The 111,491-nt window shown below is 65.8% G+C and carries 110 protein-coding genes and 1 pseudogene (2 of these 111 cut by a window edge); 45 read left to right on the forward strand and 66 right to left on the reverse strand.

Annotation, left to right across the window (positions count from 1 at the left end; genetic code table 11):
• The 7 genes from metH to ACV959_RS00590 form a co-directional block, all read right to left on the reverse strand.
• Positions 1–1,670, reverse strand: the 5' end (the start) of a protein-coding gene (gene metH / locus ACV959_RS00560; protein ID WP_475737993.1) for a methionine synthase. The gene continues 2,050 nt to the left of window position 1, outside the view; 1,670 of the gene's 3,720 nt are visible here — the first part of the coding sequence; it begins with the start codon at positions 1,668–1,670; its stop codon lies beyond the left edge, outside the window.
• A complete protein-coding gene (metF, locus tag ACV959_RS00565; RefSeq protein ID WP_475737994.1) occupies positions 1,667–2,566 on the reverse strand; it encodes a methylenetetrahydrofolate reductase [NAD(P)H] in 900 nt (299 codons plus the stop codon). Before metF ends, metH begins: the two co-directional genes overlap by 4 nt.
• Positions 2,566–3,576: an ArsR/SmtB family transcription factor gene (locus tag ACV959_RS00570; RefSeq protein WP_475739721.1), complete on the reverse strand. Its 1,011-nt coding sequence runs from the start codon at positions 3,574–3,576 to the stop codon at positions 2,566–2,568. The genes metF and ACV959_RS00570 overlap by 1 nt, the downstream gene beginning before the upstream one ends.
• A gap of 645 nt (positions 3,577–4,221) precedes the next feature.
• Complete coding sequence (locus ACV959_RS00575; protein ID WP_475737995.1) at positions 4,222–6,183, reverse strand: acyl CoA:acetate/3-ketoacid CoA transferase; 1,962 nt, start codon at positions 6,181–6,183, stop codon at positions 4,222–4,224.
• 145 nt (positions 6,184–6,328) lie between these two features.
• Positions 6,329–6,703, reverse strand: a complete 375-nt coding sequence (locus tag ACV959_RS00580) for a 6-pyruvoyl trahydropterin synthase family protein (protein WP_475737996.1) — start codon at positions 6,701–6,703, stop codon at positions 6,329–6,331.
• Between the two features lie 34 nt (positions 6,704–6,737).
• On the reverse strand, positions 6,738–7,370 hold the full coding sequence (gene queE / locus ACV959_RS00585; protein ID WP_475737997.1) for a 7-carboxy-7-deazaguanine synthase: 633 nt from the start codon (positions 7,368–7,370) through the stop codon (positions 6,738–6,740).
• 87 nt (positions 7,371–7,457) lie between these two features.
• Entirely contained in the window at positions 7,458–7,826 is a 369-nt protein-coding gene (locus ACV959_RS00590) for a c-type cytochrome (protein WP_475737998.1), read from the reverse strand.
• Between the two features lie 427 nt (positions 7,827–8,253).
• Between ACV959_RS00590 and ACV959_RS00595 the strand changes: the two genes are divergently transcribed.
• Positions 8,254–9,141 (forward strand): tetratricopeptide repeat protein, encoded by an 888-nt coding sequence (locus ACV959_RS00595; RefSeq protein ID WP_475737999.1) that lies wholly within the window; start codon positions 8,254–8,256, stop codon positions 9,139–9,141.
• Positions 9,142–9,145: 4 nt separating this feature from the next.
• On the opposite strand, the gene ACV959_RS00600 is transcribed toward ACV959_RS00595, so the two are convergent.
• Positions 9,146–10,030 (reverse strand): MBL fold metallo-hydrolase, encoded by an 885-nt coding sequence (locus ACV959_RS00600; RefSeq protein ID WP_475738000.1) that lies wholly within the window; start codon positions 10,028–10,030, stop codon positions 9,146–9,148.
• A gap of 90 nt (positions 10,031–10,120) precedes the next feature.
• Here ACV959_RS00600 and ACV959_RS00605 point away from each other — a divergent pair, with 90 nt between their 5' ends.
• Positions 10,121–10,909 carry a sulfite exporter TauE/SafE family protein gene (locus ACV959_RS00605; RefSeq protein WP_475738001.1) on the forward strand — a complete coding sequence of 263 codons (789 nt, stop codon included), beginning with the start codon at positions 10,121–10,123 and terminating at the stop codon, positions 10,907–10,909.
• On the opposite strand, the gene xth is transcribed toward ACV959_RS00605, so the two are convergent.
• The 12 genes and pseudogenes from xth to ACV959_RS00665 form a co-directional block, all read right to left on the reverse strand.
• A complete protein-coding gene (xth, locus tag ACV959_RS00610) occupies positions 10,910–11,692 on the reverse strand; it encodes an exodeoxyribonuclease III (RefSeq protein WP_475738002.1) in 783 nt (260 codons plus the stop codon).
• A gap of 45 nt (positions 11,693–11,737) precedes the next feature.
• Entirely contained in the window at positions 11,738–12,250 is a 513-nt protein-coding gene (locus tag ACV959_RS00615) for a hypothetical protein (RefSeq protein ID WP_475738003.1), read from the reverse strand.
• A gap of 68 nt (positions 12,251–12,318) precedes the next feature.
• Complete coding sequence (locus tag ACV959_RS00620) at positions 12,319–13,896, reverse strand: urease accessory protein UreH domain-containing protein (protein ID WP_475738004.1); 1,578 nt, start codon at positions 13,894–13,896, stop codon at positions 12,319–12,321.
• 37 nt (positions 13,897–13,933) lie between these two features.
• A complete protein-coding gene (locus ACV959_RS00625; RefSeq protein ID WP_475738005.1) occupies positions 13,934–14,119 on the reverse strand; it encodes a YgaP family membrane protein in 186 nt (61 codons plus the stop codon).
• 169 nt (positions 14,120–14,288) lie between these two features.
• A pseudogene (gene cydX / locus ACV959_RS00630) lies at positions 14,289–14,384 on the reverse strand (cytochrome bd-I oxidase subunit CydX); the annotation flags it as partial.
• Between the two features lie 18 nt (positions 14,385–14,402).
• Positions 14,403–15,539 carry a cytochrome d ubiquinol oxidase subunit II gene (gene cydB / locus ACV959_RS00635; protein ID WP_475738006.1) on the reverse strand — a complete coding sequence of 379 codons (1,137 nt, stop codon included), beginning with the start codon at positions 15,537–15,539 and terminating at the stop codon, positions 14,403–14,405.
• A gap of 15 nt (positions 15,540–15,554) precedes the next feature.
• Positions 15,555–17,132 (reverse strand): cytochrome ubiquinol oxidase subunit I, encoded by a 1,578-nt coding sequence (locus ACV959_RS00640; protein WP_475738007.1) that lies wholly within the window; start codon positions 17,130–17,132, stop codon positions 15,555–15,557.
• Positions 17,133–17,184: 52 nt separating this feature from the next.
• On the reverse strand, positions 17,185–17,358 hold the full coding sequence (gene cydP / locus ACV959_RS00645; protein ID WP_475738008.1) for a cytochrome oxidase putative small subunit CydP: 174 nt from the start codon (positions 17,356–17,358) through the stop codon (positions 17,185–17,187).
• 68 nt (positions 17,359–17,426) lie between these two features.
• Positions 17,427–18,707 carry an NAD(P)/FAD-dependent oxidoreductase gene (locus tag ACV959_RS00650; RefSeq protein WP_475738009.1) on the reverse strand — a complete coding sequence of 427 codons (1,281 nt, stop codon included), beginning with the start codon at positions 18,705–18,707 and terminating at the stop codon, positions 17,427–17,429.
• Between the two features lie 83 nt (positions 18,708–18,790).
• A complete protein-coding gene (locus tag ACV959_RS00655; protein ID WP_475738010.1) occupies positions 18,791–19,459 on the reverse strand; it encodes a Crp/Fnr family transcriptional regulator in 669 nt (222 codons plus the stop codon).
• Between the two features lie 111 nt (positions 19,460–19,570).
• A complete protein-coding gene (locus tag ACV959_RS00660; RefSeq protein WP_475738011.1) occupies positions 19,571–19,771 on the reverse strand; it encodes a YgaP family membrane protein in 201 nt (66 codons plus the stop codon).
• Positions 19,772–19,785: 14 nt separating this feature from the next.
• A complete protein-coding gene (locus ACV959_RS00665) occupies positions 19,786–20,139 on the reverse strand; it encodes an ArsR/SmtB family transcription factor (protein ID WP_475738012.1) in 354 nt (117 codons plus the stop codon).
• Positions 20,140–20,299: 160 nt separating this feature from the next.
• Here ACV959_RS00665 and ACV959_RS00670 point away from each other — a divergent pair, with 160 nt between their 5' ends.
• The 5 genes from ACV959_RS00670 to ACV959_RS00690 all read left to right on the forward strand — a co-directional run bounded on the left by ACV959_RS00670 (position 20,300) and on the right by ACV959_RS00690 (position 25,656).
• On the forward strand, positions 20,300–20,551 hold the full coding sequence (locus ACV959_RS00670; protein ID WP_475738013.1) for a high-potential iron-sulfur protein: 252 nt from the start codon (positions 20,300–20,302) through the stop codon (positions 20,549–20,551).
• 139 nt (positions 20,552–20,690) lie between these two features.
• Positions 20,691–21,665 (forward strand): efflux RND transporter periplasmic adaptor subunit, encoded by a 975-nt coding sequence (locus tag ACV959_RS00675; RefSeq protein ID WP_475738014.1) that lies wholly within the window; start codon positions 20,691–20,693, stop codon positions 21,663–21,665.
• A complete protein-coding gene (locus ACV959_RS00680; protein WP_475738015.1) occupies positions 21,662–24,931 on the forward strand; it encodes an efflux RND transporter permease subunit in 3,270 nt (1,089 codons plus the stop codon). Before ACV959_RS00675 ends, ACV959_RS00680 begins: the two co-directional genes overlap by 4 nt.
• Complete coding sequence (locus tag ACV959_RS00685) at positions 24,928–25,296, forward strand: carboxymuconolactone decarboxylase family protein (protein ID WP_475738016.1); 369 nt, start codon at positions 24,928–24,930, stop codon at positions 25,294–25,296. The genes ACV959_RS00680 and ACV959_RS00685 overlap by 4 nt, the downstream gene beginning before the upstream one ends.
• A gap of 18 nt (positions 25,297–25,314) precedes the next feature.
• Positions 25,315–25,656 (forward strand): rhodanese-like domain-containing protein, encoded by a 342-nt coding sequence (locus ACV959_RS00690; RefSeq protein WP_475738017.1) that lies wholly within the window; start codon positions 25,315–25,317, stop codon positions 25,654–25,656.
• Between the two features lie 80 nt (positions 25,657–25,736).
• On the opposite strand, the gene rsmD is transcribed toward ACV959_RS00690, so the two are convergent.
• Positions 25,737–26,294: a 16S rRNA (guanine(966)-N(2))-methyltransferase RsmD gene (gene rsmD / locus ACV959_RS00695; protein ID WP_475738018.1), complete on the reverse strand. Its 558-nt coding sequence runs from the start codon at positions 26,292–26,294 to the stop codon at positions 25,737–25,739.
• 3 nt (positions 26,295–26,297) lie between these two features.
• Positions 26,298–28,106, reverse strand: a complete 1,809-nt coding sequence (locus ACV959_RS00700) for a pseudouridine synthase (RefSeq protein WP_475738019.1) — start codon at positions 28,104–28,106, stop codon at positions 26,298–26,300.
• A 136-nt stretch (positions 28,107–28,242) separates the two neighbouring features.
• Here ACV959_RS00700 and ACV959_RS00705 point away from each other — a divergent pair, with 136 nt between their 5' ends.
• Together ACV959_RS00705 and ACV959_RS00710 are read left to right on the forward strand one after the other, a co-directional pair.
• On the forward strand, positions 28,243–28,692 hold the full coding sequence (locus tag ACV959_RS00705) for a hypothetical protein (protein WP_475739722.1): 450 nt from the start codon (positions 28,243–28,245) through the stop codon (positions 28,690–28,692).
• Positions 28,693–28,697: 5 nt separating this feature from the next.
• Positions 28,698–29,144, forward strand: coding sequence for a nucleoside deaminase (locus ACV959_RS00710; protein WP_475738020.1), 447 nt, complete (start codon positions 28,698–28,700; stop codon positions 29,142–29,144).
• Positions 29,145–29,148: 4 nt separating this feature from the next.
• Here the strand turns inward: ACV959_RS00710 and ACV959_RS00715 are convergent, their stop codons facing one another.
• A complete protein-coding gene (locus ACV959_RS00715) occupies positions 29,149–30,033 on the reverse strand; it encodes an alpha/beta fold hydrolase (protein WP_475738021.1) in 885 nt (294 codons plus the stop codon).
• A 227-nt stretch (positions 30,034–30,260) separates the two neighbouring features.
• Between ACV959_RS00715 and ACV959_RS00720 the strand changes: the two genes are divergently transcribed.
• Complete coding sequence (locus ACV959_RS00720) at positions 30,261–30,848, forward strand: beta-class carbonic anhydrase (protein ID WP_475738022.1); 588 nt, start codon at positions 30,261–30,263, stop codon at positions 30,846–30,848.
• Between the two features lie 22 nt (positions 30,849–30,870).
• On the opposite strand, the gene mutS is transcribed toward ACV959_RS00720, so the two are convergent.
• A complete protein-coding gene (gene mutS / locus ACV959_RS00725; protein ID WP_475738023.1) occupies positions 30,871–33,543 on the reverse strand; it encodes a DNA mismatch repair protein MutS in 2,673 nt (890 codons plus the stop codon).
• Between the two features lie 180 nt (positions 33,544–33,723).
• On the opposite strand from mutS, the gene ACV959_RS00730 reads away from it, so the two are divergent.
• Complete coding sequence (locus ACV959_RS00730) at positions 33,724–35,997, forward strand: NADP-dependent malic enzyme (protein ID WP_475738024.1); 2,274 nt, start codon at positions 33,724–33,726, stop codon at positions 35,995–35,997.
• 60 nt (positions 35,998–36,057) lie between these two features.
• On the opposite strand, the gene ACV959_RS00735 is transcribed toward ACV959_RS00730, so the two are convergent.
• Positions 36,058–36,300 carry a hypothetical protein gene (locus ACV959_RS00735; protein WP_475738025.1) on the reverse strand — a complete coding sequence of 81 codons (243 nt, stop codon included), beginning with the start codon at positions 36,298–36,300 and terminating at the stop codon, positions 36,058–36,060.
• 317 nt (positions 36,301–36,617) lie between these two features.
• Positions 36,618–37,904 carry a 5-aminolevulinate synthase gene (gene hemA, locus ACV959_RS00740; protein WP_475738026.1) on the reverse strand — a complete coding sequence of 429 codons (1,287 nt, stop codon included), beginning with the start codon at positions 37,902–37,904 and terminating at the stop codon, positions 36,618–36,620.
• Between the two features lie 207 nt (positions 37,905–38,111).
• Here hemA and ACV959_RS00745 point away from each other — a divergent pair, with 207 nt between their 5' ends.
• Positions 38,112–38,564, forward strand: coding sequence for a pentapeptide repeat-containing protein (locus ACV959_RS00745; protein WP_475738027.1), 453 nt, complete (start codon positions 38,112–38,114; stop codon positions 38,562–38,564).
• 4 nt (positions 38,565–38,568) lie between these two features.
• On the opposite strand, the gene ACV959_RS00750 is transcribed toward ACV959_RS00745, so the two are convergent.
• The 16 genes from ACV959_RS00750 to ACV959_RS00825 form a co-directional block, all read right to left on the reverse strand.
• Entirely contained in the window at positions 38,569–39,963 is a 1,395-nt protein-coding gene (locus ACV959_RS00750) for a M20/M25/M40 family metallo-hydrolase (protein ID WP_475738028.1), read from the reverse strand.
• A gap of 222 nt (positions 39,964–40,185) precedes the next feature.
• Entirely contained in the window at positions 40,186–41,067 is an 882-nt protein-coding gene (locus ACV959_RS00755) for a 3-hydroxybutyryl-CoA dehydrogenase (RefSeq protein ID WP_475738029.1), read from the reverse strand.
• A 173-nt stretch (positions 41,068–41,240) separates the two neighbouring features.
• Complete coding sequence (locus ACV959_RS00760) at positions 41,241–42,185, reverse strand: electron transfer flavoprotein subunit alpha/FixB family protein (RefSeq protein WP_475738030.1); 945 nt, start codon at positions 42,183–42,185, stop codon at positions 41,241–41,243.
• Between the two features lies 1 nt (position 42,186).
• Positions 42,187–42,933, reverse strand: a complete 747-nt coding sequence (locus ACV959_RS00765; protein WP_475738031.1) for an electron transfer flavoprotein subunit beta/FixA family protein — start codon at positions 42,931–42,933, stop codon at positions 42,187–42,189.
• A gap of 372 nt (positions 42,934–43,305) precedes the next feature.
• Positions 43,306–44,118, reverse strand: coding sequence for a rhomboid family intramembrane serine protease (locus ACV959_RS00770; protein WP_475738032.1), 813 nt, complete (start codon positions 44,116–44,118; stop codon positions 43,306–43,308).
• A gap of 65 nt (positions 44,119–44,183) precedes the next feature.
• Positions 44,184–45,611 carry a lipopolysaccharide biosynthesis protein gene (locus ACV959_RS00775; RefSeq protein ID WP_475738033.1) on the reverse strand — a complete coding sequence of 476 codons (1,428 nt, stop codon included), beginning with the start codon at positions 45,609–45,611 and terminating at the stop codon, positions 44,184–44,186.
• Between the two features lie 202 nt (positions 45,612–45,813).
• The gene (ileS, locus tag ACV959_RS00780; RefSeq protein WP_475738034.1) at positions 45,814–48,789 is read right to left on the reverse strand and encodes an isoleucine--tRNA ligase; all 2,976 of its coding nucleotides are present in this window, start codon (positions 48,787–48,789) and stop codon (positions 45,814–45,816) included.
• Between the two features lie 505 nt (positions 48,790–49,294).
• Positions 49,295–50,239 (reverse strand): phosphatidate cytidylyltransferase, encoded by a 945-nt coding sequence (locus tag ACV959_RS00785; RefSeq protein WP_475738035.1) that lies wholly within the window; start codon positions 50,237–50,239, stop codon positions 49,295–49,297.
• Positions 50,240–50,833 (reverse strand): lysophospholipid acyltransferase family protein, encoded by a 594-nt coding sequence (locus tag ACV959_RS00790; protein ID WP_475738036.1) that lies wholly within the window; start codon positions 50,831–50,833, stop codon positions 50,240–50,242.
• On the reverse strand, positions 50,830–51,477 hold the full coding sequence (locus ACV959_RS00795) for a CDP-alcohol phosphatidyltransferase family protein (protein WP_475738037.1): 648 nt from the start codon (positions 51,475–51,477) through the stop codon (positions 50,830–50,832). Before ACV959_RS00795 ends, ACV959_RS00790 begins: the two co-directional genes overlap by 4 nt.
• Before the next feature lie 65 nt (positions 51,478–51,542).
• The gene (locus ACV959_RS00800) at positions 51,543–51,833 is read right to left on the reverse strand and encodes a hypothetical protein (protein ID WP_475738038.1); all 291 of its coding nucleotides are present in this window, start codon (positions 51,831–51,833) and stop codon (positions 51,543–51,545) included.
• A gap of 61 nt (positions 51,834–51,894) precedes the next feature.
• Entirely contained in the window at positions 51,895–52,845 is a 951-nt protein-coding gene (locus tag ACV959_RS00805; protein ID WP_475738039.1) for a bifunctional riboflavin kinase/FAD synthetase, read from the reverse strand.
• 87 nt (positions 52,846–52,932) lie between these two features.
• Positions 52,933–53,331: a c-type cytochrome gene (locus ACV959_RS00810; RefSeq protein WP_475738040.1), complete on the reverse strand. Its 399-nt coding sequence runs from the start codon at positions 53,329–53,331 to the stop codon at positions 52,933–52,935.
• Between the two features lie 108 nt (positions 53,332–53,439).
• Positions 53,440–53,916, reverse strand: coding sequence for a MaoC family dehydratase (locus ACV959_RS00815; RefSeq protein WP_475738041.1), 477 nt, complete (start codon positions 53,914–53,916; stop codon positions 53,440–53,442).
• A 51-nt stretch (positions 53,917–53,967) separates the two neighbouring features.
• On the reverse strand, positions 53,968–54,876 hold the full coding sequence (locus tag ACV959_RS00820) for a TIGR01459 family HAD-type hydrolase (protein ID WP_475738042.1): 909 nt from the start codon (positions 54,874–54,876) through the stop codon (positions 53,968–53,970).
• Positions 54,873–55,589: a carbonic anhydrase gene (locus tag ACV959_RS00825; RefSeq protein ID WP_475738043.1), complete on the reverse strand. Its 717-nt coding sequence runs from the start codon at positions 55,587–55,589 to the stop codon at positions 54,873–54,875. Before ACV959_RS00825 ends, ACV959_RS00820 begins: the two co-directional genes overlap by 4 nt.
• 136 nt (positions 55,590–55,725) lie before the next feature.
• Here ACV959_RS00825 and ACV959_RS00830 point away from each other — a divergent pair, with 136 nt between their 5' ends.
• From ACV959_RS00830 to ACV959_RS00840, 3 genes are all read left to right on the forward strand, one after another.
• Positions 55,726–56,595 (forward strand): HpcH/HpaI aldolase/citrate lyase family protein, encoded by an 870-nt coding sequence (locus tag ACV959_RS00830; protein ID WP_475738044.1) that lies wholly within the window; start codon positions 55,726–55,728, stop codon positions 56,593–56,595.
• Positions 56,596–56,685: 90 nt separating this feature from the next.
• A complete protein-coding gene (locus ACV959_RS00835) occupies positions 56,686–58,035 on the forward strand; it encodes a COG4223 family protein (RefSeq protein WP_475738045.1) in 1,350 nt (449 codons plus the stop codon).
• Between the two features lie 15 nt (positions 58,036–58,050).
• Positions 58,051–59,445 carry a heme biosynthesis HemY N-terminal domain-containing protein gene (locus ACV959_RS00840; protein WP_475738046.1) on the forward strand — a complete coding sequence of 465 codons (1,395 nt, stop codon included), beginning with the start codon at positions 58,051–58,053 and terminating at the stop codon, positions 59,443–59,445.
• Here ACV959_RS00840 and ACV959_RS00845 read toward each other — a convergent pair.
• Genes ACV959_RS00845 through ACV959_RS00855 form a run of 3 tightly spaced genes read right to left on the reverse strand, consistent with a single transcriptional unit; the run spans position 59,436 to position 61,784 of the window.
• The gene (locus ACV959_RS00845) at positions 59,436–60,005 is read right to left on the reverse strand and encodes a Smr/MutS family protein (protein WP_475738047.1); all 570 of its coding nucleotides are present in this window, start codon (positions 60,003–60,005) and stop codon (positions 59,436–59,438) included. The genes ACV959_RS00840 and ACV959_RS00845 overlap by 10 nt on opposite strands.
• Positions 60,002–61,066 (reverse strand): murein transglycosylase A, encoded by a 1,065-nt coding sequence (mltA, locus tag ACV959_RS00850; protein WP_475738048.1) that lies wholly within the window; start codon positions 61,064–61,066, stop codon positions 60,002–60,004. The genes ACV959_RS00845 and mltA overlap by 4 nt, the downstream gene beginning before the upstream one ends.
• A 31-nt stretch (positions 61,067–61,097) precedes the next feature.
• Complete coding sequence (locus ACV959_RS00855; protein WP_475738049.1) at positions 61,098–61,784, reverse strand: Tim44/TimA family putative adaptor protein; 687 nt, start codon at positions 61,782–61,784, stop codon at positions 61,098–61,100.
• Positions 61,785–61,910: 126 nt separating this feature from the next.
• Between ACV959_RS00855 and ACV959_RS00860 the strand changes: the two genes are divergently transcribed.
• Positions 61,911–62,414: an FxsA family protein gene (locus ACV959_RS00860; protein WP_475738050.1), complete on the forward strand. Its 504-nt coding sequence runs from the start codon at positions 61,911–61,913 to the stop codon at positions 62,412–62,414.
• A gap of 52 nt (positions 62,415–62,466) precedes the next feature.
• Positions 62,467–62,949, forward strand: a complete 483-nt coding sequence (gene secB / locus ACV959_RS00865) for a protein-export chaperone SecB (protein ID WP_475738051.1) — start codon at positions 62,467–62,469, stop codon at positions 62,947–62,949.
• A 3-nt stretch (positions 62,950–62,952) separates the two neighbouring features.
• On the opposite strand, the gene dnaQ is transcribed toward secB, so the two are convergent.
• From dnaQ to ACV959_RS00880, 3 genes are read right to left on the reverse strand one after another with little or no spacing between them, the layout of a single operon-like run.
• Positions 62,953–63,672 (reverse strand): DNA polymerase III subunit epsilon, encoded by a 720-nt coding sequence (gene dnaQ / locus ACV959_RS00870; protein WP_475738052.1) that lies wholly within the window; start codon positions 63,670–63,672, stop codon positions 62,953–62,955.
• A complete protein-coding gene (gene coaE, locus ACV959_RS00875; RefSeq protein ID WP_475739723.1) occupies positions 63,672–64,259 on the reverse strand; it encodes a dephospho-CoA kinase in 588 nt (195 codons plus the stop codon). Before coaE ends, dnaQ begins: the two co-directional genes overlap by 1 nt.
• Before the next feature lie 8 nt (positions 64,260–64,267).
• On the reverse strand, positions 64,268–64,894 hold the full coding sequence (locus ACV959_RS00880; RefSeq protein WP_475738053.1) for a Maf family protein: 627 nt from the start codon (positions 64,892–64,894) through the stop codon (positions 64,268–64,270).
• 440 nt (positions 64,895–65,334) lie between these two features.
• Here ACV959_RS00880 and hemE point away from each other — a divergent pair, with 440 nt between their 5' ends.
• The 9 genes from hemE to ACV959_RS00925 all read left to right on the forward strand — a co-directional run bounded on the left by hemE (position 65,335) and on the right by ACV959_RS00925 (position 74,896).
• The gene (gene hemE / locus ACV959_RS00885; RefSeq protein WP_475738054.1) at positions 65,335–66,363 is read left to right on the forward strand and encodes a uroporphyrinogen decarboxylase; all 1,029 of its coding nucleotides are present in this window, start codon (positions 65,335–65,337) and stop codon (positions 66,361–66,363) included.
• A gap of 23 nt (positions 66,364–66,386) precedes the next feature.
• Entirely contained in the window at positions 66,387–66,809 is a 423-nt protein-coding gene (hemJ, locus tag ACV959_RS00890) for a protoporphyrinogen oxidase HemJ (RefSeq protein ID WP_475738055.1), read from the forward strand.
• A gap of 156 nt (positions 66,810–66,965) precedes the next feature.
• Positions 66,966–68,231 carry a transcription termination factor Rho gene (rho, locus tag ACV959_RS00895; protein WP_475738056.1) on the forward strand — a complete coding sequence of 422 codons (1,266 nt, stop codon included), beginning with the start codon at positions 66,966–66,968 and terminating at the stop codon, positions 68,229–68,231.
• A 71-nt stretch (positions 68,232–68,302) separates the two neighbouring features.
• On the forward strand, positions 68,303–69,283 hold the full coding sequence (locus tag ACV959_RS00900; RefSeq protein ID WP_475738057.1) for a Rieske 2Fe-2S domain-containing protein: 981 nt from the start codon (positions 68,303–68,305) through the stop codon (positions 69,281–69,283).
• 3 nt (positions 69,284–69,286) lie between these two features.
• Complete coding sequence (gene mnmE / locus ACV959_RS00905; RefSeq protein WP_475738058.1) at positions 69,287–70,582, forward strand: tRNA uridine-5-carboxymethylaminomethyl(34) synthesis GTPase MnmE; 1,296 nt, start codon at positions 69,287–69,289, stop codon at positions 70,580–70,582.
• Positions 70,583–70,638: 56 nt separating this feature from the next.
• Positions 70,639–72,483 carry a tRNA uridine-5-carboxymethylaminomethyl(34) synthesis enzyme MnmG gene (mnmG, locus tag ACV959_RS00910; RefSeq protein WP_475738059.1) on the forward strand — a complete coding sequence of 615 codons (1,845 nt, stop codon included), beginning with the start codon at positions 70,639–70,641 and terminating at the stop codon, positions 72,481–72,483.
• The gene (locus ACV959_RS00915; protein ID WP_475738060.1) at positions 72,480–73,133 is read left to right on the forward strand and encodes a 16S rRNA (guanine(527)-N(7))-methyltransferase RsmG; all 654 of its coding nucleotides are present in this window, start codon (positions 72,480–72,482) and stop codon (positions 73,131–73,133) included. Before mnmG ends, ACV959_RS00915 begins: the two co-directional genes overlap by 4 nt.
• A 19-nt stretch (positions 73,134–73,152) precedes the next feature.
• Positions 73,153–73,935 (forward strand): ParA family protein, encoded by a 783-nt coding sequence (locus ACV959_RS00920; RefSeq protein WP_475738061.1) that lies wholly within the window; start codon positions 73,153–73,155, stop codon positions 73,933–73,935.
• Between the two features lie 85 nt (positions 73,936–74,020).
• Complete coding sequence (locus tag ACV959_RS00925; protein WP_475738062.1) at positions 74,021–74,896, forward strand: ParB/RepB/Spo0J family partition protein; 876 nt, start codon at positions 74,021–74,023, stop codon at positions 74,894–74,896.
• A 71-nt stretch (positions 74,897–74,967) separates the two neighbouring features.
• On the opposite strand, the gene ACV959_RS00930 is transcribed toward ACV959_RS00925, so the two are convergent.
• Entirely contained in the window at positions 74,968–75,879 is a 912-nt protein-coding gene (locus ACV959_RS00930; RefSeq protein WP_475738063.1) for an OmpW/AlkL family protein, read from the reverse strand.
• A 293-nt stretch (positions 75,880–76,172) separates the two neighbouring features.
• On the opposite strand from ACV959_RS00930, the gene purL reads away from it, so the two are divergent.
• From purL to rsmA, 6 genes are all read left to right on the forward strand, one after another.
• Positions 76,173–78,413, forward strand: a complete 2,241-nt coding sequence (gene purL, locus ACV959_RS00935; RefSeq protein ID WP_475738064.1) for a phosphoribosylformylglycinamidine synthase subunit PurL — start codon at positions 76,173–76,175, stop codon at positions 78,411–78,413.
• Positions 78,414–78,432: 19 nt separating this feature from the next.
• Positions 78,433–78,663 carry a BolA/IbaG family iron-sulfur metabolism protein gene (locus ACV959_RS00940; RefSeq protein WP_475738065.1) on the forward strand — a complete coding sequence of 77 codons (231 nt, stop codon included), beginning with the start codon at positions 78,433–78,435 and terminating at the stop codon, positions 78,661–78,663.
• Between the two features lie 49 nt (positions 78,664–78,712).
• Positions 78,713–79,054: a Grx4 family monothiol glutaredoxin gene (gene grxD / locus ACV959_RS00945; protein ID WP_475738066.1), complete on the forward strand. Its 342-nt coding sequence runs from the start codon at positions 78,713–78,715 to the stop codon at positions 79,052–79,054.
• A 100-nt stretch (positions 79,055–79,154) separates the two neighbouring features.
• Positions 79,155–79,544, forward strand: coding sequence for a hypothetical protein (locus tag ACV959_RS00950; RefSeq protein ID WP_475738067.1), 390 nt, complete (start codon positions 79,155–79,157; stop codon positions 79,542–79,544).
• A gap of 331 nt (positions 79,545–79,875) precedes the next feature.
• A complete protein-coding gene (gene pdxA / locus ACV959_RS00955; protein WP_475738068.1) occupies positions 79,876–80,871 on the forward strand; it encodes a 4-hydroxythreonine-4-phosphate dehydrogenase PdxA in 996 nt (331 codons plus the stop codon).
• Positions 80,868–81,716 carry a 16S rRNA (adenine(1518)-N(6)/adenine(1519)-N(6))-dimethyltransferase RsmA gene (gene rsmA, locus ACV959_RS00960; protein WP_475738069.1) on the forward strand — a complete coding sequence of 283 codons (849 nt, stop codon included), beginning with the start codon at positions 80,868–80,870 and terminating at the stop codon, positions 81,714–81,716. The genes pdxA and rsmA overlap by 4 nt, the downstream gene beginning before the upstream one ends.
• Positions 81,717–81,771: 55 nt before the next feature.
• On the opposite strand, the gene gmk is transcribed toward rsmA, so the two are convergent.
• The 6 genes from gmk to fabG form a co-directional block, all read right to left on the reverse strand.
• Positions 81,772–82,413, reverse strand: coding sequence for a guanylate kinase (gmk, locus tag ACV959_RS00965; protein WP_475739724.1), 642 nt, complete (start codon positions 82,411–82,413; stop codon positions 81,772–81,774).
• Positions 82,414–82,486: 73 nt separating this feature from the next.
• Positions 82,487–83,374 (reverse strand): YicC/YloC family endoribonuclease, encoded by an 888-nt coding sequence (locus tag ACV959_RS00970; protein ID WP_475738070.1) that lies wholly within the window; start codon positions 83,372–83,374, stop codon positions 82,487–82,489.
• Between the two features lie 31 nt (positions 83,375–83,405).
• Positions 83,406–85,739, reverse strand: coding sequence for an endolytic transglycosylase MltG (mltG, locus tag ACV959_RS00975; RefSeq protein ID WP_475738071.1), 2,334 nt, complete (start codon positions 85,737–85,739; stop codon positions 83,406–83,408).
• 177 nt (positions 85,740–85,916) lie between these two features.
• Positions 85,917–87,179 (reverse strand): beta-ketoacyl-ACP synthase II, encoded by a 1,263-nt coding sequence (gene fabF / locus ACV959_RS00980; protein WP_475738072.1) that lies wholly within the window; start codon positions 87,177–87,179, stop codon positions 85,917–85,919.
• A 120-nt stretch (positions 87,180–87,299) separates the two neighbouring features.
• Positions 87,300–87,539, reverse strand: coding sequence for an acyl carrier protein (locus ACV959_RS00985; RefSeq protein ID WP_016918578.1), 240 nt, complete (start codon positions 87,537–87,539; stop codon positions 87,300–87,302).
• A gap of 289 nt (positions 87,540–87,828) precedes the next feature.
• Entirely contained in the window at positions 87,829–88,566 is a 738-nt protein-coding gene (fabG, locus tag ACV959_RS00990) for a 3-oxoacyl-[acyl-carrier-protein] reductase (RefSeq protein WP_475738073.1), read from the reverse strand.
• Between the two features lie 428 nt (positions 88,567–88,994).
• Here fabG and ACV959_RS00995 point away from each other — a divergent pair, with 428 nt between their 5' ends.
• Complete coding sequence (locus tag ACV959_RS00995; protein WP_475738074.1) at positions 88,995–89,741, forward strand: outer membrane protein; 747 nt, start codon at positions 88,995–88,997, stop codon at positions 89,739–89,741.
• Positions 89,742–89,808: 67 nt separating this feature from the next.
• On the opposite strand, the gene fabD is transcribed toward ACV959_RS00995, so the two are convergent.
• Positions 89,809–90,753 carry an ACP S-malonyltransferase gene (fabD, locus tag ACV959_RS01000; RefSeq protein ID WP_475738075.1) on the reverse strand — a complete coding sequence of 315 codons (945 nt, stop codon included), beginning with the start codon at positions 90,751–90,753 and terminating at the stop codon, positions 89,809–89,811.
• Between the two features lie 100 nt (positions 90,754–90,853).
• On the opposite strand from fabD, the gene ACV959_RS01005 reads away from it, so the two are divergent.
• Positions 90,854–91,420 (forward strand): nucleoside deaminase, encoded by a 567-nt coding sequence (locus tag ACV959_RS01005; protein WP_475738076.1) that lies wholly within the window; start codon positions 90,854–90,856, stop codon positions 91,418–91,420.
• 69 nt (positions 91,421–91,489) lie between these two features.
• Here the strand turns inward: ACV959_RS01005 and ACV959_RS01010 are convergent, their stop codons facing one another.
• Complete coding sequence (locus ACV959_RS01010) at positions 91,490–92,065, reverse strand: SOUL family heme-binding protein (RefSeq protein ID WP_475738077.1); 576 nt, start codon at positions 92,063–92,065, stop codon at positions 91,490–91,492.
• A 125-nt stretch (positions 92,066–92,190) separates the two neighbouring features.
• Between ACV959_RS01010 and ACV959_RS01015 the strand changes: the two genes are divergently transcribed.
• On the forward strand, positions 92,191–92,745 hold the full coding sequence (locus ACV959_RS01015) for a DUF3800 domain-containing protein (RefSeq protein ID WP_475738078.1): 555 nt from the start codon (positions 92,191–92,193) through the stop codon (positions 92,743–92,745).
• A gap of 451 nt (positions 92,746–93,196) precedes the next feature.
• Here ACV959_RS01015 and acs read toward each other — a convergent pair whose 3' ends face one another.
• A complete protein-coding gene (acs, locus tag ACV959_RS01020) occupies positions 93,197–95,128 on the reverse strand; it encodes an acetate--CoA ligase (RefSeq protein WP_475738079.1) in 1,932 nt (643 codons plus the stop codon).
• Between the two features lie 91 nt (positions 95,129–95,219).
• A complete protein-coding gene (locus ACV959_RS01025; RefSeq protein ID WP_475738080.1) occupies positions 95,220–95,900 on the reverse strand; it encodes a Crp/Fnr family transcriptional regulator in 681 nt (226 codons plus the stop codon).
• Positions 95,901–96,064: 164 nt separating this feature from the next.
• On the opposite strand from ACV959_RS01025, the gene leuD reads away from it, so the two are divergent.
• From leuD to ptsN, 5 genes are all read left to right on the forward strand, one after another.
• Positions 96,065–96,670, forward strand: a complete 606-nt coding sequence (leuD, locus tag ACV959_RS01030) for a 3-isopropylmalate dehydratase small subunit (protein ID WP_475738081.1) — start codon at positions 96,065–96,067, stop codon at positions 96,668–96,670.
• Positions 96,671–96,783: 113 nt separating this feature from the next.
• Entirely contained in the window at positions 96,784–97,794 is a 1,011-nt protein-coding gene (lptB, locus tag ACV959_RS01035; protein WP_475738082.1) for an LPS export ABC transporter ATP-binding protein, read from the forward strand.
• A 176-nt stretch (positions 97,795–97,970) separates the two neighbouring features.
• Entirely contained in the window at positions 97,971–99,548 is a 1,578-nt protein-coding gene (rpoN, locus tag ACV959_RS01040; RefSeq protein WP_475738083.1) for an RNA polymerase factor sigma-54, read from the forward strand.
• Positions 99,549–99,812: 264 nt separating this feature from the next.
• A complete protein-coding gene (gene hpf, locus ACV959_RS01045; RefSeq protein ID WP_475738084.1) occupies positions 99,813–100,385 on the forward strand; it encodes a ribosome hibernation-promoting factor, HPF/YfiA family in 573 nt (190 codons plus the stop codon).
• A gap of 154 nt (positions 100,386–100,539) precedes the next feature.
• Positions 100,540–101,004, forward strand: coding sequence for a PTS IIA-like nitrogen regulatory protein PtsN (gene ptsN / locus ACV959_RS01050; RefSeq protein ID WP_475738085.1), 465 nt, complete (start codon positions 100,540–100,542; stop codon positions 101,002–101,004).
• A 15-nt stretch (positions 101,005–101,019) separates the two neighbouring features.
• Here ptsN and ACV959_RS01055 read toward each other — a convergent pair whose 3' ends face one another.
• Both ACV959_RS01055 and ACV959_RS01060 read right to left on the reverse strand, forming a co-directional pair.
• The gene (locus ACV959_RS01055) at positions 101,020–101,295 is read right to left on the reverse strand and encodes a con-10 family general stress protein (protein WP_475738086.1); all 276 of its coding nucleotides are present in this window, start codon (positions 101,293–101,295) and stop codon (positions 101,020–101,022) included.
• 152 nt (positions 101,296–101,447) lie between these two features.
• Positions 101,448–102,248, reverse strand: a complete 801-nt coding sequence (locus tag ACV959_RS01060) for a response regulator (RefSeq protein WP_475738087.1) — start codon at positions 102,246–102,248, stop codon at positions 101,448–101,450.
• Positions 102,249–102,438: 190 nt separating this feature from the next.
• Here ACV959_RS01060 and ACV959_RS01065 point away from each other — a divergent pair, with 190 nt between their 5' ends.
• From ACV959_RS01065 to ACV959_RS01085, 5 genes are all read left to right on the forward strand, one after another.
• Positions 102,439–102,828 (forward strand): NepR family anti-sigma factor, encoded by a 390-nt coding sequence (locus ACV959_RS01065; RefSeq protein ID WP_475738088.1) that lies wholly within the window; start codon positions 102,439–102,441, stop codon positions 102,826–102,828.
• On the forward strand, positions 102,825–103,397 hold the full coding sequence (locus ACV959_RS01070; RefSeq protein ID WP_475738089.1) for a sigma-70 family RNA polymerase sigma factor: 573 nt from the start codon (positions 102,825–102,827) through the stop codon (positions 103,395–103,397). The genes ACV959_RS01065 and ACV959_RS01070 overlap by 4 nt, the downstream gene beginning before the upstream one ends.
• Positions 103,398–103,460: 63 nt before the next feature.
• Positions 103,461–104,858 carry a class II fumarate hydratase gene (fumC, locus tag ACV959_RS01075; RefSeq protein ID WP_475738090.1) on the forward strand — a complete coding sequence of 466 codons (1,398 nt, stop codon included), beginning with the start codon at positions 103,461–103,463 and terminating at the stop codon, positions 104,856–104,858.
• 240 nt (positions 104,859–105,098) lie between these two features.
• Entirely contained in the window at positions 105,099–106,367 is a 1,269-nt protein-coding gene (locus ACV959_RS01080) for an alpha/beta hydrolase (RefSeq protein WP_475738091.1), read from the forward strand.
• A 44-nt stretch (positions 106,368–106,411) separates the two neighbouring features.
• On the forward strand, positions 106,412–106,918 hold the full coding sequence (locus ACV959_RS01085) for a TspO/MBR family protein (protein ID WP_475738092.1): 507 nt from the start codon (positions 106,412–106,414) through the stop codon (positions 106,916–106,918).
• 18 nt (positions 106,919–106,936) lie between these two features.
• Here ACV959_RS01085 and ACV959_RS01090 read toward each other — a convergent pair whose 3' ends face one another.
• The 5 genes from ACV959_RS01090 to ACV959_RS01110 form a co-directional block, all read right to left on the reverse strand.
• The gene (locus tag ACV959_RS01090) at positions 106,937–108,067 is read right to left on the reverse strand and encodes an alpha/beta hydrolase domain-containing protein (RefSeq protein WP_475738093.1); all 1,131 of its coding nucleotides are present in this window, start codon (positions 108,065–108,067) and stop codon (positions 106,937–106,939) included.
• A 2-nt stretch (positions 108,068–108,069) separates the two neighbouring features.
• The gene (locus tag ACV959_RS01095) at positions 108,070–108,618 is read right to left on the reverse strand and encodes an RBBP9/YdeN family alpha/beta hydrolase (protein WP_475738094.1); all 549 of its coding nucleotides are present in this window, start codon (positions 108,616–108,618) and stop codon (positions 108,070–108,072) included.
• Positions 108,618–110,303 (reverse strand): lysine--tRNA ligase, encoded by a 1,686-nt coding sequence (locus ACV959_RS01100; protein WP_475738095.1) that lies wholly within the window; start codon positions 110,301–110,303, stop codon positions 108,618–108,620. Before ACV959_RS01100 ends, ACV959_RS01095 begins: the two co-directional genes overlap by 1 nt.
• A 180-nt stretch (positions 110,304–110,483) precedes the next feature.
• The gene (locus ACV959_RS01105; RefSeq protein ID WP_475738096.1) at positions 110,484–110,798 is read right to left on the reverse strand and encodes a hypothetical protein; all 315 of its coding nucleotides are present in this window, start codon (positions 110,796–110,798) and stop codon (positions 110,484–110,486) included.
• A gap of 273 nt (positions 110,799–111,071) precedes the next feature.
• Positions 111,072–111,491: the 3' portion of an NAD(P)-dependent oxidoreductase gene (locus tag ACV959_RS01110; RefSeq protein ID WP_475738097.1), read on the reverse strand. Its footprint extends 465 nt past the window's final position; 420 of the gene's 885 nt are visible here — the last part of the coding sequence; the start codon falls outside the window, past its right edge; its stop codon occupies positions 111,072–111,074.

Here is a 111,491-nt window from a genome sequence, read left to right on the forward strand (position 1 = left end):
CGCTTGATGATCCGCGCGGCCTCGATGAAATCGACGCCGTAATTTTCATGCTCCTCGATGCCCGTCGCCACGGCGAAGATGTTCGGGTCGAAGATGATGTCCTGCGGCGGGAAGCCGACGACTTCCGTGAGAATCCTATAGGCTCGCTTGCAGATCTCAACTTTTCGATCAAGCGTGTCGGCCTGGCCGGTTTCGTCGAAGGCCATGACGACGACCGCGGCGCCATAGCGGCGCACTTTCTTTGCGTCCTCGATGAATTTCTCCTCGCCTTCCTTCAGCGAGATGGAGTTCACGACGCCCTTGCCCTGCAGGCATTTCAGGCCCGCCTCGATCACCTCGAATTTCGACGAGTCGACCATCACCGGCACGCGGGCGATGTCGGGTTCGGCGGCGAGAAGATTGAGGAAGTCTATCATCGCCTGCTGCGAGTCGAGCAGGCCCTCGTCCATATTGACGTCGATGACCTGCGCGCCATTGGCGACCTGATCGCGCGCGACGTCGAGCGCCGCCGCATAATCGCCATTTGTGATGAGCTTGCGGAACTTGGCCGAGCCCGTGACATTGGTGCGCTCGCCGACATTGACGAAGGGAATGTCCTTCGTCAGCGCAAAGGGCTCGAGGCCCGAGAGACGCAGCATCGGCTCGATCTTCGGCACGATGCGCGGCTTCATGCCTTTCACCTTCTGGGCGATGGCGCCGATGTGATCGGGGGTCGTGCCGCAGCAGCCGCCGAGGATGTTGACGAGGCCGGCCGACGCGAATTCGCCGACGAGCTCCGCCATATATTCCGGGCTCTCGTCATAGAGGCCGAATTCGTTGGGCAGGCCGGCGTTCGGGAAGGCGCAGACGCGCGTATCGGCGACGCGGCCAATCTCGGCGATGTGCTGGCGCATCTCGCGGGCGCCGAGCGCGCAATTGAAGCCGATCGAAAACGGCTTGGCGTGGGCGAGCGAATTCCAGAAGGCGACCGAGGTCTGCCCCGAGAGCGTGCGGCCCGAAAGATCGGTGATGGTGCCCGAAATCATGATCGGGAACCGCGTGCCCACTTCCTCGAACGCGTCTTCCAACGCATAGATCGCCGCCTTGGCGTTCAGCGTGTCGAAGATCGTCTCGACCAGCATGATGTCGGCGCCGCCCGCGATGAGGCCGAGCGCCTGCTCCTTGTAGGCGGCGCGCAGCTCGTCGAAAGTGACGGCGCGATAGCCGGGATTCGACACGTCCGGCGAGATAGAGGCCGTGCGGTTGGTCGGACCCATCGAGCCGGCGACGAAACGGCGCACGCCCGTCGCGGCGGCGACTTCGTCTGCCGCTTCCCGCGCGAGCTTCGCGCCTTCGCGGTTGAGTTCGAAGACGATGGATTCGAGGCCGTAATCCGCCTGCGCGATCGTCGTCGCGCTGAAGGTGTTGGTCTCGATGATGTCCGCGCCGGCTTCGAGATACTGCTTGTGGATCGCCTTGATCGCTTGCGGCTGCGTGAGGATCAGCAGGTCGTTATTGCCCTTGAGATCCTTCGCGTGATCCTTGAAGCGCGCCCCGCGAAAATCATTCTCCTGGAAGTTGTGGCGCTGGACCATCGTGCCCATGGCGCCGTCGAGAATCAGGATTCGGCTCGTCGCCGTTTCTTCGAGCGCCTTGAGGATTTTCGGACCGTAATTCTTGTCGAAGGTCATGCGTCTACTTTCTCGCGAACGGGACGAACGCCGAGGAGATGGCAAATGGCGAAGACCATATCGGCGCGGTTGTTGGTGTAGAAATGAAACTGATCGACGCCGGCGCGGGCGAGGCCCATCACCTGCTCGACAGCTGTCGTCGCGGCGACGAGGGCGCGCGTTTCCGGATCGTCGTCGAGGCCGTCGAAACGCTCGGAGACCCAGCGCGGCACGCTGGCGCCAGCCTTGGCCGCGAAATTGGCGACCTGCCTGAAATTGCGGATCGGCATGATCCCCGGCACGATCGGAATCGCAATTCCCCGCGCGCGCGCTTTGTCGAGGAAGCGGAAATAGATGTCATTGTCGAAGAAGAACTGCGTGATGGCGCGCGTCGCGCCCGCGTCGATCTTCGCCTCCAGCGCGTCGAGATCCTGCTCGATCGACCGGCTTTCGGGATGGCCCTCGGGATATGTCGAAACGGAAATCTCGAAATCGCCGATCTTCTTGATGCCGCGCACGAGATGGGTCGACGAGGGATAGCCGAGCGGGTTCGGCATAAAGGGCGCGCCGACGCCGCCCGGGGGGTCGCCGCGCAGAGCGACGATGTGGCGAACGCCCGCCGCCCAGTAATTGCGCAGGATTTCATTCGTTTCGTCCTGAGAGGCGGAGACGCAGGTCAAATGCGCGGCCGGCTTCATCGACGTCTCCCGCGCGATGCGCGCGACGATTGCGTGGGTGCGCTCGCGGGTGGAGCCGCCGGCGCCATAGGTGACGGAAACGAAATGGGGCTTCAGCGCCTCGAGACGTTTGACCGTCTCCCAGAGCTGCGTCTCCATTTCCGGCGTCTTGGGCGGAAAGAATTCGTAGGAGATGTTGAACCGCTGGCCGGAAGCGGTCGGATGAAGCGCGTTGAACATCAGGCGGTCTCGTAAGATGAAGCGGGGATCGGGTCGGCGACGACGCGCGGATCGCGTGCGAGCCACAGCGAAACGGTGAGCTTGGCGCCTTCGCGGGAGTCGGGCGCAAGCTCGCGGCGCAGGACGGTTTCGAGGCCCGCCTGGGCGAGCAGGCCGACGATCTCCTGTTCGGAAAAACCGAGCCGCCGATGGGCATGCTTGTCGCGCAGCGCTTCCTCGTTGTGAGGCGCGAAATCGACAACGAGCAGCCGGCCGCCCGGCGCGAGCACGCGCGCCGCCTCGCGAAGGGCGCGCGCGGGATCGTCGAGATAATGCAGCACCTGATGCATGACCGCGAGATCGACGGAATTGCGCTCGACCGGCAGCGCGTAGATGTCGCCTTGCCGGAGCTGGACGTTGCGCAGGCCCGTCTCCTCAAGCCGCCCGCGCGCGACGGCCAGCATGGCCGGCGAGAGGTCTACTCCGATCGCGCGCTCCGCGAGGGGAGCGAAAAGTTCGAGCATCCGCCCGGCGCCGGCGCCGAGATCGAGCAAAGTGCGAACGGGCGCCGGGCCGACGGCCTCGCGCATGGCTTCTTCGACGAGGGCCTCCGGCACATGTAGGGAGCGTATGTCGTCCCATTCCGCGGCATGGGCGGCGAAATAGCGGGCCGCGGCGTCGGCGCGCGCGTGGCGGACTTCGGCGAGCCGCGCCTGATCGCTGGCGAGAACGGGGTCTTTCGGGTCGAGCCAGGCCGAAATTTCTCTCGCGATTGCGCCGGCGGCGCCGGCCGGAGAAAGGCGGAAAAACGCCCAAGCGCCCTCGCGGCGGCGCTCCACCAGGCCAGCCTCCACAAGAAGCTTGAGGTGACGGGAAACCCGCGGCTGAGACTGGCCGAGGATCGTCACGACCTCGCTCACCGTGAGCTCCGATTGGGAAAGGAGGGCCAGGAGGCGCAGGCGCGTCTCCTCCCCCGCGGCGTTGAGCGCCGCGAGCGCCGGCTCGAGTTTGAGGGAGTTGGAGACGGGCATCCGATCCTCAAATAAGATATAAAGATATATATATGCGTTGATCGACCCTAAGGCAAGCTCGAAATCGCCGCCCGTTTTGAAGGCGGAAACTGCTTCAACTTGCCGCTTGACGAGAGTCGGAAGCGGGCGCATCCTTTTCCTACATCGCAACCGCTTCGACATCGGGTCGGAGCGGACCGTTCGGGCGGGACCTCGACGCGGCCGCGATCAAGGAGACATCGACGAACTCCCCTGTCGTCGGTGGAACCGGCAAAATTGTTGCGAGAGGAGCATGACGCCACCGGGTCAGATCGTTTGACCGGCGTTTCGTTCCGGTCAAGGCGGGAAATCGGGTTCAGCGCTGCCCGATAAGCTCCCGAACACCCACAAGAAGACCTCCTGTCAGCGGGCGGCTCGCCGCGAAGGCCAAGCAGCGGTCGCCCTGATCCCAAGCTGGACCATCCCAGAGCGCTTCCCATAGAGGAAGCAGTGTGGGCCCCGTGCGCATCAGGCGACGGGGCCTTTCGCTTTTTTCGCGCCCGCCTCCGTCCAGGCGAACCGCTTTCCATATGCGGCCCGGCGGACGCCGGCCGATCCCGCGTCTGCCCAAAAAGCAGAACGGCCGCCCGAAGGCGGCCGTCCGGTTCGAAGGAAAAGGCGTTCCGCTTACGCCGGGGCCTTCTCTTCCTCGCCGGCGACGACTTGCAAGAAGGTCTCGGCCGCCTCGCGGCGCTCGAAAACGTGCGGCTGCAGGCCGCGCTTGGCCATAGCCTCCTTCATCTTCATGCGGGCGAAGGCCGACGTCGCGTAGCGGGTCGTCGTCAGATAATAGTGCTGGCTCAAATATTCGATCATCTCGGCGTAATCGTCGTAGAGCGCCTCGTTGATGTGCGCGCCGTCGTGATTGACCACAGAGTTCACGCGCTTGCCGACCTTTTCGCAGGCCGTGACGAGCGCCTTGCGCATCTCGTCGACATCCTTCTTGGTGCGCGCGTGCCAGCCCTCGAGGTTCAGGAACAGGATGTTGCGGGCCGGATCATAGCTGATGCGCTGATCGAGATTCAGATTCAGCAGATCGTTCATCAGCCCCATGGGCTCGTCGATGAAGATGCGCTTGTCCATCAGGACCGGCTCGTTGATGATCGGCTTGAAGTCCATGAAGGGCAAGATGTGCTTGTCGATGTCGACGCCTGGCGCGACCTCGATCAGCTCCAGCCCCTTTTCCTTGAGCTGGAATACGCAGCGCTCGGTCACGTAATAGACCGGCTGCTTGCGCTTCTGGGCGAATTTGCCGGAGAAGGTGATCTGCTCGACGGAGTTCAGGAACTTCTTGTTCCGGCCTTCCTGAACGATGTTGACCTTGCCGTCCGCGATCTCGACGCGCAGGCCGCCATTGGTGAAGGTGCCGGCGAAGACGACAAGGCGGGCGTTCTGGCTGATGTTGATGAACCCGCCGCAGCCATTGAGGCGGCCGCCGAACTTCGAGGTGTTGACATTGCCCTGCAGGTCGCATTCGGCCATGCCCAGACAGGTCATGTCGAGGCCGCCGCCGTCATAGAAGTCGAACTGCTGATTCTGCTGAATGATGCAGTCGGCGTTGGTCGCCGCGCCGAAGCTCGAGCCCGAGGCGAGCACGCCGCCAATGGCCCCGGCCTCCGTCGTCAGCGTGATGTAGGGCGTCAGCTTCTCTTCATTGGCGACGGCGGCGATGCCTTCCGGCGCGCCGACGCCGAGGTTCACGACGCCGTTCGGCGGCAGTTCAAAGGCCGCGCGCCGGGCGATGACCTTGCGCTCGTCAAGCGGCATTTTGGCGAGCTTTTCCACCGGCACGCGAATTTCGCCGGCGAGCGCCGGGTTGTAGATCACGCCGTAGTTCATACGGTGCATTTCCGGCGGATCGGCGACGACGACGGCCGAAACGAGAATGCCCGGCACATGCACGTCCTTGGGCTTGATCGAGCCCTGTTCGACGATGCGCTCGACCTGCGCGATGACGAGGCCGCCGTTGTTGTGGGCGGCCATGGCCTGGGCGAGATTGTCGAGGACTAGCGCCTCCTTCTCCATCGAGATATTGCCGGAAGGATCGGCCGAGGTGCCGCGAATGAAGGCGACGTCGATCTTGGTGGCGATGTAGAACAGCCACTCCTCGCCTTGAATATTGTGGTATTTGACGATGTCCTCGGTCGTAACCTCGTTCACCTTGCCGCCGCCGAAGCGCGGATCGACATAGGTGTAGAGGCCGACCTTGGAGAAGAGGCCGGGCTGGCCCGAGGCGCAGGCGCGGTAGAGCTGCGAAATAACGCCCTGCGGCAGGTTGTAGCCGAGAATCTTGTTCTCCTGCGCGGCCTGGGCGACTTTCGGCATGCGGCCGAAATTGGCGGCGATGACGCGCTTCAGCAGGCCCTCGTGATGGAAGCGGCCCGTGCCGAGGCCCTTCGAATCGCCGGCGCCGGCGGTCATGATGAGGGTGAGGTCGCGCGGATGCTGCGTCTCGACGAAGCGCTTCTCGAGCGCGGCGTGCAACGCCTCGGGAATGCAGCTCTGGACGAAGCCGGTCGTGGTGACAACGTCGTTGTCGCGAATGAGCGCGATCGCCTCGTCGGCGCTGATCACTTTATTGTTCGCCATGTCCTAAGGGTTCCCCTGCAAGTCCGCTCTCTAGGCGCGGGCGCCCATGGCGCAGCCGTCTCGGCGGTCTTCGTGCCCGAATAACAGGCGCAAGCGTAGAGACCGCGCCCCGGAATCGCAATAGCGGCGATGCGCCGCATGTTTTTCAGTCGCCGCGATAGACGCATCCCTCGAAACAGCTGTCGCGGAAAATCCCGACTTCCGCAAGGGCGGGCAGCGACCCGGAAAGGTCGCGCCAGATATAGACGCAGAGATTTTCGAGCGTCGGCTTGCCAAGCCCCTCGAGGTCGTTGAGGAAGGAATGGTCGAGCCTCTCGCGCAGCTCCGCGAGGCGCCGGCCGAGCTTGCCGAGGTCGATCACCCATTGCTCCTCGGGTTGGCGCTCGCCGCGCAAGGTCACGCGCACGCGGAAGGAGTGCCCGTGCAGGTTGCGGTATTTGCCGCCGTCCTTCGCCTCCGGGTCGTAGAGGGCGTGCGCCGCCTCGAAATAGAATTCGCGGTAAACCTCGAAACTCGCCACGTCTTCGTCCTTTCCCGCCGCGGCAGGGACGGAGTTATTTCACCCCGATCATTTTGTGAGTCTGCGGCGACAGCCGCCAGCGCGGATGCGTCAGACAATAGTCGACCGCAGCTTTCGTATTGCGCAGAATTTCAGGCCCGTCCATGGGCTGCAGCAGGAAATGGCGGAAGTCGAGCCCTTCGTACTGCGCCGGATCGACGCCCTCCTGCGGATAGACGAGCTTCAATTCGTCGCCCCGCGTCTGGGCGAGCGTCGCGCCGGCCTTGGGGGAGACGCAGATCCAGTCGAGGCCGGGCGGCGCGGGAAGCGTCCCGTTCGTCTCGACGGCGATCTCGAAGCCCTGAGCATGGAGCGCCGCGACGAGCGGCGGGTCGATTTGCAGCAGCGGCTCCCCGCCGGTAAGCACCGTAAAGCGCTCCTCCCGCTCTTCGCCCCAAAGCGCCGCAAGATGGGCGGCGAGCGCTTCGGCCGTCGCGAACTTCCCGCCCCCCTCGCCGTCCGTCCCGACAAAATCCGTGTCGCAAAAGCGGCATTGGGCGCTCGCGCGGTCCTGTTCCCTCCCGCTCCAGAGATTGCAGCCCGCGAAACGGCAGAAGACCGCGGCGCGGCCCATATGCCGCCCCTCGCCCTGCAATGTCTTGAAAGCTTCCTTGATCGTATAGGCCATGGAGGTCGGCGCCCGCCGCGCCCTGATGGGCGGCGCACGAGCGCTCTAGCGCCTTGTCGCCGTCCGGTCCAGCGCGGACGGCGGGCCTCACCCCTTCTTGGGCGGTTCGTCGTCCTTTTCCTTCGGCTCCTGCGGCTGCGGGCGCGGGTCGAGGCTGCGGATATAGGTCACGATGTCGTCGATCTCCCTGCGGGAGAGATGCATGTCCGGCATGGGCGGATGGGGGTCGACGAGGAAATTGCCGATCTGCTTCTTGTCGGGGCGGCGCTGGGCGATGTCGAAAAAGGACGGCGCGTCGGCCATGGCCGAGGTCTGGTCCTTCGCGACCACATGGCAGCTCGCGCACCAGCGTTTGGCGATGACGCCGCCCTTCTGGACGTCGCCCGCCAGCGCGGGCGCCGCGGACAAGGCGCAGGCGAAGCCGATGAGGGTCGTCGCGCGAAAAACTGAAGCCATGCGTCTTTCCTTGTTGACGCCCGCCAGCGCAGCCGATTCGCGCCGCGAGCGGATCATGATGAAAGCACAACTCGCGCGCCGTGAGAATCGCCTTGGCGGTTCGCGCCAGACGCCAGCCTGACCAGACGATCGCTCGCCTTGATGCATTTCCGCAACAGCGAATGTGCTCAACTTGCAACAGTGAAAAAGTTTAGATTGTGTCCAATCGACCGGATCGGGGAAGCCCCTTTTCAGCCATAAAACCTGAGCTAAGGTCCGATCGTCACTTGCTCACCCAGACGCGGGAAGACACCGCCGGCGGCGCCTCGCCACGGCGGCGCACGATCCCATTTCTCTCGATAGGCGCGCGGGTAGTCGGTTGGCGTCGGTTGTCGCTTGGGCGAGGGCGCCGTTTTTGGCGTCTCGGGTTGAGAAAGTCGGGTCGGATATGGTCGGGTTTGCGCAAAAGGACGTGTTCTCCGCCGTTTCGCAAAAGCTCAGGCGCGTCGCGCTGCCAGCCGGTCTGTTCGCCGCCAGCCTGACGATGCTGATGACGGCCCTCGTCGACCCCGCGCCGGCCCTCGACGCGCCCGCCGCCCGCCCGCCGGAGACGACGCCCCTGCCGATGTTCAAGAATCCGCGCGCCGCCCTGCGCGCCGGAATCGAGAGCTATCACGCCGGCGACGCCGGCGCGTCCGTCACGGCCCTGCGCTATGCGGCGGAAGGCGGCGAGCCGCTCGCCCAATGGAAGCTTGGCCGCATGTACGCGGAGGGCGACGGCGTCGCCCGCGACGACGCCAAAGCCTACGACTATTTTTCGAAGCTCGTCGAGCATTTCGCGGACGAGGAGCCGGACCCGCGCGAGCGCTCGGTGGCGGCGCACGCCTTCGTCGCCGTCGGCCTCTATCTCCGCGACGGGCTTTCCGCCGCGAAGATCGAACCCGACCTCGACCGGGCCTTCGAGCTCTTCCGCTATGCGGCCACCTATTTCCGCAACGCCGACGCGCAATATCACCTTGCGCGCATGTATCTCGACGGCGCCGGCGTGAAGAAGGATCTCCGCCAGGGCGTCAACTGGCTGGAGCTCGCCGCGCGCAAGGGCCATCCTCAGGCGCAGGCGGTGCTCGGGCGGCTGATGTTTAGCGGCGAGGCGGGCGGGACGGCGCAGAAGCCGCGCGGCCTCATGTATCTGACGCTGGCGCGCGACGCCGTGGCCGGCTCCGCGAGCGAGCAATGGATCGTCGACCTCCACGCCAAGGCGCTCGCGGCGGCGAGCGAAGCGGACCGCAGGGCGGCCGTCGCCATGCTCGAGGATTACCTGCGCGAGCGCGACTGACTGCTCAGCCGGATGACGCCGCCGCGCCCCGGAACTTTACGGGAATGAGCAGGCGGCGCGTCCCGTCCGGACCCGCCGGCGGAAAGCGGCCCGCGCGTATATTGACCTGTATCGACGGCAACAGCAGACGCGGCGCGGCGAGCTCCCTGTCGCGCGCCTCGCGCGAAGCGACGAATTCCTCCTCCGTCACCCCGTCGCGGATCTGCACGTTTTTGGCGCGCTCCTCCGCGACGGTCGTCTCCCAGAGATAGACGTCGCGCCCCGGCGCCTTATAGTCGTGGCACATGAAAAGCCGGGTCTGCGGCGGCAGGTCGAGCAGCCGGCGAATCGACCGGTAGAGCGTCCGCGCGTCGCCGCCGGGGAAATCGGTCCGGGCGGTTCCGTAGTCCGGCATGAAGAGCGTGTCGCCGACGAAAACCTCGTCGCCGATTTTGTACGAAACGCAGGCTGGCGTGTGGCCGGGCGTGAAGAGAACCTCGACCTCGAGCCCGCCGATGGCGAAACGTTCGCCATCCTTGAAGAGCCGGTCGAAATCCCGGCCGTCGGGCGCGATGTCCTGCGCCAGAAAGACGGGACGGAAGATGTCCTGCACCTTCCCGATATGCTCGCCGATGCCGATGCGGGCGCCGGTCGCCGCCTTCACGACCTGCGCGGCGGAAAGATGATCGGCGTGGGCGTGGGTTTCGAGAACCCACTCGACCGTCAGGCCGGCGTCGCGCGCCTCGGCCAGAATGGCGTCGATCGAGCGCGAATCGGCGACGCCGCCGCCGGGCTCGTAGTCCAGCACGGGATCGATGATCGCAGCTCTTTTCGTCCCCGGATCGGAGACGAGATAGGTGATGGTGAAGGTCGGCTCGTCGAAGAACGCCCGGATCGTCGGCTGCGACATGTTCCCTCCTCGGCTTTGCGCTTGCGGACAAGATATATGCGAGCTATCTAAATAAGCAATATCTAATGTTATAACCCGGAGACGCGGCGCATGTTCGCTCCCGCCCTGATGAAACTCGCCGCCGGAACCCTGTCCGGCGTATTCGTGGGCTTCTCTCTCGGCCTCGTGGGGGGCGGGGGATCGGTGCTCGCCGTGCCGCTCCTCGTCTATTTTGTGGGCGTGCCGGACCCCCATGTCGCGATCGGCACCAGCGCGGTCGCGGTCGCGGCCAACGCCCTCGTCAACCTCGCCAATCACGCCCGCGCCGGAACGATCAAATGGCGTTGCGCCTCGGTCTTCGCGCTCTTCGGCGTCGCGGGCGCCTATGGCGGGTCGACGCTCGGCAAGATGATGAACGGCGAAAAGCTGCTCGCGCTGTTCGGGGCGCTGATGCTCGTCGTCGGCGCGCTGATGTTCAGGAGCCGCAGCGGCGAAGGCTATCCGCAAGTGCGGCTCAACCGCGAAAACTTCCCCCGCCTCGCCGCGACGGGTTTCGCCACCGGAGCGCTGTCCGGCTTCTTCGGCATTGGCGGCGGCTTTTTGATCGTCCCGGGACTGATGCTCGCGGCCGATCTGCCGATCCTCAACGCCATCGGCTCCTCGCTCGTTTCGGTCACCGCCTTCGGCGTGACGACCGCCGCGAATTATGCTTTTTCCGGCCTCGTCGATTGGGCGCTGGCCGCCGCCATTCTGGGCGGCGGGGCCGTGGGCGGGCTGATCGGCGCGGCGACGGGACGGCGGCTCTCGGCCCAGCGCGGCGCGCTCGCCATGGTCTTTGCGGCGATCGTCGTCGCGGTGGCGTTCTACGTCATCTGGCGAGCGATCGGGGCGCTGGGCTGATCAGGCGAGGTCGACATAGGCGGCCACATGATCCGAGGGCTTCTCGCCCCCGCGCATATCCCTCTCGATCTCTACGTTGCGCAGCCGGTCGGCCGCCTGCGGCGAGAGCAGCAGATGGTCGATCCGAATGCCGTTGTTCTTCTGCCAGGCGCCCGCCTGATAATCCCAGAAGGTGTAAAGCCCGGCCTCGTCCGTCGCGGCGCGCAGCGCGTCCGTGAAGCCCAGATTGAGGAGTCGTCGCCAGGCGGCTCGGCTTTGCGGGAGAAAAAGCGCGTCGCCGGCCCAGGCGGCGGGGTCGCGCGCGTCGCGCGGCTCGGGAATGACGTTGTAGTCGCCGGCGAGCACCGTGGCCTCCTCGAGCCGCAGCAGGGCGGCGGCGTGGCGGGTCAGCGACTCCATGAAGCGCAGCTTGTAGGAATATTTCGCCGTGTTCGGCGGGTTGCCGTTCGGCGCATAGATGGAGGCCACCCGCACGGCGGCGCCCGCGGGGTCGGAAATCACGGCCTCGATGTAGCGGGACTGTCCCTCGTGATCGAAATCGGGCAGGCCGACGGTCGATTCCCCGATCGGATGCTTCGAGAGGATCGCGACTCCGTTGAAGGTCTTTTGCCCGTGCAGGACGATATTGTAGCCCGCGTCCTCCACTTCCACGCGCGGAAAGGCCTGCTCCTCGCATTTGAGCTCCTGCAGGCAGAGAATGTCGGGCGCGGTCTCTTTCAAAAAGTACAGCAGCGGCGCGAGCCGCTGCCGAACCGAATTCACATTCCAGGTGGCGATGCGCAAAAGGGAGGCTCCCGACTCGCGGAAGCGTCCATGCTCCCGCGCCGATCAATCCAGCCGATAGGCGGCGTGACAGGCGTTGCAGGCTTGCACGACCTGGCCGAGTTCGGCAAGCGCCGGGCGCAGATCGGCCCCCTGTTTCACCTTCGCCGCCTCTTCCGCGAATTTCGACGCCTGCGCATGCATGGTCATGCCGAGCGCGCGCATTTCCTCTGGCATATGACTCGCCATCATCTTCGCCATGTCGCCGGGTTCGCCCGATTTCGCCTTGGGCTCGCCGGCGGCGGAGCTGGTCGAGGCCATGCCGAGGCGGGTTTCCGCGATCTTGGCCGCCCCCTCGCCGTCGCTTTTGGCGAGCGCCGCAAGTATTTCCGCGACCGCCTCCTGAAACGAGCGCATATTGGCGAGCATCCTCAACTTCATCGGATCGGGAACGTCGACCTCGATCCGCGTATCCGTCGCCATCTTCGACATATGCATGTGCTCGCGCCCGTCCTCCGCGACCGCGGCCGCGCCCATGAGCATGAGTCCGCCAATGGCGGCGTAAACCATTTTCCGCATCCCGACCTCCGTTCTTCGACCCTGCCGATGCTAGCGCGCCGCGCCGCGCTTTGCGCGACGGCGATTCGTCACGGCTTCTCCCCTCCCGGCAGCTTCAGAACTTGCCCGGGCTTGAGCCTGCCCACGCGCAGGCCGGGATTCGCCGCCGCGACGTCGCGCCAGCGCCGCGCGTCGCCATATCGTTTTTTCGCAATGCCGGCCAAGGTGTCGCCGCGCTGAACCGTATAGTCCGCCGGGACGGGAGTCGGCGGCGGGAGCGCCGCGGCAGGCGGGGCCGCCTCTTCCTTCGGGGCGGCGGGCGGCGGAGCGGCGCCCGGCTCCATCACGTCGAATTCCCCGCGAATCATGCCCATCCAGCAGCTCCAGGGAATGACCCCAGTCTTCTCCGGCGTGAATTCTATGGTCTGGCGGCCGGGCTTCAGATCGAATTCGAGGCCGAGCGAGGGAACGACGATGCTTTTGTTGCAATTGGTGATTTCCCTGGCGTCGATCACCCATTTGACCGGAACGCCGCGAATCAGGGTGAAGCGCGACGGCTTGTAGCCCAGCGCGTTGGCCTCCATTTCGATCGTCTGCTCGGCGGGCCCCGGAAGATTGGCTGCGACCGGCGCCTCGCCGCGTTGCAGCCGCGCCACGACCGAGCCGAGGTCGTAGCCCCATCCAGTGAGAATCAGGCCGCGGTTGATCATCACGGCGCCAAGGGCGACGACGATCGCGCCCGACGCCGTCAACAATCGATGCGTCAGCGCGCTCGACAGCATGGAGGCGATCACGCCAAAGGCGAGCATCACGGGAAGCGTCCCGAGACCGAAGGCGAAGAGCATTTTCGCGCCCTCGGCCGGGCTGCCCGTGCCAGCCGCCATCACATACATCGCCTGAAGCGGGCCGCAGGCGATCATCAGCCCGTTGAGAAGTCCGATGACGAAAGGCTGATGGCGCCCGCTCGCCTGCGCTTGGACCCAGCGCTCGAGCGGCGCCGGCAGACCGAGCCGGAAACGCCGCAGCGGCGCGAAGAGGCCCAGCATGTTGAGCCCGAAAACAATGAGAAAAAGCCCCGCCGCCATGCCGGCGACGCCGCGCAGAAGGGGCGTGAAGGCGATCACGGCGCCGACGGCGCCGAACAGCGCGCCGATCGCCGCGTAGGAGAGCGTCTTTCCCGCGCCATAGGCGAGATGGGAAGGGAGCGACGAGCGGCCCGCGCTCGCATCCGCCGCCGTATAGCTCACGACGAAGGCGCCGCACATGCCGATGCAGTGAAAGCCCGTGACGAGGCCGAGCATGAAGATGAGCCACAGGCTCATGTGCTGCGCGATGTCGGGCGCTCCCCCGGCGCTGATCCACTGCGTGTCGACGAAGATCAGCGCGCCGAGCGCCGCGACCGCCGCCGCGACCAGGCCAAGACGTTGCAGGAGCGGCCGCGTTCGCGGCGCGCCTGTTTCGACGCGGTAGCCGTTTTCCTCGACGCTCGCGCGCAGGGCGTCGAAGCCTGCTTCGGCCGGGTCATACACGACGGTGACGGTTTCCGTCGGATAATCGGCCTTGGCGCTGCGCACGCCCGGGAGCTTCCGCAGACCCGATTCAATGACGCGTTCACACCCATGGCAATGCATGCCATGGGCGCGGAAGACGATCGTGGTGTCGGTCATGACCTCCGCCCGCCGCGGCGAGGACTGATCGGCAGCGTTACTTGCCGAGCGTGTTGATCCCGAGCAGCTTGTACGCGGGGCAGAAATTGATGAAGGCCGTCGCGAGCGGCACGATTCCTATGAAGCCCCAAGGCGTCTGCGGCCCCACGAAAGCGAGGCTCAAGAGGATGAGTCCGGCCGCTATACGGATCATCTTGTCCGTTTTTCCAATATTCGCTTCCATTTTGAGCTCCCCTGAATGGACGCCGCGCTACCTTAAAGGAACGCGGACCTGCATCAGCGACTAAGTCTCACGGCTCCCGCGGCGCATCGTCGCGCGCGGGCTCCGGCGCGCCGAACAGCGCGCTCAGCGCGCTCTTCTCGCGGATGGCGTGCTTGACCCGCTCGGCGTCCTTTTCGTCTTCGACGTCGAGCTCCAGCCACATGGCGTTGAGAATCGCGAAGGCGCAGGCGAGACCAAGGCCCAGAATCCAGGAAAAATACCACATCTTGGAGGCTCCCGCTTTTCAGTAATACTGGTCTTCGGCCTTTTCGATCGCCGTCTCCGTCACGGGCCCGCGCAATATGTAATAAACCCATGAGGTGTAGGCGAGAATGATCGGCAGAAAGAAAACGACGGCTGCGAGCATGAGCCCGAGCGTCGTCTGGCTCGACGAGGCGTCCCAGACCGTCAGGCTCTGGTCAGGATGCGTCGAGGAGGGCAGAAGGAAGGGGAACAGGCTGAACCCGGCCGTCGCGACCACGCCCGCGACGGAGAGGCTCGAGGCGAGAATCGCGAGACGCGACCCGGTCGCAAGCAGGATCGCGGCGCCGAAGGCTCCGAGCAGCGCCGCGAGCGGGGCGAGCGCGGCGAGGGGTTGGCGGGCGTAATTCAGGAGCCAGTCGCCGGCGCCGAGCATCACCGTCTTCCCAAAGGGATTCGAAGGGCCGTTGAAGTCGATCTCCGATTCGATCCGATAGCCCTCGATCCCGGCCGCGATCCAGAGGCCCGCGGCCAGAATGAGCATCACGAGCAACAAGGCCGCCACTGCGCCGATCCGCCGCGCGCGCTGCGAGACGTCGCCCTCGCACTTGCCCGCGAGCCAGGCCGCGCCCTGCATAACGAGCATCGTGACGCTGACGGCGCCGCAGAGCAGCGCGAAGGGACGCAGCATGCCGATCAGCCCGCCCTCATATTCGAAACGCAGCGACTGGTCGAAATGGAACGGAACGCCGAGCAGCAGATTGCCGAAGGCGACGCCGAAAAGCAGCGAGGGCGCCACGCCCGAGAAGAAAAACAGCCAGTCCCAGACCGCGCGCCACAGCCGCCCGTCCTTTTTGCTGCGGAAAGCGATCGCCACGGGCCTGACGATGAGGCCGAGCAGCACCAGCAGCATGGCGAGATAGAAGCCCGAGAAAGACGCCGCATAGAGCGGCGGCCAGGCCGCGAAGACCGCCCCGCCGCCCAGAATGAACCACACCTGATTGCCTTCCCACACCGGCCCGATCGTATTGAGCAGCACGCGGCGCTCGACGTCTTTCCGCGCGACGAAGGGATGAAGCATGGCGACGCCGAGATCGAAGCCGTCGAAGACGGCGAAGCCGGCGAGGAGCAGGCCGAGGATCGCCCACCAGATTACGCGCAGGGTCATGTAATCGAACATCGGTTCGCCGTCCTTTTAGCGGGAAGCGTCATAGGCGGGCTGCGCCTGCGGCAGCGGGCCGGCCAGAGGCGCGCCTTCGACGGGCGCTTTCGGACCCTTGCGGATGTATTTGACGAGCAACGTGACGTCGACCACGGCCAGCGCCGTGTAGAAGAGCACGAAGGCCGCGAGGCTCGCCGCGACATTGGACGCGGGCACGTTGGAGACGCCGAGGAAGGTCGGCATCACGCCGTCGATGATCCAGGGCTGACGGCCGTATTCCGCGACGATCCAGCCGAGTTCCGCCGCGATCCAGGGGAGCGGCAGGCTGAACAGCGTCAGCCGAAGGAACCATGGCGCGCCGCAGCGGCGCCTGCTCGACAGATAGAAGGCGACGCCGAACAGCGCGATGAAATAGAAGCCGAGCGCCACCATGATGCGGAAAGACCAGAACAGCACGGGCACGTCCGGAATGGTGGAGCGCGCCGCCTGACTGATTTCCTCGTCCGTCGCGTTCTCGATGTCCTGGCGGATGCGCTTCAGGAGCAGGGCGTAGCCGACGTCGCGCATCGAGCCCTCAAGTTCCGGCGGCACGGCCGCCCCGGCGCGGCCGCCCTGTTCCGTCATCCATTTGTAGCCGGCCAGGCCGTTGCGGATACGCCCTTCGTTGCGTTCGACGAGCGGCTTGATCCCCTCCACCGGCTTGTCGAGGGAGCGGGTCGCGATGAGGCCCAAAAGGTAAGGGATCTGAACCTCGTATCTCGTCGTCTGCCTCTCGAGATCGGGAAAGCCGAAGAGGGTGAAGGACGCCGGCGCGGGCTCCGTCTCCCACATGGCCTCGATGGCCGCGATTTTCATCTTCTGGTTTTCGCCGGCCGTATAACCGCTCTCGTCGCCGAGCACGACCACCGAGAGCGCGGAGGCGAGACCGAAGCTCGCCGCGACGGTGAGCGAGCGGCGCGCGATGTCGACGTGTTTCTTGCGCAGAATGTAAAAGGCGCCGATCGACATGACGAACATCGCGCCCGTCACATAGCCGGCGCTCACCGTGTGCACGAATTTCGATTGCGCGACCGGATTGAACAGAACCTCCTTGAAGGAGGTCAGCTCCATGCGCATGGTCTGCGGATTAAAGGCCGCGCCCACCGGATTGGTCATCCAGGCGTTGGCGACGAGGATCCACAGCGCCGAAAAGTTCGAGCCGAGCGCGACGCACCAGGTCACGATCAGATGCTGCACCTTGGTGAGGCGATCCCATCCGAAGAAGAAGAGGCCGACGAAAGTCGCCTCCAGGAAAAACGCCATGAGCCCTTCGATCGCGAGCGGCGCGCCGAAGACGTCGCCGACATAATGCGAGTAATAGGCCCAGTTGGTGCCAAACTGAAACTCCATGGTGACGCCGGTCGCAACGCCCATCACGAAGTTGATTCCAAAGAGCGTGCCCCAGAACTTCACCGCGTCGCGCCACACCTCGCGGCCCGTCATCACATAGACGCTCTCCATGATCGCGAGCAGCAAGGCGAGGCCGAGCGTGAGCGGCACGAAGAGGAAGTGGTAAAGGGCGGTCAGCGCGAATTGCAGGCGGGACAGCGTAACGACGTCGACATCGAACATTTCAGCTTTCCTGCGTTGGGGGCGGCGTCCTGACGTGTGACGGATTTCCTCGCTAACGGCTTCCGCCCGTCGGCGACGCGCTTTCCGCGAGGGCGGCCGCCATATCCGCCGGCGTCACATGGATGCGATGCGACGGGCTGAAGAACAGAACGTAAAGCAAGAAAATTGCCGCCGCCTTGAAGACGAGCGCCAAAGTCAGTTCGCGCCTCAGCGTGCCGCGCGCCATTCCCGTCGCCCTCTTTCCGTATGTCGCCCGGCGCGGCTGCTGACCGCCCCGGGGCGAAGGTTGCGTCCTCAGAGGATGCGGCGCAGGCGCTCGATCCCGAGCAGCTTCATGATATAGCGCTCGTAGACGGGCTCGCTCTGCCCCTTGCGCACCTTGCGAAGGAAATATTTCTCGTAGGCGACTTTCGCCCAGTGCACCCAGCGGCCTTCGCTCGACCAGTTGACGTTTCTCGGCGGGATTTGCGGCTTTGCGACGAAGGCGACGCCCCGGTCGCCGAAGTCGGCCAGGCAAACTGCGTTCCACGTGCCCTCTTCCTTGGGCTCCTTCCCGTCGATGATCGCGGCGATGTTGTGCGCCGTCGCCGTCACCATGGATTCGATCATATAGCCCGTTTTCGGCATGCCGGTCGCGACCGGGGTTGGCTCCGCCGGCGGAATCGCGACGCAGACGCCGACGCCGAAGACGTTTTTGAAGGTCGGGTTGCGCTGATTCTTGTCGATGAGCACGAAGCCGCGCGGATTGACGAGCCCCTCGATCCCCATCAGCGCGTCAATGCCTGTGAAGGCCGGCATCATCATAGCGTATTTGAAGGGAATCTCGTGCTCTTTCTTCACCGAGCCGTCGTCGTTGAGCTCCTGGCACTTCAGCAGGCCCGGCTCCACTGCGGTCGTCTTCGCGTTGGTGACCCATTTGATGTCCCGGTCGCGGAAGGCGGATTCCAGCATTCCCTTGGTGTCGCCCACGCCGCCGAGGCCGAGATGGCCGATGTAGGGCTCGGAGGTCACGAAGGTCATCGGCACCTTGTCGCGGATGCCGCGGCGGCGCAGATCGGTCGAGACGATCATGGCGAATTCATAGGCCGGGCCGAAGCAGGACACTCCCGGCGCGCAGCCGATGATGATCGGGCCGGGATCCTTGCAGAACTCCTCCCAGGCTTTCGACGCGATCTCGGCGTGCTGAAGCGTGCAGATCGACTGCGTATAGCCGCCGTGCGGCCCGAGGCCCGGAATTTCCTGAAAGGCGAGCTTCGGTCCCGTGGCGATGACGAGATAGTCGTAGGCGAGGCTCTCGCCATTATTCAGTTCGATGCGATTTTCATGCGGATGGACGCGCTTGGCGCCCACGTCGGTGAAGCCGATTTTCTTTCTCTTGAACACGGGCGCGAGCGGCACCTTGAGTTCGTCGGGCTTGCGCCATTTCACGGCGAGCCAGGGATTGGACGGCGTGAACTGGAAGTTGGGAATGTCGGAGACGACGGTGACCTGATGCTGCTTCCTGAGCGCGTCGCGCACCTCGATCGCCGCGGCGACGCCGCCGATGCCGGCGCCCAGAACTACAACGTGTGCCATGTGGTTATCCTCCCGGAGACGCGCCGCCTGCGGCGACGCTTGTTATATTCGAACTATCTAAATTAGAAGATTGCAACAGCGACTTAGTCACGTTCGGCGTCGCAAAGCCCTCGCAGCGCTGCGGCGTCGATGATTTCCGCGCCGCCCCGCGACAATCGGACCCAGCCGGACCGCTCGAACGTCTTCAGGGTGCGGCCGACGACTTCCCGCGCCGTGCCGAGATCGGCGGCGAGCGCCTGCTGGGTGACGGAGATGCGGTTGTCGTCCCCGCGCAAGGCGAGCAGCCGCTCCGCGAGGCGAACGTTGATGCGCGTGCAAACGATTTCCTCGATGCGCGACATCAGCGTCGCGATGCGGCGGCTGTAGCCGTCGAAGACGAGGGCGCGAAACGCGGCGGAAGCGTTCATCAGGCCCGCGAATCGCTCGGCCGGGACGATATAGGCGACGACGTCCGTCTCCGCGACGCCCTCCGCCGAATAGGCGTCGTCGGAGAGAAGGGAGGCGGTCGTGAGGATGCAGGTCTCGTTGGTGGCGACACGGTAGAGCACGATCTCCCGGCCTGACTCGGTGACGCGCTGAATGCGCACCGATCCCGAGACGATGAGCGGAAACTGCACGCACTGGTCGCCGGGCCGGAACAGCACCGCGCCGCGCGGGATGTGCTTGCGAACTGCGGCGTCGCGCAGCATCGCCTTCGTGGGCTCGTCGAGCGTACGAAGAAGGGGAACGTCCTCGATCCAATCCGTCGGCATGTCTAGACTCTCGCTTCGACCCGCGACGCCCGCACCGCGTCATACGCTGCGCCCGCAACCCGAGCGTCGCAAGCGCCGCCGCCGCATCGGCGCGCGGCCATGCGCGCGGCGTCAGAAGGCCGCGCCGGGCCGCACGCCCAGACGCTTCAGGATCATGGCGAGCGGGCAGAAGCCGGTGAAGGCGGCCTGCAGCAGGTTCAGCCCTACGAAAGCCGCGAGCAGCATCCACCAGGGGGAAACGAGATGCGCCAGCGTCACGCTGATCAGCACCATGGTTCCGGCGAAAGCCATGACGACGCGATCGATGCTCATGACAGGATTTCCTTTCAGCCTTTCGCGCGCGGGCCTTTCCCGGCGCCGCGCGGGGGGAGGTCGCATTGCTGCGCGCAGAACAATTCGTAGAGCAGGCCGATGACGCGCGAAACACTGTCATTGGCCAGAGAGTAGTAGATCGTCTGGGACTCGCGGCGGGTCTTCACGAGCTTGTCCTCGCGCAGCCGCGCAAGATGTTGGGACAGGGACGACTGGCTGAGGCCGATCGCCTCCTGCAGCCGGGTCACCGACAGCTCGCCCTTGTGCAATTCGCACAGGACCATCAGGCGGTGACGATTGGCGAGGGCTTTGAGAAAGCTCTCGGCCTCCACCGCTTTCGGCGCGAGTTCGACGAGATTTACATTCATAGATGCTAAATTATATTTATCGAATATAAATGTCAAGAGCGCGCATGGCGGCGCGCGAGAGCGATATGTCGCATTTCGAGCGAAGCCGGCGCCATTATATTATAAAAATCGAATTTAACCAGAACCGGCTGGAAACCGGTGATTTCGATAGGAGGAAGTCATGGATGGATGCGATCGCGAGACGCCGTGCGGCCGTCGCCGCGCATTGCAGTTGCTGGGCGCCGCGGGCGTCGGCGCGCTCTTCGGCGCGGCGCCCGCGCAAGCCATGACGAGCAAGGCGGCCGCGGCCTATCGCGGCGCGCCGAACGGGCGTCAGCGCTGCGCCAACTGTTCCTGGTTCTCCCCGCCGTCGGGATGCGGCGTGGTGCGCGGGCCGGTCAGCGCCAACGGCTGGTGCAATCTCTGGGGTTGATTCCGGGCGCATTTTCCCGTCCGCTGCATTCTTCGTCGAGGGGATGCGGCGGACCTCGGCGACCGGCGCCGATTCATTCGGTCTTGCTAATTTATATCTTTTGAATATAACAGCCGAACGCCGCCATCTGGGGGACTTCATGGGCCGCTGCCGCCGTCTCTTCCTTCTCTTCTTCTTCGCCGCCGCGCCGTTCGCGCCCGCCGAGGCCGGCGAGACCGCCGTTCGCGTCGCGCCGATCGACGACATGAAAGCGGTCGTCGCCTCGGTCGAGCCCGCCCACATGCTCGTCGCGCGGGCCCGCATCGGCGGCACGGTGACCACGCTCAAAATCAGGGAAGGCGACACGGTGGCCGCCGGAGCCGAGCTCGCCGTCGTCGCCGATCAGAAACTCTTCCTGCAGATGCAGTCGCTAGACCAGCGCATTCGCGCGCAACAGGCGCAGCGCGACAAGGCGAAAACCGATTTCGAACGCGCGCAGGAGCTTTTGCGCCGCGGCGTCTCGACGAAGGTGATGTTCGATCAGGCGAAGACCGCGCTCGACGTCGCCGAGCGCAATCTCTCCGCCCTCCAGTCCGATCGCAGCGTGATCGAACAGCAGGCGGCGGAAGGCTCCGTGAAGGCGCCGGGACCAGGCCGCATACTGACCATTCCCGTCTCCATCGGCCGCGTCGTGATGCCCGGCGAAACCATCGCGACGCTCGCCGAGGACAATTACATCCTGCGGCTTCAGCTTCCCGAGCGCCACGCGCGCTTCATGCGCGCGGGCGACCGCGTAGAGATCGGCGAGCGCGGCGTCAATACCGGCGCCGGCGCGCGCAGGGAGGGACGCGTGCGCATCGTCTATCCCGAAATCCAGGGCGGCCGCGTCATCGCCGACGTCGACGTGAAGGGGCTTGGCGATTATTTCGTCGGCGAGCGCGCCCGCGTCTATGTGACGACGGGAAAACGCGACGCGATCCTCGCGCCCAAATCCGCCGTCTATCGCCGCGCGGGCGTCGATTTCGTGCGCCTCGCGGACGGCGCCGAAGTCGTTGTCCAGACCGGCGACGCTCATGGCGACGCGATCGAGATCCTTTCCGGCCTGCATGACGGCGACGTGGTGCGCACGCCATGATCGAGGAAAAGGAATTTCACCCCGGAATCTCCGGAACGCTCACGCGGATTTTCATAAATTCGCCGCTGACGCCGCTGCTGCTGCTCGCCTCCATCCTCGTCGGCCTCATCGCCTTGCAAGCGCTGCCGCGCGAGGAGGAGCCGCAAATCTCCGTGCCCATGGTCGACATCATGGTGCAGGCGAACGGCTACAAGGCGGAAGACGCGATCGAACTGATCACGCGCCCGCTCGAGGACATCATCAAGGGCGTCAACGGCGTCGAGCATGTCTATTCGCAGACGCGCGACGATCAGGTGATGGTGACGGCGCGCTTCTTCGTCGGCACGCCGCAGGACAACGCCGTGCTGCGCGTGCACGACAAGATCCGCGCCAACATCACGGGACTGCCCAAGGGAATCCCCGAGCCCGTCATCATCGGGCGCGGCATCGACGACGTCGCGATCGTGGTGCTGACGCTCTCCGCCAGGCCCGAGCGCGCGAAGGACTGGACCGACAATGGCCTCTATCAGGTCGCGGAAGAGCTGCAGCATGAGCTGACGAAGGTCGAGAACGTCGGCCTGAGCTACATCGTCGGCGGCAGTCCGAACCAGATCCGCGTCGAGCCCGATCCCGAACGCCTGTCGCAATATGGCGTGACGCTCAACCAGCTCATCGACAAGCTGACCAACGCCAACCGCTCCTTCCAGGTCGGCGCCTTCCGCGAAGGCAATAAATCCATCCCCGTCGTCGCCGGGCAGACGCTTCAGGGCGTGCCGGACATCGGCTTGCTGCTGCTCACGACGCGCGACGGGCGCCCCGTCTATGTGAAGGATGTGGCGAACGTGATCGTCGGCGCGGCCGAGCCCGACAAGCGCAGCTGGACGATGACGAAGGAAAAGGACGGAGAGCTGCTCAAGCGCCCGGCCGTCAGCATCGCCATCGCCAAGCGCAAGGGCGCCAACGCCGTGGTCGTCGCCGAGGACGTTCTGAAACGACTCGAAACGGTCAAGGGCCGCATCGTGCCGGAAGACCTCGAAATCGACGTCACCCGCAACTATGGCGAGACCGCCACGGAAAAGGCCAACGAGCTTCTCTTCCACCTAGCGCTCGCCACCGTCTCCATCGTCGCGCTCATCGTCGTGATGGTGGGCTGGCGCGAGGGCGTCGTCGTTTTCGTCATCATCCCGACGACGATTCTCCTCACCCTCTTCGCCTCCTGGCTGATGGGCTACACGATCAACCGCGTCAGCCTTTTCGCGCTCATCTTCTCCATCGGCATTCTCGTCGACGACGCCATCGTCGTCGTCGAGAATATCGTGCGCCATTGGCAGATGCGCGGCGACCGCGGCCTCATCGACACCGCAGTCGAGGCGGTGGCCGAGGTCGGCAATCCGACCATCGTCGCCACGCTCACGATCATCGCGGCGCTTTTGCCGATGATGTTCGTCTCGGGTCTGATGGGCCCCTATATGAGCCCCATTCCGGCGAACGCCTCGCTCGCCATGGTCTTCTCCTTCTTCGTCGCCATGACGATCACGCCCTGGCTCCTGCTGAAGATCGCCGGCGGTCGTTTCGAACAGAAGGGCGGCGCGGGCCATGACCATTCGCACGAGCGCGGCGCCATGGGCGATTTCTACGCCCGCGTCGCGACGCCTCTGTTGCAGGGACGCGACCGGTCGAAGAAGTTCCTCGCCGCCGTCGGCGTCGCGACGCTGCTCTCCATGGGGCTCTTTTACACGAAGAGCGTGCGCGTGAAGCTGCTGCCCTTCGACAACAAGTCGGAAATCGCCGTCGTCGTCGACCTGCCGCGCGGCGCCTCGCTCGAAGAGACCGACCGCGTGCTCACGTCGGCCGCCGAGCGACTGAAGGACATTCCCGAACTCACCTCCATCCAGTCCTATGCGGGAACGGCCGCGCCCTTCAACTTCAACGGCCTCGTGCGCCATTATTACGTGCGCTCGGCGCCGGAGATGGGCGATCTCGCCATCAATCTGCTGCCCAAGGACGAGCGCAAGCGCGCCTCCCACGCCATCGCGCTCGAAATCCGCGAGAAGCTCAAGGGCTTGCCCATGCCCGAGCATACGGCGGTCAAGGTCGTGGAGGTGCCGCCGGGCCCCCCCGTGCTGTCGACGCTGCTCGCCGAGGTCTATGGTCCCGACGCGCAGACGCGCCGCGACCTTGCGACCAAGCTGCGCAAAGCCTTCGACAATGTCGATTTCGTCGTCGACACCGACGATTCGTTCGGCCAGCGCGCCGAGCGGCTGCGCTTCGAAATCGATCAGGAAGCGCTGGAATTTCACGGCGTCGAGGAGCGCGCGGTCTATGACACGATCGGCGCGCTGGTCGGCGGCGTGAAGATCGGCTTCTCGCAACGGGGCGGCGGCGCCAAGCCCATCGACATCGCCGTCGCGCTGCCGCTTTCCGAAATGACGCCCAGCGAGCGCATCCTGTCGACGCCGCTGCCCGCCGGCGGCACGGTGCGCCAGGGCGCGAATGTCGAGCTCGGCGACGTGGTGAAGGCGACGCGCGAACTCGGGTCCTACCCGATCTTCCGTCACAATGGCCGCTTCGCCGAAATGGTGAGCGCCGAGGTGGCCGGCCGTTTCGAGGCGCCGATCTACGGCATGTTCGCGGTCGAGGACGAGATCAAGAAGATCGACTGGGGCAAGGACGGCGCGCCGACGATCAAATATCACGGCCAGCCGCTCGACGACTCGCAGCCGACCTTCCTGTGGGACGGCGAGTGGGAAGTGACCTACGTCACCTTCCGCGACATGGGCGCCGCCTTCATGGTCGCGCTGCTCGGCATCTATCTTCTCGTCGTCGCGCAGTTCGGCTCCTTCAAGCTGCCGCTCGTCATTCTGGCGCCCGTGCCGCTGACGCTCGTCGGCATCGTCATCGGGCATCTCCTCTTCAACGCCGCCTTCACGGCGACGTCGATGATCGGCTTCATCGCGCTTGCGGGCATTGTCGTGCGCAACTCCATCCTGCTCGTCGATTTCATCCGGCATCTGCGCGAGAAGGGCATGCCCCTGCGCGCGGCGCTGGTGGAAGCCGGCGCGGTGCGCTTCAAGCCGATCTTCCTCACCGCCGCGGCGGCGATCATCGGCGCGGCCTTCATCCTGACCGATCCGATCTTCCAGGGCCTCGCCATTTCGCTCGTCTTCGGCCTCGCGTCGTCGACGGCGCTGACGCTGCTGGTGATCCCCGCCATCTACGTCGTCCTGCGCGACGACGAACGGCCCCCGGCGCCTCCGGCGCCAGACGCAACGAGGAAAACCGCATGACCAACGACTGGCCGGAACTGGCCAAGGCGCTTTCCGCCGACATCCGAAATCTGCGCGTCGGCGCGCCCGACGTGATGAAGGCCTTCTCCTCCATGGCGACGTCGGCCGGCGCGCCGGGCGCCCTCGACGCCAAAACGAAGGAGTTGATCGCGCTCGCCGTGAGCGTTTCCGTCCGCTGCGACGACTGCATCGCCTTCCACGCCAAGGCCGCGGCGCAACGCGGCGCGACGCGGGAGGAGATCCTCGAGACGCTCGGCATGGCGATCTACATGGGCGCCGGACCCTCCGTGATGTACGCGAGCCACGCGCTCGCGGCCTTCACGCAGTTCGACGCCGAAAAAACCGGCCAGGCGCAAGCCGGCTGACAACGAAAGGAAATGAATATGCTGTCAGGTCTGATGTCCAAGCTCACCGGCGGCGGCGACCTGCCGACCATCGAGCACGACGACTTCGCGCGCGTCGTTAAGGAAGGCTCCTGCGCCATCGTCGACGTGCGCGAGCCGCATGAATACGCCGCGGGCCACGTGCCCGGCGCGAAGAATCTGCCGCTTTCGCAGTTCGACCCGTCGAAGCTCCCGAAAGGCGAATGCGTCATCATCTGTCAGGCCGGCGGCCGCTCCGCGAAGGCGCTCGGCCAGGCGATTCAGGCGGGCCGCAAGGACGTGCGCCATTACGCGCCCGGCACAGGCGGCTGGCGCGCGCGCGGCGGCTCCATTCAGGCGTAACCGCCAGGGCCAGACATTCGCGCTCCTCCCCGAGGGGAGGGGCCGAACCCTTGGGCCGCCTTGCGCGGGAGACCGCCGGGTCAGCCGCCGTAACGCGCGAAAAGGAATTGCGTATCGCCGTAGCGGCGCGCGTCTTCCTGTTCCAGAGCGGCCGGCAAATCGATCGCCGCGTCCGCCGTTTCCTCGATTACGACGACCGCGCCCTGCGCGAGCCAGCCGCCGTCGGTCAGGGCGCGCAACGTGGGCGCGGCGAGGCCCCTGCCGTAGGGCGGATCGAGAAAAGCCAGAGAAAATATGTCCCCGGAGGGCGCGGCGCCGAGCTTCGTCGCGTCGCGGCGGAAAATCCGCGTGACGCCGCCGAGGCCCAGCGCCTCGATATTGGCGCGCAGCAGCGCGCGCGCCTCGGCGCCCTCGTCGACGAAGAGCGCCCGCGCGGCGCCGCGCGACAGCGCCTCGAGACCCAACGCCCCCGTGCCCGCGTAAAGGTCGATGACGGCGGCGCCCGGAACCGGATCGCCGAAACGATGCGCAAGAATGTCGAAGACCGATTCGCGCAGACGGTCGGAGGTGGGCCGGATCGCCTGTCCGCGCGGACTCGCGATGGCGCGCCCGCGCAGCGCGCCGCCGACGATGCGCATGGCCTATTCGCCGCGCGGCCGGCGCGGCCTCTTCGACGGGCCCTTGCCGGGACCGCCGCGGCCTCCCGGCGGACTTTTTGGCGGTCCCTTGCGCGGCGCGGCGCTGCGCGGACCTCGAGCGGAGCCTTTCCGCGGCGGTTTGCCCTCGCTCGCTCGCGCGCGGAACTCTTCTTCGCCGTCGCGGCGCGGCGGGCGGCGCTCGAAACGCGGCTTCGCCCCGTCGCGCGGCGGCGGCGTGCGGGCGTGATCGCGCGCGGCCCTGACGTCGCCATGCGCGCGCCGCTCCTGCGACTCCGACCGCGGCGGACGCGCCGCGCGATCTCCCTCGGCGCGGGCGGGTCGCCGCCCTTCGGCGCCGCGGCGCGCGGAGCGCTCCATGTCCGCTTCCTCGCGCCGCGGTCTGCGCCCTTTGCGCATGGCCTCGAAGCGCTTCGCGTTGCGCGAGGGGGCCTCTTCTTCGACGATCGGTTTGCGTCGCGCGAGCGTGACGCGCTCGACGACCACGGCGCGGCCCTTGCGGTCGGCCGTGGCGCCGCGTTCGATTTTGGCGCGCGGCCCCTTCTCGTTCTTCTCTTCGCGCTGCTTGCGCAGCACGGAGACGTGTTTGCGCGGGCGTTTCTCGCCCTGCTCGCGCCATTCCTGCGTCTCCGCCGGGGTCGGCTCCCGCAGCGGCGAGGCGAAATCGACGCCCGCGAGCTCCGCGAGGCTTTTGCCCAATTGCTCGCGCAGGATTTTGAGCTTCACTTCCTCGACGGCGCCTTCCGCGAGTTCGCCGAGCTGGAAGGGTCCGTAGGAAACGCGGATGAGCCGCGTCACCTCGAGGCCCAGATGCTCCATCACGCGCTTGACTTCGCGGTTCTTGCCTTCGGACAGGCTCATCGCGATCCAGGCGTTGGCGCCCTGCACGCGCTCGAGCCGCGCGTCGATCGGCGCATAGGTCACGTCGTCGACGGCGACGCCCTTTTTCAGTTCGTCGAGCCGCGCCTGGTCGGTCTCGCCATGAACGCGGACGCGATAGCGCCGCGTCCAGCCGGTCGCCGGCAATTCCAGCGTGCGCGCAAGGCCGCCGTCATTGGTCAGCAGCAGCAGCCCTTCCGTATTGATGTCGAGCCGGCCGACGCTCACGAGACGCGGCAGATCGGGATGGCGCTCCTCGAGATAAGCGAAGACGGTCGGACGCCCTTCCGGATCGCTCGCCGTCGTCACGAGCCCCGCGGGCTTGTGAAACAGGAAGAGCCGCGTGCGTTCGCGCGCCTGCATGGGCGCGCCGTCGATGGCGATCTTGTCTTCTTCCGTTACGTTGACGGCCGGGCTCGTCAGCGTGACGCCGTTGACGGCGACGCGGCCCGCCGCGATCCAGTCCTCGGCGTCGCGGCGCGAGCAGACCCCGGCGCGCGCCATGGCCTTGGCGATGCGCTCGCCCGCGAAGGCGCTCGTCTTCTCGACCGGCGCGGGAAGAGGTTTCGATTTGGCGCGCGTCTTCGGCGCGGCCTTTCCGCCGCGCGCCGCCTCGGCCTTGCGCTTGTCTGCGGCGAAGGGTTTGCGGCTTTCGTCGCGCGCGGAGTTCGGGCTGCGCCGCCGCAGGAACCGATCGCCATCCGGGAGATTGTCTTTCTTCTTGACCATGGTTTCTAATAACAGGAGCGGTCGATTTTTGAACCCTGGCTGTTTCGGGCCGCGACTTATGCGAGAATGGGGGTTTGTCAGACATGGAAGACAACATTCAAAGCGTCGAAAAAGACTCAAATAATTTCCTTTATCGATATATGGATCTGACTTCTTTGATTCAGATTCTTCATGAAAAAAAATCATATTTCAAGATCCTTCCAGATGGGAAGATAAAAATGAATATTCATACATTCAGGACTATCTTAACTCAAATATAAATTGCTCCAAAGTTTTCATACTGTGCTTTACAACTTGTAGAGAAACATATCATCACTGGAAAATATATGCAAACGGCAAAAGCGGGGCAAGAATGACGTTTAGAAAGGATAAGCTATTGGAAAATTTGGAAAATCCTTTAAATACGAATAATTCGTCCGGCAACGCTTTCGAGCTGGCTTACCGGCCTGTCCGTTATCTCTCGAATACAGAAGTTATTGCTGAACCGCCAAAGCCCGATGAGTTAATTTTCACGAAGCGCCGCGCATTTGAAGACGAGAAAGAATTTCGTATTGCTTACATAAGCTATGATTCAGAAGACAAGGCCGAAAAAACAAAAAAAATTCCAATTTCTTTGGATTGCATAGAGCGGATCACGCTAAGTCCTTATCTTGATATCGATCTAGAAAACCCTGTTAAAGAAACTTTAAAAAATATTATTGGAAATAATCCTATTGAGATATACAGGTCAACCTTGTTAGACAACAAATCATTTAAAGACGCGACGCTGTAGAGCGGATGAGCCGAGCCGACCCCTTCGCCGCCGCCTTCGCCGCCGCCCGCGCTGCGGCCGAGGCGCAGGAAGTGCCGGTCGGCGCGGCAATCGTGCGCGCGGGCGAGATCGTCGCGACGGCCGGAAACCGCACGCTGCGCGACCGCGATCCCACGGCCCACGCCGAAATGCTCGCGATTCGCGCCGCCTGCGAAAAAATCGGCGACGAGCGGCTCGCCGGCTGCGACCTGTATGTGACGCTCGAGCCCTGCGCCATGTGCGCGGGGGCGATTTCCTTCGCGCGCATCCGGCGGCTCTATTTCGCCGCCGGCGACCCGAAGGGCGGCGCGGTGGAGCATGGGCCGCGATTCTTCTCGCAGCCCACCTGTCACCATGCGCCGGACGTCTATGGCGGCATTCGCGAGAGCGAGTCCGCCGCCATGCTGCAGGACTTCTTTCAGGCGCGGCGGTGAAATCTCACAGGAACCGCTCAAGGGCGGCGAGCGTCGCCTCGGGCGCCTCCTCCATGGCGTAGAGGCCGCTGTCGACGCTTTCGACCGCGATCTCCTCGCCCCATTCCCGCCAGGCGTCGAGAAGCGCGCCGCCAAGGCCCGGGAACGTCGCTTCCCCATAAAGGACGAGCGTCGGAACCTTCAGCTTTTTCCCCGCGGCCCTGTCGGCGGCGAGCGCTTCCCTGTCGATGGTCGCGCCCGCGCGATAGTCCTCGCAGAACGCGTGGATGCGGGCGGGATCGTTGAAGGCGGCGTGATAGTGGGCGAGCGCTTGCGGCCCGAAAGCGTCGAGCGCCTTGTCCTTCGACGAATCCTTCAGCGCGTCGGTCAGAAAGTCGGCGGGATCGAGCGCGACCAGTTCCTCGGGCTGGGGCGCGTCCATGCTCAGAAAACGCGCGCGGCCGACGCGCCACAGATCGCTTGCGCCGAAATTGTCGTCGACCGGGGCAATATTGACGAGCGCGAGCTTGGTCAGCCGGCCGGGGTGGTCGAGCGCGAGCCGCAGGCCTGCCCGCGCGCCGCGATCATGGCCGACGAGCGCGAACTGCACATGGCCCAGCGCCTCCATCACCCTCACGACGTCGTCGGCCATTTCGCGCTTCGCATATGATTCGCCCTTCTCGCTCGCGGGAACAGCCGACCAGCCGTAACCGCGCAGATCCATGGCGACGACGGTGAAGCGCTCCGCGAGCCTTGGCGCGACTTTGCGCCAGGCGACATGCGTTTGACCGAAGCCGTGCAGCAGGACAACCGGCGGACCCGCGCCATGCGACCGCGCGAAAATTTTTCCGGCTTTCGTATCGATCCAGTGCGATGCGAAACCAGGGAAGAGATCAGCGAGTTCGGACATTCCCTCGACCATGTTGTGCGGGCGGCCTGCCGCCCAAGAAAGCGGATGTTATATAGTAACATCCCGTGACCGGGTCACGGTTTTTCTTCTCTCGCGCCGTCAAGCGACTTTGTCACGAAATTCATGACCTTACTTTTCTTGAAAAGCGCATCGAAGCGTTACAAAGTCCGTCTAGATCAAGGAAGCGAATCTTTTCAAATCATTCAACGCTTCCAGGGGAGGAAAGCATGAGCAAGATCGTCGATGAAGTCATGGCGGCCAACGCCGCTTATGTTTCGAGCTTCGGCTCCAAGGGCGACCTCGCGCTGCCGCCGGCCCGCGGCTTCGCGATTCTGACCTGCATGGACGCCCGTCTCGATCCGGCGAAATACGCCGGCCTGTCCGAGGGCGACGCGCATGTCATCCGCAACGCCGGCGGCCGCGCATCCGACGACGCGATCCGCTCGCTCGTCATTTCGCACAAGCTGCTCGGCACGAAAGAGTGGTTCGTGATCCATCACACCAATTGCGGCATGGAGCTCTTTTGCGACGAGGTGATGGGCGACCTGCTCGAAGACAGCCTCTCGACCGCCTCGCTCGACATGTCGACGCTGAAATGGTCGAATCCGCAGCACGGCGGCGGCTGCGCGGCCGGTCATTTCATCAAGTGGCACACGATCAAGAATCAGGAAGAGAGCGTCGCGCAAGACGTCGCGCGCATCCGCTCGCATCCGCTCGTGCCCAAAAACATCCCGATCTATGGCTACATCTACGACGTCAAGACGGGCAAGCTGATTGAAGTGCCGAAGGCGACGGAAATCGGACGCGCGGCCTGATCGAACCGCCCCGCGCGCGGCGTCAGGCCATGCCCTTCAACTCGTAAAGGGCCGCGAGCGCCTCGCGCGGGCTCATCTGATCCGGATCGATGCGCGCGAGCGCCTCGCGCAGGGCGTCCTTCGACCCCGCCGCGTCGACTGCATGTCTGAACAAAGGCAGATCGTCGATCAGCGCCTTGACGGGCGCGCGACGGTCGGCCGCCTCCAGCTCCGCGAGAATGGCGTGTGCGCGCGAGACGACGCTCGGGGGCAGGCCTGCGATCTGTGCGACATGCACGCCGTAGGAACGATCCGCGGCGCCCTGCGTCACTTCGTGCAAAAACACGACCTCTCCCGCGTGATCCGTCACTTTCATCGTGAGATTGACGAGACGGGTCATCCGTTTCGACAGCTGCGTGAGTTCGTGGAAATGGGTCGCGAAAATCGCGCGCGACCGGTTCGCGTCGTGCAGATGCTCGATTGTCGCCCAGGCGATCGACAGCCCGTCGAAGGTCGCCGTGCCGCGGCCGATTTCGTCGAGAATGACGAGCGAACGCGGCGTCGCGCAATTGAGGATCGCCGCAGTTTCCACCATCTCGACCATGAAGGTGGAGCGCCCGCGCGCGAGATCGTCCGACGCGCCGACGCGCGAGAAGAGCCGATCGACGACGCCGATGCGCGCCTGCGCCGCGGGAACGTAAGACCCCGTCTGCGCGAGGAGCGCGATGAGCGCGTTTTGGCGCAGAAAGGTCGATTTGCCCGCCATGTTCGGGCCTGTCACGATCGCGATGCGGCCCGCCTCGCCGCCCGAGAGATCGCAGTCGTTCGCCGCAAAGGCCTTGCCCTGCGCCTCGAGCGACGCCTCGACGACGGGATGGCGCCCGCCCGTGATCGCGAAATCGAGAGAGTCGTCGACATGCGGGCGCGTCCAGCCGCGCTTTTCGGCGACCTCGGCGAGCGCCGCGACAACGTCGAGCCGCGCGAAGGCGCGCGCGAGTTCCCGCAGATCGTCTCCGCGGGCGAGAACCGCGCCGCAGAGCGCATCGAATATCGCAAGTTCGCGCGCCAGCGCGCGGTCGGCGGCGGAGGCGATCCGGCTTTGCAGCTCGACGAGTTCGCGCGTCGAAAAACGCATGGCGTCGGCCATGGTCTGCCGATGGGTGAAGGTTTCGTCGAAAGGCGGGCGCAGCAGCCTCTCGCCCTGCGCGGCCGGGACTTCGAGAAAAAATCCCAGAAAATTATTGTGTTTGATCCTGAGTTTCGTTCCCGTCGCTTCGGCGTAGCGCGATTGCAGCGAGGCGATGACGACGCGGCTTTCGTCGCGCAGCGCGCGGGCGTCGTCGAGTTCGGCGTCGCGGCCCTTGCGGATGAAGTCGCCGTTTCGCTTGTCGAGCGGAACGGAATCGTCGAGGCTGCTTGCGATCTCCTGCGCAAGAGCGTCGTCGGCCTTTGCGAGCGTCTCGACGTCGCGTCCGATTTCCGTCGGGGCGTCGCGCCCCGCGAATAACGCCGCGATGTCGCGCGCGGCGAAAAGCGCGGCGCCGACGCTCGCGAGGTCGCGCGGCCCGCCGCGTTGCAGGGCGAGACGGGAAAGGGCGCGCGCAAGATCCGGCGCGCGCGCGAGCCTTGCGCGCAAGGCCGCGCGGGCGTCGGGCTTCTCGAGAAAGAACGACGCCGCGTCGAGCCGCGCGCCGATCAGGCGGGGATCGGTGGAGGGCGCGGCGAGGCGTTCGGCGAGAAGCCGCGCGCCGGCCGAGGTGACGGTGAGATCGACGACCGACAGGAGCGACCCCTCGCGCGCGCCGGACAGCGTGCGGGTCAGCTCCAGATTGGCGCGCGTCGCGGCGTCGATGTCGAGCGTCGCGCTCTCGCGCAGGCTCGCGGGGCGCCCGAGCGCGGGACGGACGCCTTTCTGCGTGCGCTCGACATAAAGGATCGCCGCCGCCGCCGCCGCGCATTCGGCCTCGCTCAGCGCGCCGAAACCATCGAGCGTCGCGACCCCGTAGAAATCCATCAACCGCCGCGCGGCGTCGCCCGCGTCCCGCCCGAGCGGCGCGGTCGGCGCGCCGAGCCCCGCGAAAACGGCGGCGAGCGCCGCATCGCGGCACAAAGTCTCCGGCGCCACGACCTCGCGCGGCTCGAGACGCGCGAGGGTCGCAGACAGCTCGCTTTCGGCGCAGTCGGCGACCGCGAAGGCGCCCGTCGAAATATCGACGCTCGCGACGCCGTAGCGCCAGGCGCCCTCGGCGCCCCGCACGCGCGCGACCGCCGCGAAGGCGTTGGCGCGGGCGGGGTCGAGCAGCGCGTCCTCGGTGATCGTGCCGGGCGTGACGAGCCGCACCACGTCGCGACGCACCACCGATTTCGCGCCGCGCTTCTTCGCCTCGGCGGGATCCTCGATCTGCTCGCACACCGCCACGCGATGGCCGAGCGCGATGAGTTTCTGCAGATAGTCGTTGGCGCGCTCGACGGGCACGCCGCACATGGGAATGTCCTCGCCCAGGTGCTTGCCGCGTTTCGTGAGCATGATGCCGAGCGCGCGCGCGGCGACCTCTGCGTCGTCGAAAAACAATTCGTAGAAATCGCCCATTCGGTAGAAAAGCAGGCAATCCGCATTCGCCGCCTTGATCTCGATATATTGGGCGATCATCGGCGTGGGACGGGCCTGCGTCCTGGCGTCGGCGTCAGGCTGGCGAGGAGAGGTCGCGTTGGTCATCGTCTTATTTTACCCGCCGCCGGAACCCGCCGCCACGAGAGCGGAGCCCATGGGCTCGGCCAGCGCGCGCATTCACAGCTTTTTGTCGAACTGCGCTGCGCGGCCGCGCGCGCTTGTGCATCGAAGCTCCGCCCGGTTATGCTGCGCCGCAATAGCGCCGCATCGGCAGAAAGGTTTCAGATGAAAGAGAGCATCGACGGTCGACCCCTGTTCACCGACAAGGAGGCGCTGCTCTTTCACTCGCGCGGTCGGCCCGGCAAGCTCGCCGTCGTCGCGACCAAGCCCATGGCGACGCAGCGCGACCTCTCGCTCGCCTACTCGCCAGGGGTCGCCGCGCCGGTGCTGGCCATCGCCAAGGATCCCTCCCTCGCCTACGACTACACGACCCGCGGCAATATGGTCGCCGTCGTCACCAACGGCACGGCGATCCTGGGGCTGGGCGATCTCGGTCCGCTCGCCGCCAAGCCGGTGATGGAGGGCAAGGCGGCGCTCTTCAAGCGCTTCGCAGACATCGATTCGATCGACCTCGAGATCGACGCCCGGGACGTCGACGATTTCGTCGCCGCCGTGCGCTATCTCGGTCCCTCCTTCGGCGGCATAAATCTCGAAGACATCAAGGCGCCCGAGTGCTTCGTGATCGAGGAGCGGCTGCGAGACCTGATGAACATTCCCGTCTTCCACGACGACCAGCACGGCACGGCGATCATTTCCGCCGCCGGCCTGCTCAACGCGCTGCTGCTCACGGGCCGCGACATCAAGACGGCGAAGCTCGTCTGCAACGGCGCCGGCGCCGCCGGCATCGCCTGTCTCGACCTCGCCAAGGCGATGGGCTTCGATCCGCGCAACGTGACGCTCTGCGACACCAAGGGCGTCGTCTATCGCGGCCGCGAGGAGGGCATGAACCAATGGAAGAGCGCCCACGCCGTCGACACCCCAGCGCGCACGCTCGCCGAGGCGCTTGAGGGCGCCGATATCTTCTACGGCCTGTCGGCCAAGGGCGCGCTCACGCCGGACATGCTGAAGAACATGGCGCCGGACCCGATCATTTTCGCCATGGCCAATCCCGATCCCGAGATCACGCCCGAGGAAGCGCGCGCCGCCCGGCCCGACGCCATCGTGGCGACGGGACGTTCGGACTATCCGAACCAGATCAACAACGTCCTAGGTTTCCCCTATATTTTCCGCGGCGCGCTCGACGTGCGGGCGAAGACGATCAACATGGAGATGAAGATCGCCGCCGCCAAAGCCCTCGCCGACCTCGCCCGCGAGGACGTGCCCGACGAGGTGGCCAACGCCTATCGGGGCGCCCGGCCGCGCTTCGGGCGCGACTATCTCATCCCGGCGCCCTTCGATCCGCGCCTGATCTCCGTCATTCCGCCGGCGGTGGCGCGCGCGGCGATGGACTCCGGCGTGGCGCGACGGCCGATCGTCGACATGAACGCCTATCGCCATGAGCTGTCGGCGCGACGGGACCCCATCGCCGGGGTGATGCAGACGGTCTTCGAGCGCGTGCGCCGCGAGCCCAAGCGCGTCGTCTTCGCAGAGGGCGAGGAGCAGCAGGTGATCCGCGCCGCGCTCGCCTTCGTCAATCAGGGACTGGGAACGGCGGTGCTGGTTGGACGCGAGGACCGCGTCAAGGCGGCGGCGGCCAGCGCGGGCGTCGAACTCGTCGATGGCATCGAAATCCACAACGCCAAGCTCTCGCACCGCAACGCCGTCTATGCGCAATTCCTCTTCGAGCGGCTGCAACGCAAAGGCTTTCTGCTGCGCGACTGCCAGCGGCTGATCAATCAGGATCGCAACCATTTCGCCGCCGCCATGGTCGCGCGCGGCGACGCGGACGCCATGGTGACGGGCGTGACCCGCAATTTCTCCAATGCGCTCGAGGAAGTGCGCCGCGTCGTCGACCACAAGCCGGGCCATCGCGTCATCGGCGTCTCGCTCATTCTCGCCAAGGGCCGCGTCGTCGTCGTCGCCGATACGGCGATCACCGAACTGCCCGACGCGCAGGAACTCGCGGACATCGCGATCGAGGCGGCGGGCGTCGCGCGGCGCATCGGTCTCGTGCCGCGCGTCGCCATGCTGGCCTTCTCGACCTTCGGCTATCCGCCGGGCGAACGCACCGCCCGCGTGCACGAAGCCGTGCGGGTGCTCGACCAGCGCCGCGTCGATTTTGAATATGAAGGCGAGATGGGCGCCGACATTGCGCTCAACAAGGAGTTGATGAGCGCCTATCCCTTCAGCCGGCTGAAGGACACGGCCAATGTCCTCGTCATGCCCGCGTTCCACTCCGCCGCCATCTCGACCAAGATGCTGCAGGAACTGGGCGACGCCACCGTGCTCGGGCCGCTGATCGTCGGTCTCGACAAACCCATCCAGATCGTTCAGCTCGGCGCGACGGACACTGAAATCGTCAATATGGCGGCGCTCGCCGCCTTCGGCGTCGGCGGCTGACGCGCCGCGCGCGCGGACGGGCCGGAGACTGCCGCCGGCCCGCCTGTCGCGGCGGCGATCTCAGAGATTGACCGCCGACAGCATGCTCGACATGCGCGAGGCCAGAAAGAAGCCGACGACGATATGGATCAGCAGGGTCGTCGAGCCGAATCCGAAGGCGAAAAGGCCCAGATTTTCGAGCGCGATCCGCATGTAGCGTCGGCTCGGAAGCGTCGGGCGCCGCCACATGCGGGCTTTTCGCGTCTCCGGCTTGGGCAGGACGGCTGCAACGCTGCTGTCGAAGGAGAAGTTAACGCGGCTCATGGCGCTGAACCCCATTGTGCGGACGTGGTTGCCAGTTCATGTCTAAAATAGAGTGCCGCCGGGCGCTTAACGCGGCCCGAAACGGATGCCCGACATTTTACGAAATGCAATAATTGTTAGGTTGGCTCGACGTCTCCGCAGCCGACGGGCTCGAAAGAAAGCCGTTGTGACCGAAGGAGCTTCGACCGCCAGCGGGAGCCCAGCCGCGATCGATTAACGATCCGAGGCGTTTTTCCGGCGTTTCACGAATTCGCCCCCCGGGCGCAAAAAAGGCCGGGACGCGCCCGGCCTTTCGATATCCGCGCAGCTTGCGGCGCCTATTGAGCGGCGAGCTTGATCTCGGGATAGGCGCAGCGCTGCTCGCTCTTCTCGTCGACATGGAGATGCGACGGCGGCTCGACGAAGGGGATGCCCAGAGTGCGCCACACGTCGACCAACGCCTCGACGAGATGGGCGATATGCGCCTGGGTGTGCCGAGGCGTGGGGGTGATGCGCAGGCGCTCGGACCCTTTGGCGACGGTCGGATAGTTGATCGGCTGAATATAGATGCCGTGGCGCGTGAGCAGCAGGTCGCTGGCCGCCTTGCAGAGTTCGGCGTCGCGCACCATCACCGGCACGATATGCGAGCTGTTCTCCAGAACCGGCAGACCGGCCGCCGCGAGGGCGTGCTTGGTGATGTGCGACGCGCGTTGATGAGCGGCGCGCAGGTCGGGCCGGCGCTTCAGGAGACGCACCGAGGCGCAGGCGGCCGCCGCGACGGCGGGCGGCAGCGCGGTTGAGAAAATGAAGGCGCCCGCATAGGACCGGATGGCGTCGATCACGACGGCGTCGCCCGCGACATAGCCGCCGATGACGCCGAAACCCTTAGCCAGCGTTCCCTCGATGACGTCGATGCGGTCCATCACGCCTTCGCGCTCGCAAATTCCGCCGCCGCGCGCGCCATACATGCCGACCGCATGAACTTCGTCGACATAGGTCATGGCGCCGTAACGTTCGGCGAGCGCGGCGATCTCGGCGACGGGCGCGACATTGCCGTTCATCGAATAGAGGCTCTCGAAGACCACGAGCTTCGGCCGGTCGCCGGCTTCGATCAGCAACTGCTCGAGATGGGCGAGGTCGTTGTGGCGGAAGATTTTGCGCTCGGCGCGCGAGCGCTTGACGCCCTCAATCATCGAATTGTGATTGGAGGCGTCGGAAAGGATGACGCAATTGGGCAGGAGATCGGCGATCGTCGAAATCGCGGCGAGATTGGAAATCCAGCCGGAGGTGAAGACCAGCGCGGCCTCCTTGCCGTGGAGGTCGGCGAGTTCGCGCTCGAGCTCGACGATCGCGTGGCTGGTGCCGGAAATATTGCGCGTGCCGCCCGCGCCCGCGCCGGCCCGCGACGCGGTGTCGACCATGGCGTCGATCACCTCGGGGTGCTGGCCCATGCCCAAATAGTCGTTGGAGCACCAGACGGTGACATCCTGGACCGACCCGTCCGCGCGATGCCATCGGGCGAGAGGAAAGGTTTCGACGTCGCGCTCGAGATGGACGAAAACGCGGTAGCGGCGCTCGTCCTTCAGACGGGTGACGGCGGCCTCGAAATATCTCCGGTACACCATGTACGGAACCCTTCGCTCTATGACGCCCACCGAACCGGCGACTGACCCCGTCCTGCCCGCCGCCTAGTTTGGACGTTTTCTTACATAGCCGATCCAAAGGCGGAAGGCGAGCGACGGATTGCCGCGTATTAGCAGAGTGTTCCGGCGCACGGCGATAGCCGCCGGAAGGCGCAACGATGGCGCCAAGAAACGCGGAGGGAGGGCGTCATGCGGATCGAGGGCAAGGAATACGACGAAACCACGGGCCCGCCAGCGGTGTGGAACGACGTCATCTTCAGCTGTTGCGAGCTGCGGGGGCTCGAGATCGAGGGCCATGGAATCGACGGGGCGTTGATCTATTGCGCGCTGGAGCGGGTCGACTGGTATTGGGGCCTTTTCAACGCCGCGCTCGTCGCCCGAACGACGTTCCGGGACTGCGTCTTCCGCGGCTGCTCCTTCCGCGGCGTCGATTTCGTCGACGGCCGATTCGAGAATTGCCGTTTCGTGACGGACAACCTCGGCGGCGCCTGCGACTTCGACGACTGCCGGCTGGTGGAATGCGTGTTCGAGGGCTGCGACGTCGCCCCCGAGACGCGCCCGGGCCGCGAGTCCGTGTTCACGCGGACGCGCTTTTACGGTTGCGCGCAGAGGCGCAGCCGCGGATTGGAAAGGGCGTTCTGACGCCTCAAGCCGCCAGCGCGTCGAGCACCCGCGCCCAGCTGCGCGCGCCCTTGTGGAAGCTCGTGTAGCTGTATTTCTCGTTGGGCGAATGGATGCGGTCGTCGTCGAGCGCGAAGCCGATCATCAGCGCGTCCATGCCGAGGTCGCGCTTGAAGGCGCCGACGATCGGGATGGAGCCGCCGCAGCCGGCGAGCGCCGCCTCCTTCCCCCATTCCTCCGCGAGCGCGCGGCGGGCGCGCGACAGCGCCTCCGAGCCGAAGGGAAGCTGTAGGGCGTTGGACGCGCCGTGATTGATGAATTCGACCTTCGCGTCGGCCGGGAGCCGCTCGCGCACGAAGGCGCGGAAGCTCTCGAGAATGGCCTTGGCGTCCTGCTTGCCGACGAGGCGGAAGGAAAATTTGGCGGACGCCTGCGCGGGCAGCACGGTTTTCGAGCCCTTGCCCGTATAGCCGCCGACGATGCCGTTGACGTCGCAGGTGGGGCGCGCCCAAATCTGCTCCATGACGCCGCGCCCCGGCTCGCCGCCGACCCGCGTCAGGCCAATGTCGGCGAGCCACTGGCGCTCGTCGAATTCGAGATTGCGCCACTGCTCGGCGACGTCCTCGGGGATCTCCGGCACGCCGGCGTAGAAGCCGGGGAGCGTTACCTTGCCGTCGGCGTCGTGCAGGTCCGCGATGATTTTCGAGAGCACATGGATGGGATTGTCGACCGGCCCGCCGAACATGCCCGAATGCAGGTCGTGCGACGCAATGCGGATGACGACCTCCTCCTGGGCGAGGCCGCGCAACATCACAGTGATCGCCGGCGTCGTCGGATTCCACATGCTGGTGTCGCAGACGAGCGCGATGTCGGGCTGCGAGAGCTCGTCCTTGTGGGCTGCGAGGAAGCCCGGCAGCGAGGGCGAACCCGTCTCCTCCTCGCCCTCGAAAAGAAAGGTGACGTTGCAGGGAAGCCCGCCATTTTCCTCGAAGGCGCGGCAGGCCTCGACAAAGGTCATGAGCTGGCCCTTGTCGTCCGAGGCGCCGCGCGCGACGATCTCTTTCGTCCCTTGGCCGTCCTTGCTGTCGGCGAGACGCGGCGCGAAGGGATCGGCCTCCCACAGCTCCAGCGGGTCCGGCGGCTGCACGTCGTAATGGCCGTAGAACAGCACATGCGGCGCGTCCTTGCGCTTCGCCTTGGCGTGGCCGACGACGATCGGATGGCCGGGCGTCTGGCGCACCTCCGCCTTATAGCCGAGCCCCGTGAGCTGGTCCTTCAGCCAGTTGGCGGCGCGCTGACAATGTTGCGTGAAGGCCGGGTCTGTCGAGACGGAGGGGATGCTCAAAAGGTCGAACAGGCGCTGCGTCGACGCGGGCAGATTCGCGTCGATCGTATTCAAAACGGCGTCGATCGTGGCCATGGAATCAGGTCCTTCGCAGTTGATGCGAAGCTAGTGCGAAGTGGCTGCGGTGGGAAGGCGGAAAGGAGGACTGTCTAGAGACAGCGACGCGCCTGCATTGCCCCCACCCTGACCCTCCGCCGCTTTGCGGGAGAGGGGACGCTTACGATCAGCTACGTCGATGAAGTCCGCGTTCTGCTCCCTCTCCCGCGAAGCGGGAGAGGGGTGGGGAGGGGGTCGCCCTCACCGCGTCGGCGTCGGCGTCCCGCTGCGATAGTCATAAAACCCGCGCTGGGTCTTCTTGCCGAGCCAGCCGGCCTCGACATATTTCACGAGCAGCGGGCAGGGGCGATATTTCGTGTCCGCGAGGCCCTCGTGCAGCACCTGCATCACCGAGAGGCAGGTATCCAACCCGATGAAATCCGCGAGTTGCAGCGGCCCCATGGGATGGTTGGCGCCAAGCCGCATGGCGGTGTCGATCGCCTCGACCGAGCCCACGCCCTCGTAGAGCGTGTAGATCGCCTCGTTGATCATCGGCAGCAGGATGCGGTTGACGATGAAGGCCGGGAAATCCTCGGCCACCGTCACTGTCTTGCCGAGCCTGGCGCAAAAGGCCTTGGCCGCCTCGAAGGTCGCGTCGTCCGTCGCAATGCCGCGGATCAGCTCCACGAGCTGCATGCGCGGCACCGGATTCATGAAATGAATGCCGATGAAGCGTTCGGGCCGGCCGGTGATCGAGGCCAGCCGCGTGATGGAGATCGACGAGGTGTTTGAGGCGATGATGCCGTCGGGCTTCACCACCAGCGCGACGTCGGTGAGAATCCGCCGCTTGACCTCTTCGTTTTCGGTCGCGGCCTCGATGACGATGTCGCTGTCGCGGAAGTCCTGGATCGCATGCGCGGCGTAGATATGCGGCAGGGCGGCTTCCACCGCGCTGGCGTCGAGGAAGCCGCGTTCGACGGACTTGCGCATCTGCACGCCGATGTCCTTGATTCCGGCCTCGATCCGCTCCGAGGTCACGTCATTTAGGGCGACATCGTAACCGGCCAGCGCGCAGACATGCGCAATGCCCTTGCCCATCTGGCCCGCGCCGATGACGCCGACTTTGCGAATTTCGAAGCTCATATTTCGAACACCATAGCGAGAGGGTCAGCCCGCCCGGGCTGGGGCTGCGATGCAAAACCACCCACGTTGCACTGCAATATAACGCGCGTTTGGTTCGAAAGAAAACAGGTCAGTCCGGAAAAAGTCGCGCCACAGGTCGTCCGCCGCCGCAACGGGCGGCGGACGACCGGCGTTCACTTGCCGAGCTTGGCGAGCTCCGCGTCGAGCTCCGGCACCGCCTGGAAGAGATCCGCGACGAGGCCGTAGTCGGCGACCTGGAAGATCGGCGCCTCTTCGTCTTTGTTGATCGCGACGATGATCTTCGAGTCCTTCATGCCTGCAAGATGCTGGATCGCGCCGGAAATGCCGACGGCGATGTAAAGCTCGGGCGCGACCGCCTTGCCGGTCTGGCCGACCTGAAGGTCGTTGGGGGCGTAGCCGGCGTCGACCGCAGCGCGCGAGGCGCCGATCGCGGCGTTGAGACGGTTCGCCACCGGATCGAGCACTTTCTGGAAGTTCTCGGCGGAGCCCAGCGCGCGGCCGCCCGAGATGATGATGCGGGCCGAGGTCAGTTCGGGCCGCTCGGACTTGGCGAGTTCCTCGCTCTTGAAGGAGGAGACGCCCGGATTTCCGGCGGCGCCGATGGACTCGACCGGGGCCGAACCGCCCTCGGGCGCAGCCGCAAAGGCCGTGGTGCGGACGGTGATGACCTTCTTGGCGTCCTTCGCGCGGACTGTCTGCACGGCGTTGCCGGCGTAGATCGGCCGCTCGAAGGTGTCGGGCGAAACGACCTTGATGATGTCCGAGACCTGGGCGACGTCGAGCAGCGCCGCGACGCGCGGCAGCACGTTCTTGGTCGCGCTGGTCGAGGGCGCCATGATGACGTCATAGGCGGGCGCGAGCGAGACGATCAGCGTCGCGACCGGTTCGGCCAGAACGTGATCCAGCGAAGAGTCGGCGGCGTAGAGCACCTTCTCCACGCCCGCGAGCTTGGCGGCGGAGGCCGCGGCGCCGTCGAGGCCAGGCCCGACGACGAGGATATGGACCGGACCGCCGATCTGCGAAGCGGCGGTGAGCGCCTTGGCGGTCGAGGGCGCGAGGGCGCCATTGGCGGTTTCAGCGAGAAGCAGAATGGCCATGTCAGAGAACTCCCGCTTCCTTGAGCTTGGAGACGAGTTCGGCGACCGAGCCGACCTTGACGCCGGCGGCGCGCGTCGCGGGGGCGGCGGTGCTCAGCACCTCGAGGCGCGGCGCAATGTCGACGCCATAGTCGGACGGCGACTTGACGGCGACTTCCTTCTTTTTCGCCTTGATGATGTTCGGCAGCGAGGCGTAGCGCGGCTCGTTGAGGCGAAGATCCGTGGTGACGACCGCCGGGAGCTTGAGGCTCACCGTCTGCAGGCCGCCGTCGATCTCCCGGGTCACGTCGATGGAGCCGTCCGCCAGAACGACCTTGGAGGCGAAGGTGCCCTGACCCCAGCCCAGAAGCGCCGCGAGCATCTGGCCGGTCTGGTTGCTGTCGTCGTCGATCGCCTGCTTGCCGAGGACGATGAGCCCCGGCTGCTCTTCGGCGGCGATCTTGGCGAGGATCTTGGCGACCGCAAGCGGTTCGACCGTGTCGTCGGTCTTCACCAGAATGCCGCGGTCGGCGCCCATGGCGAGGGCGGTGCGCAGCGTCTCGTCAGCCTTGGCGGGCCCGATGGAGACGACGACGACTTCCGTCGCCTTGCCGGCTTCCTTCAGACGCAGCGCTTCCTCGACGGCGATTTCGTCGAAGGGATTCATCGACATTTTGACATTGGCGAGGTCGACGCCGGAGCCATCGGGCTTGACCCGGATTTTCACGTTGTAGTCGACGACCCGCTTGACGGGCACGAGAATTTTCATCGCGCGACCTCTGGAAATGGCGGCGGACGCCCTGCGCCCCGCTGACCCAAAAACTGTGGCGGTCTGGTAACGGGGGCGCGCGCGCAAGTCAAACCCGCAACGTCGGCCCCGGCGGGCCGAACCCGCCAAGTCGAACGGGGCGGCGCGCCGGTCGGATCGTCGACGACGCAGACCTGGGCCATTGCGCCCGTCGCCGTGAGGATGTAGCCGCAGGTCGGAAAAAGCCGTTTCATGGGAAGTCTCCCTTGCGGAACGGCGTCTGCGCGACCGCCCCGGACAACGGATCTGCGCCCGTGACCCGTTGCCTTCCGCTGAATCCGGCGCCGGGAACGCACTCGCCGCCGCCGTTCCGGCCGGCGACAATCCCGGAACCTACACGGGGGGCGCCGCGTCTTGCGGGGGCTCGTGCGCGCCGCGGTCCAGGAGCTTGTGCTTGCGCCGCTTGAAGATCGGCGTCAGCGCGAGTCCGGCAAGTATCCCGCCGACATGCGCCATCCAGGCGACGCGGCTTTCGCCGCCGCCCCAGCTCGCGTTCAAAAGCTGCAAAAAGATCCACGCGCCGATGAAGACGAAGGCCGAAGCGTGGAAAATGAATAGCGGCGGCTTGAGGCCCAGAAGCGGGCGCGCCGGCGAACGCGACGGGTCGCTCAGCGTGATGATCCAGAAGGGAAACATCACGAAGGTGAGCGGCGGGAAAATCCCCGCGATGGTCGCGCGCGGATAGAGGAGCAGGAAGGCCGCGCAGACCCCGGAGATGGCGCTGGAGGCGCCGACCAGCGGCGTGATCGAATGCGGCGTCGCATAGACGTAGAAGACCCCAGCCACGACGCCGCAGGAAAGATAGAACAGCAGATAATGGAGCGAGCCCATCGCATCCTCGACATTGTCGCCGAAGACGTAAAGGAACAGCATGTTGCTCGCGATGTGCAGGATGGAGGAATGGAAGAAGAGAGAGGTGACGAGCGTCGCGGGCGCCGGCGGCCCGACGATCCATTCGGCCAGCGTCGCCTCCCCGAACAGAACGCGCGGGATGATGGCGAAGCCGCGCATGATCGTCAAAGGATCTCCGAGCGCCTCGCTGTAGACGAGGAGGAAGACGATCACATTGACGGCGATCAGCGTCCAGTTCGCGAGCGGCCGCCGGATGTGCCGCAGGGGCGCGTCGTCGTAGAGCGGTATCACCATCGAATTGTCCTCACGGCGCTCGCCTCGAAGGGCGGCATCCTAACATAGGCGCCCGGGCGCCGCTGTCACGCCCGCTCGAGCCGGCCTTCGAGCCAGGCGAGCGCCTGGCTGCGCAGGCCCGCGATATCGAAGGCCGCGACCATGACGCCATAGATCGCCGCGCCGGCGGCGATTTGCAGCAGCAGAGTGAGGAAGCCCGGCGCCATGGCGCGCATCGGGGCCAGCGCGAGGAACATGATCCCGGTTGCGACCCCGGCGGCGAAGAGATCCCAGAAGGAAGGCCAGACGGGCTGCGCCCGCAGCGCGAACCAGACGGTGACGGCGAGCGCCGCCAGATAGCCCCCCGCCTGCGCGATGGCGAGATTTGAGGCGTCGCGGCCCCAGGGCAGTAGAAAGAGCAGCAGCAGCGACACGACCACGGCGGCGAGCGCGGCGACGATGAGCGGCGCCGTACGCTTGGCGATCTGAAAGACGGGATTCACGCCGAAATTCAGAAAGCCCATGGCGAAGAGGCCGGGCAGCAAAAGTCCGAGATAATGGCCAAACGGCCCACGGAACTGCGTCGGCACGACCAAGGCCTCGACCGAGGGCATGACAAGCCACAGTCCGACGCAGGCCGGCAGCAGAAAGGCGAAGACCACGCCCATGTTGTGCGCGACCTGGACCCGGGCGCGGTCCTCTCCGTGGACCTCATGCGCCGCCACCGCGATCTGGAAGAGCAGCACGTCGAGCGCGGAGCCGAAAGCCATGACCGCGCGCATGCCAATGTCATAGGCGAGCGAAAACTGACCCGTCTCCGCGAAGTCGTAAACGCTCGCCACGATCGAGCGCGAGGCGAGGGGCATCGCCTGATACAGGAGATGCGCGGCGACCATGGGGGCGCTGTAGGCGATGAGATCCTTCACCGTCTCGCTCTTAGCGTCGCGGCAGCGCACGCCGGGATCCCGCAGCGCCGCGCGGGCGAGAAACACCGTGCCGAGCAGGCTCGCCACGCCGCCCGCGAGCGCAACGCTCGCCGAACGGAAGAGAAACGCCCCGCCGCCGATGAGGACGAGCGACAGCGCATTCTTCACGAGGACGAGCCGGCCATAGGCGCCGTCCTCGAACCGGGCGCGGGCGAGCGCCGTCGAATAATCAAAGAGCCCGTTGGCGGTCGCGGTGAGCAGGGCGAGGAGAATGAGTTCGCTGTCGAAATCGAGCTCCGGACCGACGAGCGAATAAAGCAGCGTGCTCGCCGCCAGAAACAGGGTGACGACCAGAAAGGACGACCCGAGCGTCGAGCGGATGAAGGGATCGCTCTCGCGTGTGCGCTGTGAATAGAAGCGCGTCGCCGACAGCCGCAGCCAGTCGTAGAGCGCCGTCTGCACCACGACGGCGATGGAGAAGGAGAGCGCGAAACGCCCATATTCCTCGGGACCGAGAAATTTCGCGACCATCAGGCCGATGATGAAATTCGCGGCCGTATTGGCGAGGAAGGCGAGGAGGACTTTCAAGGACAGGCTCCCTCCCCAGCCTGCCCCCGCTTCGCGGGAAAGGGAGAGAGATTGCCGTCTTTGCGACGAAGGCCGGTCACGGCGATCGCAAGCGCCCCCTCTCCCGCCATCGCCAGCCGACATACGGGCGTCGCCTCCTCCCTATGGCGGGGGAGAGACCGGGAGGAGGCATGGGAAATTCCCGACCTGTCCATCGTTTCGCTTACGCGCTCCAGCGCCCGAGCGCCTTCAGTTCTTTAAGCGCCTGCGCGTCGCGGGGCGTCACGTCGGGATAGTCGGGATCCGCCGTGGCGGGGTCGAAATATTTCCACGACCGCGCGCATTTGACGCCTGCTGCGCGGCTCGGAACGACCGCGACGCCCTTGACCTCGGGCAGGCGGAAAGCCTCCGCCGGACCCTCGCCCGTCTCGATGGCGATGTCCGAGACGATGCAGATCTCCGCGAAATCGACGCCGTCGAGCGCGGCGCGCAAATGGCCGTCCGCGACGTAGACGACCGGCGCCGCCTCAAGCGAGGAGCCAATGCGCTTCTGCGCGCGCTCGATTTCGAGCGCGCCCGTCACCACGGAGCGGATGGCGCGAACCTTCTCCCATTTCTCGGCGAGCGCCTCGTCGCGCCAGTGCGACGGGATGTCCGGGAAGCTTTCGACATGCACGGAGACCGCTTCCGGATAACGCGCGAGCCAGGCCTCGTCCGCCGTGAAGACGAGGATCGGCGCGAGCCATGTCGTCACGCAGCGGAAGATGCGCTCGATGACGGCGAGCGACGCCTTGCGTTTTGCGCTCGACGGCGGCTCGCAATAGAGCGCATCCTTGCGAATGTCGAAATAGAAGGCCGAGAGATCGCTCGTCATGAACGGCGTGAGCAGCGCGACGACGCGCTTGTAGTCGTACGCCTGATAGGCCGAGCGGATTTGCGCGTCCATCTCGACGAGACGATGCAGCATCAGCCGCTCGAGTTCGCTTGCATGTTCGAGCGCCGCGTCGTCGTCCGCGCCGTAATGCGCCAGCGCGCCGATCATCCAGCGCAGCGTGTTGCGCAATTTGCGATAGAGATCGACGAAGGTTTTCAGGATCTCCGGGCCGACGCGCAGATCGTCGGCGTAATCCGACGCCGCGACCCAGAGGCGCAGAATGTCGGCGCCCGACTCCGCGATGACCTTTTGCGGCGCCACGACGTTGCCGAGCGACTTCGACATCTTCCGGCCCTTCTCGTCCAGCACGAAGCCATGCGTCAGCACGGCGTCATAGGGCGCGCGGCCGCGCGTGCCGCAGCTTTCGAGAAGGGAGGAATGGAACCAGCCGCGATGCTGGTCCGAGCCTTCGAGATACATCACCTCGTCCTCGCCGCCGTCGCGCTTGCGATGGATGCCGGCGAGAGCGGGGAAGTTTTTGGGATCGTCGAGCACGAAGGCGTGCGTCGAGCCGGAGTCGAACCAGACGTCGAGAACGTCGGCGACTTTCTCGTAGTCGTTCGGATCGTAATCGGGCGAAAGGAATCTTTCCGCGGCGCGCGTCTCGTACCACGCGTCGGCGCCTTCCTCCTCGAAAGCCGCGACGATGCGCGCGTTCACCTGGCTGTCGACGAGGATCTCATGCGTGCCCTTCTTCACGAAGACGGCGATTGGCACGCCCCAGGCGCGCTGGCGCGAGACGACCCAGTCGGGGCGATTGGCGATCATGCCGCGAATGCGGTTCTCGCCCGCCGCCGGCGTCCATTGCGTGCGGGAGATTTCCTCGAGCGCGATGGCGCGCAGGGTCGGCGCGTTGGCGCCTTCGCCCGCCATCGGCTTGTCCATCGCGATGAACCATTGCGGCGTATTGCGGAAGATGACCGGCTTCTTCGAGCGCCACGAATGCGGGTATTGATGCTTCAGGCGCCCGCGCGCGATGAGATTGCCGGCCTTGACGAGTTCCGCCATCACCGCCTCGTTGGCGTCGCCTTTCTCGCCCTTTTCGGTGAGAACGCGCTTGCCCTCGAATCCCGGCGCTTCTTTCGTGTAGAAGCCGTCTTCGTCCACGGTGTAGGGGATGCGGCTGTCTATGCCGCTTTCAGCCAGACGCCGGCCATTCGCCATCCAGATGTCGAAATCCTCGCGGCCATGACCCGGCGCGGTGTGAACGAAGCCCGTGCCCGTGTCGTCCGTCACATGGTCGCCGTCGAAGAGCGGCACGTCGAAGGCGTAGCCGAGATGCGCGAGCGGATGGGCGCAGACGAGGTCTTTGAGTTCGTCCGCGCGCACGTCGCGCAGCCGCTCGAAGCCTTCGGCCTTCGCCGCCTTGAACACATCGCCCGCAAGCTTGTCGGCGAGGATGAACTTCGCGCCGGGGAAGGCCCAATTGTTATCGGGAGCCTCCGTCACGCGATAGAGGCCATAGGCGATCTTCGAGGAGAAGGAGATCGCGCGGTTGCCCGGCAGCGTCCAGGGGGTCGTGGTCCAGATGACGACGCGGGCGTCGCTCAAATCCTCGGCGGCGCCGCGCGGGATCGGGAAGGCGACCCACACCGTGTCGGAGGTATGGTCCTCATATTCGACTTCCGCCTCGGCGAGCGCCGTCTTCTCGACGACCGACCACATCACGGGCTTGGAGCCGCGATAGAGCAGGCCGTTCTCGGCGAATTTCATGATCTCGCGGGCGATGGTCGCTTCCGCCGGGTAGGCCATGGTGGCGTAGGGCCTGTCCCATTCGCCGGCGACGCCGAGGCGCTTGAACTCCTCGCGCTGCACCGAGAGCCAATGCTCCGCATAGGCGCGGCATTCGCGGCGGAAGGCGATCATCTCGTCGGGATGCGCAAAGTCGGGCTTCTTCTTGCCCTTGGCGCGGTAATTCTCTTCCTCGATCTTCCACTCGATCGGCAGGCCGTGGCAATCCCAGCCCGGCACATAGACGCAGTCCTTGCCGGTCATGCGCTGGCTGCGCGTGACGATGTCCTTGAGGATCTTGTTCAGCGCATGGCCGATATGGATGTTGCCGTTGGCGTAGGGCGGGCCGTCGTGCAGCGTGAATTTCGGCCGGCCCTTCGCCGCCTCGCGCATCTTCTCGTTGAGACCGATCTCCGCCCAGCGCTTCAAAAATTCCGGCTCGCGCTGCGGCAGGCCGGCGCGCATGGGAAACTCCGTCTCAGGGAGAAAGAGGCTCTTGGAATAATCGGGCCCTTTGGGCGTTTGATCGGTCATGGGGTCGGAAACCGGAGGTCGAACGGCGCCGGGACAGCCGGCAATGTCCGGGTCACATAAAGGATTTGGAAGGGAAGCGCCAATCGCGCCCGAAAACGGGGCCCCGCGCGAGGCGAAGCGCCTCAGGCGCGGGCCGGGCCGGCAATTCGTGTCATGCGATGGCGGCGCATGACCCTTTGTAACAGGGGCGCGACGCAGCGCAACGCCTGTTTGCGCCGCAGCGCCGCGAAGGGATGCGCAAACCCGGGGGCGGGCCGGGGCGCGGAACGCCTATCGCCCCCCGCGCGCGGAGCAGTTCCGCGATTTCGGCGTGACCGGCGCGTTCGGCCGTCTCGACGAGCGTGGCGGTTCGGCGGGGTGTTTCCGCCACGGGATTTTCGGGCTCTTCGGCCGGGACGCCCGACTTCAAAAGCAGGCGTATCTTGGAGAAATTGTGGTCGAGCACAGCCTGGCGCATGGCCCGCAAACGGTCTGGCGAAACAGCCATCAAAGATCGACCTTTCTCCTAAACCGCGAAAAAATATCGCGTGAGGTGAAAGAACACCGGCGCCGAGAAGCAGACGCTGTCCAGCCGGTCCAGCACGCCGCCGTGCCCTTTCACCGAATGCCCCCAATCCTTGACGCCCATCGACCGCTTGACCGCCGAGAGCGACAGGCCCCCGAAAAAGCCCATGGCGACGATGGCCAGCGCCATGGCCGCGGCCTGAAGCGGGGAGAAGGGCGTGATCCAGTAGAGCGCCGCGCCGAGCAGCGTGGCCGCCGTCCCGCCGCCCAGGAGCCCCTCGACGGTCTTGGACGGGCTGATCCGGGGCGCGATTTTGGTCTTCCCGAACAGCTTGCCGAAGACATATTGAGCGACGTCCGAGAACTGGACGACGGTGATGAGGAAAAAGAGCAGCAGGACGCTCTGGCCCTCGTAGCCGGGAATTTTCAACATGGTCAGCGCAGGGGCGTGGCTGACGCTGTAGACCGTGAGCATGAGCGCCCATTGCACGCGGGCGACACGCAGCAGGAAATCCGTCACATCGCCGGCGAGCGCCGCGAGGGTCGGCGCCAGCAGAAAGCCGTAGACCGGGACGAGGATCGAGAACATCCCGTACCAGTCCATGCCGATCAGAACATATTGCAGCGGCAGCAGGACATAGAAGGCGCCGATGAGCGGCAGGTTGTCGGCCGGCCGCGTCGGCGTCAGCGAGACGAATTCCCGCAGCGTGTAGAAGGACGACAGGGCGAAGAGAACCAGCGTCGCCGCCCGGCCGAGCAGATAGCTCGCCAGAAAAATGGCGATCATCGCCCACCAGGCGTCGATCCGGTCGTTGAGATTCCGGATCGTCTCCTGCTGCGCCTCGCTCTGCGCGCGGCCGGCGAGCGCGCGGCCGACGGCCGTCGCGACGACGAGCAGGACGAAGACGCCGCCAAAGAGCGCGAAGACTTTCTGCTGGGGGGTCATTTACGCAAGCTCCGCGACGGCCGCCCGGGCGCGTTCGAGAAAGGCCGCCTTGCCCTCGCCCGCGACGCGGGCGAGCGGCGCGCCAAAATGCACTTCGCAGGAAATGGGAACCGGCAGCAATGCGCCCTTGGGGAAGGCGCGGGAGGGATTCTTGAGATAGACCGGCGCGAGCTCCACGTCCGGAAATTCGGTCGCGAGCTGATAGAGGCCCGATTTGAACGGGCCGGGCAGCAGCGCGTCGCCGCGCGCGCCCTCCGGGAAAATGATGAGCGAGCGGCCCGCGCGCAGTTTTTCCCGCAGGGGGTCGAGAACCCCCTTGCCCTTGCCCCCGGTGCGGTCGATCAGCACGACGTCGAGCACCCGCTTCGCCGCCAGGCTGCGCAGGTCGCCGCGCCCCCAGTAATCCGCCGCCGCGACGGGGTGGACGGCGCGCCGCAGCGCGCCGGGCAGCGCCGCCCAGATCAGCAGCGCGTCGAGATGGCTCGAATGATTGGCGAAATAGAGCCGCGGACGTTCATCGTGGGACAGGCCGCGCCACACCGGACGTCCGCCGACGAGAAAGCGCGTAAGCCCGACGAGCGCGCGGTCGATCACGGCCCGCCTCCGGCGAGCCGCGCCGCCAGGGCCCGAAGCCGCGCGACGCAGGTCGCGGCGGAGCCCGCCGCTATCCCCGCCGCGGCGAGGAGAAGGACATAACCGCCGTCGTGAACTTGCGCCTCGATGGGCGCCAGAACGCAGGCCCCGGTGAGAAGCGCCATTCGCTGCGGCTTGGCGAGCGGGCCGCGAAAGTCCTGCGCGAAGCCCAGCGCGCCTCCGAGCGCGCGAATGTAGGCGGTGAGCGCGGCGAAGAGCGCGCCGAGCCAGCCGAGCCAGCCCGCCCCGGCCGCATAGCCCAGCGCAACGATGAGCAGGCTGTCCGCTAGGCGATCGGGAACCTCGTTATAGAGCGCGCCGAGCGGCCCGCCGCGCTTGCCCTCCACGGCGATCATGCCGTCGAGAAGATTGCACAGGAGCCGCAGCTGAGCGCCCGCCGCCGCGACCAGATAAAGCCATGACGACGCGGGCGCGGCGAGGAGGGCGAGGGCTCCGAGCGCCGCGAAGCCGACGCTCGCCGCCGATATCTGATCGGGCGTGACGGACGTGCGTAACAATATCGCCGTGAGGCGGCGCGCGACTTCCGTGTCGCGCGAGGCGAGCGGACGACGCGCCGGCGGCGGCCCCTGCTGTTCGTCGGCCATGCAAAGCTTTCCGAAAAAAAGTCCGTCGGGTGTCAGTACTTTGAAAGACTTTCCGCGTCTTTGCGCTACCGCAACCGCCGGAAGGGACCGAAGCCGAGCTTGTTCGCGACCCAGGCGCCCGCGCCGAGGAGCGCGATGGCGGGCACGAGGATCAGGAAGAGGCCCGACAGGAAGAAAAGCCCGATCGCGAGAAAGGCGAGCAGGCCAAGCCCCAGCATCAGGCTCTGAAACGGTCCGAGCTTGACGAATTTGATCTCCCCGGAGCCAGAGGAAATCCAGATGCGGGAGCTTGCGAAATCGCGCTCCGGCTCCTCGCCGGGAGGAATGATCTCGATATCGCGCTTGCCGTCGTCCATGTTGGACTCCTCTCTCGCCGCGCATTGAAAATAAGCGCTCGCAGGACAGACGCAATTCCCGTCAGCGCGCGGCGAGTATTTCCCGCGCCCGGACGCAGTCGTCCTCCATCCGCGCGATGAGCGCCTCGACGCTGTCGAACTTCTCCTCGCCGCGGATGAAGCCGTAGAAGGCGACCTCGACCTCCTTGCCGTAGAGATCGCCGGAAAAGTCGAAGACGAAGACTTCGAGCAGCGGCGGGCCGTTGTCGAAGGTCGGGCGCCGGCCGAAGCTCGCCGCGCCCGCGCGCAGCGCGCCATCGGCTTCGAGCGTCACGGCGTAAACGCCGTGGCGAAGGCGGTTCGAGGGATCGAGCGCGACATTGGCCGTGGGGAAGCCGAGAAGGCGGCCCCGCTTGTCGCCATGGCGCACGAGGCCGCGCACGAAATAGGGATGGCCCAGCAGGCGGCGCGCGAGTTCGACGTCGCCTTTCTCCAGCGCCTCGCGCGTCGCGGTGGAGGAGACCGCGTCGAGGCTGCCCTCCTCGTCCTGCGTGATCCGCTCGACGATCTCCACGCAAAAGCCCAGACGCGCGCCCTCGCGGCGCAGGAATTCGGCGTCGCCCTCGCGCCCCGCCCCGAAGCGGAAGTCGTAGCCGGCGACGGCGGCGGAAAGGCCGAGGCGTCTGGCCAAAATATCCTCGGTGAAATCACGGGCCGGCCGGGCGGCGAAGCCGCGGTTGAAGGAAAGCACGAACATGCCGTCGAGCCCGAGCCGCGCCGCCTGCGCCGCCTTGGCGTCGGGGGGCGTGAGGCGGAAGATAACGGGCCTGCCCGCGAAGACGTCCGCCGGATGGGGCTCGAACGTGAGCAGGACGCAAGGCTTGCCGAGCCTTGCCGCGAGCGCCTGCGCCCGCGCGATCACGCCGCGATGACCGCGGTGCAGCCCGTCGAAATTGCCGATGGCCGCGACGGCGCCTTCGAGACCGACGGGCGGGGAAAGAGGGTCGCGAACGACGAGGAAAGGCTGGCTCAAGGGCGGTTCCGGTGCGCGGCGAAAGGCGCGCCAAACTGCCGCGTGCGCGCGCGAAGCGCAAGGGGAGCCGAAAACCGCCGCGCCCGCCTACTTCGCCTGGATTCGCGCGAGATAGTCGAGCAGCGCGTCGAGCCGGGTCTTCCAGCCGGCGCCGCGCATGAATTTGCCGCCCCAGACAGGCATGTCTCTCGGACCATGGTCCTCGACCGCCTTGCGTCCGTCGAGGACCTCGAGAACCTCCTCTCGCGGAAAAACGCCGCCGTTCTCCCGCGCGAGTTGCGTCAGGTCAGCGGGCTCTGTTTTGAGTCGCGATGCGAAGCGTCCATGACCCTTGCCGTCCTCGCCGTGGCAGAGCGCGCATTTCGAGCGAAATTCGATGAGCCCCTGATCCCAGGCCTTTTCGCGGCTTTTGGCGAAGGCGCACGCCGGGTTCGCCAGGAAAATCGAGAGAGAAACCGCCAGCAATTTCACCCGAAAGCCGCTCATGTCGACGCCCCTTCCAGTTATTGCGCGAGACTATTCCCTTTCGCACGCGCGCGCGAGCTTATCCCTGGCTTTGAGCGCGGCTATGTTCTCGGGAAAGGGCGGCCGGTTCTACGCCGTCGCGGGCTTCTCCGCCGCAGGCGCGGCGCGCGTCGCTTGTTCGCGCGAGGGCACCATCACCGTCGCCTCGCCGTCGAGCACGACCTTCCCGTCCACGAGGCATTCGCATTTGAGCCTGGCGCGGCGGCCCTTCTCGACGAGCTCCACGACCTCGACGACGACGGTGATGACGTCGCCGATCTTCACCGGCGCGCGGAAATTCAACGTCTGCGACAGATAAACCGCGCCCGGGCCTGGCAAATACATGCCGATCACTGTCGAGATCAGCGAAGCGGTGTAGAGGCCGTGGACGATGCGCTCGCCGAAACGGGTCTTGGACGCGAAGTGATCCGAAAGATGGATGGGATTGCGGTCGCCCGAAAGATCGGCGAAGGCGATCACGTCGTCGTCCATGACGGCCTTCATCAGCGTCTCGCGCATGCCGACGCTCAGATCTTCGAAGTAATAAATTTTGAAGGGCGTCGACATGGGGTCACCGGAACGTTGTGCGGGAAAGGGCGAAGCGCCCGTTTCCTCCTTTTACCAGAAAACTTCGCGGGCCAAAGCGACAGGACGCGCGCCCGCGAGCGTGACGAGACGCTCGAGCGCCGCCCTGTCGACGGCCCCGTCCGCCGAGAGCCGCAGCTCTTCCGCATGCACGCCGCCGACGACGAAAACGCAATCGAGCCCCGCCTGTCCCGCGCCGGCGAGATCGGTGAAGGCGCCGTCGCCCAGCGCCACGATCCGCGCGTCGGCGAGGGGCGCGCCGCGCAGGGCCACGAGCCGCTCGCGCGCCGCCGCGTAGATCGGCGGATGCGGCTTGCCGAACATCACGACGTCGCCGCCCATCGCCGCATAGCGTTCGGCGAGCGCGCCGGCGCAATAGACGATGTCGTCGCCGATCGCGACGACGATGTCCGGATTGGCGCACAGCATGGTCAGGCCGCGGGCGCGGAGCGCCGCGAGACGTTCGTCGTAATCCTGCGGAATTTCCTCGCGTTCGGCGAAGAGCCCGGTGCAGACGACGTAGTCGGCCTCCTCCGGACCCGTTTTACGCACCGGCGCGCCGAGACGTCGGCCCGCTTCCTCGAAGAGTCCGTCGTCGCGCGGCGGGCCGAGGTGATAACAGGCCTGCCCCTTGCGCGCGACGATTTCCCGGCAGGTCAATTCGCCCGCCGAGACGAGATCGTCAAAGGCGTCCTCGGGCAGGCCGAGGCCGAGAAGCTGGCGGCGCACTTCGGCGTCCGGCCGCGAGGCGTTGGTGACGAGGACGACGGTCCCGCCCTGCGCGCGAAAGCGCCGCATTGCGTCGGCGGCGCGAGGGAAATGCTTCTTGCCGTCGATGAGCACGCCCCAGACGTCGCAAAGGATTGCGTCATAGACGCCGGCGAGTTCGCAAATCCCGGAAATCATCGGGATTTCCGGGGCGGCGGCCGTCGAGGACGTCAAAAGCGCGCCTCCTGCAGGGCCGCTGCATGGGCCCTTTCGGCCACGGGCCGGAACCCTCCGGTCTCTTCGTCGAGCGCGAGCAGCTTTCCGTCCATCACGCTGAAATAGGCGCCATGAAGACGCAGGTAGCCGCGATGTTCGAGAACCTGCACCATCGGGAAGCTGCGCAGATTGATCAGCGTCTGCTTGATCGATTCGAATTCGAGCCGCCGCACATAGTCCGGATCGGCGAGGTCCGGCGCGCGCCCCAGCCGCTCGACGGCCGGGGCGAGCATCGCGATCCATTTTCCGATGAAGTCGCCATGGCTCAGCGGCGGCGCGTCGGGGTTCAGCACCTCTTCGGCGTAGGCGCGCACCCCGCCGCACTGGCCGTGGCCGAGGACGACGATGTGTTCGACCTTGAGCGCCATGACGGCGTATTCCAGCGCGGCGGAGGCCCCGTGGAAATGGCCGTCGGGCTCAAAGGGCGCGACGAGGCCGGCGACGTTGCGCAGGACGAAGAGTTCGCCCGGACCGGCGTCGAAAATCGCTTCAGGCGCGACGCGCGAATCCGAGCACCCGATCACCAAAGTGGTCGGCTTCTGGCCCTTGATCGCGAGGGTGCGGTAACGCGCCTGCTCCGAGCGGAAACGGCCGCCGAGGAAAACCTCGTAACCTTCCACGAGGTGAGGCGGAAGGCCGCTCTTGGGCGCAGGGCTCTCGTCGACTGACATTCTTTTGACGTTCCGGGCTGATCGTTTGACGGCTTCCACGCGCGCCGCAAAGGCCGATGGCGGAGACGCTTCTTATTGTGTAGACCAGCCGGCGCGGCAAGAAAAAGATGAACCCAGCTGTCGAGCGAGCCGAAAGATGATTTCGAAACTAAAGCGTAGCGTGTTGGCCATGCCGGGCTCCAACGCCCGCGCGCTGGAAAAGGGCAAGAGCCTCCCCGCCGACGTTTTGATGTTCGAACTGGAAGACGGGGTGGCGGAGGCCGCCAAGGCCACGGCCCGCGAGCAGGTCGCGGCGGCGGTTCGGGGCGGCGGCTATGGCGCGCGCCAGCTCGTCGTGCGCGTCAACGCCCGCGGCTCGGAGTGGTACAAGCCCGACATGTCGGCGATCGCCGCCGCAGGGCCCGACGCCATCGTCATCCCGAAGGTCAATTCGCGCGACGACATTCTCAAGGCCGCGGCCGACCTCGTCGCCGCCGGCGCGCCGCTCAAGACCCGGCTCTGGGCCATGATCGAGACGCCGCGCGCCATCTTCGACATCGAGAAAATCGCCAGCGCCGCCGACGATCCCGCCGCGCGCCTCGAAGTTCTCGTGCTCGGCCCCAACGACATCGCCAAATCGACCCGCGCCCGCCTTACGCCCGGCCGGCCCGCCCTCGTGCCCTGGCTCGCCGCCGGCGTGCTTGCAGCGCGCGTGCACGACATCGAGATCATCGACGGCATCTACAACGACTTCAACGACGAAGCCGGCTTGCGCCGGGAGGCCGAGCAGGGCCGCGACATGGGTTTCGACGGCAAGATGCTCATCCATCCGAGCCAGATCGGCCCGGTGAACGAGATCTTCGCGCCGAGCGCCGAGGAGGTCGATTTCGCGCGCCGGATCATCGCCATTTTCGACCAGCCGGAGAACGCCGAAAAAGGCGTGGTGCAGATCGACGGCAAGATGGTCGAGCGTCTCCATCTCGACATCGCGCGCCGCACGCTCGCCTTGATGGAAGCCGCCGGCTGACGGCGGAAAAAGGCGGTCGGAAAGTCTGTTTCGCGGGCAGGCCGCCTCCTTTATATCTGCGCTTCGGGGGCAAACAGCGAGGACTCGACAATGGCGACGCCGCGGAGCGACGGAACGGATCAATCTTCCAAGGTCGACAGCCCGCAAAAGGAAGACGCCGGCGCGCCCGCGACGAAGCCGGGAGCGGCGGCCCCCGCGCGCCGGGCGCGGGGTTTTGTCTCCAAACTGTTCTTTACCATACTGACGGTTCTGGTCCTGCTTGGAATCGCAGGCTATGGCGCGCTGATCTTCCGGGACGTCGACCCCAATGTGGGCGTCGCGGCCAATTACGTCGAACAAGGTCTGACCGAGGCGCAGGGTCTGCTGGACAAGGCGCAGGAGACCGTCGCCGATCTCACGGGCGCGCCCAAGCCGGCCTCGAAAGCGGCGAGCCGGCGCGCGCTCCTCGACAAGGCGCCCCTCGCCCCGACGACGCCGGCCGCCCCGGCCCCCGCGCCCGTCGAAGCCGCGCCCGAACCCGCCGCCGTCCCTGCGCCTGCGCCCGTCGAGACGGCGAAGGAGCCTGAAAAGCCCGCGCCGGCCGCGCCCCCGGCGGCCGAAACCCGCGCCGAACCCGTTCCTGAACCGCCGCAAAAGCCTGTGGAACTCGCGCAGGAGCCTACACCCGCGCCAGTTCCCGCGCCTGCGCCCGTCGCGGCGGAACCGGCGAAGCCCGCTGAAGCTCCCGCCGCCCGGGTCGAAACGCCCGACGCCGACGGCTTCACCGACCGCGACCTGATTTCCGCGCTCGAAGGCCGCATCGACGCGCTGAGCGACGAAGTAAGGGCGCTGCGGGAAAAGCTCGAAGCGCCGAAGAGCGAAATGCGCGCGGAGCCGCAGACGGAGGCGCCGAAGGCCTCCCCGGCCGTCGCGGATACGGCCGCGGCCCATGTGGCCCTGGCCTACGCCCTTCAGCGGCGGGTCGAAAGCGGCCGTCCCTTCGCGGAGGAAATCGCCGCCATCGCCCGGCTCGGCGCGGACCCCGCGCCCGCTCCCATCCTGATCGAAACGTCCGAGAAAGGCGTCGCGACTCCGGCGCAATTGCGCGAGAGCTTCGCAGCCGCCGCCAGAAAACTGAAATCGCATGAAAGCCACGGCGAAGCCGGCCATGAAGGCGGCAATCTGACGGAACATCTGCTTGAGGGCGCGAGCAAGCTCGTGAAGGTCCGGCCGGTGGGCCACGCGCATCCCGACAGTCTCGAGGGCAAGATGGAAAAGGTCGAGGCCGCGCTGTCGCACGACGACTTCGCCGCCGCCGAGGCCGCCTTCGAGGCCCTGCCGGAGGAAGCGCGGAACGAGGCGAAGGACTTCGGCGACGCGCTGCGTCAGCGCAACGAGGCGGTCAAGGCCGCCGACGAATTCCTGCACGCCGCCGTCGCGGCGCTGGGCGCCAAGAAATAAGCGAGGCCGACCGCCATGCTGTTCATGTTTTTCTTCATCGTCGCGCTCGCCGCCGCGGCCTACGGACTCGAATTGCTGATCGAGGAGCCCGGCTCGCTGACGCTGGAATACGCCGGCCGGCATATCGAGACCTCGATCCCCGTCGCAGCCGCGGGCCTGCTGCTGCTGATCGCCGCGGTCATCATCGTCTGGGCGGTCATCGTGGCGCTGATTCGCCTGCCGAGCCGGGTGGTGAGCGGCTCGCGCGAAAAGCGCAAGGCGAGGGGCCTCGACGTCATCTCGCAGGGTCTCGTCGCGGTCGGGGCCGGCGACGTCGCCCGCGCTCGAAAGGCCGCGTCGCTGGCCGAAAAGCTCATTCCCGAGGAGCCGCTGACGCAGATGCTCGTCGCGCAGGCGGCGCAGCTCGCCGGCGACCGCGCCAAAACGGCGGAGGCTTTTCAGAAAATGACGCTCAACCCTGAGACCAAGCTTCTCGGCCTTCGCGGGCTACATATCGAGGCCAGGCGCCGGGAGGACGCGGAGGCGGCGCATCAATTCGCGAGCGCCGCCCATGAGATTGCGCCGTTGCCCTGGGCGGGCTCGGCGGTTCTCGAGCATCTCGCCGCCAACGGCGAATGGGAGAAGGCTCGGGAAGCGCTGGAAAAGAGCGTCTCCGCCAAGGCCCTCGACGCGCCGAGCGCGCAGAAGCTGCGCGCCTTGATCGAGACGGCCATGGCCATGCAGAAGGAGCGCGAGCATCCGCATGACGCGCTCCACCTCGCCCGCCAGGCCCTGAAACGTCGGCCAGGCTTCACGCCCGCCGCCGCCGTCGCCGCGCGCGTGCTGATTCGCCATGGCGATCAGAAACAGGCGATGAAGCTCATCGAAGGAATTTGGGCGGCCAATCCCCACCCCGATCTCGCCGAGGTCTATCTCGAGGCGCTGCCGCAGGAGTCGAACAGCGAGCGTCTGGCGCGGGTCGAGAAGCTCGCGAAGCTTTCCCCCGACGCGCCGGAAAGCCGCCATCTCTTGGCCGAAATGGCCCTCGCCGCGCGCGATTTCCCGAAGGCCCGCGCCGCGCTCGCGCCGCTCATCGCCGAAGGCCGGCATCCGACCGCCCACACCTGCCTGCTGATGGCGGAGATCGAGGACGCCGAACATGGTCCGAGCGGGCCGGTGCGCGAATGGCTCGCGCGCGGTTCGCGCGCGCCGCGCGATCCCGTCTGGATCGCGGACGGCGTCGTCTCGAAGCGCTGGCTGCCCTTCTCGCCGGAGACGGGCCGGCTCGACGCCTTCGAGTGGAAGACCCCGCCCCACTCGGCCCACCACCTCACGGAAGAAGGCAAGCCGAACATCCCGACCGCCTTCCTCGCCAGCGGCAAGGCGCCCGAGATCACGGCGTCGGCGACAAACGCGCCGGCTCAGTCGTAACGGTCCCGGATGCGGTCCGCCCGGCGGATCCGAACGTAAAGCGCGCCTTCGCCGCCGTGATGGCGCGCCGCCTCGCCGAAACCCACGACGACGTCCCGCAGATTGGGAGCCTGAAGCCACATCGGGACGACGCGCTTCAGCACGCCGCCCTCTTCGCGCGACAGCCCCTTTCCGGTCACGACGATCGCCACCTTCGCCCCGTCGGCCTGGGCGCGGCGTAGGAAGGCGGTCAGCGCGCGCTGCGCCTCGTCCTGACGCATGCCGTGCAGATCCAGCTTGGCGTCGACGTCGAGCCGACCGCGCTTGATTTTGATTCGCGTGCGACGGTCGATGTCGGTTGGCGGCGAAAGCGGGCGCGGCGCGAGCGGCGGACGATCGCGATGCGCCTCGCGCGGCGGGGCCGCGTCGCGCGCCGGTTCGACGACGCCGGGCGCGACCAGGGCCGGCTCGGCCGGCGCCGGACGCGACCGGAAGGGGCGGACGCTCGCGGTCACCATCGTCCAGAGCTCCATCTCGGCATGGGTGAGACGCCGGACGTAGCGCGACTTTCCTTCGGTCACGACGCGGCGTCCTCCACAGGGAGCAGGACCACGAAATCGGCCGCGTGCCGCACGCGGCCGGCGAGCGTTCCCGCCCGAGCTCCGGCGCCGAAGAAAAGATCGGCCCGCGCCGCGCCCAAAATCGCCGAGCCCGTGTCCTGCGCGATCATCAGCCGCCCGAACTCCGTTTCCGTTTCGCTCTCCCAGGGGATCCGCGCCGCGATCCAGAACGGGAGGCCATAACACCAGATCGACCGGTCGACTGCGATCGAGCGCAGGGGCGTGAGCGCTACGCCCTCTCCGCCGATCGGACCCGATCGCCGGTCGACGGAGTCGTCGATGCGGAAGAATACATAAGATTGGTTTTCCTGCATCAGCCTTCGGCCGGGCGCGTTGGGGCCAACGCCCATTGCCCGCAGCGTCGCCTTCATCCGTTCGAGCGACATCTCGTTCTCCGGAACGAGGCCGCGTTCGATCATCAGCCGCCCGATCGACGTATAGGGCCAGCCGTTGCGGCCGTCATAGGTGAGCGCAAGGATCGTCCCGTCCGCGAGGCGCAGGCGCGCAGAGCCCTGCACCTGGATGAGAAACAGTTCTACCGCGTCGCGCACATAGGCGAGCGGCGCCGATCCCGCCGCGGCGCCTTCGTCCTCGATGGCGCGGCGAACCGGATAGGGCGCCAGAGATCCATCGGCGAGTCGCCGCGCGCTCGTGAGCCTTTCGCCCGAGGGGAGCGCCAAAGGCGCGCCGTTCAGCGTCACAAGATCCGGCGGCCGCGAGAGGGCCGGCGCGTCGAAGCCAGGTTCGGGGGCGCGTCTCGCCGCGACCTCCGGCTCGTAATAGGCGGTGACGAAGCCTGCGCCGGGAAGGCGATAGGGCCGGAACCACTTGGGAAAGAAGGCAGCGCCCGAGGCGGGCTCCGCGAGCGCCGCGCGGGCCGCAGCCGTCAGGCCCGGAAAAAACCGCCTCGCCGGACGCTGCTCGGCGGCGTCCGCGACGATTCTCTTGGCGGAGCGGCGAAACGCCGCGAAAGCGGCGTCGAGATCGTCATTCCCGAATCCGGGAACGGCGTCGAAGGGCACTGGCTCCAGATCGGCCGGCCGCGCCACCGGATCAGTCGGCGGCGCGGGTGGCGACGAGCTTCCAGTTCGGGTCCGCCGCGCGAGGATCTCGCGCGAAGGTCCAGAGCTCAACGACGGGCGTCGTATAGCCGCCCTCGATCGTCTCGCCCGACTTGTCCTTGCGCACATTCATCAGGCGGACGGCGAAGCGTACGGTGATTTCATTGAGCCGCGGCGCGGCGCGCGCCGATTCGACCAGAGCGGAGTCGATTGCGACGATCGCCGTCTCGACCGTTTCGCCCGCCTGCTCGCGACGCGCAATTTCGCCCGCGAAGCCGTCGAACGCCTCTTTGGAGAGCAGCGGACGCAGCGTGTCGCGGTCGCCCTTCGCGAAGGCGGTGACGATGATGTCGTAGGCTCGCCTCGCGCCGTCGAGAAACGCCCGGCCGTCGAAGCGCGGATCTACGTCCGCGATCGCGTCGAGGCCCGCCAGCGCCGCGTCGCTCTTCTCCGCGACGCCCTTCCAGCGGTCCTCGGCGCGGACGGCCGGAATATCCTCGATCGGCGCAGCGCCGGGAAGCGTCGCCGGGCGCATCCGCCCGGCTTCGAAACGAGCGGGCGGCGGCGTCTCGCGGTCGATGCGCATGCCCAGCACCGAACGCAGTTTCCACACGACGAAAACCGCCAGCGCCGCAAAAACGATGAGCGACGGATCGAAGGGTTCGCCGGTCGGCGCCATTGATCACTCCCGATTCCTATCCATGTCGGCTATCATGTCGCGGCTCGCCTGTCACGAATCAAGGGCTGCGCGGATCGCCGCAGCCTCCTGCCGAAGGGGTCGTTTCGGCGCGGAGGACGTCGCACGTTGAACAGCAGGACAAAGCTCGTCGGCCTCGCGCTGGGCCTGTGGCTCGGGCTCGAAATCGTGGCCTTCGCCGCCGTCCTTCGCTCGCTCGGACTTCTCGCGACGATCCTGCTGGGACTCGGCACGACGGCGCTGGGGCTTTCGGACGTCAAGCGTCTGCTCAACGTCTGGCGCGAGCGCGGGAGGGCGCGGCGCGACGGCGCCATGCTCGACGGCGTATTGCAGGCGCTCGCCTCTCTTTTGCTGATCCTGCCCGGCTTCGCCTCGGACGTCGCCGGACTTGCGCTGAAATCGCCGTCCGTACGGGCGGCGGTTCTGACGCGGCTCAAGGAAGGCCGAAAAAGCCACGCGAAGCGCGGCAGGGCGCAAACGATCGATCTCGCGCCCCACGAGTGGAAGCATCTGACGCCGAGCGGCCGGCCGCGCCGCAAGCGCAAAACGGCGGGGGAACCGCCGAAGCGACGCGGCGCGCGCGCGAATCTTGTCCCTGAAAGGGAGACGTGATAGGCGGGCCGCGACTTTCCGCCAATCCGGCGGCTCGGCTGGAGATCCCGACATGACTGACGCAAATGGAAACGGCGCCAACGCCGGCCCGGGCGGCGCGCCCGCGCTCAACGCGCTCGTTCAATACCTAAAGGACTTCTCCTTTGAGAATCCGAACGCGCCGAATTCCCTCGGCCCGCAGGACAAGGCGCCCAATATCTCGATTCAGGTCAACGTCAACGCGCGCCAACTCGCGCCGACGGACTTCGAGGTGACGCTAACCCTCGACGCCCAGGCGGGCGACGGACCGGGGCTGTTGTTCAAGCTCGATCTTGAATATGGCGGCGTCTTCCGCCTCGTCAACATTCCGCAGGAACAGGTCCATCCGATCGTCATGATCGAGTGCCCGCGCCTGCTCTTCCCCTTCGTGCGCCAGATCGTGGCCGACGCCACTCGAGACGGGGGTTTCCCGCCGCTCTACATCGACCCGATCGACTTCGTCGCGCTCTATCAGCAGAAGGCCGCCGAAGCCGCCGCCCAGACGGCGCAAGCCTGAGTTTCAGCCGGAGGAGGACGGCGTCGCGCCGTCCTTTCGCGGCAGATATTTGTCCCATATCGGCGCTTTCGAGAGCGCCGATATGAACGTCTCGTGGGAATCGATCTCATCCGCCGTCAGTCGCTCCGGCAAAGGCGCGGGACGCTCCCGCAGAAGGTCGTTCGCCCGCGCGCGACGCGCGACGCTCACGGCCGAGAGGGACAGCGCCGCTTGACGGCCGCCGCGAAGCTCCGCATAGACCTCCGCGAGCAGGCCCGCGTCGAGAAGCGCCCCGTGCCTGTCGCGGCGCGAGAGATCGACGCCATAGCGCTGGCAGAGCGCATCGAGCGAAGCCGGGCTCCCCGGATGCAGCCGACGGGCCATCGCGAGCGTGTCGACGATCCGCGCGGGCGCGAGCGGCGGCAGCTCCAGACGGCCGAATTCGAAATTCAGGAAACGCACGTCGAACTCGGCGTTGTGCGCCACCATCGGCGAATCCTCGACGAAATCGAGGAATTCTTGGACTATTTCCGCGAATTTGCGGTGTTGGGAGAGGAACTCCCGCGACAGCCCATGCACGCGAAACGCCTCCTCCGGCATGTCGCGTTCAGGATCGATATAGACGTGGAAAACCCGGCCTGTCGGGATGAGATTGGAAATCTCGACGGCGCCGATCTCGACGACGCGATGACCCTGCGCCGGATCAAGTCCGGTGGTTTCGGTGTCGAAGACGATCTCGCGCATCACTCCCGCTCCCCGAGCGCCTCCAGAATTCGGCGCACATCGGCGCGCGCGGCTTCGAGCCCGTCGCCGGTGCGCACCACGAAATCGGCGCGCGCGCGTTTTTCCGAATCTGGAACCTGCTTTGCCAGAATGGCGGCGAATTTCGCTTCCGTCATGCCCGGACGGGCGAGAACGCGGGCCTTTTGCACATCTTCCGGCGCCGAGACGACCACGATCGCGTCCACCGTCTTTTCCGCGCCGGTCTCAAAGAGCAACGGCACGTCGTAGACGACGATGCGCGTTCCCTTTTGCTCCTGTTCTTTGAGAAAGGCGTCGCGCGCCCCCCAGACGAGCGGGTGAACGATCGCCTCGAGCCGCTTCATCGCGTCGGGATCGCCCAGAACGCGCGCCGACAGCCTGCCGCGGTCAACGACGCCGTCGACCACGACGCCAGGAAACGCCGCCTCGATCGGCGCGACGGCGGCGCCGCGGTAGAGATCATGGACGATCTGGTCCGAATCGAGCACCGGAACGCCGGCGTCACGGAACATCTGGGCGGTCGTCGATTTGCCCATGCCGATGGAGCCGGTGAGCCCGACGCGGAGCATTCTTCGCGTCACGAGAGGAGCGCTCCCTCGCGGCGCAGCGCCTCGAGCAGGGGCAGGATCGGCAAGCCCATGATCGTCCAGTGATCCCCCGTCACCTGCGAGAAGAGCTGCGCGCCGAGCCCCTCCGCCTGATAGGCGCCGGCGCTGGTCAGCGCCGTCTCGCCCATCGCGTCGAGATAGGCGGCGATGAAGGCGTCGCTCAAATCGCGAACCGTCAGATCGGCGTGCGAGACGGTTTCGAACAGGATTTCGCCGTCGCGCGCCAGGGCCAGCGCGGAATGCAGCCTGTGTCGGCGCCCTGAGAGAAAGCGGAGAAGCTCCGCCGCCTTGCGCATGTTTTCCGGCTTGCCGAAGATGCGCGATTCGCAGCTCGCCACCTGATCGGCGCCCAGCGTCAAGCGCCCCGGGACTTGGGCCGAGACGCGGCAGGCTTTTGCCCGGGCCAGGGCGAGCGCAACGGCGTCGGCGCCCACAGGGCCGAGCGCCGATTCGATCGCGCGCTCGTCGACATCGGCCGGCCGCGATTCGAAAGGCAGGCCCGCCTGCGCCAGAACGAGGCGGCGGCCAGCGCTTTTTGAAGCGAGAATCAACGGCTTGTCGATGCGCCAGAAGGAAGGGGGGCGATTATCGCTCACCGGCTGTTCATCCACAGGTCAATCTGGAAAAAGCGGAAAAGCGGGGACAGTTGCGCCCCAGGCTGGAGCGTACCGTCAACTGTCGGGCATAACTGCCCCGATGTATCAACAGACGCCGATTTGTCCATGCTGCGACGCGGAATCCGCCGGACAAGACTCATAAACAGCAAAGTTCTGAATCATTCACAGAGAGGCTCTGATATAATACTCTGAAAAAATTTGCATTTTTTCTTATTTCCCGTTTTTCGTCGCAAGCCGCCCGCAAAGGACGTGGCTGGCGCCGACCTGTGGAAAAAGTGTTAACGAAAATTAACCAATGCGGCGCAATGGTTAAGAAAAAGTAAATCAAACTCTTTTAAATGGAATTTTCATTTTTCCGGTTTCGCGCTACCTCCATGGCGATGCGCAGGCTTCGCCTGGGCGAGCCGGGGAACGACGCTTTGTCCGACGAGAAACTTTTGCTGTCAGCGCTGCGCGGCGAGGCGCAGGCCATTCCGCCGATGTGGCTCATGCGCCAGGCAGGCCGCTACCTTCCGGAATATCGGGAGCTGCGGAGCAAGGCGAAGAGTTTCCTCGACTTCTGCTACACGCCCGCCATGGCGGCCGAAGCGACCCTTCAGCCCATTCGCCGCTTTCATTTCGACGCGGCCATCCTGTTCTCGGATATTCTCGTCGTACCGGACGCGCTTGGCCAGACGGTGTCCTTCGAGACCGGCGAGGGTCCGCGTCTCGATCCGATCGAGACGCCGGAAGGCGTGGACCAGCTCGGGGTTTTCGACGCCGGGAAGCTTTCGCCGGTTTTCGAAACCATCGACCGGGTTAAATCGGCGCTCCCCGCCGACGTCGCTTTCATCGGTTTTTGCGGCGCGCCCTGGACGGTGGCGAGCTATATGATCGCGGGGAAGGGCACGCCGGATCAGGCGCCGGCGCGACTGTTCGCCTTCCGGCACCACGCAGCCTTCCAGCGGCTCATCGACCGTCTGGTCGAGGCTTCGGTCGATTATTTGATTCGCCAGATCGACGCCGGCGTCGAGGCGGTGCAGATTTTCGACAGCTGGGCGGGGGTGCTGCCGGCGAATGAATTCGACTATTGGTGCGCGCGGCCGATCGGGCGCATGGTCGCCATGCTGAAGGAACGGCGGCCTGCGGTTCCGGTCATTGCCTTCGTGCGCGGCGCAGACGCGCAGCTTCCCGGCCTCACCCGGCGCCTCGGGGCGGACGGCTATGGCCTCGACACGGCGCTCGACTCTAAATGGGCAGTTGCGGAGACAGCCCCGAATGTCTGTCTTCAGGGCAATCTCGATCCGCTCGCGCTAATCGTCGGCGGCGAGGCGCTCGATCGGGAGATCGACACGATTCTGGACGCTTTCGCCGGCCGGCCGCATATTTTCAACCTTGGCCATGGCATTTTGCCGCAAACCCCTATCGAGCATGTCGAACGGCTCGTGGCGCGCGTCCGGCGCAAGTAGGACGCGGGCGGCGGGAGAGACGAATGTATCTTTGGATCAAGGCCCTGCACGTTATCGCCATCATTTCCTGGATGGCGGGTCTCCTCTATCTTCCAAGGCTTTTCGTTTACCACGCGGAGGCCGGGGCGGGGGCGCCGCAGGGCGAGACTTTCAAGATCATGGAGCGGCGGCTCTATCGCTACATCATGACCCCGGCGATGACGGTCGCCTGGATCACGGGGCTGTTTCTCGCCATCGACGGGGGGGCATTTCAGCAGCCATGGTTTCACGTGAAAGCAGCGCTCGTCGTCCTGCTCAGCGCGGTCCATCTTCACGATGGGGTCTTGCTGCGCAGCTTCGCGACTGACGCCAACGTCCATTCCTCCCGCTATTTCCGCATCGTCAACGAGATTCCCACCCTGCTGATGATCGGGATTGTCTGCCTTGCGATCGTGAAGCCATTTTGACGGCGCTTGCGTCTTTTGGAAAAAGGCTTTAGAAGCGAGATCCTTACCCTTGGCAGACAGTCGTCAAGACTGCCGCGGATTTTCAATCCGGCGCTCGGGAAATTCCTCCCGCCACCCTGCCCTCCTTCCGAACGCACGTCTCTATCGAAGGCCCACATGCGGGAAATCAAACTTACGGACTTGAAAGCAAAGTCCGCCGCCGAACTTCTCGCTTTCGCCGAGGAGCACGAAGTCGAAAACGCGTCGCTGCTGCGCAAACAAGAGCTCCTGTTTGCGATACTCAAGCAATTTGCGAGCCGGGACGTCGAGATCGTCGGCGAAGGCGTCGTCGAAGTGTTGCAGGACGGGTTCGGTTTTCTGCGTTCGCCGGACGCCAATTATCTTGCGGGGCCGGACGACATCTATGTGTCGCCCTCTCAAATCCGCAAATTCGGCCTGCGCACCGGCGACACGGTCGAGGGCATCATCCGCAGCCCGAAGGAAGGCGAACGCTATTTCGCGCTGCTGAAGGTCAACACCATCAATTTCGAGGATCCGGAGAAGGTGCGCCATAAGGTGCCCTTCGACAATCTCACGCCGCTCTATCCGGACGAACGGCTGAAGCTCGAGATCGAGGATCCGACGAAAAAGGATCTTTCGTCGCGGGTCATCGACTTGGTGGCGCCGATCGGCAAGGGGCAGCGCGCGCTTGTGGTCGCCCCGCCGCGCACCGGCAAGACCGTGCTGCTGCAAAATATCGCGCAGTCGATCACGACCAATCACCCCGAATGTTATCTGATCGTGCTGCTCATCGACGAGCGCCCAGAGGAAGTAACCGACATGCAGCGCTCCGTGCGCGGCGAGGTCGTGTCCTCCACTTTCGACGAGCCGGCTGTGCGCCACGTGCAGGTGGCTGAGATGGTGATCGAGAAGGCGAAGCGGCTCGTCGAACATCGCCGGGACGTGGTGATCCTGCTCGATTCGATCACGCGTCTGGGCCGCGCCTACAATACGGTGGTGCCGTCCTCCGGCAAGGTGCTGACTGGCGGCGTCGACGCCAACGCCCTGCAACGTCCGAAGCGCTTCTTCGGCGCGGCGCGCAACATCGAGGAAGGCGGCTCGCTGACGATCATCGCCACGGCGCTGATCGACACCGGCTCGCGCATGGACGAAGTCATCTTCGAAGAGTTCAAGGGCACCGGCAACAGCGAGATCATTCTCGATCGCAAGGTGGCCGACAAGCGCGTCTTCCCCGCGCTCGACATCACCCGCTCCGGCACCCGAAAGGAAGATCTGCTGGTCGCGCCCGACATCCTCAAGAAGATGTATGTTCTGCGCCGCATCCTCAACCCGATGGGCACGGTTGACGCGATCGAGTTCCTTCTCGGCAAGCTGCGTGAAACGAAGAACAACCAGGGCTTCTTCGATTCGATGAATACGTGATGGCGCGCGCGCCTTAAACCGACCGGCCTCTGCGCGCGTATAAACTGCGAGCGTCAGCAAGAGGAGGTCCGATGTTCGACAATTTCGCCAATATCTGGACGATTGTGTCGGAGGCTCGCGACCTGAAGCCCGGAAAGCCGCTGGGCTTACGCATCGCCGGCGAGCGGATCGTTTTTTTCCGCGACGCCTTGGGCAAGGCCTGCGCGCTGCTCGACAGATGCCCGCATCGCGGCGCAGCGCTGTCGCTGGGGCGCGTCGACAAGGGCGAGATCGAATGTCCCTTTCATGGCTGGCGCTTCGACGGGGAAGGCTGCAATCGCCACGTGCCCTGGAATCCGGACGCCAAGCGCGAAAACTTGGGCGCCGTCGCCCTGCCTGTTCGCGAGACCGAGGGACTGCTTTGGCTCTACACAGGCTTCTCGCCCGATAAGGAGCCGCAGGCCAGCGAAACCTTCCACACTCCCAGCCTTGCGGTCTGCGCCCAGTCGGTCGTTTGGAACGTCCATTGGACGCGGGTGATGGAAAACATGCTCGACATGCCCCATCTGCCTTTCGTGCACCGCAAAACAATCGGCAAGGATGCGCGGCGCCTGATCGGCGGGCGGATGGACGTTTATTGGGAAGACCGGCCCTATGGCGGGCGGATCACCAGCGCGATTGACGGCGTTGCGCGCCCCGGCGTCCTCGAGTATCGGTTTCCCAACGTCATGGAGCTTTTCATCGATCCGCCGGGCAAGCTCCTGCGCCTGATGGTCGCCTGCATCCCGGAGGACGACAGGAGGACGCGTCTCCTGCTGTTCACCATGCGCAGTTTCGCCCGTTCCCCTCTGCTCGATCCGGTCTTCCGTCTGATGAATCGCCGGATCGCGAGGGAGGATCAGGCCATCGTCGAATCCTCGCTGCCAGGGAAAGTTCCCCATCCTGGCGAGGAAGCCTCGGTGCGCACCGACGCGCCAACCCTCGCCTTCAGACGTATCTATCGCATGCGGCTCATTGGGAGCGCGGCCAAAAGGCCCCGCGCGCCCCTTCAGGACGACGCCCCCACGGACTGACCCATGGAAACGATCTTTGCGCCGGGCACAGCCGCGGGCCGCGCCGCCATCGCGGTGATCCGCCTTTCCGGAGCCGCGGTTCAGGAGACGCTCGCCGCAGTCGCGGGCGCCCTGCCTGCGCCGCGCCGGGCCGATTTCGTGACGCTTCGCGACCCTTCGAGCGGTGAGACGCTGGATCAAGGACTGGCGTTGTTTTTCCCGGCGCCGCATTCCCCGACTGGCGAGGATTACGCCGAACTGCAAATCCATGGCGGACGCGCCGTGGTCGACAGCGTGCTGTCGGCCCTTTGCCGCAGGCCGGGTCTTCGCATGGCCGAGCCCGGAGAATTCGCTCGGCGCGGCTTCGCCAATGGCAAGCTCGACCTCTCTCAGGCGGAGGCGCTCGCCGATCTGGTTGACGCTCAAACCGATTCGCAGCGCCGCCAGGCCCTTCGCATTGCCGGGGGCGCTTTGCGGCGAAAGGTGGAAGGGTGGCGGCGCGCCCTGATCGAGGCGCTGGCTCTGGTGGAGGCCGAACTCGATTTCAGCGACGAGGCCGACGTCGGGAGTTTCAACAGCGCTCGCCTCCGCGCGCTCCTTGACGCCCCGCATGAGGAGATGGGCGCGGCGCTTCGCGATGCGCCCGCTTCGGAGCGGATGCGGGAGGGTTTTCAAGTCATCATTCTGGGCCGTCCAAACGCCGGCAAATCGACTTTGCTCAATGCGCTCGCGCGTCGGGACATGGCGATCGTCTCCCCCATGCCGGGCACGACGCGGGATATGATCGAGGCGCATGTCGACCTTGACGGCCTACCGTTGACCTTTATCGACACGGCAGGCCTGCGCGAAGCGGCGGACGAAATCGAGCGAATCGGCGTCGACCGGGTTCTGGAACGGATAGAGACGGCCGACCTTGCTTTGTGGCTATCGCCAGGCGGAGAGGACGAGCCGACCGCGTCCCCTTCCGTCGAGCTACTGAAGGTGGCGACGAAGAGCGACTTGGCGCCGCCGCCCGAGGGCTGGCTCGGGCTTTGCGCGCAGACTGGCGCGGGCTTGGAGGTTCTTTTACGGACGGTCGCGGACCTGGCGAAAGCGCGGATCGGCGACGGCGGATCGGCGCTCCTCATCCGTGAGCGGCACCGTTCGGCTGTCTCTTCCGCGGCCGCGGCCCTGGATTCCGCGCTTGCTGGCGAAAAGGACTTGGAATTTATCGCCGAGGATTTACGTTCCGCGGCGCGGGCCCTGGGCCGGGTGGTCGGCGCGGTGGATGTCGAAGACGTGCTCGATCAGGTCTTCACGAAATTCTGCATCGGAAAGTAAGCCGCCGGTTTCACGTGAAACAGGGGGCGCGTCCAGGAAAAGGCTTGCAAAGGGCGATGAACGAATTCGACGTTGTCGTTGTCGGCGGCGGACATGCGGGTTGCGAGGCCGCCGCGGCCGCTGCGCGTCTGGGCGCCCGCACCGCGCTGGCGACCCATTCACGTGCGACCATTGGCGCCATGTCCTGCAATCCGGCCATCGGCGGTTTGGGAAAGGGCCAGCTCGTTCGCGAGATCGACGCGCTCGATGGGCTGATGGGGCGCGTTGCCGATCGCGGCGGCATACAATTTCGCGTACTCAATCGCTCCAAGGGACCGGCCGTGCGCGGACCCCGCGCTCAGGCCGATCGCAAGCTGTATCGCGCCGCCATGCTGTCGGCGGTCGAGGCGATCGAGAGTCTCGTCATCGTCGAGGCTTCCGTTGAGGACCTGATTGTCGAGAATGGCGCCGTACGCGGGGTCGTGACGGCGACGGGGGAGAATATCCGCGCCGGCGCCGTGGTGATCACGACAGGAACCTTTCTCGGCGGCGTGATTCATATCGGAGACGCGCGGACGCCGGCGGGCCGCATGGGGGATCCCCCGGCTCTCGGCCTTTCCCGACGCCTGCGCGCCGCAGGGTTCGCCGTGGGGCGCCTCAAGACCGGAACGCCGCCCCGGCTGGATGGGACGTCGATTCGCTGGGATGATCTGGAGAAGCAGCATGGGGACCAGACGCCAGAACCATTTTCCCTCCTCACGCGCCAAATCGATAACCTGCAGGTCGCTTGCGCAATTACCCGGACGACGACCCGCACTCACGACATCATCCGCGCTGATCTGCATAAATCGCCGCTGAAGACTGGGGCCATCACGGGCCCAGGCCCGCGTTATTGTCCGTCGATTGAGGACAAGGTGACGCGTTTCGGGGATCGCGACGGACATCAGATTTTTCTGGAGCCGGAGGGGCTCGACGACGACACGGTCTATCCGAACGGGATTTCGACTTCGCTTCCCCTCGCCACGCAAGAGGCGTTCATCCGCTCGATCCCGGGTCTCGAGGCCGCGCGGATTCTCCGCCCGGGCTATGCGATCGAATATGATTACGTCGATCCGCGTGAACTAACGCCGGGTTTGGAAACCAAGCGACTCAAGGGATTGTTCTTCGCCGGCCAGATCAACGGCACCACAGGCTATGAGGAGGCGGCGGCGCAGGGGCTTGTCGCAGGGCTCAACGCCGCGCGCTTCGCGGCTGGAGCCTCGCCGGTGGTCTTCGATCGGGCTGAGGCCTATCTCGGCGTCATGATCGATGATCTCGTCACTCGCGGGGTGAGCGAGCCCTATCGGATGTTCACTTCCCGGGCGGAATATCGCCTCTCGCTCAGGGCCGACAACGCCGACGATCGTCTGACGCCGAAAGGACTTGGCCTTGGATGCGTCGGCGCCGCGCGGAAGGCGATTTTCACCTTGCGGGCCGAGAGGATCGCCCATGCGCGAGCTCTGCTCGAAAGCGTTTCGCTTACATCGGCGGCAGCGTTGAAAAGTGGGCTTCCCGTCAACCAGGATGGGCAGCGGCGTAATGGTTTCGCGCTTCTTGCCTTGCCGGGGATCACCGTGGCGCGGCTGCGGGAGCTCTGGCCGGAGCTCGGGGAAATTGATCCGGTGACGGCCGAGCGCGTCGAGACAGATGCGCGCTACGCCGTTTATCTCGACCGGCAGCAGGCGGATATCGACGCTTTCCGACGCGACGAGCAACTGGCCTTGCCCGAATCGCTTGATTACGAGTCGATCGCCGGGCTGTCGGCGGAACTGCGGAGCAAGCTCGCCTTTTTGAAGCCCCGCACGCTTGGCCAGGCGCAACGGATCGACGGCATGACGCCGTCCGCCCTCACCCTGCTGGCGGCGCGGGCGCGGCGCGCGTGAAGGGGGTCCATAAAAGATCGGCGGCGGCGGATCTGTGTCCGGCGCTCCGGCAGGTCGACGCCGAGCTTGCGATTTATGAAGATCTTCTGCGCCGGTGGCAGGCGAAGATGAATCTGGTCGCACCCAATACGCTTGATGACGTATGGTTGCGTCATTTTGCCGATTCGGCGCAGGTCGCGGACGCCGCGCAGGAGGCGAAGGTCTGGGTCGATTTCGGGTCGGGCGCGGGATTTCCCGGAATGGTGACGGCCCTGCTGATCAAAGGGATTCCGGGTGCGAAAGTCCATCTGATCGAGAGCGATCAACGCAAGGCCGCTTTCCTGCGGGCTGTTTCACGTGAAACTGCCGCGCCGGCGGAGATTCATGCGGAACGGATAGACGCCGTGCTGCCAAATCTCTCCGATCGCATCGACGCCGTCAGCGCCCGGGCCCTGGCGCCGCTTCCCCGTCTCGTCGACCTTGCTCGCGCGCCGCTCGAAGCCGGAGCAAAGGGCGTATTTTTGAAGGGGGAAGAATGGCGCGAAGAATTGACCGCCGCGCAACGCCTCGGTAGTTTCAAATTCAAAACAATCCAGAGCCGCACGCATCCGCGCGCCAGATTGATCATCGTCACATCATCGGCCGAGGCAAATTTTGAGCGCTCAGACTAACGGACCGCGCGTATTGGTGATGGCCAATCAGAAAGGCGGGGTCGGCAAGACGACGACCGCCATCAATCTCGGAACGGCCCTCGCCGCCGTCGGAGAGGAAGTTCTGGTTGTCGACCTCGATCCGCAAGGCAACGCCTCGACGGGGCTCGGGGTGGATCGGAAGTCGCGCAATCTGTCCACCTATGACGTGCTTCTCGGCGAGGCGAGCCTGGCCGACGCCGTTGTCATCACCGTCGTTCCGCGCCTGTCCATTGCGCCATCGACGCTCGATCTTCTGGGCGTCGAGCTGGAAATCGCGGGAGACAAGGATCGCGCCTTCCGCCTGAAACGCGCCCTCGCAGAACTTGTCGCCGCGGAGGCGCATGGCGGCAAGCATTACGATTACATCCTCATTGACTGCCCGCCCTCTCTCAACCTGCTGACGATCAATGCGCTCGCTAGCGCAGACGCCGTCGTCGTCCCGCTGCAATGCGAATTTTTCGCGCTCGAAGGCCTGTCGCAGCTGCTCTCGACTGTCGAACAGGTCACGCGGACCTTGAACCCGAAGCTTTCGATACATGGCGTGGTCCTGACCATGTACGATCCTCGCAATAATCTCGCGACGCAGGTGGCCGCGGATGTCCGGCGTTTCATGGGCGACAAGGTTTATGAAACGATGATCCCGCGAAATGTGCGGGTGTCCGAGGCGCCATCGCATGGAAAGCCGGTGCTCCTATATGATCTCAAATGTTCCGGCAGTCAGGCCTATCTCAAGCTGGCGTCGGAAGTGATCCAGCGCGAGAAGCGATTGCGGGCCGCCTGAGTGGAACGGCCTGACGCGCGGGTCGCTCGCAGGCTTCCGCGCAAGCGACAGGAAACCTCGCCAAAACAGATAATTGGAGCGATCCATGGTGGAAGAACCGCGCCGGCGCCTTGGCCGGGGCCTGGCCGCGCTTCTGGGCGACGCCAGCGAGGACGCGGCAGTAGAACGTCCGCGGGGCCAGCGAAAAGTTCCGATCGAATTTCTACGGCCAAATCCGCGCAATCCGCGCAGCCTGTTTCGCGAGGAAGATCTCGCCGATCTGACGAATTCGATTCGCGAGAAGGGGATCATCCAGCCCATCGTCGTGCGCGCCATTCCCGGCGTGGCGGACGCCTATGAGATCATCGCGGGCGAGCGCCGCTGGCGCGCGGCGCAGTCTGCGGGGCTTGCCGATGTGCCGGTCGTGATTCACGAGGCCGATGACAAGGAGGCGCTGGAGCTCGCGATCATTGAAAACGTCCAGCGCGCGGATCTCAACGCCATCGAAGAGGCGAAGGGCTATGAGCGCCTCGGGCAGGAGTTCTCCTATTCCCAGACCGAGATTGCAAAGATCATCGGCAAGAGCCGATCGCATGTCGCAAATACGCTGCGGCTGTTGAATCTGCCGGAGACGGCCAAGGCGCTGGTGGCGAATGGAAGCATTTCCGCTGGACACGCCCGGGCGTTGCTCGCTGTCGAAAATCCCGAAGCGGTCGCGCGCCGGATCGTCGAAGAGGGTTTGACGGTGCGCGACGTGGAGGCCATGGCGCAAGTTCGCGCCGAGGCGCCGGCCAAGGATGCGGCTTCGCCCAAAAAGCCCAGGGCGGAGAAGGACGCTGACACGCGGGCGCTCGAGAAGACCCTGCGCGACGCGCTGGGGATGAATATCGACATCCGGAATCAGGGCGAACGGGGCGAAGTGCGCATTCGCTACGAGTCTCTCGAGCAACTCGACGCGATCTGCCGGCTGCTCAGCGAATAATCGGCGCTGTTTCGGCCAACAAAAAAACCGGCCCCGTGAGGAGCCGGTTTCTTTTTTCGATCGGCCGTCGATCAGAACGGCAGGAGCTTCGGGACGCCCCAATCGCCGCCGAAGCGGTAGGTCAGACCAGCCGACACGACGATGGGATTGACCTTCACGGCGAGGTCGAGCGGAACCGAGAAGGTGCCGATGCCATTGCCGTAAGCGGTCGCCCACACGTGAGCGTTGGGCTCCATCATGATGTATTTGACGTCGACGTTCACGCCCCAGTGGTCGTTGAACATGTAGTCGGCGCCGGCCTGGCCGACGACGCCCCAAGACGGAGTAATGGTCGCGGAATTGGCGGTCACCCACCCGGTGAAGCCATTGCCGCCCCCGAGGAAACCGGCCGGCGTAATCAGCGGGATCGTCTGGTTGCCGGCGCGTGTGCCCCAATAGGCGGTGAAGTTCACGCCGACGCCGAGATAGGGCTGGAAGGCGCCGAAATTCGTGAAGTGATACTGGAGCATCAGAGACGGCGGGAAAACCCAGCTCTTGATGACGCTCGCGCCGTAGAGCGGGCCAAGGCCCTGAACGTGGTGCGGCGAGACGCAGCAGATCGCCTCGATCGCCCAGTTCTTCGTGAAGTAATAGGCGAGATCGACCATCGGAATGATGGACGACGAGATGCTCGTATTTGCCCCGTTGAAGACGCTGCCCGCGCCATTGCTCAGGCCCACGGCCTGGAGCACCGTCTGCGGGCCGCCCGGCGCGAAGAAGCCCCCCGGCAGATAGGAGCCCGTGCCGCGGTCATAGATCGTCGCCGTGCCCTCGGTCGGGATGACGCCGCCGACCTTCAGGCGAACCTGGAAAGGATGGAATGTGTCGATGACCGGCGGCGGCGGCGGCGGACCCTTGATCGCGCCAAGATCGGCCGCCTGGGCGGAGACGGCGGCTGTCCCCATCACAAAAGCGGCAAACGCGCCGCGAACAATATCCCTCATCGGAACCCCCGTATGAATCTCTGCAGTCGACGGTCGACGCCGTCGCGCGTCGAGTCGCAAGGAAGTTGCTACGTTTTCCGGTGATAGCAATTGACTTTTATCAAATATCTATGGCGCCAGCGTTCATTCTTTTCCATTGTGTCACTTGCGCAACATTTTTGGGCTGTTGCCTTGCAGCACGGCGGGCGCTAATCGAGACGCTGCGAAACGCTTGAGACTCTCAAGAAATCCGGCGCATTCCGCGTCTCAGCGGCGCCCAAGAAAGCGCCGCCCCATGCGCAAGGTCCGCTCACTTGACCGCAACCACGTCCAATGCCGAACCGCAGGTCGACGCCGCCCTCGCCGCCGCCCACGGGCTCAAACCCGACGAATATGAGCGCATTCTGGGGTTGATCGGCCGGACGCCGACTTTCACCGAGCTCGGGATTTTCTCCGCGATGTGGAACGAGCATTGCTCGTACAAATCTTCCCGAATCCACTTGCGCAAGCTGCCGACCAAGGCGCCCTGGGTGATTCGCGGGCCTGGCGAGAACGCCGGCGTCATCGACATCGGCGACGGCGACGCCTGCGTCTTCAAGATGGAGAGCCACAACCACCCATCCTTCATCGAGCCCTATCAGGGCGCGGCGACGGGCGTGGGCGGCATTCTGCGCGACGTCTTCACCATGGGCGCGCGACCTATCGCCTGCCTCAACCTGCTGCGCTTCGGCCGGCCCAGCCATCCCAAGACGCGCCATCTGGTGTCAGGCGTCGTCGCGGGCGTCGGCGGCTATGGCAATTCCTTCGGCGTGCCGACGGTGGGCGGGTCGACGGAATTCGATCCGTCCTATGACGGCAACATCCTCGTCAACGCGATGGCCGTCGGCCTCGCGCGCGCCGACTCCATTTTCTATTCCGCGGCCGCCGGCGTCGGAAATCCGATCGTCTATCTGGGCTCCAAGACCGGCCGTGACGGCATCCACGGCGCCACCATGGCTTCCGCTTCCTTTGAAGCCGACGCGGAGGAAAAGCGACCCACGGTGCAGGTCGGCGATCCCTTCTCGGAGAAGCTGCTGCTCGAGGCCTGCCTCGAACTTATGGCCTCGGGCGCCGTCATCGCCATTCAGGACATGGGCGCGGCGGGCCTGACCTCCTCGGCGGTCGAGATGGGGGCCAAGGGCAATCTCGGCATCGAGCTCGATCTCGACGCCGTGCCCTGCCGCGAGGAGGGCATGACGGCCTATGAGATGATGCTCTCGGAGAGTCAGGAGCGCATGCTCATGGTGCTCAAGCCGGAGCTGGAGGAGCAGGCCGAAGCCATTTTCCGCAAATGGGGGCTCGACTTCGCCATCGTCGGCAAGACGACGGACACGCTGCGCTTCGTCGTCAAACACAAGGGCGAGGTGAAGGCCGACCTGCCGATCAAGGAGCTGGGCGACGAGGCCCCGGTCTATGACCGTCCGTGGATCCCGACCCCGAAGCAGCCCGAGATCGACCCCGCGTCGGTGGCGCCGCCCCTTTCGAACCGCGACGCGCTCCTGAAGCTCCTCGCGACCCCGAACCTCTGCTCGAAGCGCTGGGTCTGGGAGCAGTACGACCACCTCATCCTCGGCAACAGCGTGCGCCGGCCCGGCGGCGACGCGGCGGTGATCCGCGTCAAGGATGGCCCGAAGGGCCTTGCGCTCACGACGGATGTGACCGCGCGCTACTGCGCGGCGGACCCGGTCGAAGGCGGCAAGCAGGCGGTGGCCGAGGCCTGGCGCAACATCACCGTGCGCGGCGCGACGCCGCTGGCGCTCACCGACAACCTCAATTTCGGCAATCCCGAGCGGCCTGAATATATGGGCCAGCTCGTCGGCTGCCTGGCTGGGATAGGCGAGGCGGCGGCCGCGCTCGACTTCCCGATCGTCTCCGGCAACGTCTCGCTTTATAACGAGACGCAGGGCGCCGGCATTCTCCCCACCCCCGCCATCGGGGGCGTGGGCGTGATTGCGGACGTCGCGAAATCCGCGCCGACCGGCTTTGCGCGCGACGGCGAGACCATTCTTCTCATCGGCGAGACGGCAGGCTGGCTCGGCCAGTCGGCCTATCTCGCCGACATTTGCGGTCGCAAGGAAGGCGCGCCGCCGCCAGTCGATCTCGCGGCGGAGCGCAGGAATGGCGAATTTGTGCGCGAACTGGTTCTCGCCGGCCGCGTCACGGCTGCGCACGATCTCTCCGACGGCGGGTTCGCCGTGGCGCTGGCCGAGATGGCGCTCGCGGGCGGCGTCGGCGCCGCGATCGACGCCCTGCCGGCGAGACTGGCCCATGCGGCTCTCTTCGGCGAAGATCAGGCGCGTTATCTCGTGACCGCGACCCAGGAAAACGCGCAGGCCATCCTGAGCGACGCGGCGGCGCGGGGCGTTCCGGCGCGCGCGCTCGGCGTCACGGGCGGCGACGCCTTGAAGCTTCCCGGCGAGGCGCCGATATTGCTCGCCGAGCTGCGCGAAGCGCATGAAACGCCGCTGCCGGCCTATATGGCCGGGGACGACAGTGTCTTTTCCGACAATTCATGACGCGAAGAGGACCAGGAAAATGCCCATGCCCGCCGCCGAAATCGAGCGGATCATCAAGACGGCCCTGCCCGACGCCACGGTGGAGCTGACGGCGCTCGCGCCCGACGACGACCACTGGGCGGCGACCGTCATTTCCGAACAGTTTCGCGGCCTCACCCGCGTGAAGCAGCACCAGCTCGTCAACGCCGCCTTCGGCCCGAGGCTGGGGACGGAGCTTCACGCGCTGGCGCTGACGACCCGCGCGCCGTAAAGACAACAAGCGACGCGGCGCCTTGAACGCCGCGAGAAAGGAAAGCCAAATGTCCGACATCAACAGCCGCATCAAAAGCGAGATCGAATCCTCCGACGTCGTCCTCTTCATGAAGGGCACGCCGGCCGCTCCGCAATGCGGTTTCTCCATGCAGGTGGTGCAGATCCTCAATCATCTCGGCGTGCCGTACAAGGCGATCAATGTGCTGGCCGACGGCGAAATCCGCGAAGGGATCAAGGCCTATTCGAACTGGCCGACCATCCCGCAGCTTTACGTGAAGAACGAATTCATCGGCGGCTGCGACATCACGCGCGAAATGTTCCAGTCCGGCGAATTGACCGCCCTCTTCGACAAGGAAGGCGTTCCCCACGCGCAGGCGCGCAAGGCGTAAAGCGCCATCCATTCCGGCTGCTGATTTTAGTTGCGCGTCGCTCTTTTCCGAGCGGCGCGCATTTGTTTTTTCGATGGGTCACGTCGGCTCCCGAGGGCCCATGCTGCAACTGCTCTTGGCGCCACAGCGGGGGAAGTATCTTACACTTTTTTATGACAGTCAGATGAAGGAGACTCTCGGTCACAGGCGCCGAAGGCGGACCCGAGAGATCGCCCGCCCGCGCAGCGTTCTGGAAATGGAGGAACCCATGTCCCATAAATTCGCCCTCGCCGTCGCGGCGCTCGGTGTCGCGCTCACTTCCGCCCCTGCGTTCGCCTATGATCGCTCTTTTGAATTCTCAGAGGTGTGGGGGCAATCGACTCAGAGGCACCGGCGCGACGACGCGCTGAGCGCCTCGCCGCGCGACGCGATGCGCCGTCAGTCGCCTTACGTCTTTCAGGGCCGTCCGCATGACCCGTCGGGTCACATCATCCTTGAGGGGGCCCGCTGATCCGGCGATTCGAGATTTGATGAAAACAAGCCCCGGCTCATCCGCCGGGGCTTTGTTTTTGAGCGGCGGGACAGTTGCGGAAGCACCGCATTCAACGGTTTGAAAAAAAATCTTATTGTGCATTGCAGCATAGCGCAGCCGCTCAAAGGCGACTGGGCGTAACTGGTCCCAAGCCCTCGACCAATATATACGTAGGATATACATAGCTTTTATCTATATCGGAGTATGTTGAAGATCCTTACATTGATTTCGCCGCCGTCCTGAGCAACTGTCGCCGGATGATTTCCAATCCTAGAACGTATGCGCCGTTGCGCGCCGAAGCTGGCGCGGCGTGACTCTTCCGCTTGCTTTGACGCAGGGCGACCCTTCCGGCGTCGGGCCCGAGCTCACGCTCAAGGCCTATGCGGCGCGCCGCGCCGCCCGCCTACCACCCTTCTTCGTCGTCGCCAATCCGGCGTTTCTCGCGCGCGTCGCGCGGGAGCTCTCGATCGGCGTACCGCTCGAGGAAACGACGCCGAAGCACGCCGAGAGAGTTTTCGCCCGCGCGCTGCCGATCGTGCCTCATGGGTATGAGGTGCGCGGCCCGTTCGGTCGACCAGACCCCGAGGATGCGGCGTCAACGATCGCTTCGATCGAAAAAGCCGTGGACTATGCCGTGACGGGCGAAGCGCGCGCCGTCGTCACCAACCCGATTGCGAAATCCGTTCTTTACTCGGCGGGTTTTGCGCATCCCGGCCACACGGAGTTTCTCGGCGCGCTCGCCCATCGCTATTCCGGCGGCGCTCACCGCCCCGTGATGATGCTCTGGGCCGAAGAACTCGCCGTCGTGCCGATCACCATTCACATTCCGCTCGCGGACGCGCCGAAACGTCTCACGAAGGCGCTGATCGTCGAGACGGGCGAGATTGTCGCGCGCGATTTGCGGGCGCGATTCGGGATCGCGCAGCCGCGCCTTGCTTTTTCGGGCCTCAATCCGCATGCGGGGGAAGACGGCGCGCTGGGGCGAGAGGAAATCGAGATCATTGCGCCCGCGATCGAGGATTTGCGCGCGAAGGGGATCGACGCGCGCGGGCCTTTCCCCGCGGACACGATGTTTCACGCGGCCGCCCGCAACAACTACGATGTCGCGCTTTGCCCGACCCACGATCAGGCGCTCATCCCGATCAAGACGCTCGCATTCGATCGCGGCGTGAATGTCACGCTGGGCCTGCCCTTCGTCCGCACCTCGCCCGATCACGGCACCGCCTTCGACATCGCCGGCAAGGGCGTGGCGGACGCGACGAGCCTCATCGAGGCGATCCGGCTCGCCGGGCGGATGACCGCGTGATCGACGACCTTCCGCCGCTGCGCGAGGTCGTCGCGCGTCACGGGCTGGACGCCAAAAAGACGCTCGGCCAGAATTTTCTCTTCGACCTCAATCTCACGAGCCGGATCGCGCGCGCCGCCGGACCGTTCGACGACGCGACCGTGGTCGTCGAGATCGGTCCCGGCCCCGGCGGCCTCACCCGCGCGCTGCTCGCGCAGGGCGCGCATGTGATCGCCATCGAGCGCGACCAGCGCTGTCTGCCGGCGCTTGCAGAGATCGCCGCCCATTATCCTGGCCGCCTCACGGTGATCGAGGGCGACGCGCTCGCGATCGACGTCGCCGAGCGAGTGCGCGCTCATGGGGCGCAGGGCCCCGCGCGCATCTGCGCCAATCTTCCCTACAATGTCGCGACCGCGCTGCTTACGCGCTGGATCGAGGCGGAGCCCTGGCCTTCGGTCTTCGACCGCTATGTGCTGATGTTTCAGAAAGAGGTGGCGCTGCGCATTGTCGCGACGCCCGCGAACCGCGCGGATTACGGGCGTCTCGCCGTTCTCTGCGGCTGGCGGACGCGGGCGCGCATCCTGTTCGACGTCTCGCCTGCGGCCTTCACGCCGCCGCCGAAAATCACCTCCTCGGTGGTGGAGCTCGTTCCGAACCCGTCGCCGCTCCCCTGCGATCCGCGCGCCCTCTCGCAGGTCGCGCAGGCCGCTTTCGGCCAGCGCCGCAAAATGCTGCGGCAGAGCCTGAAAAGCCTCGGCGTCGACGCGGGAGCCCTGCTGGCGGCGGCGGGGATCGAGGAGACGAAGCGCGCGGAGGAGATCGAGGTCGCGGGCTTCGTCGCGCTGGCCAACGCGCTTTCGCGATGATGAGCCAGAGCGCTTTCCGCAAGGGGATCAATCGGTCCGTCGCCGGAAAAGGGCTCTATTCGCAGAGAAGCTTCTCGACGAAGCTGTCGATCTCCCGTTCGCGCCGCGGCCGCCGCTGACGCTCGGCGCGCAGAATGGCGATCAGATCGTCGAAGGATTTTTGCAGGTCGTCGTTGACGATGACGTAGTCGTAATCCTTCCAGCGCGCGATTTCCTTGCGGGCGTTTTCAAGCCGGCGTTCGATCGCCTCGCGCGAATCCTCGGCGCGGCGTTCCAGCCGCGCCCGCAGCTCCTTCATCGAGGGCGGCAGGATGAAGACGGTGACGGCGTCCGCGCCCATCTTCTCGCGCACCTGGCGCGTGCCCTGATAGTCGATGTCGAAAAGGCAATCGCGTCCCTGCGCGAGAATCGCCTCCACGGGGCCGCGCGGCGTGCCGTAGAAGTTCCCGTGCACCTCCGCCCATTCCAGAAGCTCGCCCGCGTCGCGCATGGCGACGAACTGGCGCTCGTTGATGAAGCGGTAGTGGATGCCGTCGACCTCGCTCGACCGGCGCGCGCGCGTGGTCACGGAGATCGACAAGGTGAGGTCGAGGGCGCGGTCCTGCAACAGCATCCGCGTCAGCGTGGTCTTGCCGGCGCCGGAAGGCGAGGAAAGGATGAGAACGACGCCGCGGCGCGGCGGGAGAGAGAGATCCATATCGACGATTGTCACGAGTGGGCGCACCCGGCAATAGGCAATCGCCGCCGGTCTTTCAACCGGCGGCGGGCGGCTACTCGATGTTTTGCACCTGTTCGCGCAGTTGCTCGACCTCGATTTTCATGTCGAGGCCGATCGCCGTAAGCGCGGAGTCGTTCGATTTGGCGCAGAGCGTGTTTGTTTCGCGCCCAAGCTCCTGCGCCAGAAAATCGAGGCGGCGGCCGATCGGCCCGCCTTCGGAAAGGAGCTTCTGCGCGCTCGCGACATGCGCCTTCAGCCGGTCGAGTTCCTCGCGGATGTCGGATTTCACGGCGAGAAGCACGGCCTCCTGATGGAGCCGCGCGGGATCGAGCCCCTCGGAATTTTCGAGCAGGCGCGCGATCTGCTGGGCGAGGCGCTGCCGCACCGCGTCGGGCTGGCGCGCGGGAAGCGCGTCGGCCTGTGCGGCGAGGGCGGCGAGGCGCGTCAGCCGCCTCGCGAGAACCTCGGCCAGCGCGGCGCCCTCGCTCCCGCGCGAGGAAAGGAGCTCGTCGAGGGCGGCGTCGAGCGCGGCGAGAACGCCTTTTTCCAGCGCGGCGCGTTGCGCCTCGCCGTCTTCCGGTTCGACGACCTCGATGACGCCGCGCACTGCGAGCAGTCCGTCGAGCGAGGCCGGGCGCAGACTCGGATGGAGCGGCACGTCGTCCAGCGCGGCGAGCAGCCTGTCGAGCGCCGCGCGGTTGACGCGCACGGCCCCTTCCTCCTCCGCGCGCTTCGCCGTGAGATTGGCGAAAACGGAGCCGCGCGCGAGCCGGCCTGACAAAAGGGCGCGGGCCTTCAGCTCCACGGCGTCGAAATTCGGCGGGACGCGCAGCCGCAGGTCGAGCCCCTTGGCGTTGACGCTTTTCAGCTCCCAGGCGTAGCTCCACGGCCCCAGGCTGCCCTGCGCGCGGGCGAATCCGGTCATGCTGGAGACGGTCATCGGCGCTCCGGGCGTGAGAAACGTGGAGGGCTCAGCGCAGGCTGGCGCTCGGGGGAACGTTCTTGGCGGAGGTCAAGTCCCAGCTGCGATCGCGCAGCGGATCGAGCGCCGTGCCCTCGGAAGCGTCGAAGGCGCGCGGGCGCGCGCGCTGCGGGGCGGGCGCCAAGGCTATGGGACCGCCCGCCGGAGCGGCCGCCTCCTCGGGGGAGACTTTTTCGCTGACCGCTTCAGTCGGCAATTCGTCGGAGCCCGCCGAGAGTCCGAGCCGCGCGGCGCGGGCTTTCTGATCGGCGCGCCGGGCCGCCGAAACCGGATAGGCCGCGATCTCCGCCATGTCGTCGGGCAGGGCGCGCCCGTCGGGACTTTCGCGCGCCATCATATCCGGGCCCATCGCGCCGTCCTCGACTTCCGCCGCCGTTCCGGGCGGGACCGCCGCCAGGAGATCGGGGTCGAAGCCGCCGCTGTTCGAGCGCGGCTGTGCGGCCTCCTCCGTGAAATAGGGGCGGGCGGCGCGCAGGCGCGCGAGATGCGGCGCGGCCTCGGCGGTCGGATCCTCGAGTCCCCCGAGGAAAAAGGCGGCGCCGGCCGGACCGAACTTGCCGAGGCGATGCGTCGCGCCGTCGTCTTCCGCCATGGCGCGGCCGGGGGGGAAATCCTCGTGGCGGCCATCGATCGCGACGAGACGGCCGATCGGCGCATCTGTGCGCTTGTCGCTCTTTGGCGACGCGGGCGGGACGGTCGCCGGAACGGACTGATCGATCCCGCCATTGGCCTTGTTCTTCTGGTCCAGCTCTATGCGGCGCCAATTCTGGACGTTGCGCGCATGCTGGTCGAGCGATTCGGCGAAGACATGGCCGCCTGTGCCGTCGGCGACGAAGTAGAGATCGCGCGTGTTGGCGGGATTGGCCGTCGCCTCCAGCGCCGCCTTGCCGGGATTGGCGATCGGGCCCGGCGGCAGGCCGTCGATGGCGTAGGTGTTGTAGGGCGTCCACTTCTCGATTTCGGACCGCGTGATGCCGTGGCCGAGCGTCGCCTTGCCGCCGACGAGGCCGTAAACAATCGTCGGATCGGACTGGAGCCGCATGCCCTTGCGCAGGCGGTTTATGAAGACCGCGGCGACGCGCGGGCGCTCGTCGGGCTTGCCCGTCTCCTTTTCGACGATTGAGGCGAGCGTCACCAGTTCGTAGGGCGAGCGCAGGGGCAGGTCCTTTGCGCGCTTCTGCCAGATGTGGTCGAGCGTCTTGCGCTGATCTTCCTGCATCTTGGCGATCAGCTTGGAGCGGGGATAGCCGCGCGGGAATTTATAGGTTTCCGGCAGCAGCGCCCCTTCTTTCGGCGTTTCGAGAATATCGCCGGCGAGAATATCCGATTCGCGCAGGCGCTGGGCGATCTGCTCGCTCGTCAGCCCTTCCGGAATGGTGAGGCTGTGCATGAGCTGCCGCCCGGCGACGAGTTCGTCGATCACCTCGCGCAGGCTGATCCTCTTCTTGAACTGGTATTCGCCGGGCTTGAGCTTGCTGCGCACGCCCTCGACCAGAACAGCGAAATTCATCAGGCCGGGGCTGTCGATGACGCCTTCGCGCTCGAGCTGCGCGAGCATTTCGGGCACGTCGCTGCGCGGCGGCAGATAGACGATCTTGTCTGCGGCGAGCGGGCCCGGCTCCTTGAGCTTGTGAATCATCGCGATGACGCCGAAGACGCCTGCGACGAGCGCGACGAGGAGGAAGCTCAAAAAGCCGCTCATGGCTGACAGCGTGCCGTCGCGGCGCTTCTTTTTTTTCGGCGGGGGCGCGGGCGGGGCCTCCGGTTGCAGCGCCTGCTTGGCGCCGTGAAGAGTCGCGCGCCGGCGGAAGAGCGAAGAGCCCGCCGGCTCCGGTTCCGGCGCCGGCCTCGGCTCCACGGCGACGTCCGGGGCCTTCGGCGCAGGCGCCGGCTGAGGATTGACCACGGCCGCCGCAGGCTTTGGCGCGGGAGGCGGTACGGCGGGCGCGGCTTCGGCCGGTTTCGGCGGGCTGGTTATTTCGGTCGCTGGGCCTTTCCCCGCTTCGGGCGCCGTCGCGGCGGGCGTAGCCGATGCCGCCGCCGCCGGCTGCGCCGGGGCAGGAGCAGGGGCAGGGGCAGGTGCAGGTTCGGGCGGCGCGGGGCGGGGCGTTTCAGGCGCGACCTTCGCGGGCTCGGGCGCTGCGGCCTGGGCCGCTGACGCCGTTTCGCCAGCGGGCGCGGCCGTCTTTGGCGTCTGAGGTTCAGCGTCGGCGATTTTCGGCGGCTGCGGCGCCGGGGCAGCGTCCGACCCCGTCTGCGCGGCCTTGGGTTCTTCGCCCGGCGTCGCCGCTTTATCGCCCGTCTCGTCGCTTACGATGCTCATGAACGCCCAATCCAGATCGACCCTGTTCCAAGCGCCCGAAGGGACTTGTCGCCGAATGACTTACACTATCGGTCATTGTGGCGAATTCAGGAACGGGCGAACAGGGTTAACAGGCGCGGCTCCCGGGCGAAACCCTTCGCCCGGGAGAACCCGCGACCATTGTGCGCGACCGCGGAGTCAGGATGCGCGGCGGAAAAGCAGCGATGCGTTGGTGCCGCCGAATCCGAAGGAGTTGGACAGCGCCACATTGATCTCGCGCGGACGCGCCGCCTTCGGCACGAGGTCGATCGCCGTCTCGACGGAGGGATTGTCGAGATTGCGCGTGGGCGGCGCGACGTTGTGCGCCATGGCGAGGATCGTATACACGGCCTCGACCGCGCCCGCCGCGCCCAGAAGATGCCCGATCGCCGATTTGGTCGACGACATGGACAGCTTGGGCTCATTGTTGCCGATGAGGCGTTCGACCGCCTTGAGCTCGATTTCGTCGCCGAGCGGCGTCGAGGTGCCGTGGGCGTTGACGTAGTCGATCTCGCTCACGGGCGTGCCGGAGCGCTTCAGCGCGGCCTTCATGCAGCGATAGGCGCCGTCTCCGTCCGGCGTCGGCGCGGTAATGTGAAAGGCGTCCCCGGACATGCCATAGCCGATCAGCTCAGCGTAGATTTTCGCGCCGCGGGCCTTCGCGTGCTCGTATTCCTCGAGCACGACGCAGCCGGCGCCTTCGCCGAGGACGAAGCCGTCGCGGTCCTTGTCATAAGGGCGCGACGCGTCCGCGGGCCGATCGTTGAAGCCGGTGGAGAGCGCGCGGCAGGCCGCGAAGCCCGCGACGCCGATTCGGTTCACCGGCGATTCGGCGCCGCCTGCGACCATCACGTCGGCGTCGCCCATGGCGATGATGCGCGCGGCGTCGCCGATGGCGTGCGTGCCGGTCGCGCAGGCTGTTACCACGGCGTGATTCGGTCCCTTGAGGCCGTGCATGATCGAGACATAGCCGGCGACGAGATTGATGATGCGGCCCGACACGAAGAAGGGAGAGACCCGCCGCGGACCCTTTTCCTTAAGCGTGATCGAGGTTTCGTAGATGCCGCCGAGGCCGCCGATGCCGGAGCCAATGAGGACGCCGGTCGTCTCCTGCTTTTCAGGGGTGTCGGCCTTCCAGCCCGCGTCAGCGAGCGCCTGCGTCGCGGCGGCGGCGCCGTAGATGATAAAGTCGTCGACCTTGCGCTGTTCCTTGGGATCGAACCAGTCGTCGGGATTGAACGAGCCGTCGGATCCGTCCCCGCGCGGCACGACGGCCGCGATCTGGCAGGCGAGATCGTCCGTCTCGAAAGTGTCGATGCGGCGGAAGCCGTGTTCGCCGGCGGCGAGACGCCGCCAATTCGTTTCGACGCCGCAGCCCAAAGGGGACACGACGCCCAGGCCGGTGACGACCACCCTGCGCATGCGCTGCTCTCGAATCTGGATGTTGCTTTTTCCGGCGCCCGCCGGTCGCCGTCGGGCGCCGCTCTCGTCGCCGCGAACGACCGGCGTTCGGACGCCGGACCGTTCGGCTAGCGAGCCGCCTCAGGCGGCCTTGGCCTTCTCGAGAAATTTCACGGCGTCGCCGACCGTCAGAATGGTCTCGGCCGCATCGTCCGGGATCTCGACGCCGAATTCTTCCTCGAAAGCCATGACCAGCTCGACCGTGTCGAGCGAGTCGGCTCCCAGGTCGTCGATGAAATTCGCCTTGTCGACGACCTTTTCGGGCTCGACGCCGAGGTGTTCGACAACGATCTTCTTCACGCGCTCGGCGACATCGCTCATCTTATTTCGTCCCTGTTGCTGTGGTGCACGCACCCATGTCGGCGACGCGGCGTGACCCGCTCGCCGTTTCCTCCAAAATTTCAAGCGCTCCAACCGCATGTCCGAGGCGGCGCGGCAAGCGGCGCGCGGGCCTGTCGTCGGAGAATGCGGCGGCGCCGCCCCTCGTGCGGCGAGGGTCTGGTAACATACTTCGAATAGGATGGCGAGAGGGCGCGAGCGGGGCGCAAGGCCCCGGAAACGGCCCTCCGGCGGGGTCGAACGGCGTCGAATCGCCGCAGCGCGGGCGCCGTCAAATCATGGCCATGCCGCCGTTGACGTGCAGGGTCTGGCCGGTGACGTAGCCGGCTTCCTCGCTCGCGAGATAGACGACCGCGGCGGCGACGTCGGCGCCAGAGCCGAGGCGCCCGGCCGGAACCCGCGCGAGGATCGCCTGCTTCTGGGCGTCGGTCAGCGCGTCGGTCATGGGGCTCTCGATGAAGCCCGGGGCGACGCAGTTCACCGTAACGCCGCGCGACGCGACTTCCGCCGCGAGCGACTTCGACATGCCGATCATGCCCGCCTTGGCGGCGGCGTAATTGCCCTGGCCCGGATTGCCGGTGACGCCGACGACCGAAGTAATGCCGACGATGCGCCCAAATCGCTTCTTCATCATCCCTCGCAGCGCGGCGCGCGACAGCCGGAAGGCGGCGGTGAGATTGATGTCGAGCACCGTCTGCCAATCCTCGTCCTTCAGCCGCATGAAGAGCATGTCGCGGGTGACGCCGGCGTTGTTGACGAGAATGTCCAGTCCGCCCATGGCCGCCTCGGCCGCCGGCACGAGCTTTTCCGTGTCTTCGCGGTCAGCGAGGTTGCAGGGCAGGACGTGGGTCGTTCCGCCGATTTCGGCGGCGAGCGATTCGAGCGCCTCGCGCCGTGTGCCGGAAAGCGCCACCGTGGCGCCCGCCACAACCAGCGCGCGCGCGATGTCCTTTCCGATTCCGCCGCTTGCGCCGGTCACTAGCGCCGTCTTGCCCGTCAGGTCGAACATTCCATTTCCTCCGCTTGAACCGGCGTCCGGCTCCCCCGCCGCCGGCCGTCTTGCGGCCCCGGTTTAACCCGGCTGCGCGGAAATGCGAGCCTTTTGAGCGGCGCCCGCCAAATTGCGGGCGTTCCCATTCGGCGCCAGAGCGCGGGTTGTTCGCATATCGAGATGGCGCCAGTCCTGAACGACGGTTCAGGAAGCCTTAAAAAACATCGGTAACCAATGGTAAAACAATGCGAATCTTGAAGCGTGACCGATTTGCAACAGAAGAATTCTTTCAGCCTGAGCAGGCCGGAATTTACCATCTGTTGGTTGCTTTCAACCGGACTTTTTGACCAGACTGCGCGCGCTTGGGGTCCGCATCGGGATACGTCCGTCAAGTCAGGGCGGATGCGGGTCGTAAAGACGCTGACTTGAACACCAAGGATTACGACATGAAGACAGCTCTCTCCGCCATCGCCCTGGCGGCCGCTCTGGCCGCCGGCGCCGCGCAGGCCGCGGACCTGCCGTCGCGCAAGGCCCCGCCGCCGGCCTATATTCCCCCGCCGCCGGTCATGACCTGGACCGGGTTCTACGCCGGTCTGAACATCGGCGGCGGCTGGCAGGATCAGTCCTCCTCCAACGTCTGGTGGGGCAACAACTCCAACTCCGGCGGCGTCGTCGGCGGCGGCCAGCTCGGCTACAACTACCAGTTGTCCCCGATGTTGGTCGTGGGCGTCGAGACCGACTTCCAGGGCACGAGCATCGGCGGCGGCGGCGCCAACAACGCCTGGGCGATCGCCTGGGGCGGCTTTGGCGGCTCCACGGCCCGCATCAACTGGTTCGGCACGGTTCGCGGCCGCGTTGGCCTGACTTTCCCGGGCTGGTCGCAGTTCATGATCTACGGCACGGGCGGCTTCGCCTACGCCGACGTTCAGCGGAATCTCTGGTGGAACCAGAACAGCGCCGTTCAGACGGGCTGGACCGCCGGCGGCGGCGCCGAGTGGATGTTCCTGCCGAACTGGTCGGTCAAGGCCGAATACCTCTACACCGAGGTTTCGGGCAACAACCAGAACTGGGCTTTCAACCCCGGCATTGGCCTCAACAACGTGAACAATCGCACGCGCTTCCACACGGTCCGCGCGGGCGTGAACTATCACTTCAACTGGGGCGCTCCGGCTCCGGTTCTGGCCGCCTACTGATCGGCGCCCGGTCGATAATTCTGAAAGCCCGGCCGAAAGGCCGGGCTTTTTGTTTTGTCCCGCCCCGTCAGAGGGCGCGATAGGCGTCGAGATCGGCCGGCGTCCCGACCGAGACGGCGACGGCCTGAGGGGCGATTCGCTTCAACAGGCCGGCGAGCACCTTGCCCGAGCCGCATTCGACGAATTTCGTTACGCCCTGACCGGCGATATAGGCCATGCACTCGCGCCAGCGCACGGCGCCGGTCACCTGTTCCACGAGCAGCTTGCGGATCATCTCCGGATCCTTGACCGGCCCCGCCGTGACATTGGCGACGACCGGAACGCGCGGCGCCGAAATGGCCGCGCCGGCGAGGGCGGCCGCCATGGCGTCGGCGGCGGGCTGCATGAGCGCGCAATGGAAGGGCGCGGAAACGGGCAGTAGCACCGCGCGCTTGATCCCCTTTTCCTTCGCGATCTCCATCGCCTTCTCGACCGCCGACCGCGCGCCCGAGATCACCACCTGACCGCCGCCATTGTCGTTGGCTACCTGACAGCAGGCGGAGAGGGAGGCGGCGGCCGCGTCCGCGATCTCCTTCGCCTGATCGAGCTCGGCGCCGAGCAGCGCCGCCATGGCGCCTTCGCCCACGGGCACGGCCTTCTGCATGGCGTCGCCGCGAATGCGCAGCAGCTTCGCCGTGTCGGCGACGGAGAGCGCCCCGGCGGCGGCGAGCGCCGAATATTCCCCGAGCGAATGGCCGGCCACGAAAGCCGAGTCCCTTGCGAGGTCGAGTCCGCACTCCGCCTCGAGCACGCGGATCGCGGCGAGCGAGACCGCCATCAGCGCCGGCTGGGCGTTGGCGGTGAGCGTCAGCTCGTTTTCCGGCCCCTCGAACATCAGCGTCGAGAGCCTCTGGGAGAGGGCCGAATCGACCTCCTCGAACACCGCGCGGGCGGGCGCGAAATTTTCGGCCAGCGCCTTGCCCATGCCCACCGCCTGCGAGCCCTGTCCGGGAAAAATGAAAGCCTTCGACATGCGCGTTTCGCCCTCTTCGAATTTCGTTTCGCGCCGCGAGTGGCATTGGCGCGCGCGGCGTGTCAAGCTTCGCAAAGGTCGCGGCGCGCTGGAGAGGCCGATGACGAAGGGATTTTGCGCATGCGGACGCGATGCGGGGGTGAGCCGCCGCGGCGTTCTGGCGGGCGCCGCAGGGACCGGCCTCGCCGCCGCGTTCGGCTCCGCGCCCGCGCGGGCGAAGGCGGTCGTCGCGCCCGCGCGGGCGGAAGACGAAGGCTTCATGCGGCTCGCGCTGGAGGAGGCGGAGAAGGGGGACTTTCCCTTTGGCGCGGTGATCCTGCGCGCTGGCAAGGTCGCGGCGCGCGGGCGCAACATGGGGATCAGGACCAACGACCCCACGGCGCATGGCGAAATGGTCGCAATCCGCAATTTCTGCGCGGCCCATCCGGCGGACCAGTTGAAGGGCGCGACGATCTACACGACAGGCGAGCCCTGCCCGATGTGCATGGGCGCGATCTTGTGGAGCGGCTTCGCCCGGATGGTCTACGCCGCCTCGATCGAGGAGCTGTCGGCGAAGATCGGCCAGATCAGGACGCCGAGCCGGTTGCTCGCCGAGGCCGCGCCCTTCGAGACGATCGAGATCACGGGCGGCGTTCTGGCGCGGGAGGCGCTGGCGCTGTTCAAATGAGCGTTGCCCGCCCCCGCGCCGCGCTCTTGACGGCCTTCGCGCGGGGGCGAGCGCGTCAGGGTCGAGGGATCATTGGCGAGGGATCTCGACCATGACCTCGTTGCGCCGGTTCCACGGCAGCGTCCAGGGCGGATCGTAGAAGGCGTAAAGAGGCGGGCCCTTCGGCGTCAGGCCCTGCGCCTTCACATAATCGAGCAGTTTCTCCGACTGAACGGCAAGGTCGGCGTCGCCGGCCAGCCCGGAGAAGCGGATCGCCGCCATGCGCTTGCCCGGCAGTTGCGCGAGCGTTACGGCGCCGTCGTTCGGGCGGGGCAGAGCCGCCATCGAATAGCGGGCGGGCATGGAAAAGCGGATTTTCCAAGCCTCCCCGTCGCGCGTCTGGGCGACGGGGGCGGTCATGGCGATTTTTTCCTCGCGCGCATTGGCGCCGAAGATGTAACCGGCGAGGCGGCGGAAGCCCGCGTTCAGGCCCGCGCCGCGCTCGCCGGCGACCGTCGTTTCCGCGACGATCTGCGGCGCATAGTCGCGAATCTCGAAGGCGCCGGCGGAGGCCGCCACCGAATATCGCGCATGTTCCACGCCGGAATCCGCAAGCACGGGGGATGTCGCGGCCATCCCGGCGAGAACGGCGGATAAGCGCCGCATTGCCCACTCCTTCTCTTCTCTAGGGAGAAAGGTGCGGCGCAACGGGGCGGCGGAACAGGCGCAGGGGCGCCAATGAGGGGTGGATTTTTGCCAAGCGCGGCCGCTGGCATTAGACTCGCTCCCCGGTGATTCCGAAAGTCGCACGATTGCAGATTCTTACTGCTTACATTGACGAAGCCGGAGACGAAGGCATCGGAAAACTGGCCGCCGGCCCGACAGGCGGCCAATCGCGTTGGCTTATTCTTGGGGCTTGTATCGTCAGGCATGAGAACGATTTGAAGCTGCCGTATTGGCGTGATCGTATTCTCACCCGTTTCCCAAATCGTCAGTGTCGAGATCTTCACTTCCGTAACCTCAAACACGAACAGAAGATTGTGGTATGCCAAGAAATTGCAGAGATGCCGGTCGGTGTCGCTGTTGCGATGTCTCACAAGGTCGCAATTCCGGGGTCTAGGTACGAAAAAATATTCAAACAAAAAGGGTTCCTGTATAATTATCTGGTTAGATGGCTGTTGGAGCGTGTAACGACGGCATGTATGCGCGGCGCAGAGCCTGAGTCTTGCAGACTCAGGATAGTGTTTTCGAGGCGAGGCTCGACTGACTATCATAATATGATGGAGTATTTCCGATTAACGCGAGATGGAAACGAAGCTACCCGTCCAGCGAGACGAATTATTTGACCAATTATTGATTTTGAAAAAATTTCAGTCGAGAATCACTCGAAGTGGGCCGGGCTCCAAATAGCAGATTGCGCAACGAGTGCTTTCTTCTCTGCAGTTGAACCTAACCATTACGCCAACTATGAGCACAGTTATACGAAACTACTAAAACCGCGCTTGATTAAGCAGGATGGCAGGATGCTAAATTGCGGAGTGACAGCTGTTTCTTCCCGCGCTGCGAACCGCCTTGATCGGGAACAGCATTTGTTCTTTTCACATTTTGCGTAATATGAAAAGGCAGACCCCGGCCCCTGTTCCACACCGCAAAGGGTGCTGCCGCCACAAGGCAACTCGGGGTAGTTTCGGCGCGTGCCTGCCCAGGCCAAAGATAGCACGATTTTCGTAAGAATCAAAAATCGTCACTTGTCAATACTGCTTCCACAAAAATGTGATTTCATTCCAAGTGTAAGACTTAACCCGTCGGCCGCCCCCGCATCAGCTCCTCCACGACCCCCGGGTCCGCCAGCGTCGACGTATCCCCCAGCGCGCCGAACTCGCCTTCCGCGATCTTGCGCAAAATCCGCCGCATGATCTTGCCCGAGCGGGTTTTCGGCAGGCCCGGCGCGAACTGGATCACGTCCGGGGTCGCGATGGGGCCGATTTCCTCGCGCACCCATTTGACAAGCTCCTTGCGCAAATGTTCGGTCGGCTGCGCGCCCGCCATCAGCGTCACATAAGCGTAGATGCCTTGCCCTTTCAGATCATGGGGATAGCCGACGACGGCGGCCTCCGAGACCTTGCCGTGCGCGACGAGGGCGCTTTCGATCTCGGCTGTGCCGAGGCGGTGGCCGGAGACGTTGATGACGTCGTCGACGCGGCCCGTGATCCAGTAATAGCCGTCGGCGTCGCGGCGGGCGCCGTCGCCGGTGAAATATTTGCCGGGATAGGCGGAGAAATAGGTTTGCGCGAAGCGCTCGTGGTCGCCGAAGACCGTGCGCATCTGCCCGGGCCATGAATCGGCGATGACGAGATTGCCTTCGCAGGCGCCTTCCAGAACCTTGCCCGCGGCGTCCACGATCTCCGGAAAGACGCCGAAGAGCGGCCGCGTCGCCGAGCCGGGCTTGAGCGCGGTCGCGCCAGGCAGCGGCGCGATGAGAATCCCGCCCGTCTCCGTCTGCCACCAGGTGTCGACGATCGGGCAGCGCCCCTCGCCCACGACGCGGTGATACCATTCCCAGGCTTCCGGATTGATCGGCTCGCCGACGGAGCCGAGCAGGCGCAGCGATTTGCGGCTGGTCTTTTTCACCGACGCCTCGCCCGCCGCCATGAGCGCGCGGATCGCAGTCGGCGCGGTGTAGAAGATATTCACGCCATGCTTGTCGACGATCTCCCAGAAGCGGGAGACGCTCGGATAATTCGGCACGCCTTCGAACATCAGCGTCGTCGCGCCATTCGCCAGCGGGCCGTAGAGAATATAGCTGTGGCCGGTCACCCAGCCGACGTCGGCCGTGCACCAATAGACCTCGCCAGGCCGGTAGTCGAAGACGAGTTCGTGGGTCATCGCGGCGTAGACGAGATAGCCGCCCGTCGTATGCAGCACGCCCTTGGGTTTGCCGGTGGAGCCGGAGGTGTAGAGGATGAAGAGCGGGTCTTCCGCGTTCATCTCGGCGTAGGGACAGTCGGCGGGGACCGAGGCCGCTTCCTCCTCGTAGCGGTAGTCGCGGCCTGCGACCCAGTCGACCTCGGCGCCCGTGCGCGTGACGACGAGCACGCTTTTCACGGAGACCTTTTCCAGCGCCGCGTCGACATTGGCCTTGAGCGCGATCCTGCGGCCGCCGCGCAGCCCCTCGTCGGCGGTGACGACGACCCGCGAGGCCGCGTCCTCGATGCGTCCCGCGAGCGCCTCCGGCGAAAAGCCGCCGAAGACCACCGAATGAACCGCGCCGATCCGCGCGCAGGCCAGCATGGCGTAGGCGGCCTCGGGGATCATCGGCAGGTAGATGGTGACGCGGTCGCCCTTGCCGACGCCATGTTTTTTCAAAACATTGGCGAAGCGGCAGACATGCTCGTGAAGCTCGCCATACGTGATGTGCTTCGAGATGGAAGGATCGTCGCCCTCCCAGATGATCGCGGTCTGGTCCGCGCGGCTGGCGAGATGACGGTCGACGCAATTCATCGCGGCATTGGTCGCGCCGTCCTCGAACCACCGGATGGAGACATTGTGCGCGTCGAAGCTCGTATGCTTCACCCGAGTGAAGGGCCTGATCCAGTCGATGCGCGCCGCCTCCCGCGCCCAGAAGGCGTCCGGGTCATTTCGGGACAGCTCGTAAAGCGCGCGATATTCCGCCTCGTTGACGCGCGCGTTTTTCCAGTTCTCGGGGACGGGATAGAGCTTCTCGGACATGATTTCCTCGCTTGTCGTCCCGCTGGCGGGCGTCGTTTCTCCGCGTCGATTCTAGCCTTCGCCGGCGGCGAAGCGAAGCAGGCGGGGAGGCCTAGGGCGGGCCCTGGACCGCCTCCCCGCCCCGCGCCGCGATCTGCTTCGTCTCGCTCGCCGCCCGCGCGACCTCAACGTTGTGCTGCATCCGCCGCATCATGAGCTTCATCAGATAGAAGCCGAATTGCGGATTTTGCGCCGCGAGCTCGAGCAGCTCATCGTAGCGCACGGCGAGGAGGTCCACGTCCGTTTCGGCGATCGCCGTGGCGGTTCGGCGGTTCTCCTCGGTGAACAGGCCCATCTCGCCGAAGAAGGCGCCCGGCTCCAGCGTCACGCCCGGCTCGGGCAGCGAGACCTTGCCGCGCACGAGAATATAGGCTTCCTCAGACAAATCGCCCTTGTGGTGGAGCGTGAAGCCCGCGGGCAATTTCAGCGGCTTCATGTAGGGCCGCAGCCATTCATAGTCGAATTCGCCGCCGCTCGCGGCCGCGCTGGCCGCCCGCACGTCGGCGATGAGGCGGCGCATCTGATGCAGGCGGAAGACGTTGATCGGCGCCATGAAGGCGTTGAGCGCGAAGAGCGGGTAATAGCCCTTCAAAAAGAAGTAGGCCGCGAAAAGGGCGTTGGCGACGATCGCCGCGATGCGCAGCGGGATCATCGTGTCCGAGACGAAGACAAAGACGTTCGCCGCCGCGGCGAGATAGCCGATCGCCTCGACGATCCAGTTCTGGGGGATCATGATCCGGCCGCTTCATGAAACTGCGGAATCGCGCCACCTTAGCAGAAGCGCGGCGCGCGAGGCGAGCGGCGCGCGGCGAAAGGCGCCGGAGCGGGCGCCCTTTGCCTTGGCCGGGCAATTTGCTAAAGGGCGCGACACGTTCCTTTCCGCGTCAGGCCGAAAAAATGGACAAGTTCACCACTCTTACGGGGGTCGCCGCGCCGTTGCCGATCATGAATGTCGATACGGACATGATCATCCCCAAGCAATATCTGAAGACGATTAAGCGCACCGGCCTGGGCAAGGGCCTCTTTTCGGAGTTGCGCTACCGCGAGGACGGCTCGGAGAATCCCGATTTCGTGCTCAACCAGCCGGCCTATCGCAAGGCGACGATTCTGATCGCCGGCGACAATTTCGGCTGCGGCTCCTCTCGCGAGCACGCGCCCTGGGCGCTGCTCGACTTCGGCCTGCGCTGCGTCATTTCGACGAGCTTCGCCGACATCTTCTACAACAACTGCTTCAAGAACGGCATTCTGCCGATCAGGGTGACGCAGGCCGAGCTCGACAAACTCATGGACGACGCGCTGCGCGGGGCCAACGCGACGCTGACGGTCGATCTCGCGGCGCAGGAGATTCGCGGGCCGGACGGCGGCGTCGTCAAATTCGACATCGATCCCTTCCGCAAGCACTGCCTGCTGAACGGCCTCGACGACATCGGCTTGACGCTCCAGAAAGCGGACAAGATCGACGCCTACGAGAAAACCGCCGCGCAGGCGCGCCCCTGGGCGTGAGCGCGCCGGCGGGTCGCCGGGCGCGTGAGCAGGGGGCCGGAAGCGTCGTCCGCGGCAATCGGGGCGACGCTCCAGCGTTCGGTAACTCTAAATCTTTTCGCGACGGACGCCCTTTGAGCTATTTCGCCGCCCTTTCGACGCGCCTTCGCGCCGCCGCGCGGTCCCTTTCCGGGGCCATCGGCGGGGTGCGGGCGCGTCTTCCCGGGGCGCCGCCGTCGGGCGCGACGATGTCGCACAAGGCGGACGATCTGGCGGAATCCGACTGGCGCGGCGACGATGGCGCTGAAAATTTAGGCGCCGCGCCGGAGGATGCGCCCGTTTGGGCGCAGGCGAAGTCTCCCAGGGAGAACGGCGGCTCCTTTACCGCCGGCGCCTACCTCGAAGGCCCGGGCCACGATGGGCAGGGCCTGCTGTCGGTGCACAATCTCGCCAAAGCCTACAAGGCGCGCCGGGTCGTGGAGGACGTGAGCCTGCACGTGGCGCGCGGCGAGGCGGTCGGTCTGCTCGGCCCCAACGGCGCCGGCAAGACGACCGTCTTCTACATGATCACGGGGCTCGTAAAGCCCGACAAGGGCGTGATTTCCCTCGACGGCTATGACGTCACGCCCCTCCCCATGTATCGCCGCGCCCGGCTCGGCATCGGCTATCTTCCACAGGAGGCGTCTGTTTTCAGGGGTCTTTCCGTGGAGGACAATATTCGCGCCGTGCTCGAGATCACGCAGCCGGATCCTAAAAAGCGCGAGGAGGAGCTCGACGGGCTCCTCGACGAAATGCGGCTGACGCGCCTGCGCAAGAGTCCGGCCGTCGCCCTTTCCGGCGGCGAGCGGCGGCGCTGCGAAATCGCCCGCGCGCTGGCGGGACATCCCTCCTTCATGCTGCTCGACGAGCCCTTCGCCGGCATCGACCCGATCGCCATCGGCGGCATTCAGGATCTTGTGCGCCATCTCAAGGCCCGCGGCATCGGCGTGCTCATCACCGATCACAGCGTCCGCGAGACGCTGGGGCTCACCGACCGCGCCTACATCATCTACAACGGCCATGTGCTGACCGAGGGAACGCCGGAGGAAATCGTGGCCAATCCGGACGTTCGCCGAATCTATCTCGGCGAAGATTTCAAGATGTAAGGGAGGGGCGTTTCGCCCTCCAGCGCGCCCTTTCCGCTCAACGCCTGATTAACCCTTGGGCGTTTGCGCGGGGGCGGCGCCGGATATTTGGTCCTGTCGTCGTCGCCCGGCCATGCTATAAGCAAAAAGCGGGCCGGGAGATGGCCCGCGGACGTCGAGCGTGCGAGTGAGCGCAGATGGCGATTTCGACCAAGCTCATGATGCGTCAGGGCCAGGCCCTGGTGATGACCCCGCAGCTGCTGCAGGCCATCAAGCTTCTCCAATTTTCCAATCTGGAGCTGTCCGCCTTTCTGCACGACGAGCTGGAGCGCAATCCGCTGCTGGAGACGCAGGAGGGCGAGCCTGACGACCGCAACGGGCCGACGGTCGAAGATCACGCGCCCGACGGCGCCGAGGCGACTTTCGATGGCGAGCCGCATGAAGCCGATTGGGCGCGCGACTCTCTCGCCGTCGATCAGGCGACGCTCGCGAGCGATCTCGGCGCCGACGTCAGCAACGCCTTCGAGCCGGAGGGGCCGGCGGTCTCGCCCGAAGCCCCCCGCGAAGCGCTGGAGGGCGCGGGCCTTTCCGCCACCTCCTGGTCTGGCGGGGCGGTCGGCGGGGGCGAGGACGGCGAGGCGCCCAATCTCGAGGCCTATGTGGCCGCGCGCCCGAGCCTCCACGACCATCTCGCCGAGCAGCTGTCGCTCGCCTGTCCCGATCCGCGCAAGCGCCTGATCGGACAGGCGATCATCGACGGAATCGACGAAACCGGCTATCTGCGCGAGAGCCTCGAGGATATCGCGGCCCGTCTCGACGCCGACCCCGCGGAGACGCAGGAGGTTTTGGCGACCATCCAGAGCTTCGATCCCTCCGGCGTCGGCGCCCGGGACCTCGCCGAATGTCTCGCGATCCAGCTCAGGGAGCGCGACCGCTACGATCCGGCCATGCAGATTTTCGTCGCCAATCTGCCGCTCGTCGCGCGGCGGGATTTCGCCCAGCTCGCCAAGCTGTGCGGCGTCGATCTCGAGGACGTCGCCGACATGGCCGCAGAGCTGCGCCGGCTCGATCCCAAGCCGGGCCGCGCCTTCGGCGATTCGCCGGTCCAGCCGCTCGTGCCGGATGTGATCGTGCGCGCGGCCGCTGACGGCTCCTGGCTCGTCGAACTCAATTCCGACGCGCTGCCGCGCGTGCTCGTCAATCACAGTTACGCCGCCAAGGTCGGCGCGGGGGCGCGCGACGGCGACAAGACCTTCATCTCGACCTGCCTGCAGAACGCCAACTGGCTGACGAAGAGCCTGGAGCAGCGCAGCCGCACCATTCTCAAGGTCGCGTCCGAAATCGTCCGTCTTCAGGACGCGTTCCTCGCCAAGGGCGTCGAACACCTTCGACCGCTCAATCTGCGCACCATCGCGGACGCGATCGGCATGCACGAGTCCACGGTCTCCCGCGTCACCTCGAACAAATATATGATGACGCCGCGCGGGATCTTCGAGCTGAAATATTTCTTCTCCGCCTCCATCGCCACGACCAGCGGCGGCGAGGCGCATTCCGCGGAATCGGTGCGCTTCCGCATCAAGCAGATGATCGACCGCGAGGCGCCCGACGACGTGCTCTCCGACGACGCCATCGTGGCCCGGCTCAAGGCGATCAACATCGACATCGCGCGTCGCACGGTCGCCAAATATCGGGACAGTCTGCGAATCCCCTCCTCTGTGGACCGGCGGCGGGCCAAGCTGGCGCTCGCGCGCGAACAGGCCCAGCACGCCCATTGACCGGGCCGGCGCCGCCGCAAAAACGGGCCCATTCCCCGCCCGATGCTGCGGCGCCCATTGACTTCGCGCGCGGAGGCTTCTAACGCTTCGCGAAATTTTGCTGCGCCGCGCGCCCTTCGGGCCGGCGGCGACTGCGGTGTGTCCGAGGCGGGCGGTCTCGACGACGTTATGTGCGACAATCCGTAACTGGCGGCCTGACGGCGCGGAGAGACCTGTCGTCTTGACCGCGACCCCCGGCCGCGCGGCGGAAAGGGCGGAATAGACATGTCCCTGAGAGTTTCAGGAAAGAACATCAATATCGGCGAAGCGCTGCGCACCCATATCACCCAGCGTCTGGAGCAGGCGGCGTCGAAATATTTCGACGGCGGCGTGAGCGGCCATGTGACGATCGCGCCGGAGGGCTCCGGCTATCGCGCCGACTGCAGCCTGCATCTCTCTTCTGGCATTGTTCTTCAGGCCGACGGGCGCGCCCACGAACCCTATGCGACCTTCGACCAGGCCGCCGACCGCATCGAGAAGCGCCTGCGCCGGTACAAGGAACGGCTGAAGAAGCATCACGACGGCCATGCCCACGAAAGCGCTCCCGAAGAGGTGGCCTATCATGTCATCGAGGCTCCGGATCAGGACAGCGAGGCGCCGTCCGAGTTCAGCCCGGCGGTGATCGCAGAATCGACGACCCGGCTGCGTCGCCTGTCGGTCTCGGCCGCGGTCCTCGATCTCGACCTGACCGGCGCGCCGGTCATGGTGTTCCGTCACGCGAATACGGGTCGCGTGAATATTGTTTATCGCCGCAGCGACAACAATATCGGGTGGATCGACACTCCCGGCGGCGAATAGCGTAAAGGCTGCGTCTCCTTCCTCGGTTTCCCGGGGACGCCGCGGGGCCATATTCGCGGCGTCCCCGGCATGTATCTTGCGATTTTCCGCCACTGGCGCGACTGCGCCGGCATAAGGGTCGGGTTTTCAAACGCTTGAACGGATAGGGCGTCGCATGCGGCTCACGGATCTTGTCACGCCGGAAGCAGTCATCGCCAATCTCAAGGCGACGACGAAAAAGCAGCTGCTTCAAGAGTTGAGCGATCGCGCTGCGAAGCTCTCAGGGCTTTCGGGGCGCGAGATCTTCGACGCCCTTCTGCATCGCGAGCGGCTGGGCTCCACGGGAATTGGCGAGGGCATCGCCATTCCGCACGGCAAGCTCGCCAAGGTGAAGTCTCTTTTCGGGATTTTCGCGCGGCTGGAGCGTCCGGTCGATTTCGAATCTCTCGACGGCGCGCCGGTCGATCTGGTTTTCCTGCTGATCGCCCCGGAAAGCTCCGGCGCCGACCATCTCAAGGCGCTTGCCTGCGCGGCGCGAATGCTGCGCGACCCTGGCCTGGTCGCCACCATCCGCGCCACGCGAGACCATGACGCACTCTACTCACTCATCGCGCAGCGCTCCAAACCCTACGCTGCGTAGCGCGACGCGCGTCGCTTAGACCGACGCGCGCTTCTGACCGCCGCCGTGAGAGGCGTGACCGCCCTTACGGCCCGCTTCCGACGCGAGCGTATGGTCGCGCGAGAAGCTGCGTTTCGCCGGATTGACGCTCTGCCCGCCCTTGCGCCCGGCGCGCGCCGCAAGATCGGGATTTTGCGAGAAGCTGCGTTTTTCGTCAGGAACGCTCTGCCCGCCCTTGCGCGCGATCGCGCGCTGCTTTTCAGGATCCATCGAGGCAAAGCCCCGATTGGACTTCTTTACTACTTCTTGCATGGTCGCCTCTCTGCCCCCAGCGTCCACGCGCATAAATTGCCCCTGCTGCCAAGGTTGGCGCAATTGCGGAATGTACGTAGCCAAGCTTTTTATAGATAAAAACGCCTCCGGGATTATACTTAGAGAGGGCCGGAATCTGCCTTGCGCGCTATTCAATACGTTTTACGACGCGACTTCCGGTTGAAAAACAGCGCCTGGCTGATGACAGCCTTCAGACTTTCCACGCTGAAGGGTTTGGCCACGAGGAAGGCCGGCTCGGGCGGCGCGCCGGTGAGAAAGCGCTCCGGATAGGCCGTGACGAAAATCACCGGAGTCGACAGCTCCCCGAGAATTTCGTTCACCGCATCGAGCCCGGAGCTGCCGTCCGCGAGCTGGATGTCGGCCAGGATCAGGCCGGGTTCGGCCTCGCCGATGGCGGCCACCGCCTCCCGATGCGTGCGCGCCATGCCCACGACGCGATGGCCAAGCTCCTCGACGATGCTGCGCAGGTCGTGCGCAATCAGCGGTTCGTCCTCTATGATGAGCACATCGGTCGCGATCTGGTCGGCGATTTGCGAGTTTGCGGCGTCGACGAGCGCCTCGGCCTCCTGTTCGGGAACGCCGAGCGTGTCGCCGACCTGCTCGAGGTCGAATCCCTCGAGCGCGTGCAGAAGAAAGGCGATGCGCGGCAGCAGCGCGATCGCGTCGAGATTGCGCTGCGCGCCCTCCTCCTCCAGCGCGGAAGCCGGCGGGTCCGTACGTTCGTTGATCGGCGCAGAGGACCACACCTTGAGAAAAAGCCGATAGAGCGCGATCCGCAGGTCGTCGTGTTCGGAGAGCCTGCCCGGCTCGGCGACCATCGCCTCGAGCGTCGCGAGAACATAGGCGTCGCCCCCCTCGCGGGTGCCGACGAGCGCTCTCGCGAAACGCCGCAGATAGGGAATATGCGCAGAAATTTCACGAGAAATCGACATGTTATGCGACTCCGGCGCAGGCCGCGGGGCGGACGGGCGACGAAAGCTTAACAGCTGCGTCAAATCGGCACGCACATTTTAAGGAACCAATCCCAGAGCGCGGCGTTTTGCCTATCGTCCGTGCGCCGCACTATATCGCGCGGCGCAAACTCCGCTAGCGGAATCATGAATTTGCAAGATCGAGGTCTCCATGGTGAAAAACATTCCGGAGAATGCCGTCACGCGCGCGCCCTCCGACGAGGAGCAACGCCGCGCCGACATGCGCCGTTTCTCCGGACGGGTCCCGCGCGGCATGGAGGCGTTCGCCGCGGGCCTTGGAGCGAGCTTCGGATCGTCGCGCCGCGCCAATGCAAAGGAGGCGATCGACGCTGACAGCCCGCCGCCGTGCGGCCCTAAGCGAAGCGTGAGGAAAACCAACGGCGTCGATTTCGGGGACGCCATCGGCAAGGAGTTGCAGTCGCTCTACGACGATCTTGTCGCCCAGCCGGTTCCCGACCGGTTTTTGAATCTCCTGAATCAGCTCGAAAAGAATATGGTATCGTCGGGCGTGTCGAGCAGCGCGCCCGGGGAGAGAGAGTGAGCGCGGAGGAATCTGGCCGCACGGAGCGAAGAAGCCTCAAGGCCGATCTCATCGCGGCCATTCCGAGCCTGCGCGCCTTCGCGGTCTCGATCTGCGGCAACGCCGACCGCGCCGACGATCTCGTGCAGGAGACGCTCGTCAAGGCGTGGGGAAGCCTCGACACTTTCGCCGAAGGCACGAATCTCACCGCCTGGCTCTTCACGATCCTGCGCAACATCTATTATAGCGAGTTTCGCAAACGCCGCCGCGAGGCGCCCGATCCTGATGGCGCCATCGCGGCCAAGCTCGTCGCACCCGAGTCGCAGAACGCCCATATGGATTTTCTCGACTTTCGGGAGGCGCTGCAGAAACTGCCGCTCGACCAGCGCGAGGCCTTGATCCTCGTCGCGGCCTCCGGCATGTCCTACGAGGAGGCGGCCGAAATCTGCGGCTGCGCGCCGGGGACCATGAAAAGCCGCGTCAATCGCGCGCGCAACCGACTCAATGAACTGATGTCCCTGCCCGCCGCCCGCGGGCGGGACAGAAGCGAGGCGCGCGACCCAGCGCTCTCCGAAGCCGTCCGTGATTGAACGCGCGTCGGAAATGCCGCATAGGGAGCCGGACGAAACCCGTCTCTCGAGCGAGCAAGACCGATGACAGAAGATTCCCGCATCGAACGCGATTCCTTCGGCGACATCGCCGTGCCCTCCTGGGCCTATTGGGGCGCGCAGACGCAGCGCTCGCGCGAGAACTTTCCCATCGGCGGCGACACAATGCCGATCGAGATCATCCACGCCCTCGCGCGCGTCAAGCTGGCTGCGGCCAAGGCCAACGCCCGCAAGGGACTGCTCGATCCCAAGGTCGCGGACGCGATCTCAGCCGCCGCTCAGGAAGTCATCGACGGCAAGCTCGACGCGCATTTCCCGCTGGTCGTCTGGCAGACGGGCTCCGGCACGCAGACGAATATGAACGTCAATGAGGTAATCGCCAACCGCGCCAATGAAATGCTCGGCGCGCCGCGCGGATCGAAGTCGCCGGTTCACCCCAACGACCACGTGAATCTAGGCCAATCGTCGAACGACAGCTTTCCGACCGCCATTCACATCGCCGGCGCGCTCGCGATTTCTGGCCGGCTGCTGCCGGCGGTGGAGCGCCTCCAGACCGCGTTCGAGCGCAAGGCGGCGCAATTCGCCCATATCGTCAAGATCGGCCGCACCCATCTTCAGGACGCGACGCCCGTCACGCTGGGTCAGGAATTCTCCGGCTACGCCGCGCAGGCGAAATATGGCGCGGCGCGCATTCGCGCGGCGCTGCCCGATCTTCTCGCGCTCGCGCAAGGCGGCACGGCTGTCGGCACGGGCGTGAACACCTTCAAGGGATTCGGCGAGGAAGTCGCCGCGCATATCGCGCAGCAGACCGGCCTTCCCTTCGTCTCGGCGCCCAACAAATTCGAGGCGCTCGCGGCGCATGACGCCATCGTCTTCGCGCATGGCGCGATGAATTCCTTCGCCTCGGGCCTTTACAAAATCGCCTGCGACATTCGCCTGCTGGGTTCGGGTCCGCGCGCGGGCTTCGCCGAACTCAGGCTGCCCGAAAACGAGCCGGGCTCCTCGATCATGCCGGGCAAGGTCAATCCCACCCAGGTCGAGTCGCTCACAATGGTTTGCACGCGCGTCTTCGGAAACAACGCGACGATCACTTTCGCCGCGTCGCAGGGCCATCTGGAGCTCAATGTGCTGAAGCCCGTCGTCGGCTTCGCGCTGCTCGAATCGACGATCCTGCTCGCCGACGGCGTCAACAGCTTCATTACGCGCTGCGTGGAGGGCATCGAGGCCGACGAGGCCAACATCAAGCGATTCCTGGACCGCTCGCTGATGCTCGTCACGGCCCTGGCGCCGAAGATCGGCTATGACGCGGCCTCGAAGATCGCGCGCGCCGCGCATCACAACGGCACGAGCCTGAAGGAGGAGGCGCTCGCCTCCGGCAAGGTGACGGAAGCCGAATTCGACGAGATCGTGCGGCCGGAGAAAATGCTGGCGCCCAACGACTGACGCCGCCGCGACGGCGCGGCGGGAGGAAGACGCTGGGGGCGACTCCTCCCGCCAAACCGGAAGCCGTTCATCCCAGCCCCGCTTCCGGCGCCCGTTCAATCAACGAGCATTTGCTTTTTAACCGCGCGCCGCGCGAAAGACTGTGCGCCATCTCACAAGCCCTATTGACGCCATAAAGGCGCCGGCGAGCTCTGCGTTCGACGCCCCGTCTCCTTAACCTCACCCGGCGGTCCCGATTTCATGACGCGTCTCACGCTTCTTCTTCGTGGCGGCCTTACGGCGCTCGTCGTCATGGCCTTGGCCGCCTGCGCCGCGCGTCCGCATGGCGTGCTGGTCGCCACGCACCAACGCCCGCTGGGCGCGAGCCTCGTCGACATGATGGTGGCGACCACGCGCGCGCCGGACAATTCGGAGCCGGGCGTCATGTTCTCGGGCGAGCGCGGCGCCGCGCTATCCTTCGCCGACATTACGGTGTCGATCCCGCCCGACGGCCATCGCAAGGTCGGCGAGGTGCAGTGGCCGCAAAGCGACGCGCCCGATCCGATGCGAGAGTTCACGACGGTCGAGGCGAAAGTTCTGACGCGGGAGGAGGCGCTCGCCGAGTTCAACCGGCGCATCGCGAAAACGCCGAAGCGTCAGGCGCTGGTCTTCGTCCATGGCTTCAACACGCGTTTCGAGGAAGCGGTCTATCGCTTCGCGCAAATTTCGCACGACTCTGACGCCTCGGTGGTCCCGGTGCTCTTCACCTGGCCGTCGCGCGGCAAGCTACTCGCCTACGGCTACGACCACGAAAGCGCGAGCTTCTCGCGCGACTCGCTCGAAATCCTGTTGCAGGCGCTCGCGCGCAATTCCAATGTCGGAGAAATTTCCATTCTCGCGCATTCGATGGGCAATTGGGTGACGCTGGAGGCGCTCCGCCAGATGGCGATCCGCGATCGCGGCCTCCCGGCGAAAATCAAAAACGTCATGCTCGCGGCGCCGGACGTCGATTTCGACGTCTTCCGGCGCCAGATCATGGCGATGGGAGTGCGGCCCTCGCTGTTCACCATCTTCGTATCGCGAGACGACGAGGCGCTCGCGGTCTCGCGGCGAGTCTGGGGCGACAAGCCGCGCGTCGGCGCGGTCGACCCCGGCGCCGAGCCCTACAGGGACGTCCTTCAGCAGGACCGCATCCAGGTCGTCGACCTGACCGAGATTTCGAGCGGCGATCAGCTTGGCCACACGAAATTCGCCGAATCGCCGTCCGTCGTGCGCTCGATCGGCGCGCGGCTCGCATCCGGCCAGTCGCTCAACGACGGTCAGGCGGGGGTGGGCCAGAAACTGGGGCTCGTCGCGGCGGGCGCGGCGTCGACGGTCGGCGCCGCCGCCGGCGTGGCGGTCGCGGCGCCTTTCGCCATTGTCGATCCACGCACGCGCGAGAGCCTTTCGGAACATTTCGAGTCGGTGGGCGAGCATGCCGGAGATACGGTGTCGCATGGCGAAAGCGTGATGCGCCACCGCGCGCCTTGAAGCCGGCGCCGCGCGCCCGATATCGACCTTCAGGAGGAAGAGACATGAGCGCGACCGCCGGCGGAATTTTTTCCGGAAGACTTGGGCCTTTGGCCGCCCTCGCGCTTTCGGCGGGGCCGATCGTGACCGCCGGCGCGCTCGGCAATATGGCGACTCTTCCGCACATCGCCGGCTGGTACGATCCGCTCGCCAAGCCGCCGCTCACGCCGCCGAACTGGGTGTTCGGGCCCGCCTGGACCTTTCTTTACGTTCTCATGGCGACGGCCTTCTACCGCATCCTGCGGCTCGATCCCGCCGCGCCCGGGCGCGGGCGGGCGATCCTTCTCTTCGCCATTCAGCTCGTCTTCAACGCCGGCTGGTCCTTCGCGTTCTTCGCGGCGGAAAATCCGCTGCTCGGCCTCGCCGTGATCCTGCCGATGGAGGCGCTGATCCTTGCGACCCTATGGGCCTTCTGGCGCCTCGATCGCGTCGCGGCCTATTGCCTCGTTCCCTACGCGATGTGGGTCGCCTTCGCGACCTATCTCAACGTCGGGGTGTGGATGCTGAACTGATCGGGCGCCCCGGTCGCGTCAAAACGGCGCCTGCTTCGCCGCCGCGACATAGGCGTCGGCGTCTATCTTCAGGAGCAGCCGCTCCTTGACGAGCTTGTCCGCCACGACGCGCATCGTCGCCACGAAATAGGCGCGCGAGCCATAGCGTTCGACGAGCGAGGGGCGCGGGTCGCCGGTCTTCTCCCGCACGGCCTTCGTCGGCGGAAAAGGCGGCGCGGCTCCGCTCGCGCAGGGCGGATCCTTGCCGTCCATCTCGACATTGAATCCGGTGAAGGTCGCAACGGGCAGGGCCTGGTCGGGCAGTCGAAGCCCGGCTGTTTCGTTGCCGTCGGCGTCGATTTTCGGAACTTGCCGATCGCCCGCCGGCGGCACCGGAAGACCCGGAATTTTAGGCCAGGCGAGCGTTTTCGCCGCTGTCAGGTCGGCCGCGCCCGGCGCGCGGGAGGCGGGGGGCTTTATCCCCCTCGTCCAGTCGTCGAGGACGACGAGCAGGGCGCGCAGGGCGGGCGCGACCGACCGGATGTTGACAGGCGCGGCGCAATTCGTCGTCGGTCCGGCCGCCTCGGCGGCGCCCGCGAGGAAAAAGCGGCGCCGGTTCGCGCCCTCCCGCGCCTCGGCGGCGACCGACGCCGGTCCCGCGCGCCAATAGGCGTCGGAGCCGAAGGTCTCGATCACGCGGGGACCCTTCTCGTCGAGCGGCGCGGGGACTGGACTGCGGCGATGTAGCAGCAAGCCGTCGAACAGCCGGCCCGCCGCAAGCAGCGGATCGGCGCTTTCCGCGCCGCCGTGCGCGAGAACGCGCCGCGCTCCGGTCGTCTGACGCAATCGCGGGACGAGGATGCGCAGCGCCTCGGCGCGGGCGCCTGCGGGCACGGACGAAAGGTCGATCCGCGCGACGCTCATGCCCCGCGAGAGCGCGAGGGAGGAAAGATCGTCGCCTGTTGCGGTCTCGAGGAGCATCGCCGCGCCCGGCGCGGGCGCTTGCGGGCGGGCGAGGGCCGCGCTCGCCTCATAGCTCTTGCCGTCGAAGGTCAGTTGCGCGCGCAGGGCCGGGGCCGTCGTCCCGAGTATCGGCGCCGCCGCCCGCGCGGCGCCCGCCGTCGCGAGGGCGGCCCCAGCCAGCAGCGCGACGTCCGGCCGCCCGCGCATGGTCAAAGCTTCGCGATGAAATGGGCGAAGGCGAGCGATCCCTCGGGCCAGGGACCGTGGCCGCTGTCGACGTTGATATGTCCCGCCGCCCCCGCGTCGATGAACGTCGCGCCGATGTCTTCAGCGAGGCGGCGCTGGAAGAGAAGATCCGCATAGGGGTCGTCGCTGCTGCCGACGAGGATCGATGGGAAGGGCAGTCGCGCCCGGGGCACGGGCAGAAAGTCCGAATCCACCGCCGGCATTTCCCGGATCACCTCCTCAGAGGGCGGCGCGACAAGGAAGGCCCCGGCGATTTTGCTGCGCAATTGCTGCGCAGCATGAAGCGCTGCGACAACGCCAAGGGAATGCGCGACGACGACCACGGGGCGGGTTGCCGCGCGCGCCTCCCGGACGATGGCGTCGACCCATTCGTCGCGGGAGGGACGCGCCCAGTCGCGCTGCTCAACGCGGCGGGCGCTCGAGAGCTTCTTCTCCCAGCGGCTCTGCCAATGATCCGGGCCGGAATTGAGATAGCCCGGAATGACGAGAATATCGGCCTCGGCGGCGCGCATCAGGCGGCGGGTTTTGCGAAGGCGCCGGCCAGCGCGTCCTGAATGAGCTTGCGGGAATTGGCGACGCCATAGAGGGCCACGAAGGAGCCGAAGCGCGGGCCCTTCTTCTCGCCGAGCAGCACCTCGTAGAGCATGTTGAAGAAGTCGTTGGAGACGCCCGGCCGCTCCGGCGTCGCGCCCTTGGCGGCGAAATCCTGATAGCGCGGCACGGCGCGGGCGACGTCATAGAGCGCCGTCTGAATCTCTTCCGCCGTCGCGTCCTCGCCGAGCGCGCCGAGCGTCGCATCGATTTTTTCCAGCACCTCGCGCTCAACATCGTCGGCGGGGCGATAATGCTTCGCCGGCTTCACGAAGTCGCGGAAATAGGCGACCGCATAGCCCACGAGCTTGTCGAGATGCGGATGGTTCTCCGGGCTCGCCGTGGGGGCGTAGCGCTTGAGGAAGCCCCAGAGCACCGCCGGGTCCTCGGCGTTGGCGACGGCGGCGAGATTGAGCAGCATGGAGAAGGACACGCTCGTCCCCTTCGCTTCGGCGCCATGCGCGAGCGTTTCGGGCGCGGGCGGGTTTCCGGCATGGATGTGCCAGACCGGATTGCCAAGCCGGTTCTTCCAGTCCTGACGCGGATAGGCGTCGAGGAAGGTCAGATAATCGTCCACCGCGCGCGGAATGACGTCGAAATACAGCCGCTTCGCGGCGGTGGGCTTCTGATACATGAAGTGCGCGAGCGACTCGGGGCTGGCGTAGGTCAGCCATTCCTCGATCGTCAGGCCGTTGCCCTTCGATTTGGAAATCTTTTGTCCCTTCTCGTCGAGGAAGAGCTCGTAATTGAACCCCTCCGGCGGCTTGCCGCCGAGCGCGCGGACGATCTGGCCCGAGAGCTTGACCGAGTCGATGAGGTCCTTGCCGGCCATTTCGTAATCGACATTGAGCGCATACCAGCGCATCGCCCAGTCGGGCTTCCATTGCAGCTTGCAATGGCCGCCTGTGACGAGGGTCGTGAACTTTTCGCCCGTCTCGGGATCGGCCCAGTCGATCGTTCCGGCTTCCGCGTCCATGCCGGTGAGCGGCACCTGCATGACGATCCCGGTCTTCGGGTGAATCGGCAGGAAGGGCGAGTAGGTCGCGGCGCGCTCCTCGCGAAAGCTCGGCAGCATGATCTTCATCACCGCGTCATAGCGGGCGAGCATGTGCTTCAGGGCGGCGTCGAAGCGGCCGCTCTTGTAGTAGTCGGTCGAAGAGGCGAATTCGTAGTCGAAACCGAAGGCGTCGAGAAAGGCGCGCAGGCGCGCGTTGTTGTGCGCGCCGAAACTGTCGTGCGTGCCGAAGGGGTCGGGCACCTGCGTCAGCGGCTTGCCGAGATGGGCCGCGACCAACTCCTTGTTGGGGATGTTGTCCGGCACCTTCCGCAGCCCGTCCATGTCGTCCGAGAAGGCGAGCAGGCGCGTGGCGATTTTTCCTTCGGTCAGGACTTCGAAGGCGCGGCGCACCATGCTCGTGCGCGCCACCTCGCCGAACGTGCCGATATGCGGCAGGCCCGAGGGACCGTAGCCCGTTTCGAACAGAACGGAGGTCTGGCCGCTCGCCTCGACCCGTTTGACGAGCTTCTTCGCCTCCTCGAAGGGCCAGGCGGGCGAGACGCGCGCGGCGTCGAGAAGTTCGGGCGAAAGGGCAATCGGAGCGGGCATGTGCGTGACGGCGGCCATCTGTCTGTTGGGGGGAGCGCGGCACAGTAGGGAGCGGCGCCGGGGGCGTCAACGGCGCGCGGACAAGGATGGCGGAGAAAAACAAAAGGCGGAGGCGCTCTCCCCGAGCGGCCTTCGCCTCGCCAGTTTGCCATTGACCTTGCGGTCGGGGGACGCTCTGCGTCAGTTGGCGCAGATCACGCTACGCAAGTAGCGGACGCGGCCGCGCTCGTCTGTGCTTGGTTTCAGAACGAGCGTGCAATCTTCGTCCTCGGCGCCATAGGCGCGTCCCACCCGGATCGCCGGTCCACGCGCGAGCGGACGCAAGCCGTCGTCGTTGAGGCTGACCGCGGCCTTTACGGCGGCGGAGGACTGAACCTTGGTCACCGGCGCGGTCGGCGCCGCAGCGACGGCGGCGACAAGACCACAGGCGATGGTGGCTCCAAGAACAATCCGCGACATGCGGCTTGCAATCGGGCTTTCGCGCGTAACGGCCATAAGGGCCCCTCCCAATCGGGTGACACAGGTCTTGTCCCTCGTGACGCATTGCAGGCAATGCGCGGCCTCGGGTGTTCCTCTTTTCGTTGGGGGGAAAACGCCGAGCCGAAGGAATGGTTGCATCGGCGCCACAAAAAAGTTTTTTCTTCCGCGGCGAACGCCACAATTCCGCCGCGGAGCCTCTTTCGCCGCATTGGCCGGCGACTCCTCGACCGCAGCGGCGGGATTCGATAACATCAATTCAAAGCAATGCCGTGCAGATCTGCGCGCGGCCTATTTCCGCTCCAGGCGGGCGATGAGGCTCGACGTGTCCCAGCGCTTGCCGCCCATGGATTCGACCTCGGCGTAAAATTGATCGACGAGGGCGGCGACGGGGAGCTTCGCGCCGTTGCGGCGGGCTTCCGCGAGGCAGATCGCAAGATCCTTGCGCATCCACTCCACCGCGAAGCCGTGGTCGAATTCGCCCGCGAGCATCGTCTTAGTGCGGTTCTCCATCTGCCAGCTTTGCGCCGCGCCGTTTTTCAGAAGATCCATCACGGCTTGCGCGTCCAGGCCGGCCATTCTCGCGAAATGCAGCGCTTCCGAGAGACTCTGGACCAGACCGGCGATCGTGATCTGATTGACCATCTTCGTCAGTTGCCCGGCGCCGGGCGGCCCCATCAGCCGGCAGGCCCTGGCGTAGGCGGCGATCAC

Source organism: Methylocystis sp. Se48 (assembly GCF_056269425.1).

What these genes read in the sequence shown, in the direction of transcription:
- metF (WP_475737994.1), bottom strand. Translation starts at nt 2,566, where the DNA reads ATGTTCAACGCGCTTCATCCGACCGCTTCCGGCCAGCGGTTCAACATC.
- ACV959_RS00570 (WP_475739721.1), bottom strand. Translation starts at nt 3,576, where the DNA reads ATGCCCGTCTCCAACTCCCTCAAACTCGAGCCGGCGCTCGCGGCGCTC.
- ACV959_RS00575 (WP_475737995.1), bottom strand. Translation starts at nt 6,183, where the DNA reads ATGGCGAACAATAAAGTGATCAGCGCCGACGAGGCGATCGCGCTCATT.
- queE (WP_475737997.1), bottom strand. Translation starts at nt 7,370, where the DNA reads ATGGCCTATACGATCAAGGAAGCTTTCAAGACATTGCAGGGCGAGGGG.
- ACV959_RS00590 (WP_475737998.1), bottom strand. Translation starts at nt 7,826, where the DNA reads ATGGCTTCAGTTTTTCGCGCGACGACCCTCATCGGCTTCGCCTGCGCC.
- ACV959_RS00595 (WP_475737999.1), top strand. Translation starts at nt 8,254, where the DNA reads ATGGTCGGGTTTGCGCAAAAGGACGTGTTCTCCGCCGTTTCGCAAAAG.
- ACV959_RS00600 (WP_475738000.1), bottom strand. Translation starts at nt 10,030, where the DNA reads ATGTCGCAGCCGACGATCCGGGCGTTCTTCGACGAGCCGACCTTCACC.
- ACV959_RS00605 (WP_475738001.1), top strand. Translation starts at nt 10,121, where the DNA reads ATGTTCGCTCCCGCCCTGATGAAACTCGCCGCCGGAACCCTGTCCGGC.
- ACV959_RS00615 (WP_475738003.1), bottom strand. Translation starts at nt 12,250, where the DNA reads ATGCGGAAAATGGTTTACGCCGCCATTGGCGGACTCATGCTCATGGGC.
- ACV959_RS00620 (WP_475738004.1), bottom strand. Translation starts at nt 13,896, where the DNA reads ATGACCGACACCACGATCGTCTTCCGCGCCCATGGCATGCATTGCCAT.
- ACV959_RS00625 (WP_475738005.1), bottom strand. Translation starts at nt 14,119, where the DNA reads ATGGAAGCGAATATTGGAAAAACGGACAAGATGATCCGTATAGCGGCC.
- cydB (WP_475738006.1), bottom strand. Translation starts at nt 15,539, where the DNA reads ATGTTCGATTACATGACCCTGCGCGTAATCTGGTGGGCGATCCTCGGC.
- ACV959_RS00640 (WP_475738007.1), bottom strand. Translation starts at nt 17,132, where the DNA reads ATGTTCGATGTCGACGTCGTTACGCTGTCCCGCCTGCAATTCGCGCTG.
- cydP (WP_475738008.1), bottom strand. Translation starts at nt 17,358, where the DNA reads ATGGCGCGCGGCACGCTGAGGCGCGAACTGACTTTGGCGCTCGTCTTC.
- ACV959_RS00650 (WP_475738009.1), bottom strand. Translation starts at nt 18,707, where the DNA reads ATGGCACACGTTGTAGTTCTGGGCGCCGGCATCGGCGGCGTCGCCGCG.
- ACV959_RS00655 (WP_475738010.1), bottom strand. Translation starts at nt 19,459, where the DNA reads ATGCCGACGGATTGGATCGAGGACGTTCCCCTTCTTCGTACGCTCGAC.
- ACV959_RS00660 (WP_475738011.1), bottom strand. Translation starts at nt 19,771, where the DNA reads ATGAGCATCGATCGCGTCGTCATGGCTTTCGCCGGAACCATGGTGCTG.
- ACV959_RS00665 (WP_475738012.1), bottom strand. Translation starts at nt 20,139, where the DNA reads ATGAATGTAAATCTCGTCGAACTCGCGCCGAAAGCGGTGGAGGCCGAG.
- ACV959_RS00670 (WP_475738013.1), top strand. Translation starts at nt 20,300, where the DNA reads ATGGATGGATGCGATCGCGAGACGCCGTGCGGCCGTCGCCGCGCATTG.
- ACV959_RS00675 (WP_475738014.1), top strand. Translation starts at nt 20,691, where the DNA reads ATGGGCCGCTGCCGCCGTCTCTTCCTTCTCTTCTTCTTCGCCGCCGCG.
- ACV959_RS00680 (WP_475738015.1), top strand. Translation starts at nt 21,662, where the DNA reads ATGATCGAGGAAAAGGAATTTCACCCCGGAATCTCCGGAACGCTCACG.
- ACV959_RS00685 (WP_475738016.1), top strand. Translation starts at nt 24,928, where the DNA reads ATGACCAACGACTGGCCGGAACTGGCCAAGGCGCTTTCCGCCGACATC.
- ACV959_RS00690 (WP_475738017.1), top strand. Translation starts at nt 25,315, where the DNA reads ATGCTGTCAGGTCTGATGTCCAAGCTCACCGGCGGCGGCGACCTGCCG.
- rsmD (WP_475738018.1), bottom strand. Translation starts at nt 26,294, where the DNA reads ATGCGCATCGTCGGCGGCGCGCTGCGCGGGCGCGCCATCGCGAGTCCG.
- ACV959_RS00700 (WP_475738019.1), bottom strand. Translation starts at nt 28,106, where the DNA reads ATGATTTTTTTTCATGAAGAATCTGAATCAAAGAAGTCAGATCCATAT.
- ACV959_RS00710 (WP_475738020.1), top strand. Translation starts at nt 28,698, where the DNA reads ATGAGCCGAGCCGACCCCTTCGCCGCCGCCTTCGCCGCCGCCCGCGCT.
- ACV959_RS00715 (WP_475738021.1), bottom strand. Translation starts at nt 30,033, where the DNA reads ATGTCCGAACTCGCTGATCTCTTCCCTGGTTTCGCATCGCACTGGATC.
- ACV959_RS00720 (WP_475738022.1), top strand. Translation starts at nt 30,261, where the DNA reads ATGAGCAAGATCGTCGATGAAGTCATGGCGGCCAACGCCGCTTATGTT.
- mutS (WP_475738023.1), bottom strand. Translation starts at nt 33,543, where the DNA reads ATGACCAACGCGACCTCTCCTCGCCAGCCTGACGCCGACGCCAGGACG.
- ACV959_RS00730 (WP_475738024.1), top strand. Translation starts at nt 33,724, where the DNA reads ATGAAAGAGAGCATCGACGGTCGACCCCTGTTCACCGACAAGGAGGCG.
- ACV959_RS00735 (WP_475738025.1), bottom strand. Translation starts at nt 36,300, where the DNA reads ATGAGCCGCGTTAACTTCTCCTTCGACAGCAGCGTTGCAGCCGTCCTG.
- hemA (WP_475738026.1), bottom strand. Translation starts at nt 37,904, where the DNA reads ATGGTGTACCGGAGATATTTCGAGGCCGCCGTCACCCGTCTGAAGGAC.
- ACV959_RS00745 (WP_475738027.1), top strand. Translation starts at nt 38,112, where the DNA reads ATGCGGATCGAGGGCAAGGAATACGACGAAACCACGGGCCCGCCAGCG.
- ACV959_RS00750 (WP_475738028.1), bottom strand. Translation starts at nt 39,963, where the DNA reads ATGGCCACGATCGACGCCGTTTTGAATACGATCGACGCGAATCTGCCC.
- ACV959_RS00755 (WP_475738029.1), bottom strand. Translation starts at nt 41,067, where the DNA reads ATGAGCTTCGAAATTCGCAAAGTCGGCGTCATCGGCGCGGGCCAGATG.
- ACV959_RS00760 (WP_475738030.1), bottom strand. Translation starts at nt 42,185, where the DNA reads ATGGCCATTCTGCTTCTCGCTGAAACCGCCAATGGCGCCCTCGCGCCC.
- ACV959_RS00765 (WP_475738031.1), bottom strand. Translation starts at nt 42,933, where the DNA reads ATGAAAATTCTCGTGCCCGTCAAGCGGGTCGTCGACTACAACGTGAAA.
- ACV959_RS00770 (WP_475738032.1), bottom strand. Translation starts at nt 44,118, where the DNA reads ATGGTGATACCGCTCTACGACGACGCGCCCCTGCGGCACATCCGGCGG.
- ileS (WP_475738034.1), bottom strand. Translation starts at nt 48,789, where the DNA reads ATGACCGATCAAACGCCCAAAGGGCCCGATTATTCCAAGAGCCTCTTT.
- ACV959_RS00785 (WP_475738035.1), bottom strand. Translation starts at nt 50,239, where the DNA reads ATGACCCCCCAGCAGAAAGTCTTCGCGCTCTTTGGCGGCGTCTTCGTC.
- ACV959_RS00795 (WP_475738037.1), bottom strand. Translation starts at nt 51,477, where the DNA reads ATGGCCGACGAACAGCAGGGGCCGCCGCCGGCGCGTCGTCCGCTCGCC.
- ACV959_RS00800 (WP_475738038.1), bottom strand. Translation starts at nt 51,833, where the DNA reads ATGGACGACGGCAAGCGCGATATCGAGATCATTCCTCCCGGCGAGGAG.
- ACV959_RS00810 (WP_475738040.1), bottom strand. Translation starts at nt 53,331, where the DNA reads ATGAGCGGCTTTCGGGTGAAATTGCTGGCGGTTTCTCTCTCGATTTTC.
- ACV959_RS00815 (WP_475738041.1), bottom strand. Translation starts at nt 53,916, where the DNA reads ATGTCGACGCCCTTCAAAATTTATTACTTCGAAGATCTGAGCGTCGGC.
- ACV959_RS00825 (WP_475738043.1), bottom strand. Translation starts at nt 55,589, where the DNA reads ATGTCAGTCGACGAGAGCCCTGCGCCCAAGAGCGGCCTTCCGCCTCAC.
- ACV959_RS00830 (WP_475738044.1), top strand. Translation starts at nt 55,726, where the DNA reads ATGATTTCGAAACTAAAGCGTAGCGTGTTGGCCATGCCGGGCTCCAAC.
- ACV959_RS00835 (WP_475738045.1), top strand. Translation starts at nt 56,686, where the DNA reads ATGGCGACGCCGCGGAGCGACGGAACGGATCAATCTTCCAAGGTCGAC.
- ACV959_RS00840 (WP_475738046.1), top strand. Translation starts at nt 58,051, where the DNA reads ATGCTGTTCATGTTTTTCTTCATCGTCGCGCTCGCCGCCGCGGCCTAC.
- ACV959_RS00855 (WP_475738049.1), bottom strand. Translation starts at nt 61,784, where the DNA reads ATGGCGCCGACCGGCGAACCCTTCGATCCGTCGCTCATCGTTTTTGCG.
- secB (WP_475738051.1), top strand. Translation starts at nt 62,467, where the DNA reads ATGACTGACGCAAATGGAAACGGCGCCAACGCCGGCCCGGGCGGCGCG.
- dnaQ (WP_475738052.1), bottom strand. Translation starts at nt 63,672, where the DNA reads ATGCGCGAGATCGTCTTCGACACCGAAACCACCGGACTTGATCCGGCG.
- coaE (WP_475739723.1), bottom strand. Translation starts at nt 64,259, where the DNA reads ATGCTCCGCGTCGGGCTCACCGGCTCCATCGGCATGGGCAAATCGACG.
- hemJ (WP_475738055.1), top strand. Translation starts at nt 66,387, where the DNA reads ATGTATCTTTGGATCAAGGCCCTGCACGTTATCGCCATCATTTCCTGG.
- rho (WP_475738056.1), top strand. Translation starts at nt 66,966, where the DNA reads ATGCGGGAAATCAAACTTACGGACTTGAAAGCAAAGTCCGCCGCCGAA.
- ACV959_RS00900 (WP_475738057.1), top strand. Translation starts at nt 68,303, where the DNA reads ATGTTCGACAATTTCGCCAATATCTGGACGATTGTGTCGGAGGCTCGC.
- mnmE (WP_475738058.1), top strand. Translation starts at nt 69,287, where the DNA reads ATGGAAACGATCTTTGCGCCGGGCACAGCCGCGGGCCGCGCCGCCATC.
- mnmG (WP_475738059.1), top strand. Translation starts at nt 70,639, where the DNA reads ATGAACGAATTCGACGTTGTCGTTGTCGGCGGCGGACATGCGGGTTGC.
- ACV959_RS00920 (WP_475738061.1), top strand. Translation starts at nt 73,153, where the DNA reads ATGGCCAATCAGAAAGGCGGGGTCGGCAAGACGACGACCGCCATCAAT.
- ACV959_RS00925 (WP_475738062.1), top strand. Translation starts at nt 74,021, where the DNA reads ATGGTGGAAGAACCGCGCCGGCGCCTTGGCCGGGGCCTGGCCGCGCTT.
- ACV959_RS00930 (WP_475738063.1), bottom strand. Translation starts at nt 75,879, where the DNA reads ATGAGGGATATTGTTCGCGGCGCGTTTGCCGCTTTTGTGATGGGGACA.
- ACV959_RS00940 (WP_475738065.1), top strand. Translation starts at nt 78,433, where the DNA reads ATGCCCATGCCCGCCGCCGAAATCGAGCGGATCATCAAGACGGCCCTG.
- grxD (WP_475738066.1), top strand. Translation starts at nt 78,713, where the DNA reads ATGTCCGACATCAACAGCCGCATCAAAAGCGAGATCGAATCCTCCGAC.
- ACV959_RS00950 (WP_475738067.1), top strand. Translation starts at nt 79,155, where the DNA reads ATGCTGCAACTGCTCTTGGCGCCACAGCGGGGGAAGTATCTTACACTT.
- gmk (WP_475739724.1), bottom strand. Translation starts at nt 82,413, where the DNA reads ATGGATCTCTCTCTCCCGCCGCGCCGCGGCGTCGTTCTCATCCTTTCC.
- ACV959_RS00970 (WP_475738070.1), bottom strand. Translation starts at nt 83,374, where the DNA reads ATGACCGTCTCCAGCATGACCGGATTCGCCCGCGCGCAGGGCAGCCTG.
- mltG (WP_475738071.1), bottom strand. Translation starts at nt 85,739, where the DNA reads ATGAGCATCGTAAGCGACGAGACGGGCGATAAAGCGGCGACGCCGGGC.
- fabF (WP_475738072.1), bottom strand. Translation starts at nt 87,179, where the DNA reads ATGCGCAGGGTGGTCGTCACCGGCCTGGGCGTCGTGTCCCCTTTGGGC.
- ACV959_RS00985 (WP_016918578.1), bottom strand. Translation starts at nt 87,539, where the DNA reads ATGAGCGATGTCGCCGAGCGCGTGAAGAAGATCGTTGTCGAACACCTC.
- fabG (WP_475738073.1), bottom strand. Translation starts at nt 88,566, where the DNA reads ATGTTCGACCTGACGGGCAAGACGGCGCTAGTGACCGGCGCAAGCGGC.
- ACV959_RS00995 (WP_475738074.1), top strand. Translation starts at nt 88,995, where the DNA reads ATGAAGACAGCTCTCTCCGCCATCGCCCTGGCGGCCGCTCTGGCCGCC.
- fabD (WP_475738075.1), bottom strand. Translation starts at nt 90,753, where the DNA reads ATGTCGAAGGCTTTCATTTTTCCCGGACAGGGCTCGCAGGCGGTGGGC.
- ACV959_RS01005 (WP_475738076.1), top strand. Translation starts at nt 90,854, where the DNA reads ATGACGAAGGGATTTTGCGCATGCGGACGCGATGCGGGGGTGAGCCGC.
- ACV959_RS01010 (WP_475738077.1), bottom strand. Translation starts at nt 92,065, where the DNA reads ATGCGGCGCTTATCCGCCGTTCTCGCCGGGATGGCCGCGACATCCCCC.
- acs (WP_475738079.1), bottom strand. Translation starts at nt 95,128, where the DNA reads ATGTCCGAGAAGCTCTATCCCGTCCCCGAGAACTGGAAAAACGCGCGC.
- ACV959_RS01025 (WP_475738080.1), bottom strand. Translation starts at nt 95,900, where the DNA reads ATGATCCCCCAGAACTGGATCGTCGAGGCGATCGGCTATCTCGCCGCG.
- leuD (WP_475738081.1), top strand. Translation starts at nt 96,065, where the DNA reads ATGGACAAGTTCACCACTCTTACGGGGGTCGCCGCGCCGTTGCCGATC.
- rpoN (WP_475738083.1), top strand. Translation starts at nt 97,971, where the DNA reads ATGGCGATTTCGACCAAGCTCATGATGCGTCAGGGCCAGGCCCTGGTG.
- hpf (WP_475738084.1), top strand. Translation starts at nt 99,813, where the DNA reads ATGTCCCTGAGAGTTTCAGGAAAGAACATCAATATCGGCGAAGCGCTG.
- ptsN (WP_475738085.1), top strand. Translation starts at nt 100,540, where the DNA reads ATGCGGCTCACGGATCTTGTCACGCCGGAAGCAGTCATCGCCAATCTC.
- ACV959_RS01055 (WP_475738086.1), bottom strand. Translation starts at nt 101,295, where the DNA reads ATGCAAGAAGTAGTAAAGAAGTCCAATCGGGGCTTTGCCTCGATGGAT.
- ACV959_RS01060 (WP_475738087.1), bottom strand. Translation starts at nt 102,248, where the DNA reads ATGTCGATTTCTCGTGAAATTTCTGCGCATATTCCCTATCTGCGGCGT.
- ACV959_RS01065 (WP_475738088.1), top strand. Translation starts at nt 102,439, where the DNA reads ATGGTGAAAAACATTCCGGAGAATGCCGTCACGCGCGCGCCCTCCGAC.
- fumC (WP_475738090.1), top strand. Translation starts at nt 103,461, where the DNA reads ATGACAGAAGATTCCCGCATCGAACGCGATTCCTTCGGCGACATCGCC.
- ACV959_RS01080 (WP_475738091.1), top strand. Translation starts at nt 105,099, where the DNA reads ATGACGCGTCTCACGCTTCTTCTTCGTGGCGGCCTTACGGCGCTCGTC.
- ACV959_RS01085 (WP_475738092.1), top strand. Translation starts at nt 106,412, where the DNA reads ATGAGCGCGACCGCCGGCGGAATTTTTTCCGGAAGACTTGGGCCTTTG.
- ACV959_RS01090 (WP_475738093.1), bottom strand. Translation starts at nt 108,067, where the DNA reads ATGCGCGGGCGGCCGGACGTCGCGCTGCTGGCTGGGGCCGCCCTCGCG.
- ACV959_RS01095 (WP_475738094.1), bottom strand. Translation starts at nt 108,618, where the DNA reads ATGCGCGCCGCCGAGGCCGATATTCTCGTCATTCCGGGCTATCTCAAT.
- ACV959_RS01100 (WP_475738095.1), bottom strand. Translation starts at nt 110,303, where the DNA reads ATGCCCGCTCCGATTGCCCTTTCGCCCGAACTTCTCGACGCCGCGCGC.
- ACV959_RS01105 (WP_475738096.1), bottom strand. Translation starts at nt 110,798, where the DNA reads ATGGCCGTTACGCGCGAAAGCCCGATTGCAAGCCGCATGTCGCGGATT.